This is a genomic window from Paenibacillus sp. ALE2 (assembly GCF_054113385.1).
Genome location: NZ_CM134213.1, coordinates 4,251,955 through 4,367,297, shown reverse-complemented (window position 1 = coordinate 4,367,297; position 115,343 = coordinate 4,251,955). Strand labels below are relative to the sequence as shown.

Here is a 115,343-nt window from a genome sequence, read left to right as displayed (position 1 = left end):
ATACATCGTTAGTGACATTAACCACTTTTACATGGTCAAAATTGATGTCCGACGGATTGATCCAAGACAAATTTACTTTTGTTGTTTCTGTAGGAACCGCAGTAAGACTGCTTACATCTGCTGGCGCAATATTCGAAGTAACCAGCTGGCTCGACATTACTTTTATCATTTGGTTAAGAGTGGTCTTCTGACCAGTTAACGAAGTCAATTTCGCGCCAGAAGTGAACGGCATTTGGCGCCCTTGAACGGTTGCTAATTTGGTATGTGATTGTGCACTATTCAAACCTGTCAGATTTGAGTTATGCCTTTCAGTCGGCAACGCGCTAGCCACTGCATCGGGTCCCAAAATGCCATATCCCGTATTCAAAATCAGTGTGGCCGTTGCGAACGGAGCCATCCATTGACGCAGACGTTTTTTATTCATATGCTATGCTCTCCTTGATACCAGTATGGAAATTTTATTTGTTAAAACGAATAAGTAAACGCACAAACCCTTCTGCTGCAATCCAGCTTTTAAAATATATACCATAACGTACAGACGTTCATTTAACTGTTATCGGAATTTCCATACCAAATGTTTAGACCTCATTTTTTTCTTACGTTAATCTAAACAACCCGGACGTTGTGACCCGAGTATCTAAGTAAATATTAAGAGCTAGCTGTAAATTTTCGATATATCGTAACTTTCTACCGTTTAATAACATTGCATTATAGGATATATTAAATTTTAAGTAACAGAAAAAGGAGGTCTATTATGTTCAAAAATGCTTTTAAAACGTTTGGTGCCATTGGTAATATTGAAGCGATTTCTTATCTGCTGCTTGTGTGTATCGCCATGCCACTTAAATACGCAGCTGGAATGCCGCAAATGGTAAGCTGGGTGGGAATGATTCATGGGGTACTGTTTGTGGCTTATGTGGTTGCCACTATAGTCATGCTGATACTGCGTAAAATTACGCTGCTGCAAGGGCTTGCAGCCTTGATTGCCTCGCTGTTGCCGTTCGGCCCCTTTATTTTCGATCGTAAGGTGCTTAAGAAAGCCGAAGCCCGCACCAGTCATGCCAGCTCAATCAAAGCTACATAAACCTATACCAGGCCTAGGTCAACGTAGCCATGCGGTGTTCTCTTTACCACTTATACAGCAGAATATAAAAAAACAACCGATGGCTGTAAACCACTCGGTTGTTTTTTTATTCATGAATAATAATTATTAGTTCCTAACATTTTCCAAAAATTCATAATAGCCATCATTTGACGGATCATCCTGGTTATTACGTTTGAGATATCCTGCTACAGCTAGATATGCAAAAAATCCGAACATAGCAGCAGAAACAACTATATATACTTTAAAACCGAAAATCATTGAAAAGATGATCATAAAAATACCGATTGTAAGGGAGACGCCTAACTTTGACATTCTTTCATCCCTTTCTGTTATATTTATGTAATCACAACTAATCTCTCGGGTAATTTACACTCATGATATCCATAAAAGGAACTTTATCCGTTTCTCCATTACTCTCTACATGAACCTTGCCTGTTCTCGGGTCCATTTTAACGATTTGTCCGCGGGTTGCTTCTTCGCGTCCCCATACTGTCAATACAACTTCGGATTGCTCTTGTTGTGCTTCTACAAGCTGATTCCCGATTTCCTCCAGTACAAATTCATCCCGAGTAGGCCGTTTGGGTACCTTCGCTTTTGCCACTTGCATCACTCTTCCTTTCGCGCAAAATCAAATTCATTCCATTTTACCATACTTTTCATCATTTGGTGCTGGTAATGTGAGTAAAATTACATCCCAGGATGCACCAAAAAGCCGAGTTCTCAAAAATGAAAACATCGACTCTCTAAAGTCGCTTGTTGGAGCTCATTAGGGGCGCTTGAAAACCGACCAGCTAAGTCATTTGATCAATTGTGGAATGTAATCCAGTATGTTATAAATAGGAGCACTGCTCTGTTGCGTAACGGCCAAAATTAATGCACCTTCGAGCATTGAAATGATCAGTACCGCCAGACTGTGTGCCTTTTTCTCATCCAAGCCCGATTCCTGAAGACGCTCCATATAAATGCGCTGCCAATCTGTAAACGTATTCACACAGGCATGACGTAGCGATTCGCTGATACAGGAAGTTTCCGCAGCAGCCCAGAAGCCAATCGGCATGAAGCTGTCAAAGCCGAGACGGTCTACATCCTCAGCTGTATGACGAATAAAATCCTGAATGGCTACTACAGGATTTTCGTTTCCGCTCAGTGCCTGTTTTAATTTTTGCTTAATAAACTCATTCCCTCTTCTTATGCACTCCAAAGCCAACTCTTCTTTACCATGTGGAAAATAATAATAAAGTGATCCCTTCGGCGATCCACTCTCGGCAAGAATCTGATTCAGTCCGGTCGCATGATACCCCTGGTGAAAAAAGAGTCTCGACGCCGTTTGTACGATATTCTCATATGATTCGGGTTTAGCAGCCATATACAGCATCCTTCATTATATAATATTTGAAACTTTTACTTTGACAAAAAAATAATAGCATGTTTATTATATATAGACCGATCGTTATAATTCAATACCCATTAATTTATTGGAGGAACAAAAACAACATGAGTACAATGAGTCAAACAAGTTCACCCTCTGAACCCAAGACGTTCAAGGTGCTACCTATTATGATTGCCCTGCTCCTTAGTGGCTTTATTGGAATGTTCAGTGAAACGGCACTTAACATTGCGTTGAATGATTTGATGCAGATTTTGCATATTACAACAGCAACAGCTCAATGGCTGACTACCGCTTATCTGCTGACACTTGGTATTTTGGTGCCTGTATCGGGATTGCTGCTTCAAACCTTTACTACAAGACAGCTGTTTGTGGCATCGTTGCTGTTCTCAATAGCTGGTTGTCTCGTTGCGGCGCTTGCCCCTACCTTTTCAGTGTTATTGATCGCACGCATTTTGCAGGCTATGGGTACAGCACTGTTATTGCCGTTAATGTTTAACACCATCTTAATTATCTTCCCTGCTGAAAAAAGAGGCGCGGCTATGGGAATTATCGGATTGGTTATTATGTTTGCACCTGCGGTAGGGCCTACTATTGCAGGGCTGGTGCTACAAAATTTATCTTGGCACTGGATCTTCTGGATCTCTCTTCCGTTCCTGGTACTCTCGCTGATCTGCGGTATTTTGTTTATGCAGAACGTCTCAGAACCGACCAAGCCCAAGATTGATCTTTTATCTATTATCCTATCTTCCATTGGTTTCGGCGGTGTCGTGTTTGGTTTCAGTAAATCCGGAGAAGGTGGCGAAGGCTGGACCAGCTTGGTTGTTTTGCTTCCTGTGATTGTCGGTGTGGTATCGTTGATTTTGTTCTCTGTACGACAGTTGAAAATGAAGGCACCTATGCTGAATTTGCGTGTATTTAAATATCCAATGTTTGTGATCGGCGTTATCATGGTGTTCTTATGTATGATGACGATCCTTTCTACGATGCTGATTCTTCCACTGTTCTTGCAAAAAGGGCTGGCCTTGTCCGCTTTAACAGCAGGTTTGGTGCTTCTGCCCGGTGGGATTATCAACGGTCTCTTGTCGCCTATTATGGGCTCCTTATTCGATAAATTTGGTCCCAAATGGCTTGTGATTCCAGGACTTGTAATCGTGGCTGCTGTGTTGTTTTTCCTGTCAGGCATTACAACGACATCCACGCTCGTACTCATTATTGTGCTGCATAGCTGCTTGATGATCGGCATTTCTATGATTATGATGCCAGCCCAAACTAACGGTCTAAACCAGCTCCCTATGGATCTATACCCAGACGGAACGGCTATTATGAGTACGCTCCAGCAAGTCGCTGGTGCAATCGGTACTGCCGTAGCGGTAAGTATTCTCTCCAAAGGCATGGACAGCTATTTGAGCCAATCCAGCATGCCTCAATCCGTAAATGAAATGGCTAATGCCATGGTAATCGGATCTCAGAATTCATTTTTCTTTGCAATGGTCATCAGCGTGATCGGTCTGATCCTTGCGTTTTTCATTCGCAGAGTTCATGTTGAACATGGCACTGCTAAAGCACCCATGCACTAATTAACCATTATTTTTATTCCAAATATAATACCTGAATAAATTTAAAGGCTGCTAACCATCTCATTTATGGTTAAGCAGCCTTTTTTTACGAATCTAGATAGGTATTCATATAATTACATATTTACAAATCCTCCTCATTTGGTTACGATATGACTCACGGAGTAAAGCGTAAAAATTACGATTACTATTAAGGAGGACTCCCTGTTGTTTAAACGTTCATATTTCAAACTATGTATCCCTGCGGTAATGGCGGTGATGATGACAGCCTGTGCTTCATCTCCATCCACTACATCCACATCCTCTACGGCACCACAAGATAAGAGTGTCACCTTATTGTTCAACGTGCAAAGCCCTTCTATTGATCCTCATACAGATATTAATTACACAGCCGTTCGTGCTGGAGTAAATGAAACACTAATCAAAGTGAATAAGGATCTCAAGCTGGAAGCTTGGCTTGCAGAGAAATGGGATAGTAAGGACGGGCGACACTGGACCTTTAGCATCCGACCAGGCGTGAAATTCCATAGCGGTAAAGCCGTAGATGCGGCAGCTGTCAAAGCCTCTCTGGAAAGAGCGCTAAAGCTCAATCCATCGGTCAAAAATGCACTACATATCCGTGATATTCATGCAGAAGGGCAGACCTTGAGCATTACGACGGACAAGCCCTTCCCGGAATTTGTATCTGAGCTGGTTCATCCGAATACCGCAATTATGGACACCACAGCCACAGGTGACTTCCCATCGGGAACGGGGCCGTTCCAGGTTGCCAGTTTCCGTGCCGGAAGTGAACTGAATCTGGAGCGCAACGAGCACTATTGGAACGGTGAAGTAAAGCTGAAACATGCCAAGTTCATGTTTAACGAAGACGCCAATGCACGTCAGCTTGCATTTCAAGCTAAAACAGCCGATATTGTGTACCGTCCGCCCATTGAAAGTCTGGAACTCTTGAAAGCTGATTCTACCGTTAAAGTTGACTCTCTCCCCAGCCTGCGGACGCACCAACTTATTTACAATATGAACAATCATGATCTGAAAAAAACAGCTGTGCGCAAAGCATTCGATCATCTGATCAACCGGGATGAGATTGCGAGCGGTATCATGTCTGGTCAGGGAACCCCTGCGCAAGGTCCGTTTTTGCCGGACTTTCCTTTTTCACCGAAATATATCACGAAAAAGTTTGATCTGAATGCGGCACGAGAAGGCTTCAAAAAGGCTGGATATACAGTGCAGAACGGAAAAGTTACGAATCCTGACGGGTCCTCCCTTCATCTTACATTGTTAACCTACCAGTCGAGAGCAGAGCTTCCACTCATTTCGCAGCTGATTCAGGCTAACGCTAAGGAGCTTGGCATTACGATTGATATCCGTCAGGTTGATAATATTGATGAATATCTGGCCGCTCATCAGGATTGGGATTTGGCGACTTACAGTAACATTACAGCCCCGCGCGGCGATGCAAGCTACTTCCTGAATGCGGCCTATATGCCGGAGGGAGCATTGAATTACGGTCGTGTGCATATACCAGAACTCGAGCGTATGATTACACAACTGAACACAACTGTGAATGAGGAGCAGCGCAACAAGCTGGCGCTGAAGGCTGTCACGCTGATTGACCAAGAAAATCTGCAATCCTTTCTAGTTCATCCAAACAACGTAGTGGCCTATCGTAATTACGTACATAACTGGGTAACCAGCCAAAGTGAATACTATCTGCTGACCCAGGACTTGGATGTGAACTAGCATGTTTCAATCCATTGCCAAAAAATTTCTGACGTTTATGTTGTTTTTTCTTATTCTTTCCTTTGTGAGCTTCTGTCTGCTTAAGCTTGTTCCGGGCGATCCCGTTCGGAGCATTCTTCGAGTAGATGATGTAGCTGTATCCAATCAGCAAATTGCAGATATGCGTAGCCAATTGGGGCTGGATCAGCCATTGCCTGTGCAATATGGTAAGTGGCTGGTTCAGTTGCTCCAGTTGGATTTTGGACAATCTTATTTAACCCATCGTCCAGTCTTGACAGAGTTTATAGAAAAGCTGCCTTATACACTCCTCCTGACTGGAGGCTCCCTGTTCATTATGCTGCTGATAGCTCTCCCGTTAGGCACATTGTCCGCGCTGTACCGTAACCGCTGGATTGACAGTGCCAGTCGTGTGTTTGCCTTAATTGGCTCCTCGATTCCTAGCTTTTGGTTAGGTCTTTTGTTTATCGAATGGTTTGCGGTTAAATTGCGTATTTTGCCGTCCATGGGAGATGGAACTGTTTTCCATTTGGTCCTCCCTTCTCTTACCCTCGGATTGGCAATGGCGGCTGTTTATGTACGAATGATTCGCGCAAGTCTGATTGAAAGCTCGGGGCAGGATTTTATCAAAGCAGCGCAAGCGCGTGGAATCAGTCCGGTTCGCATTTTTTTCAGACACATGTTCCGTCACAGCTTAGTTCCACTTATTACGGTGTTCAGCGAGAGCATTGGCAGCCTATTGGGAGGTACGGTGGTGATCGAAGTGCTATTCGCCTATCCGGGGCTTGGCAAATGGATTGTGGATGCAATTGCCGCAAGAGACTACCCCATTATACAGGGCTATACAATCTTTATGGCCGTATTCATTATATGTCTCAATATCTTGGTAGAGCTGTCCTACCGTTGGGTCAATCCTGAAATTGCTTTGAAGGAGAAAGGTTTATCATGATAAAATCCGTACATGTGGAAAACAGGCAGTTCACCAGGGCACGATTGTCCAAAGCATGGATCGGATCACTTTCCATCCTGTTTATTCTTACAGCCATTACAGTCATACCCTTCTTAGCTCCGCAAGATCCGTATCATATCCAAATGGGAAGTCGACTTCAACCGATCAGCGCAATGCACTGGCTGGGAACCGATCATTTGGGTAGAGATGTGCTGTCGAGAGTCATAGCAGGACTACGGACGACAGTCGGAACCAGTTTGTTGATTTTGATCGTTTCACTGGTTGTCGGGGTTCCCCTCGGTCTGCTGTCAGGATTTATTGGAGGCTGGGTGGATCGTGTATTTCAACGTGTAGTCGATGCCTTCATGACTTTGCCTGATTATATTTTTGCCATTGTGCTAAGCGGCCTGCTTGGACCAGGCTTAGGGAATCTTATATTTGCGGTGTCTGCAGTAAAATGGGTTGGTTATGCCCGCCTGGTGCGCAGTACCGTTCTGGCTGAAAAGCAAAAGGATTACATTTCGCTATCGATACTTGCGGGTACCTCCTCCCTGCGAATTGTCATGCGGCATATTCTGCCCCATGCCATTGGGAATGTACTGGTACTGGCTACGCTGGATATCGGCAAAATCATCTTAATGATCGCCTCTCTATCTTTTTTGGGCTTAGGTCCTCAACCGCCCATTCCCGAATGGGGAACGATGTTGAATGAAGGGCGTGCATATTTTCAAATGGCACCCCATTTAATGCTTGGTCCCGGCATAGCTGTCGTACTCACCGTGCTACTGGCGAACGTGTTTGGAGACAAGCTCCGCGACCGATATGATGTTAGAACCCGGTCAGAGGAGTGAACTATACATGCTGACTATTGAAGGCTTAACGATTCGGACAAAAGCAAAAACGATTGTAGAACAACTGGAACTTGCCATTCATCCGGGAGAATGGTGTGCTCTGGCAGGCGAAAGCGGCAGCGGTAAAAGCATGACTGCGTTCGCTATTGGCGGTCTGCTCCCCGCTTCTGTTAGCGCTGAAGGAATCATCATGTGGAATGACGAGAATTTGCTTGCCCTACCTGTTAAACAAAGACGTTCCTTGCTTGGCAGTGAAATATCTTACATTTTTCAAGATTATCACGGGGCTTTTACACCTTTTTTACGTGTAGGCAGCCAACTCGACGAGCTGATGTGTGCTCACGGCAAGCAAGACCGTAAAGCGCGTAAACAGCGTTGTATCGAGGTGCTTCAGCACGTACAGCTTCCCGCCGAACGTGTGTACCGCAGCTATCCATTCGAGCTCAGCGGCGGTCAATTGCAGCGAGCGGCTATTGCAGCTGCACTGCTTCTAAAGCCAAAGCTGCTTATTGCCGACGAGCCCACAACTGCGCTGGATACGCTCACTGCACACCGAGTACTCCAGCTCATTGACCAAATCCGGATGGAAACGGGAATTTCCGTCTTGTGGATTACTCACGATCTACGGCATGTACGGAAGTATGCGGATCGAATTGCAGTAATGCGTACAGGTGTTTTGGTTGAAGCTGGCCAAACGCAAGCGGTGCTAGACCATCCAGTCCATCCCTATACGCGTCGCTTGCTGGCGGCTATTCCACCGCTGTCTCCAGGCGCTCCTTCGCGTTTGCCATGCAATAGCACTGATGAACAGCTTGCACCGGAAAGGAGCACAATACATGAATAATCAAGGCGCCTGCGCTCAGTGGCAAGACAGCCCCTACCCTGTTGTTACCGTCTCCGGGTTGACGAAGGCTTACACTGGGGGCAAAACTGTGCTGCACGATGTTGCTCTATCGATCTTGCCCGGAGAATGTCTGGGTGTTGTCGGAGAAAGCGGCAGTGGGAAAAGCACACTCGCTCGCTGTATTTTAACATTAGACCCGTTTGATCAAGGTGAGCTTAGACTGGATGGACAGTCCATTCGAGGATTAAAGCGAAGTGAATTAAAACGGATTCGCAGCAGACTGGGGGCGGTATTTCAACATCCATCCGCAGCTTTGAACCCCAGACTAACCATTCTGCAATCACTGCTGGAGCCATTGGATCAGCTCAAGTGCTATGTTCCTTCCTTTATGGCGGGTTTGCCCTCCGGACGTCGGAATATAGCAGAACAGCTGTTAGGTATGGTAAAGCTTCCGGCCAGCTATCTGGATAAGTTCCCACATCAGCTCAGTGGTGGGGAAAAGCAGCGTGTAACCATTGCACGTGCCATTAGCACAGAACCGGATTTTATCGTATTGGACGAGCCGACTGCAAGTTTGGATGTGACCACACAAGCCACGGTTTTGAATCTGCTTAAGGATTTGCAGGATGAGTTTGGACTGGCTTATCTGTTTATCTCGCATGATCTGGCGGCTGTGCACTTTATGAGTGATCGAATCATGGTTATGAAAGATGGCCGTGTGCTTGAGCATTTTTCCAAGGAATCATTATTTCATTCGGATCGGCATCCCTATACACAATCGTTACTGGAGGTTTTTTCAACATGCTGCCTTCCCACCGAGCCTATCTTGCTTTAGCAATCCCTTTAATTATTTCGACGATTACAACCCCGCTACTCGGTGCGGTGGATACAGCAGTAATCGGTCATTTGAGCCAGTCTGCCTATTTAGGCGGCGTGGCAGTCGGTACTCTTATTTTCAATACTTTATATTGGCTGTTTGGCTTTCTGCGAGTCAGTACGTCAGCTTTCACAGCACAAGCCGCAGGGGCACAAAATAACGATCAAGGCATAGCTGCTCTCATGCGCCCACTTGCCATAGCTCTACTTATTAGTGCAGTATTTATTGTATTGCAAAAGCCCATTTTGCTAGCTTCTCTCCAGCTCATCCATCCAGCTCAGGATGTGGCAGAGCAAGCAGCAATTTATTTTAACATCCGTATTTGGGGAGCACCCCTTACATTAGTGAACTATGTGCTGCTCGGATGGCTGATGGGATTGTCCCGCGTGAAAGCTACACTATTTTTACAAATATCCATGAATGTGATTAATATGCTATTAGCTATTGTATTTACACAGGTCATGCATTGGAATGTCGCTGGGGTCGCAAGCGCTACCCTGATTGCAGAAGCTCTTGCATGTGTATTGGGTCTTGTACTGGTGTTCCGTTCACCGATTTGGAGAGAATGGAAGCGCAGCGGACAGAGGAATTGGCGAGAATGGTTCGGTGCCTCAGAGTTAAAAAGTGTCATGGCGACGAACCTTGATCTCATGATTCGTACTGCCTGCCTGTTGACGATGTTTAATCTGTTTACGGCGCGCAGTGCGAGCTTTGGAACCGATCAGTTGGCGGCAAATGCTATTTTGTTGCAGATCCATTACATTATGGCTTACTTTTTTGACGGGTTCGCCAACGCCAGTAGCATCATGACGGGACAGGCTCGTGGTGCTGGAGATCGTAAAATGCTGCAGAGAGTTATTCATTTATCCTGGTTCTGGACACTGGTTACCAGTGTAGTGACAGGAGGATTGTATCTTGCACTGAAAGAGCCGCTGATCTCGCTATTTACAGGGAATACTACAGTGATTAGCCTGACAGCTCCTTACAATGGGTGGCTGGTGGTCTTTCCCCTAGCAGCCGGGCTGGGACTCGTATTCTACGGTGTGTTTACAGGGATGACGGTAACGTATCCGATCCGTAATTCGATGCTGATTTCACTGGTCTGCTTTTTGATTGCTCTCTTCTGGTGCGTTCCTCATTATGGGAATCATGGACTTTGGTTATCCTTTATCATCTTTGCCCTGGGACGGTCACTGTTTCTGGTGGTTTACTTACCTCGGTTGAAGAGAATTTAGTAGCCCCTGCTTTACATGACTCTCAAAAACAAAGGATGTCCCCTCCACCATATATGTGGTGTGGGGACATCCTTTTATTATTTATTCATACGGCTTTCAGGTTAGGCGTTTGCCAATCCTTCTACTCGCCTTGTGGTACGGTCAAGCCCAGACCATCCGCTACACGACGCCCGTATTCAGGATCAGCTTTATAGAAATGACCGATCTGACGCAGTTTGATTTCATCACTTTCTACAGGCTTCATGGCATTTACAATGTTTCGGACCAGACGTGAGCGCTCCTCTTCACTCAGCAAGCGGTACAGGTCCCCTGGTTGTGTGTAGTGATCGTGATGATCGTAGGCTACACTTTGTGCCTCGCCAGACACTTCAAAAGGAGCAATTTTGTGAGCTGATGATTCTTTCGGTCCGCCGAGACTATTCGGCTCGTAATAGACAGATCCCCCGCCATTACCGTCACTGCGCAATGCACCATCGCGTTGATAGTTGTGTACTTCCGCATGCGGCCGGTTGATTGGCAACGCATTATGGTTTGCACCTACACGGTAGCGATGTGCGTCACCATAGGCAAACAGGCGTCCTTGCAGCATCTTATCCGGGGAAGCCTCAATACCAGGAACAAATGAACCTGGCGAGAATGTCGCCTGCTCTACCTCAGCAAAGTAGTTCTCAGGATTGCGATTCAGCACCATGCGCCCTACCTCGATCAGCGGGTAATCCTTTTGAGACCATACTTTGGTCACATCAAATGGATCAAAACGGTACGTATCCGCATCTTCTATGGGCATAATCTGCACATAAAGTTTCCATGCTGGGAAATCGCCCTTTTTAATCGCATTAAACAAATCTTGTATATGATAATCCGGGTTTTCACCGGCAATTTTCGCAGCTAAATCCACATCGAGATTTTGTATACCTTGTTCTGTTTTAAAATGATATTTCACCCATACGGCCTGTCCCTCGGCGTTCACCCACTTGAACGTGTGGCTGCCAAAACCATGCATATGTCTAAGTGTAGCGGGAATACCGCGATCAGACATGAGAATACTTACCTGATGCAGCGATTCAGGAGACAAGGACCAGAAATCCCAGACCGCATTCGGGTTTTTCAAATGCGTTTGGGGGTGACGTTTTTGCGTATGAATAAAGTCAGGAAATTTAATGGCATCCCGAATAAAAAAGACAGGTGTATTATTGCCCACGAGATCATAGTTTCCTTCTTCTGTATAAAACTTTACCGCAAATCCACGTGGATCGCGTACAGTATCGGACGAGCCTAGCTCACCTGCCACAGTAGAAAAACGGATAAACATCGGTGTACGCTTACCCACTTCGGACAAAAAGCTCGCTTTTGTATATGAAGACAAATCATTAGTGACTTCAAAATATCCGTGTGCCCCCGCACCTTTGGCATGAACAACCCGTTCCGGCACACGCTCCCGGTTAAAATGCGCCAATTTTTCCAGCAGATGCACATCCTGAATTAGTACAGGCCCCCGTGAGCCTGCTGTAATCGAATTCTGATTATCTCCAACAGGAGCGCCCCAGCTTGTAGTCAGGTTCGTTGGTTGGTTACTCATAATTGAAATCACCTCTTGATTGAATTGGTTGACCTTGTGCCTTTCACTATAAATTGTGCACAAACAAAAATCAATACTTTTTTATAATAATTATAATATAGGATTTAGAATTAGTTTAAAATCACAAATAAAAAAGCAAGCCCCTTAAGGCTTGCCGTAATATAGTGCTGTATTTATTTACAATAAAGTGACTTCAATTTCTATATTCTGAAATGATCGCATTGATCACTTCTTTAGGTTTTGCTATAGAGACTTTCAGACAATATTCATATAGAATTCATCATAAAATCATAATAAGAGCTGCTTTCTATCGAGAAAATCCAAAATATCCTGTACCGACTGCTTTACCTCCCGGCCTTCCGTAGATACGATTAAATCAGGTTCCAGCGGTACTTCATATGGAGCATCAATCCCTGTAAAATGTTGGATTTCTCCAGCTCTTGCTTTCTTGTACATGCCTTTTGGATCACGACGCTCGCATTCCTCTAGACTGCATCGGATATAAATCTCGTAACAGCCCTCCTGCTGTAAAATGTCCTTTACCATTTCACGATCCTCACGATAAGGCGATATGGTGGCGCAAATCGTTAGAACACCTGCATGTGCCATTAGCTTGGATACTTCGGCTATACGACGAATATTTTCTTTGCGGTCAGCGGGCAGGAAACCCAAATTGCGATTCAAACCATGCCGAACATTATCCCCATCCAAAATAAATGTACGTATACCTCTTGCATATAACGCTTTTTCGAGTGTGGAGGATACCGTTGACTTTCCCGAGCCAGACAGCCCCGTAAACCAAAGCACCGGACTCTTATGTCCGTTCAGAAGCTGTCGAGCTTGCTTATCCACTTCTGATACATGCCAGGTAATGTTGGAAGATGGGTTCATTCAGCACTCTCCTATTTCATCAGTATTAATGTTTAATCTGTCTCTAACATCAGGATAGAGCATTTTTAAAACTGTTTAAAGTACGCTGCTCTGCTTTGTGGTCCAATACTGCAAAGACAATCCGCTCAAACAGCAGTCCATATCCTTCAGCTACAAGCACTTGCTTAAACCAGTCGGCAACCTCTTCCGGCTTGTTACGGAATACCCCGCAACCATAAGCACCAAGCACAAGATGTTCTACCCCGTTTTGCATGGCCATTCCCAAAATGTAACGGATGCGCTCCAACATGACCTCTCCAATCCGATACACTTGCTCTGGCTCCCGTTCACGCACGACTCCAGCATTCACAGCAGGTGCGGTCAGGAAATCGACTAGATACGGCTCTTCTAGCAATGTTCCCTGATCATCCCGAAATACAGGGACTTGAGGAGAATAAATCATATAATCTGAATAAAAACAGCTCCGCAGCTTCCGATTATGTTGGTACATTTCCTCCATTTGTGAAATGCAAGGATACAGCGCTGACGAACGAGCCAAGCTTTCCTCTTGAGCCTGGCTGCCTCCGAGGAATCCGCCCCCTGGGTTTTTGGCTGATGCAAAATTCAAACATGCTACGTGTTCCTGCTTCTCCTCGACCTGGAGTCTATGTGCGGCCTGCAACGTACTTTCTCCCGTTACTTCCATCTTTTTAATGATCGCCTGTTCGACTACATCGGAAGAAGCTCCTAATATACTTTTTATTCTTTGCTCTGCCTCTTGCTTTATCGCTACCAATTGAGAAGGTCTATATAGCTTCGAGCCTGTGACAGCATTCCCTACCTCTTTTTCTATATTTACTTGTACCTGTTTGGTATTTGTATAATGCCCATTCTCTAAAATGGATAATGTTTCATGCGCCATATGTGCCCTGGCATCCCGCTTACTTCGGGAATTCATTGTGTTTTTCATGGTGACTAATCCTCCTTTTGCAATAGATCTTCACGTAAATTCGTCAATATTTCCCCCAGCCAGTTCGTACCCCGCCATAGCTTCCGGTGCCGTATACGAGCATCATTTTCAGCTAAACCTACACCCCAAATGGTATCCGTGGGACTAGCCTCAACCAGAGTAGTTCCCTTCGTTTTAAGCAGGTGCTTGAGCAAATTCGTATTTTGGGTGAACTTGGCATAATTTCCGTCATACACGAATTGCTGGCAATTTGCTTCCCATAAGGATTGGTCAAATCCGCGCACACTGCGACCACGGGCTTTTTGCTCCCTTGGGGTAGGGGATTGCATAATTTTCAGAGCTGCCTCTTCATCTCCGAAAAGCTGCGCTTTTTTTAGCATCATATATTGCTCAGCACAGTTAAACTCCAATCCATCCACGACAAATTCACAAGGGTACCATTGCGAAAATGGTGAATGACTGCGATAAAAAAATGTAAACTTCTCCATGACTAATCCTCATTTCTTCTTCCTTTTATGCTATATAAAACGTGACCGTGGCTTAAATCGGTATAGCTTGGACGGACGATGTCCGGCCGCCTTCCTGTATTCATTGGTTTCTTCCACGAGATCTGCTATTTTACGACGAAAAGCCGCGGCTAACAGCTCTTTACCTAAAATAATTTCATACACCTGTTGGAGTTCACTCAGTGTAAACAGAGCTGGCATCAGGTGAAACGCAATATCTGTGTATTCAATTTTGCTGCGTAGACGCTCAATACCGTACGCAATAATTTTGGCATGATCAAAAGCAATTCCCTGTGACTCCAGCACTTCTCGCTTGATTTCTATGGTTTTCCCCTTAAGAATTTCAGTTACTTTCACTTTGGCTGACAGAAGGATGTCCGCATGCTTCAATGTAATGTCAATGTTTTGCTCCCACGTATAACCTTCCGGTTGATTCGTCCGCGTCTCCTGAGCCACACTGTAATCCAGCTCAAACCATTGAGCATCTGCGGCATCATCTCCTGCCTGTACCTCCAAAGATTCATGATCGACTAACGCCATGTAAGCACAGCTGATTACCCGCATACGCGGATCACGTGCTACATCTCCCCAAGTGTACAGCTGCTCCATATAAATCTGATCCACATTGGTTTCAGTTTTAAGCTCACGGCGTGCAGCCTCTTCCAGGCTTTCATCCATGCCTACAAAACCGCCGGGCAACGCCCATTGCCCTATAAAAGGATGCTCTCCTCTTTGGATCAAGAGGAGCTGAAGTGTTTTCTCCGGTAGCTTACGGTAATTCTGCTGGAGCTGATCCATTACAGTAAATAGCAGCATATCTACCGTTACGGATGGACGCTCATATTGATTCGCATCATAAAGGGCCAAAAATTGCTCCTCCGTCAAGCCACTGTCGTTGTATTTCGATCTATCTGTCACTTGTGTCACCTACCTGCTCATATTTGGGACATCATCGCTTTTCCTTCAAAAGCAACGAATGCTCTATGTAAATTTTAATTTAAATCATTTGATAAAAACAAAATGTTAATATCAATACAATAATATATAATTAGCGCTTCGTCAATAGGGTGTATAGACCTATTTTTGGTCATGTGATAGTACTATTAGACTGTTTACTGAATTTTACTTGTTGCTTATTGTCATATCATGTATGATGTTTTGGACAATATAGGAAACACAACATACTAAACACGTAAGGAGAAGATCCAATTGTCTAACCCGTCTAACCCGTTTAATCCGCAATACAATCAACAAGGAGCACCGTCCAGACCAGCCCCTGTTTACCCGCCACCTGTTTCATTCAAGGAGTGGATGATCAGCTTACTCCTGATGGCAATACCAGTAGTTGGAATTGTTATGCTGTTTGTGTGGGCTTTTAGCGGCTCGACAAATCCGAGCAAAGCGAACTACGCTAAAGCAGGCCTGCTATGGGCCGCTATTGTAATTGTTATCTATATCATTATGGCTGTTGCTCTATTGCCTGCGATCATAAGCTCATTAAATTCCAGCAGCTATTATTGATTTCTAGTACATAGCAAAATAACCTTCTGATGAATCCAATTGAATCATCAGAAGGTCTTTAAACTAAAACTGTCGACCCTGTCGGCAGTTTTTTTACTTCACCTTACTTCACTTCACTTTACTTGTACCAAAGGTCATCGGTTTCAAGCTCCTGTAGACTGTGCAAAAACGATTTTGAGTTATCGACATAAAGTTCGGTATCGATATAGTCAATGAGCATTCGACCATGATCCCGACGGGCTCGTCCTTATCTACACCTTTGACCCGCAAAGCATGTGCAAGCTGATTGGCCTGTTTGTTCAGATCAGCATACGTCAAGTGCTTGTCCCCAAGTACAACCGCCACATGGTCCGGTGTGCGCTCAACCTGCTCCTCAAACAACTGATGAATCGTTTTCTCCCGTGGGTAATCCGCTAACATACCATGTAACATGCTCAACTTCATCTCCTTCTCCTGTCAGCCATAATCCAGATATTACAATAAGTTGGGGATTTAACTGGAGAAAAAGAAATGACATCAGAGCTTGTTTTTCGACTGATCATTTCTTTAAAATAAGTATGTAGCTACTTCTTGCTCTACAATAAATACCACAGATTGGTTACTCGACTGGAGGAAAAGAAATGACATCGGAGTGGCAGAGACTACAGACCAAACTGCCGGAATGGGTAGAACAAAGCCGTCATGAGTATATTCATGGCAAGGTAGCAGCGTATATTCCCGAACTGTCCAAGGCCCCGGCCGACGCGCTGGGTATTGTGGTCATGAACGGTGCGGGTGAGACCGTGGTAGCCGGAGATACGGAAATCCAGTTTACGATGCAAAGCATCTCAAAGGTATTTACGCTCATTCTGGCCTTGATGGATAATGGAGAGGACGTTGTCTTCTCTAAGGTAGGTATGGAGCCTACCGGAGACCGTTTTAATTCCATGCTAAAGCTAGAACTAGTCGAGCCGGGGATTCCATTTAACCCACTGATTAATGCCGGAGCAATCGCGGTCTCCTCTCTGATTCGCGGAAACAGTCCAGAAGAGAGATTTGCCCGTGTTCTTCAATTTTTCCGTCTGCTTACTCATAATGACACATTGGAATATGATCAGGATGTCTACGATTCAGAATCAGCCACAGGCCATTTGAACCGTTCCCTTGCTTATTTTCTAATGGAAAAGGGGATTTTAAGAGGTCATGTGGAGGATGTGCTTGACGTCTATTTCAGACATTGTGCTGTCAAATTAAACTGTACAGATTTAGCACGTATGGGACTCATACTAGCCTACAACGGCCGTGATCCGGTCACAGGTATACCTTTGATCCCCCGTCGCTATGTACAGATCGCCAAAACATTTATGACAACATGCGGTATGTATGACGCCTCTGGTGAATTTGCCATTCAAGTCGGACTCCCTGCCAAAAGCGGCGTATCTGGCAGTATAATGACGATGGTACCTGGACGATACGGCATCGGGTTAGTGGGACCTTCATTGAATCGTATGGGCAACAGTACAGCGGGGGTACACTTGCTGGAGACAATGTCCCGCGATTTGGATTGGAGTTTGTTTTAGGATATAAAAAAAGGGTATTCCCAGCCAGTACGGCTCATAGGAATACCCTTTTCTGTTACGTTCTTGCTATGTTAAATGGTTTGACCCTGAACCAATTTGATTTGAATACGGAACGGGTCAGCCACATACAGGGCCCCATCACGTTCTTGTAATCGATAACCTGCCGCAGTCAAACGAGCAGTAATGGCATCCAATTCTTGTTGGTCTGGAACATTCAGTTCAAAATAATCCAATCCAGCAGCCTGCTCGGGAGCTGGTGGCGCTCCTTCACCTGCCCATATATTTAAGCCCATATGGTGGTGGTAACCACCTGCGGAAACGAACAAGGCTGAAGATCCATATCGGCATGTAATGTCAAAGCCAAGCACATCGCAATAAAATTGCTGTGCTGTGAGCAAATTAGACACATGGAAGTGAACATGCCCAATTACCGTTCCCTGCGGCAGTCCCTGCCAAGGTAAATTTTCAGAAATGGCAATCAGGTCTTCTGCATCCACAGGTCCAGTTCCCATCATGTAAAATCCATTTGCATCTTTTTTCCATTGATTACGAGGACGATCCGCATAGATTTCAATTCCGTTATTATCGGGATCATGGATGTATAATGCTTCACTTACATCATGGTCTCCCTGTCCGATTTCAATCTCATGAGCCAGCAGATTACGCAAAGACAAACCCAGAGCTATACGATCTGGTAGAAGAATAGCAAAGTGATACAATCCGGTTGCAGACTGGCGCGGCAGAATAACTGCATTTTCAATATAGTTAAGAATCAGTAGCGCATGCTTTCCGTCAACAGTCAATTCAGCGGTATCCGCTGTTTGACGTAGAAGCTGTAAACCAATGACCTCAGTGTAAAATTGAATAGAGCGCTCCAAGTTACTAACTTTTAATGAAACCTGCCCGATTTTAGTGTTGTCATGAATATGTGCTGTCATGAGATTTCCCTCTTTCTACATGGATTGGAGGACTAAGGCTTAATCAAATTTATTGTTCTGTTGACCCACGACGGCTGAACATAGAATCCAGAGACCAACGAGTTGTCGGCGCAAATACGAGATGAAGAGCTACCAGAATAAAAGCAATATCCAGCTCATAGCCAGCGCCTTGACCATTCCCCATCAACCCGCCGGACAATTTGGCCGTGAAAATAGCGCCGATCAATACAATAACTAAAAGTCCGGATACATAGCGAGTAAGCAATCCAAGAATTAATGCAATCCCGCCGACCAACTCAATCACCGCAACGACATAACCTAAAAATCCTGGGACACCAATGCTGGAAAACCAGCCTGCAACATTACCCAATCCCATTTGGAATTTAGCAATTCCGTGCGCCAAAAACAAAATTCCGAGCGCCACCCGCATAATTGTAGAAACATTTCTGCTTGCTGAACTCATCTTTATCTCTCCATTCTGTTTGTTTTAATACACTCATACAAGCGTATATGAATAATTAATTTATATTACTAATAATTTAGCCAAAAAAATAATGACGTCCGAATCTATACTGCAACACATAAGTATGAATTACACTTAAATTATTAGTAATAGTAATAATTATTTTGTAATGTGAATTTAGCATAAGAAACTATAGTCTGTCAACAAATTATTTGGTATGATGAATAATAAATTAGTATATATTATATTTCCCTAAAAGGAGGAACGCTCTATGGGTATAGGATGCAACATTCGTGCAGCTCGTAAACGTAAAAATTTATCCATCCAGCAAATCTGCGAACGAACCGGTCTATCTCAAGGATTTATGAGTCAAGTCGAAAATAATAAAACCTCCCCTTCCATCGCCACATTGGACAGCATCGCTAATGCGCTGAACGTACCTCTCGCTTTTCTGCTTCTTAAAGAAGAGGAACGGATGCAAGTGATTCGTAAGGACGAGCGTCGTAAAACATTGTATGGTAAAAACAAACTCCAGGTCGATCATTTGGGTGGTCAGGGTAATGTCAAAATGATGCTGGTGGACATGCCGCCAGGCTCATCTACAGAAGAAGAACATGCTCATGCAGGGGATGAGATTCATTTTATTTTGGAGGGTACGGTATACGTGGAGCAGGGTGAGGATTCAGCTACTCTGGAAGCAGGAGATTCCTTTAGCTGGAGAGCAGCCATCCCCCACTATGCCAAAAATGTTGGAGAAAACAACGCGCGTATTCTGATCTCCGTGTTTCTCGAAGCAGAAAATGACGCCTAAACAAGATTTGAGCATATCACAATATTCATTACCCATTTCATTGTAAAAAGCGTGTACCGGGAAGTTAAATTAACTTCAACGATACACGCTTTTTTGTAGTATCTGCTCTACTAAACTTATCCCATCGCCTGCTGGGCATCTGTACGCGATTCCCACGGCAGCTTGAAGGTTTTCATGATCTGCTTGGCATCGGCTCGGAGTCCGCTTACCGGATCGCCCGTCGTACCCAGCAGCTCTTCTTTTTTATCTATAGTAACACGCCCATAAAAAGTAGTGCTGCTGTCTCCCCATCCTGTAGTATACTCGTAGATCAGCGGCTTATTTAATTTCGGATAGGTTCCCCACTGATCTTTGGCTTTATTAGCCAAAAACAGCTCCAGTGGATCGTATTCCATCGTAAAGGTTTTATCAAAGGGAGCTCCCACATACCCTTGATATGTAACAATCGGAAAACCGTCCTTCACTTCAACCAGACTCAGCACATCCCCGTTCACTGTAAAATACCGCAATGCTTCGCCTTGGGGGAACATATAGACACTGGACAGCAGCTCAGTGTTAGGACGATGTTCTTCTATATAAGGATGGACAGAACGTCTTTCTATGTGGATTAATGCTTCACGTGCTGCCACGAGATCTCCCTCATATATTTGTTCTTTTAGTTTACCGTGAATCGGTGGCTGGATCTGAATCTGTGTATTTGTCTTCTCCAACGTATAACCTAAATCAAGCGATACATCTCTAAGAGGCACATATACGTCTTTACCTACAACCTCAAATGTAAGCTGCTGCTTGTTTTTACGTGATTTCTCCTTAAGAACTAAGGGTTCAGCCCACTTTTGCAGCGTGACCTGCTTTTTTTTAGCATCCCAATGGTAGCTTGCACCTACAGCTTCAGCCAAAGGGTTAAGCGGTACCATGAGCTTACCGTCAATCAATAGAGATTTGGTCTTGTTGTTTAAGGGTTGACCGGCTATAACAATATCTGTTAGTTGTGTTGATTGAGGTGCTGTGGTTCCCTGTTCAACCGCTTTGGCTTCTCCTTGATGCATTGTTGTCAAGAGTAATGGAAGCATCAGCAAGGCGACAAACAATCGCTGAAATCCTGTTCGATCTAGCTTCATTATGAGTCTCCGTTCACTTAATAGACTTGTTCATTCCGGCTCTATTTCTTTTTGGCTGCGTCAATGTCTCCAGGTCTCATCCCTGCCCAGATGTTCGGGATACTGACGGCCTCTGGATGCTCAAATACGAGAAACGCAGTCGGCAAATATCGTTCTCCGTATTCAGAGGAAGGCTTGTTGACAATGGTGTTATCCTTGACGAGCACCGTTGATGAACCTCCATCCAGATTAGCACCGATAACCGCTCCATGCTTAAGTAAAATATTTTGCATATCATACAAGTTGGCACCTATGCTGTACCCAGGCTGGCGACCGTCGACGGTTACGAAAAGGATTGCCCCGTCTGCTCTCTGTCCCATCGCGGTACGGGGAGCAATGCCCCATCCCTCGCTTGCATTACGAATCAGGCCTTTTCCATTCACAATTAGGCGTGGTTGGAAAGTAACCGCTTCTTGCACATTCATTTTGGACAACTCGGACAACGAATAGTGACCGGCTATCATTTTTCCCTGTTTATCAATACCTACGATTTGAACAGAGGCATTTTTACCCATATCGTTGTAGTATATCTGGCCCTGAGAAATGACAACACCAATCGGTTTAAAGCCATTCCCGTTCCAGTTGGGATCAGCGAATCCACCGCCGTTTACACCAGCAACGGCCCCCAAACGCTCGACCATACTAGATACATGTTCTCCCCGGCCGACTTTAGCAGGAACCCCGAGCCTAATTTTAGTGGGGTCATGCACCGTCATAACATAGCCATGATAGTTACGACCCGATACCTCTTCCACTTCAACCAACGGCGTCTGTTGTACTTTAGTAGGTATCAGATCAGGCAGATTGATTGTATGTCTATCCTTTTCCTCTCCCATCTCTTCGAACCGGGCCGAATATTCAGCCACGCGCTTCTTCGCCTCTGCTTCGCCGATAAAATATTTCGCCCAGTGACGATGCTGAGTCGTAATCAGCGTATCCGCAGCCAAATAGCGCATCTCCTTGCCAGAAGGGGTTAAAAACAACCATGCACCGCCCCCAATTCCTGCTAACAGGAATACAATAAAAAGTCGCAACATAAAGCGACCAAATTTTCCTTTTCGTTTCTTTTTCTTATTTTTCTGCCTGCGAGCTGCTGCACGCTGTGGCAAGACTTCCGGTTTCATTCATCATCTCTCCTGTTTGGTGACTTCTATCGTATTTCTTCACTATTGCCCATCAAATGATCAGTAGCGATAGGCTGCGACATCTAACGACAATATCATAAACTAATTTTGTAGAATGATAGTGTCAATTTTTTAACAGATTCATCCACTCTGAAAAAGAATACAGCAAAAAGCCCTTCACATTTATGTGAAGGACTGTAAATAGGGGGGATATCCTATTTACGGAGCAGCCTCCGGTTCGAGTAGCATGAACAGCTCTTTCATCTGCTGTCGCTTAAGTTTGGGACTAAGCACATACAAAGTATCGCCCGGTTCAATCACAGTTGTACCTCTCGGGGCAATAATTTGCTCGTTCCGAATAATGGCTGTGAATAAGATGTCTTCAGGCAGCTGTATATCCTGAATCGCCTTGCCGGCGATCGACATCCCCTTTTGTACCTGAATGTGGTTGATTTCCGAAGTGGTTTTTCCCAAAGAAACTAATTCCAGCAGTGAAGGCGACGATGTCTCGTTAGGGTCCATCAAGCCAAGCTTCACCGCTAGCCACGAGATCGTGGTACCTTGAATAATCGCAGAGGTGAGCACGACGAAAAATACGACATTAAAAAACAAAGGTCCTACATCCATTTCGTCCAGTAATGGATAAGTTGCTAGTACAATGGGTACCGCTCCCCGAAGTCCTGCCCAGGATAACAGTGTCTTCTCGCGAACAGAGTACCTGGAAAAAAGCAAGCTTAGGAACACACCTATTGGACGAGCCACCAGCATGAGGATGAAGGAGAGCGCCAAACTTTGCCACGCAATGCCAAGCAATTGATCGGGAAAGACCAATAGGCCGAGCAGGACAAACATCATAATCTGCACCATCCAGGCGAAGCCATTGTTAAAGTGAATAATGGATCGCTTGTAGGTCAAGTCGGAATTACCCAATACAATGGCCATGACATATACCGCCAGCAATCCGCTCGCCTCCAGTAACGATGCCGCCGCATACGTCAAGACTGCAAATGCCAATGCCATTACAGGATACAAACCGGATGAATCAAAATTCATTTTATTAATCGCATATACACCTAAGCGTCCGAGTACAAAACCAACGGCTAGACCAAAACCCATTTCCCATAAAAACAACAAGATATGTATCCAAATGGATTGCTCAGGGTGATGTATCAGCTCAATCAATGTTACTGTGAGAAATACAGCCATCGGGTCATTGCTGCCGGATTCCGCTTCAAGCGTCGAGGTAATTCGCTTTTTGATGTTTTTACCTCCTAAAACGGAAAACACAGCTGCCGCATCCGTCGAACCAACAATAGCGCCAAACAGCATGGATTCCATCCAGCTCACGCCTAAAATAAACTTGGCGCAGACGCCAATGACTACAGTCGTAATGATGACCCCCAACGTTGATAATGACAACGCAGGTCGAATTACTGGCTTAACATCTGTAAACTTTGTCTGCATCCCGCCTTCAAACAAGATTACAATGAGCGCGAGAATGCCCACCAGCTGTGTGATAAAGGCATTATCAAAATAAATAAACTGACTGAGCACCATGCCTACAGCAATAAACAAAACGAGCGCAGGCATACCGAAACGGCTGGAAAATTTGGTAGTCAGCACACCGACCAGCAGCAAGCCGGACAGCAAAAGCACAATCAAATTAATCACGGTTGTCTGTTCCATACGGCTTCTCCTATCTTGAAAATAAATGTTCATTTTTTCGCCTTCTAACTATATACCCTCAAATCACACAGAATACTAATCATAAGTAAAAAAATATATGAGAAAATCAAAAAATCCAGCTCATGGTCTGTGCTAAATTCCGCACTCCACAAGCTGGTTTGTACATTTTTTTAAATTTCTCAAGCTGTACCCGTTCGTCGTGCTTAGGCTTTGGGCTGAATCATATGTGCTGGTACAACATATTGGTCGAACTGCTCTTCCGTCAGCAGTCCACTGCGGAGTGCCGCTTCCTTTAGAGACAGCCCTTCTGCATGTGCAAGTTTAGCGATTTTAGCAGCATTTTCATATCCAATATGTGGATTCAATGCTGTCACCAACATTAGTGAATTATTCAAATTGTGCTCAATCTTGGCGAGATCGGGCTCGATGCCAACGGCACAGTTGTCATTAAAAGCAATGATGGAATCGGCCAGTAGATGAACTGATTGCAAAAAGTTGTATATGATTACTGGCTTAAACACATTCAGTTCAAAATTACCTTGACTTGCTGCAAAGCCGATAGCTGCATCATTACCCATGACTTGCGTAACGACCATCGTCAGTGCTTCACTCTGGGTCGGATTTACCTTACCTGGCATAATGGAGCTACCCGGCTCGTTAGCAGGAATCGTGATTTCCCCCAAGCCGCTTCGCGGACCACTAGCCAGCCAGCGAACATCATTGGCGATTTTCATCAAATCCGCAGCTAGCGCTTTGATTGCTCCATGTACAGCCACCACTTCATCGTGACTGGTCAGCGCATGAAATTTATTAGGTGCAGAAGTGAACGTTTTGCCAGTGAAGCCGGAAATTTCCGCAGAGGTTCGGGAGCCAAACTCTGGATGAGCATTAATTCCTGTGCCCACTGCTGTTCCGCCAATCGCCAGCTCCTTCATATATTGAACCATGTCGACGATCATCCGCTTGCTTTTATCCAGCATGGCATACCAGCCGCTAATTTCCTGACCCAGTGTAAGTGGTGTAGCATCCTGCAAATGGGTTCGACCAATTTTGATAATATCCTTGAACTGTTCTGACTTCTGTTGAAAAGTCTCTTTCAGCTTATCAATGGCAGGCAACAAACGGTCCTCGACGGCAATGACACCCGCTACATGAAGCGCTGTAGGAAATGTATCATTTGAGCTTTGCGACATATTCACATCGTCATTCGGATGCAGCTTCGCATCTTTTCCCTGTTTTTGTAACCATTCACTGCCCAGATGAGCAATCACTTCATTGACATTCATATTGGACTGCGTACCGCTCCCTGTCTGCCATACAACCAATGGGAAATGGTCATCCACTCGTCCAGCTAGAATTTCATCCGCTGCATAAATAATGGCATCCTGTTTTTCCTGAGATAGCTTACCCAACTTATAATTGCTGATCGCCGCACTTTTTTTGAGTACCGCGAACGCCTGAATGACCTCTAATGGCATTTTCTCCGAGCCAATCGGGAAATTTTCCTTACTGCGCTGTGTTTGCGCTCCCCACAAACGATCTGCCGGTACTTTGATTTCGCCCAACGTATCCTTTTCAATGCGGTAGTTCAACTCATTTCCTCCTCTTGGCCTATGTAATTCAGACAAAATATGGTGATCTTCTTTGCCTATTATACATTAAATTTCAAATGTTATCATATATTTTGCAAGCGCTTTTTTACGATAAGGTTAGAGGAGATAGAAGAAAAAATTCAGCTATGAGCTTGATTACCAGCCTCAGTTAATCGTGATGTTGCTTTTGGCATGCACTACTTTTCTGCCCAGTAGCTTATTTAGTGCGTCGATATAAGCTTTAGCGCTAGCTTCCAAAATATCTGTACTAGTACCTCTTCCCAGTGCTGTGTACTCACCTTGCCTCAAAATAGCGTGAACTTCCCCCAACGCATCTTTGCCATACGTTACAGACTGGATGGAGTAATCCTCCAACTCCACCACTTCACCACTAGCCTTGTCAATCGCATGAAAAATCGCATCTACAGAACCATTACCCATCGCAACTTCATCAATTGATGTGCCATCTTGCTTATTCAACCGTATAGAGGCGACTGGAACCGACTGATTACCATAGGACACCTGAATAGAATTTAGTGTGTAAATTTGAGGTGAGGCATTACGGCTTTCATCCATCAGGACAAGTAAATCCTCATCCAACACCTGTTTTTTCTTATCTGCCAAGGCTTTGAATTTGCGAAATGCAGCCTGAAGTTGTTCCTCTGTCAAAACATCAAACCCCATGTCCGCCAGTTTTTCCTTAAACGCATGACTTCCCGAATGCTTGCCTAATACAAGTTTACTGGTCTTCAAACCAATGCGCTCAGGAGACACGATCTCATATGTTGTACGCTCCTTTAGCATTCCGTCCTGGTGTATACCGGACTCATGTGCAAATGCGTTGGCCCCAACAATGGCCTTGTTCCCCGGTACCGACATTCCAGTACGTTTGCTTACCAGTCGACTGGTAGCATACAGTTCCTCCAAAACCAGACTCGTTTGTGCACCATAGAGATCGGTTCTCGTGTCAAGGGCCAGTGCGACCTCCTCGATAGGTGTATTTCCGGCTCGCTCGCCAATGCCATTAATGGTACCTTCAAATTGATCTACACCGTTACGGATAGCTGCCAGCGTATTAGCTGTTGCCATCCCAAGATCATCATGACAGTGTGTGCTAAGCTGTATTTTTTCAATACCTGGTACTTGTTGTTTTACGAATCTAAACATTTCTCCAAACTGATCTGGCGAGGCATAACCCACGGTATCCGGTAAATTGACGACGGTCGCTCCAGCGCGAATTGCCATATCTACAACTTCACAAATAAAGTCCAACTCGGTACGACTGGCATCCTCTGCCGAAAATTCTACCTTGCTGAAATACTTACGTCCATAACGAATGGCAGCAGCAGCGGTCTCTAATACCTTCGCTTTATCCATTCGTAGCTTATGCTGGCGATGAATAGGTGAGGTAGCCAGGAACAAGTGAAGACAAGCGTCCTCCGCTCCCCGTAGAGCTTCTCTGACCGCATCTATATCCTGCTCTTTCGAGCGTGCAAAACCAACCAGTGTTGCTTGGGTGACCTGTTTGGCAATCTCCTGCATGCTGATGATCTCACCAGGTGAGGTTGCCGGAAAGCCGGTCTCAATCCGATCTACGCCTAATTTTTGAAGCTGAAGAGCGATTTCCACCTTTTCTGTGCTGGTTAAGCTAACTCCTGGTGATTGTTCTCCATCTCTTAACGTTGTGTCCAACACCCATATTTTGCGCATACAGATACCACCTTTGGTTTGATTTTAGGAGATGCTCAAAGTAGAAGGTTTATACATCATTTTATTCATCCGATCATCTGATGTTTAGGATTAAAAAAATTAGGAACTTCCCATATGCTTTTGCAGCTCCAGCTTGGTGCCGTCCAAATGCTGAATACTATATAACTCTGCAGCCTTACCATCCTGATCCAAGATCGCTTCATAAATTTTTTCATGCTGAAGTGTAAAATGATTTGGCATTGCCGGATCGGTAATCAGATTGCTCAGCGCCTTGCGAATAGCCTCTACAAAGCTGCGGTATACGTCCGTAAGCACCTTATTGCCTGTAGCTGCTGCAACAGCCAAGTGAAAAGTGATATCCGCATCCAAGTACCCATTCATATCTCCAGCGGCCAATGTCGCAGCTCGACGGTCCAGTGCCTCTCGCATCAAGCGTAAATCTTCGTCATTACGACGTAACGCAGCTAATCTGGCAATCTCCAGTTCCAGCACGCTCCGCACTTCATAAACTTCAATAATTTCAGCACGGCTTAGTCGGTAATCCAATGGTTCTTGAGAAGTCGTCGGTTGGCAGACAAAGGTCCCGTGTCCTTGCTTTTTCTCTAATAGACCGGCATGCACCAGTACGCTAACCGCCTCCCGAACTGTAGATCGCCCGACTCCAAATAGCTTCATAAGCTCGGGCTCGGTTGGAATCTTAGTGCCTACATTCCATTCACCAGCAGCAATTTTTCGTTGCAACTGCTCAGCCACTTCATCTGCAATTTGCTTGCGTTTAACAGCTTGAAAAGGCATCATTCCATGATTCATCTGATCATCTCCTGTTTCGTATCATACTATGACACATTGCTTTTCTGCAACCTTTTTCATAATCTTTCTTAGTGGTCTTGTAACTGCAGCCTTAGCAATCGAAAAAGCCTGCACCGTTCACCACGATGCAAGCTTATTTGGATAAAGAACATATTAAGATTTCGTTTTATTCGGAGTAACACAATACAGACGGCTGGTTGTTTCAAAAATATGTCCCGGAGCCAGTGCAATTAACCCGATGTCTTCCGCAGGCAAGTCTGGTCGATTCGGTGCATTGATCATGTTCATTTGCGGTTCAGGACAGATGAATTCCTGGTTCGCTTTGTTGTTCCAGATCATCCAGTGCTTATAAGCAGTGCCTACATCGTATACAAGGGTAGCACCTGTCTTACTGTGTGTGAGTTCCATATAGTTACGTCCATTTTGCGGAGCCGCCGTATAATGATTATCCATAGAGGCAAAATAAGGGCTAACTCCTGTTGTCTTCATCAGTTCCTCTTCCGGGGATAAAGGTTGGAACTGTCCAGTGGCCAACAACCGATCTGTCAGCTCACGCCGCTCACCGATCGTAACCTTAATCTTGTAATCCTCAGGCGAGCTATCAGGTACAAACGGTACCCGAATGGCTGTGTGAAAGGCAAACAAGTTGGGAATCGGCTGATCCCCCTCGTTATGGATCACATAACGCTGATGCAGGCCAAATTCGTCAAGGCTGTACGTCAGCTTCATCGTAAAGGTGAAGGGTAGATAACGGAACATAGGATGCCCTTCCCTTACATGCTGATTCATTACCACATAACTACCTTGCTCCCCGGAACCGTAATCCTCAACCTCCCACCGAACGGTGTGTAAAAAGCCGTGCAAATGGTTATGGGTAGCCTCTTCATTAATTGGCAGCTCATATGTAACACCATTCCACAGGAATTTTCCATCCTCATATCGATTCGGAGGGAATAAGAAAGGAATTCCGTAAACGGATGGGCTTTGCTTAAAAACCTCTATGCTCTCAGCATCCGGCTCACGTAAAAAAGAATATCCCGTCTCATTGTCACGAAAAGAAATCAGATTTGCGCCGTTTCCTGGCAGGGCAACCGCTTCATATCGTCCAAATTTAAGACGAATCGCCGGTATTCCATAATAAAGATCACCAATTGCAGTATGCTGTTGTGTCATCAAAAATCCTCCTTGATGAAATGACGATGTTTAATGAAAGCGTTTAGCTTTTGGCTTGACTATACCATGTCCAGCAAAAAAATTCCACGTCCACGCAAAAAAACGATGCCCCGCAAGACATCGTCCTTCACACATATTACACATAACGTCCCTGTTTGGGTACTGCCATGTGTTCAAAATTTCCAGCCAGCTGTTCCAACTGATTAGTCAGCTCGGTACCTTGCATGAAATGTCCATGCCCTGTAACTGCAATTGCAGGCTTTAAGCCGGCTAACATCTTCACTGACCGCTGTGCAGCTTGCCAATCTGTTGTAAAATACGCAGGCGGTCCGTGGATTTCTTTTTCCTGTAAAAGCACAGCCAAGGCCGATTCCTGCTTTACCGTGATAAAAGCGTCACCAGCTACCATTAAGCGTCTCCGCTCATGAAAAAGCGATACATGACCAGGCGTATGTCCTGGTGTATGCAGCCACTTCCAACCAGGGGCGCCGGGGACACTGCCATCTTGGGGCAAGGAGGTGATGCGATCATCGAGATCTATAGCATCATTGGGGTACAAGAAGGAAATTCCCGACATCAAGCCTCCCCCCACACTAGGGTCAGGTTTTTGATAATCTTTCATTCCCGTTAAATAAGGTAATTCCAAAGGGTGTGCATAAACAGGTGTACCCCAATGCTGAACCAACTCAATAACCGAACCTACATGGTCAAAATGACCGTGAGTAAGCACAATAGCAACCGGAGGACCCGTAAACCGTTCTTCAGCTAGGCGTATAATCGAGTCTGTGAATCCTGCCATCCCCGTATCCACCAGCACCCAGGATCGGCTTCCCGGCTCTCCGATAAAACACACATTTACAAACAGCGTCCGTAAGCTCAGGAGATCGGGAGCAGCCTCTTCATTTGCCGTCATTCCTTCGGTGAACAGATGATTTGCCAAAGCTTCACCCTCCTATTCACATGGAATTTCCTGTTATACTCGACCTTTAGGCTTCCCCCATGTCAGCAGATTATGCGGACACTGCTAAATATAATCCGCTTGTCACGAAAATAGACCATGTTTACATTACTCGGGTAATTTACTCCATGCCGCATCCAGCAAATAGTCGAAAAGATCATCGTTCTCTTCAATCCAGCTATCCATCTGTAGCATCTCTTCCTCCAAGCGTGGCTCTCCTGCAAAATGGAGACTATAATCCCACTCCTTTCCCTTTTTACTGTGGAAGGTGATTTCATATATAGAACTCTGTCCGTCTACTCCAAATACCACTTGGCCTAAATATGCACCGTTCTCATCTCTAGTCATTTGCGCCTGCTGAATATGTACTTCTTTCAATTCCTGAGAAGAATTTTGCTCCGTCATTTATTTATCCGCCCTTTCATTTTCACTAAAAAGTACCAAAACTGATTTGTGAACCTTTTCGTTACATTGTACAATATATAAGCTATGTGTGGAATTTGCAAAAAAACTGTGCGAATTACCCTATTCTTATTTGAGGCTTGTTCGTGAAATGGAGGAAAGTTACATGTCAGATTTTCAACAAAAATTGCAGAAATATGCGGAATTAGCCGTTCGAGTGGGCGCCAATGTCCAACCTGGGCAGACACTTATCGTTCATGCGCCAATCTTGTCCGCCGAACTCGTACGACTTATCGTTAAATCAGCGTATACTGTGGGAGCTAAGCTGGTAAAAGTAAAATGGAGTGATGAGACGGTTACCCGATTACAGTATGAACTAGCTCCTGATGAAACTTTTAATATTGCCCCCAAATGGTACGCAGCCGAAATGACAGAAGAAGTCGAAAATGGCGCTGCAGTGCTCCATGTCATTGCCGAGAATCCTGATTTGCTTCAAGGGATTCCGTCCAGCAGAATTACCGCTGCCCAGCGTGTGCGATCCCATGAGTTACGTCAATACCGTGAATACCAAATGGCTGACAAGTTTAGCTGGTCTCTGATTGCTTATCCTTCAGCAGAATGGGCAGCCAAAGTATTCCCTGATCTGCCAGCTTCCGAGCAAATGGATAAACTGTGGGAAGCCATTTTCAGCACTGTACGTGTGGATCTGGACAACTCTGTGGAGGCGTGGAATGAGCATTTGAAAACCCTATCCAGCAAAGCTGATATTTTAAATTCCAAACGCTATAAAAAGCTGCATTATCTGGCGCCAGGTACAGACCTCACTATCGAACTGGCAAAAGACCATCTATGGGTAGCAGCCGAAAGCGTCAACCAACAGGGACATACTTTTGTAGCCAACATGCCTACTGAAGAGGTATTTACTGCTCCACTTAAAACGGGAGTAAACGGTAAAGTCAGCAGCACCAAGCCACTCAGCTACAGTGGCAATATCATCGACAACTTCTCACTGACCTTTGAAAATGGACGTATTGTCGATGTACAGGCCGAAACCGGTTTGGAGACTCTCCAGCATCTCGTAGAAATGGACGAAGGTTCACACTACCTGGGCGAGGTTGCGCTCGTGCCTCATAAGTCACCGATCTCTGATAAAAACATTTTATTCTACAATACATTGTTTGATGAAAATGCCTCTAACCATCTGGCTATCGGTAATGCTTATGCATTCAATCTTAAAGGCGGTAAGGATATGACTCAAGAGGAGTTGGCTGCCAACGGTCTGAACTCCAGTCTGACTCACGTCGATTTTATGATTGGTTCAGGTGAAATGGACATCAATGGCGTTACCGAAGACGGTACTGAGGAACCGATCTTCCGTAAAGGAAATTGGGCGATTTAACACGGTAAAAAAGGCTCTCACCGCTTGATGCGAGAGAGCCTTCTTGCTTCATCTTTAAGTTATGTTACATACATTTACAGTGTATTAATCCAATAATTCGCTGCAAGTCCAAATACGATTTGTATTATGCTGATGATGAAAAAGACAATAAAGCAGCTTACAACTCTTCTATTAATGGTTTGATGTAAGGATAAAGATGATTTCACATAAAACATGCTGCCTAATATCCCCAAACACAGACCAAAGATACCTGCAAATAGCCACCCTATAACTAAGCTGACCACGACAAAAGCCCAGCTCCAGCCCGGAGCCTTACTTACTGGAACATAAGGTTGATTGGACCCAAGATAAATACCGTCCACAGCTAAATCTGCTTTGTTGCCAATGACCACAACATTCACAGCTTTCTCCTTCAATCGAATTGGAAAATCAATCAAGTTCAAAAATGCGTTCTGGCTTTTCACCTTCTGCTCGCTACCATTCACAATAATTTTTCCTCCGGTAAAGCCACGCTTGTACTCAATACTATATTGAATACCTTGGTCTTCTACATTCCATTTGGCCATCGCTAAACCCCTCTCAAATTTTAGGTAATTTTCTAATTATGTACCCTGAAAATCATACCATAAGCCGCAAGTTAAATAATGGAAAAAGGCCGCTTATCAGCGACCTTTGAATCTACTTATTTCATATGTGATTAGTTTCTATGTCCAATTTTAGTCTTGTAGGCAACTGAATACTGATCAGCCGCTAAAATTGCATCAAGCACATCATCCGCTGTAACAGCAAATGGTAAATTGTGAGCGGTTTCACCTTCTTTGGTAGCAGCCTGAGCTACTCGGTACAAATCCTCTCGGGAAGCTTCTTGCAGCTTAATGTCTTCCAGCGTAACCGGCAGATCGAGTTTTAGGTAAAAATCAATATACCGCTCCACCTCAGTTAAAGGTCTTTTTTCCAAGGCAAGCTGTACTAAGGTGCCAAAAGCTACTTTTTGGCCATGCGTCAGGTGATGAATGTCTCCTTCGAGTACGGTAAAACCATTGTGAATGGCATGTGCACCTGCCAAGCCGCCGCTTTCAAAGCCCAAACCGCTTAGCAATGTATTGGCTTCCACCACCGCTTCAAGCGCTGGTGTAACGACTTTGCGCTTCACAGATTCATAAGCTTGCAGTCCGTAATCGAAAAGAACCTCCTCGCACTTGGACGCAATGGCTTCTGCCGCCAAGGTTGGCAAGCCGCCAGCCATAGTTGTAGCACGAGCTTCAATGACTGCACGGGCTTCAATCCACGTTGCCATGGCATCCGCAATACCTGAGGAGAGGAACAAAGGCGGTGCCTGAGATATGACCTTCGTGTCAACCAGAATTAAGCTCGGATTTTTACTGAAAAAGGTATACGTATCAAATGCACCCTCATCCGTGTACAAAACAGATAGAGCACTGGTAGGGGCATCTGTAGAGGCGGTTGTTGGAACAATCACCACCGAGGAACCGAGTAGCTCATTAACGGCTTTGGCGGTATCCAGTGTTTTACCGCCACCTACACCAATGACAATATCGACCTGGCCGCTTCGTCCCTCATCAGCAATACGGTTTACTTCATTTTTGGATGCTTCTCCTTGAAACTCAACCTTTATAGCAGTGATATCAGCCTGCTCCAGACTTTTGACCACTCGATCGGCTGCAATCTCCCAAACCAGCTTGTCCGCAATAACCAAAGCCGTATGGCCTAAAGGCTTAACATATTCACCTGTTTTATCAATCACATTTTTCCCTTGCACATATTTACCTGGACTAATAAATACTTTTTCGCTCATCATTCAACTCTCCCTTCCATGTTTGTACAATCTCTATTATACGGCTGAAAGGGCACACATCTCAATTTCAAAGCCAAAATCTTCTATCATTTGATGATCAGCGGTAACTTCTTGGCCTGCTGTCGTTAAATAATCTCCTACAAAAATCGAATTTGCTGCATAAAGGGCTAGCGGTTGTAATGAGCGTAAATTCAATTCCCTTCCGCCTGCGACGCGTATTTCTTTGGATGGACAGATGAACCGAAACAGTGCCAACACCTTTAAAGCTTGGATCGGCGAGATCCGCTGTGCTTCTCCCAAAGGGGTTCCGGGGATTGGATTCAGGAAATTAATCGGAATAGAGTCGGCATCCAACTCTCGTAAGGCATAAGCCATTTGAACGATTTCCTCATTCGTCTCCCCCATACCGATAATAACGCCAGAGCATGGAGACAGTCCGTGTGATTGAGCCATTTTCACAGTTTCGATGCGTTGGTCATATGTATGTGTGGTCGTAATCGAGGGATAGTTGGCTTTGCTTGTATTTAAATTATGATTGTAACGGTGTACCCCAGCATCTGCCAATCGCTGTGCTTGATCTCCCTTGAGAATCCCCAAGCAAGCGCAAATTTTGAGCGGCATGGTACGACTAATTTCTTGTACAGCATCAATCACCTGATCCAGTTCCCGATCTGTCGGACCTTTGCCGGAAGCTACAATGCAATATGTCCCCGCTTTTCGTGCCAGGGCTTCCCTTGCCCCAGCCAACAATGATTCCTTATCCAGCATACTATACTTGCTGACAGGTGCCGTAGAAACGATGGATTGTGAGCAATAACCACAATCCTCCGGGCACAGACCACTTTTGGCGTTCATGATCATATTGAGCTTTACTTTTTTTCCGTAAAAATGATGCCTTACCTGAAATGCAGCTTGCATAATCGGTAATATTTCCACATCGTCCGCTTCCAGTACCGCCGTGCCTTCTTCCAGCGTCAGATTGCTGAAATGTATTGCTTTTTCAGCTAATGAGTCCCAATTTACAGCCTTATTGAATAAATTCATACTTCATCCTCCCTCATTTAGATGGTTATGTAAGCAGATGAGATTTTTACCGTAAGGAAATCCACTCTATTGTCAACTTAATAATTATGTATTAGGTTGACAATAACACAGATATCATATCAATTCACATCCTTTATGTAAAGAAGACAAATTAAAAAGCGACCCCACATCATTAAAGGTCGCTTTCCATATTTATTCCATTATGAGACTCCTGCTTCCTCCACGATGATAGGCTGTTTGATTAGCCGAATACGTGAAATCCGCTTGTTTTCAACTTCTTCTACAATGAACATACATCCTTCAAACACTACAGACTGACCTGGCTGTGGAGGGATAACCTCTACATGTGAGTAGAGCCAGCCCCCTACTGTATCATAATCCTCATGATCAAGATCTAGCCCGAAACGATCGTTCACTTCATCAATTAATAACATACCGTCAATGGAAAATTCCTCGTCATTAATCTGCTCACAACTCGGACGTTCTTGGTCGAACTCATCCTGAATTTCACCGACGATTTCTTCCATAATATCTTCCAATGTTACCATACCCGATGTGCCACCGTATTCATCAATCAAAATTGCAATTTGCGTCTTGCTACGCTGCATGCGTTTGAGCAGATCACTAATTTGCGTTGATTCAGGAACAGCAAGAATCGGGCGAATCATCGTACGGGTATCCAGCGTGTTCGCACGTAGAAGATCTTTAATATGGATAAAGCCGATAATATGGTCCTTATCTTCGGCGCAGATTGGATAACGGGTTCTCATGCTTTCCGTTGCAATCGCGAGATTTTCTTCTGTGGACTCATTACTGTATAAACAGATCATCTCCGTGCGCGGAATCATGATTTCCCTGGCGGTCGTGTCGGCAAAATCAAATATATTATCAACAAGCGCCAATTCCGTATTATCAATTAGTCCGCTCTTATTGCTTTCTTTCATCAGAATGCGTATTTCATCCCCCGTATGCGCGGAATCATCATATTCGGATACCGGCTCCAGACGGAACAAACGCAACAGGCTGTTCGCCATTCCATTCAACGCCCATATGAATGGATACATCAACTTGTAAAACCAAGTCATCAGCATGGCCGAATACAGTGTAATAGTCTCAGATTTACGAATAGCTATCGTTTTGGGTGCCAATTCACCCAACACAATATGCAGAATCGTAATGACAATAAATGCAATCACCACGGCAGTACCGTGTACGTATACCGCTCCCAAGCCAACGGCAGTAAATATAGGCTCAATCAAATGTGCGATGGCCGGCTCTCCGATCCATCCCAGTCCCAACGATGCTAAGGTAATACCCAATTGGCAGGCAGACAAATAAGCGTCCAAATTGTGTATCATATTGGCGGCGTATACGGCCTTTTTATTGCCCGCCTCCACCAAGGTTTCGATACGGCTGCCCCTGACCTTCACCATGGCAAATTCCGCAGATACAAAAAATCCATTCAATAATACTAATGCAAAAACAATAATTAAGTTAAACATACTCGGTAAAGGGTCACTCAATATGCTCCCCATCAGCCGTCATTACGGCAGACAGGCGCACCTCCTTCGGATATTTTCATCATAGACAGAACGATAACACATCATAAGCAGCGTCAACTTCCCAACACATTCACCCCTTCCGGCTTCCATAAGCCATATTCCGCATAAATGTTTAAATCATTCATCAGCTTATATTTAATTATATAACTATACTCTATACAGTCAAACTACAAGCAATGTCAGAAAAATCAATCCCTCTATCATTTAGGTCGAAAAGCTCTCATTTTCGCCTCTTACCACCAAGAAAGCAACTATATTTGAGAAAGAATATAAACAAAATACATCCCCTGCCGTTTGGCAGAGGATGTAAACTCATATATATGAAGGCATCAGCGAACCGGAGATCCGCCCGGGTTCCCGATGACGCCGGGATATTGGTACAACAATGGCTCATCAAAAGTTGCATAATCTAGGTTTAACATCAGCAGAATGGTCCGTTTGCCTGTCGCCGGATCACTAATAATAATATGGTCCCGACCTGCTGCTTCCAGAATGCCTTTGAATATTTTAGCATTCCATTCTCGGTTATTTTCATAGGTCATATAAAAAGTTCCCGTTTTGCCCAAGTTCAAGCGTAAAATATTCTCGATGTATGATTGCTCGTATTGAGGAGTCTGAACCTGCACTACCGTACCCGTTGGTGTCATAGGGCTGCCACTACTTACTTGAGGTGGAAAGCCAGTCATAGGTTGCATGGTTCCGGCTGGAGCCATTCCTCTTGGCCATTCGGGATATCCATTGCCGGAAGCATAAGATACGGGACGGTAAGCTTGCTGTGAAATCATTTAAATTCCTCCTAAAATGGTTTTAATTTTTAAATTCTTCAAGCCATCCTGAAAGGTGTCTAATATACATTAGGACAGTCCTGTGCAGTCGGGCTAAAAAAGCAATGGGCTTTAAAGCGTCCGGTATTGGTCTGGTTATACCAGGTACCCGGGCAGTCTCCAGCCGGTCTGAAAAACCATAATGCATTGGATGCTGGACGTATTTTTTCACCATTGATTACACGCTGGGCAAGTCGAATGTCCCGATCACGGGCCCTCTGATAAAAATACCCCTTCTGAGTAGCCTCAAAACCTCCGGGGCTTTGAAACACCATGTCATTCATGAGGCGTATCCCTTGGAAATCTAGGCAATTGGCTAAAATTCGGTTCACACCGACATTGCCAACCATGAGCATTCCTGACTCGCCTTCACCTTCAGCCTCAGCCCGCATCAGCCGGGCGAGGGTCCTCACATCCTCTGAGTTGGTCTTGATTACAGCCACCGCTTCCCCTCCTTGCTTCTCCTTCACATACCCTATCCTATGGTACAAATGCCCAATAGGTGACAGTCCAGAAAATAAAAAAATAGCCCCAAGAATGGGACTACTCATTTAGGCTTTTATCATGGCTCGTAGATCATCTTACGCGTCATGCCACCATCGACCACTAGATTCGTGCCTGTTACAAAATCATTGCCGGGTTGTGTTAAATACAGACAGGCTCGTGCGATGTCTTTAGGGGTCCCTACTCGCCCAGCCGGATGCTGTTGATGGTCTTCCGCACGCAATTGCTCGTAATCCCCGGTTTCAATCCATCCTGGACTAATACAATTGACCTGAATCCTATCCTTTCCTAGCGATATGGCCATCGCGTGTGTAAGGGCAGCTATGGCTCCTTTGGATGCTGCGTAGGCTTCTGTGTCCGGCTCTGACATGAAAGCTCGTGTAGAGGTCATATTAACCACTGAGCCCCCTTCTGCGTTTCGCTTCATTACCTTAGCCGCTTCTCTGGTTGCAATAAAACAACTGCGTACGTTTGTATTCAGAATGTCATCCCATTCTGCTACGGTTAACTCATATGGAGATTTCCACCTGGATACGCCTGCATTGTTAATCAACGTATGAATTGTACCGTATTCTTCTTCCGTGGCACGGATCAGCGCTACAATATCTGCTTCCTTACGCACATCACAAGGAATAAAAATAGCCTGATGACCCTCGTTCCGGGCTGCTGCAGCGGCTGCGGCGCCCTCTTCCTCATTGTAGTCAGCAAATACAACTTTGGCACCCTGAGCAGCATAGGCAAAAGCGACCTCTTTCCCGATGCCATGCGCCGCTCCTGTTACAATAACAACTTGTCCTTCAAATGACACGACTTATTCCTCCTCTGAACTACTCTGTTTTAGTATATATGTACCAAAATGTGCCGTACAAGAAACATTCACAGCCCCCTACCCTGGCTCCTCGCAGAAGGCTGTAAATGAGCATGAATGTTTTTGACTGAATCCTACATTTTAACCTGCTCCAAGCTATAACGATTAAGACGCTGAAACCCGATATACCTTGTACCTTGAAAAGTAAGCCGTCCCTCATCCCCTTCAGCACATTGACCATATTCTTCCCCTGATACCTTGAACTCCATCCGGTCGCCACTCTCCACTTCAAAGGTTACATAATAGAAAGTATAGGTACGACTCCCTTGTTCCTCTTGGCGCCTCTGTTGGAGATGTGTCCTTCTGGCCGTAATGCGGGAACCCACCGTCAACACAGGCTGCCGCTTGTTCCGGCTCCATTCCATGACTTCCCTGCCCGCAGACAACACGACAATACCCAACACAACTACGAAAAATACGGGCAATACCGTACCCAGCCAATCGAACATCCATAATGACTCAAATCCCATGCACCGCACTCCTCTCCGCCAGGCATTCCACAGGGAAACCACTGGGCATCCTGACCTGCCTCAAGCCTTCTATAACAGTATATGTATGTTGCTGCCCAAATTTGATAGCAACCCTCAAGAACGCCAAGAGCCTCCACGGATTAATCCGGGAGGCTCAAGATATGGCGATATCAGAATGGCTCATCGATTTACACATGTACAAGCTGGAGATAACGTTGTGTTTCATCCAGAACTTCATGATCTTCTTCTTCGGCGTAACGCTCTGCGCATTGCTTGCAGTCCTCTTCCGTCGTGCAACCGTAGGCATCCTGACAAGTGTAGCAAAATTGAAGGTAGTATTGGGTTAACATATGATCCTGATTCGCTCTCATGATTATCACTCCTATCGTTGTTTACAGGTTTAGTATAACAGTGGCTCATTTGTTAGTTTGTGATTTTTTTCACATGTTGTCGTATAAAATTTAAATTTTTTAAAAATAAAACGCCCTGGGAAGACATCCCAGGGCAATCACCTTTATCACGATTACAAAATTCTCCAGTTCGCACCACCATCTGTTGTTTTTAACAGCAGTGATTTCTTGTCGTCGAGTCGTTCCAAAAGCAGCCAACCTACCGATGAAGAAGCAAAACGCAGCTTGACTGATCGTGGGTAGTCTTTTAGCTTCGAAGGCAGCACCTTGTTGCCTTTGAGACTTGTCCACGTCTTGCCTCCATCTATTGTATGGCTCATTCCGTTTACGGTTATAACCCATCCTTCTTTATCGCTTAGAAAGGTACGCCCAGGAGTTATAGAATTATTATTGCTACTCAGACCCAATGGCACATCATTCCATTGTATTCCTGTATTATTCGTAAACAGCCCGTTATATTTGGTACCGTTATCCCCATAGCAGAAAACCGGAATCCAGTATGAGGAACTGTTACCTTTAAGAGACTGCTGAGCTTCTGCCTTAGCCTGAGGGCACCCTTGCATGCTGTTAGCGACTGGAGTCCACGTTTTCCCTTGATTCGAAGTTTTATACAACTTCACGCTATTGTCCACGTTAATCGCCACAAAACCCTGATTGTTGGAAGAAAAGCTCATTCCCGCCATACTGCCTTGATCGGGTAAACCTGAGCCTGATTTGTTGGAAGTCATACCAGAACTTTGCGCAACTTTATTCCACGTGGCTCCTCCGTCCGTGGTGTGATACAACATTTTTTGTTGATCCTGCTCATTCAGTTTTGTATAAGCCATGATCCAGCCTGTGGTTGGATTTACATATTGAATCGAGCTTACATGGTCTCCGCTAGGTAGCGCTGAAACATCCCAGCTCTGCCCTCCATCTGCCGTTCTTAGAATGACTGTTGCTGTTTGGTCCAGATTTTGGCGGACGACCCAACCGTGACGTGAATCTGTGAAACTGATATCCTTGCCATATTCAAGCTTGTCTTGAAATTGGACGTTTTCAGAAGGAGAAATATTATTCCATGTTTTCCCACCATCATGGGTATCATAAAGTCGAAGCTCATTATGGGTAACTCCCCAAACCAACCCTTTATTGTTATCGATTAAATGAAAATCCGCGATTCGTGTCTGTACTACATATTTGGCGTTTGGATCGCCAGCCTTTGGGGTTACCGGCGGATTAATAGTTATCGTTTGTCCCTGGTCATCTGGTTCCTCAATCGGAGGTTTAGTTACAGTTTTTGGGGGTTCAGCAGAACAGGCAGTTAGCAGGATGCCCGTCAATAGCATTACTCCTCCCAAGAGCGCACGCCAGCGCAGTTTCATATCAAAATCCTCCCTCGATGGCATGCGGTAATCACGTGCCAAAAGCTTATCTGAAACAGAATTATACCATAAACACCCCTATGTGACACTTTTCGCGTAATGACAAAAAAAACCGGCTCCTTCACAAAAGTGAAGAATGCCGGCTTTTTTCATACTAATATTGTTAGGATTTATGATTCAACAAACTTTTGTGATATCCATAGAAGAAATAAATCAGTAATCCAAGCAGTAGCCACACGATAAATCCGATCCAGGTGCTGATATGAAGCTGAAGCATCAGACCGATGCAAACCAAAGCACTCAGTAGCGGAAGTAACGGAACCCATGGTACGGTAAACCCTCTTTTTAAATCTGGTCGTGTCTTCCGCAAAACGATGACCCCAACCGAAACTACAGCAAAAGCGAACAGGGTTCCAATACTCGTCAAGTTGGTCAGTGCATGTAACGGGAACAAACCACTTGCCAATGCGATAATGCTACCCACCAGCCATGTGCTTCGAATCGGTGTTTGAGTTTTGGCATTTATCTTAGAAAGAAAAACGGGTAAAAGACCATCTCGTGACATAGAAAAAATTAATCGTGTCTGGCCGTACAACAGCACCAGCAAAACGGTCGTCATCCCAGCAATCGCACCAACTGAAATTAATCCAGCTACAAAATCCTGATGAATAAAGCGGAGAGCAAACGCAACCGGATCACTAACGCCCAACTGCGTATAAGGTACCATTCCCGTTAACACAACTGAAACGGCAATATACAATATCGTGCAGATCGCTAAAGAGGAAATAATGCCGATGGGCATGTTCCGTTGCGGATTGCGTACCTCTTCAGCAGCAGTTGAGATAGCATCAAAGCCTAGATAAGCAAAAAATACGATTGCCGCAGCACTCAATACACCAGAAAATCCATAAGGCAAGAACGGTGTCCAGTTGGCAGGCTTAACATAAAAGATTCCAATTCCAATAAATAGCAGTACGACCCCGACTTTGACACAAACCATAATGAAATTGAATCGGACCGTTTCCTTGGCTCCGAGACTAAGCAACAGTGTGATGAGCATGATGATGCACACCGCTGGCAGATCAATAATGGTCCCCTTGGTCGAATCGAAGGCTGCGGTTAAAGCTAACGGTAGATGTATATCAAATCCGGCCAGCAAGCCTTGAAAGTAAGCAGACCAGCCACTACTCACAGAGGCGGCCGCCACTCCATATTCCAGAATCAAGTCCCAACCTAGTACCCAGGCCAGAACTTCTCCAAAAACAATATAACTATATGCATAAGCGCTCCCAGCCGCGGGAACTGTAGATGAAAGCTCTGCATAGCACAAGGCTGCCAATACGCAGGCAATCCCTGCAATAACAAAAGAAAGCATCAAGCCGGGACCTGCATTTTCTGCTGCTGCCTTGCCAGTAATAACAAAAATCCCTGTCCCGATGATGCATCCTACTCCTAGCATGGTGAGATCAAAAGGCCCCATTGTTCTCTTTAAGTGACCTGTAGATCCGCTTTCCTCGTGCGAGAGCAGTCCTGTTTTTTTTCGAAATAAGTCCATATTCCTAATCCTCTTTCCATAATTTCATGCGTCAATATCGGTGCTGCAACGCTTTAGTGCATGTTCTTATCATTCGATTAATTATTAGCGAGCTCGCCTTTGAAGTCAAGGAAAAATGTCATATTTCTTTGCGGTGGGTTAGTATATAGGGTACACTAAGTTGGAAAGATAAATTTTTAAGTAATATCCCAAAATGAAAAGGTATACAACCCGAGAAGGAGATGAGGATTTTATGAGCTTAAAACCTTACAAACGAAGTAGAGTGGCTATTGTCGGCATGGGAGCGGTTGGCACAACAACCGGCTACACCCTGCTGCTGCGCCAACGCATGCAAGAACTTGTCTTTATTGATGTCAACGTCAAAAAGGCGAAGGGGGAAATGCTCGATATGAATCATGGGCTTCCTTTTCTCGGCGGTGTCAAAGTATGGGCGGGTGATTATGAAGACTGCCGTAATGCAGATATCATCATTGTTGCAGCGGGAGCTTCACAAAAGCCGGGAGAAACACGTATTGATCTGCTTAAACGTAATGCCGAAATTTTTGAAAGTATTATTGATAATATCATCAAGGTCAATACACATGGCATTTTGCTGATCGCAACCAATCCAGTGGACATTCTCTCCTACATCTCTTGGAAACGCAGTGGTTGGCCTTCAAGCAGAGTCATTGGATCAGGAACGTTGCTGGACAGCGCACGCTTCCGCTATCTGATCGGGAAGCAAAAGGGCATCGATCCACGAAGCATCCACGCCCATATTATTGGAGAACATGGTGACTCTGAGTTACCTGTATGGAGCACAGCCAACGTGGCTGGAACTCCACTGGAGTTGGACGAAGGAACGAAAAATGAAATTTTTGAGAATACGAAGAATGCTGCCTATGAAATTATAGATGCCAAAGGCGCTACATCCTACGCCATCGGGCTGGCTCTTGACCGTATCGTAGCCGCTATTCTCGGAGACGAGGGGTCGGTACTTAATGTGTCCACCCTGCTGGAAGATTATAACGGTGTATCTGACGTTTATTTAGGTGTTCCAAGTATCGTGGATCACAATGGAGTACGTGAAATTTTGGATCTTCCGCTCAATGACGAGGAACGTGCAAGGTTGGTTCAATCTGCGGACAAGCTGAAAGATCAAATTAGTAAAGTGCATATGTAATTCAGTAAGTCAAGAATATAAAAGCTAAACAAAAACGGGCCTCCACAGCGGATACATCCGTTGTGAGGTCCGTTTTTTTATAATATAATTCCGTTCGTTTGTCGCCCTGCTATGCGTTCCAAATTACCAAGGTGGTGTATCGCCATCCATACCCTCATTTTCATGTTGCCGTTTCTCTTTGAGCCGCTCAGCCACCGTTTCAAAGGATTCAGGTTGTAGCAGCTCAATCGGAGAAAATCCCTTTTCAAACGTAAATGCATCACCTTCAATAATAAGTGCATATCTATCATGAAGTTTCGTGATATGCAGCTTGGCACCAAAGTCGGATAGTAACCCACGCACAGCCGTATCATCCAGTTTGAAACGAACTTCAATTTCCGGTTTTAGCTCGACAATATGCTGCGCAGCTTCTACGACCTGAAGAGGTTCCCATTTTCCTTGCAGATCCCGTTTTTCGCTGGCCGCCCACAGCTCCAGATCGCGCTCTTCCTGCTGTCTTTCCTCATTAGATGCATCCGGCCATTTGGTTTCTACATAGTTCTGAACAAAGCCCATGACATGCTCATTAACGATTTCCGGCATGGATTGCTCATAAGTGACGAATTTCAAAAAGTCTTCAAAATACCGCGCATGCGAAGACTGATGTATTTTAAGCTCCCACTCATCGTTCATACCCTCCTCCAGCATGTAGGGATACATGATGGATTTCATATTACGGGCTGAAATGGCCATTTCGACCTCACTGACCAGGCTGCTTTCAGTAATTCGTGCAATTTTGGGTTCAAAATCACATTTGAGTACAAAAATAAACGGGTCGTCAGAGTGGGTATTTAATGTAGCCTGTACAATGATCAGTGCTCCACCTCGTACCGCGCTTGTATCCAGGTACATCCGCACCAGGTCATCACATGCATTTTTAAAATCTTCCTTATCCTCTGCTGCTCGTAGTCGAGCGAACATATTGAAATTCGGATTACTGCTCAGCTCATGTTCCGGTTCAACGATAAAGCGGCCGATTTTAGTCGGTGCCTGCTCTGTGCTTGGATTTTTTTCAACCTTTCGCTTGCTAATGCGAGCAAATTCCCCGTCCAGAAATTTTTTGACATCACTCTCATCGTAATCATAGTCATCCATTGTAGCATAATGCTTGTAGGACTTACCGCCTTGTCCTTCTTTCCCGTCTACCTGAATCACAAAAAAAGATAAAAAGTCCACTTGAAAGTTCATTTACGTTCTATACGCTCCTTTTCAGGCATGTACGCGTAATTATATCACTATGATTTTAAAAGGTACATCGGATTCAGATTCTGGTAGATAATAGACACGTAATAGTTAACATAATATTTATTATGTAATTTTGTTTTTTTATTTGGATATCCCATCCAATTTGTAAATATGTAGTGCTCCACCCCTTTTCTATTCTAATCCGCTTTTTTTGCATGATTGACTATTTCCTTTTCTATTCTCTATTTTATTCAGGGATTACAAAAAACATTTGACTAAATAGCAGTATATTTATTATATTATCTATTATTATATAGACAAATTATAATTTTGTTTATAAAAATATTCAAAGAAATACTCTGAAAATAAGAAAGGAGAGTTTGTTGTTGTTTAAAAATCCATATATAAGGACCATTATTGCCTCCAATGCGTTGCTAAATTTGGGCATCTGGGTGCGGAACTTTGCCATACTGTTGTATGTAACAGATCTGACCCATAATGATCCTGTATACGTATCGCTCATTTCGGTCGCTGAATTTGCGCCTATCTTTCTGTTTGCCATCATTGGAGGTACATTTGCAGATCGTTGGCGGCCTAAACGGACAATGGTTAGTTGCGATCTGCTGTCGGCCGCGTCTATTTTTATCGTGTTGCTCGCATTGTGGTACGGGTCATGGCAGGTGCTCTTGCTATCCACTTTCTTTTCGGCCATTCTATCTCAATTTTCTCAGCCATCTGCGATGAAAATATTAAAGCAGCATGTAGCACCAGAACAGCTTCAGGGAGTGATGGCTCTTTTTCAGTCTCTCATGGCATTATTTATGGTTATCGGTCCTGTCGTCGGTACATTTATTTATCAACACTTTGGAATTTTCTCTTCATTGTCTATAACCGGAATGTTGTTTCTTATCTCTGCGCTTGTTCTAACTCGTATCCCACAAGATGAGCAAGTAATTGAGATAGATCGACCAACACATTTCATTGAAGAGCTTAAAGAAGGAATACGTTATGTATGGAATAACCGTACACTTCGCACGCTTGGAGGAACATTTACCATAATTGGGCTGGCGGTCGGACTTATTCAACCATTAATGGTTTTTGTATCTATCGAGAACCTTGGACAAGATAAGGAATTTTTACAATGGCCGTTAATGGCGAACGGAGCGGCTATGCTGTTGGGCGGCGGTCTGATTATGGGGGTTGCCAAAAAAGTCCAGCCGCAATTGCTCCTGGCGACTGGACTTCTGGTCAGCACACTGACAACCTTTGGAGTCGGATGGTCGCACAATATTGTGCTGACAATGGCATTGCAAGTACTCAGCGGTCTATTTTATCCTTGCATTCATATTGGTATCAACACGATGATGATGAAAAATGCCGAAGCTGCTTTTATCGGCCGCGTCGGTGGTGCCCTCTCTCCCCTGTTCTCGGGGATGATGGTCGTGGGTATGAGCATCGGCGGTACACTCAAACGCGAATCCTCCCTGAACACCGTATATACCGTGAGTGCCGGTTTATTTTTACTGGGAGCGATGCTGTTGTTACCATTGCTACGTGACAGGCAGCCTGTACAAGCTGTCATAGCCGATGATTCTGAATAACACCACAAGAAACCGCCCTTGGTAGATATGACATCTCCCGGGGCGGTTTCTTAATGTTTGTATCCTGAGTTCATACAGACTATTACTCTCTTACCTCATGCTGTCTGTTCCACAATCGTGCATATAGGCCGTTGTTATCCAACAGTTCATCATGTCTTCCCTGCTCCACGACCCTTCCTTTGTCCAAAACTACAATACGGTCTGCGTTTCGAATCGTTTTGAGCCGATGAGCAATCGCAATAACTGTTCGACCTTGTACAAGACGATTAATAGCCTGCTGAATATCCCTTTCATTCTCAGGGTCCAGCGAAGACGTAGCTTCATCTAGCAAAACAATCGGCGAATTTTTAAGTATAGCGCGGGCAATGGATATCCTCTGTTTCTCGCCGCCCGATAACGTACTGCCTCCCTCACCTACCCGGGTATCATATCCCTTGGGTAGCCTGGATATAAAATCATGGCAACAAGCTTGGCGAGCAGCAGCTTCGATTTCTTCCTGTGTAGCATCGCTTTTGCCAAATCGAATATTGTTCGCAATGGTATCTTGAAACAGATATACATCCTGGAACACCATAGATATCTTGCGCAATAGCGCTTCCGTATTCATCTGTTGTATGTTGTTTCCACCTAATAGCACGTTGCCCTGATCCGGGTCGTAAAAGCGGGCAATCATCCGCAATACCGTACTTTTTCCGCTGCCGGAGGGTCCTACTAATGCTGTGAAAGAACGAAACGGCATAGACATACTCACATTCCGCAATACTGGCTGATCACCATATCCAAAACTTACGTTTCTTAGTTCAATATCGTGTCTCTCCGAAGGCAATTGGTCACCCGGCATCACTGGCTCGTTCAGCAATTGGACGATACGTTCACCTGCCTGCTCGTGGTATCTAAATTCAGCGAAGTTTACAAGTGCAGTGGTTAGGGGATCATAAATACGTGTTCCTACAATCAGAAAAGAAACAAACACAATAACATCCATCTGACCCGCCAGCAGTAGATATACACCGATCATAACCATCCACGTCAAGCCAGACCGCATGAAAGCAATAGCAGCCAATACAATCGGTCCTAACAACCCTTCAATACGGATGCTGTGCCGCATCAGTTCTCTAAACGCAAGCTCCAGCCGAACAAAACGCTCACCAGTTAGCTGGTAGGCTTTAATCACCCGAATACCATTTAAATACTCCTGTAGACGATTCGCAGCATTGATTTTGGCACGCATATGATTGGCCCCCAGCCGCCGCTGGATACGGGAAGTAAGCAATACCAACAAAATGGCCACCGGAAAAGCAGCAAACAATGCCAGCGCCATCCGCCAATCTAAAAAGGATAATCCAATTAATGCCAGCAGTGGCATCGTCACCGCCCCGATCATCTGCGGCACCAAATGGGAAATCCCATGTTCCACCATTGTAAAATCACCCATCATCATATTGGCTAGGTCACCGGGATCGCGTTTGTTTAGAAATCCCAGAGATAGTCTACGCAAATGCTCAGCTAGACGCGACCTCCCGGTTACCGAGGCATCATAGGCTCCACGGTATTGGGAACGATAAGCTGGAATCTCACACAGAAACAGCAGAAGTAGCGACAGGAGCAGACCTCCACTAATCCACCATAAGTCAGCAGATTGGAGCGAAGCTCCCGGATGGATGAAAGGCTCGAAAATCAGACGGGCCGCCCCTACCAGCAAGGCAAAAGGAACCAACCCTGCGATATTGGCTAAGGTTGTGTATAATACCGGTTTTAACAGTACCCTTGGATTTCCAGCCGTGATACTTTGCAACATTCTCATCATTGAGCCGCCTCCTCTTCCCGTGCCCCAATCTGCCATTGTCCGACATCCGTATAGGCCTGCCATAAGTGGGCATACAGGCCGTTTACTTCCAGCAACTCACTGTGCTGACCCCGTTCAGCAATACGTCCTTCCTGAAGCACCAGAATCTGATCCGCATGCTGAATAGTAGACAAACGGTGTGCAATAACAATAACCGTCTTGTTTTTCATTAGTTCTTTTAATGCCAGCTGCATTTCATATTCATTTTCAGGATCAGCAAATGCCGTAGCTTCATCCAATACGAGAATAGGTGCATTTTTGAGAATGGCACGTGCTACCGCAAGTCGCTGCTCTTCTCCGCCCGATAGGTATACCCCTCCAGCTCCGATGAGCGTATCATAGCCGTTCGGCAGCTTACAAATGAACTCATGACACTGTGCTGCCTTTGCAGCCGCTATAACCTGCTCCATAGAAGCCTTCGCATCACCTACGGCAATATTGTTAAATACGGAGTCATAAAACAAAAAAGTTTCCTGAAATACAAAAGCAACCGTATCCATCAGGTTAGATGTGCTCATCTGGCGGATATCGGCCCCACCAATGCGGATTGCACCTTTCTGTACATCCCAAAAACGCGGCACCAAATTGGCAATCGTCGATTTACCGGAACCAGACGGGCCGACTAAAGCGGTCATTTTCCCTTGTCTTGCCGTAAAAGTGATATTAGACAGCACATAGGTCGATGGATTGTCATCTCCGTCCTCATGCTTGTTAACCTCTTCTGTGTTTCCATAGGAAAAGAAAACTTGCTCGAACTGCACATCATAAGTAGTCGGCTTTTGCGGATGTGCTGGCTCTTGTATTGCAGGTTCTTTAAAAATACGGTCAATCCGATCAACGCCTTCATTAATATCACGCATTGAAGACATGAGATGCATAATTTTAAACATGGGTGCTGACACCCCGGGGGCCATTACCAGAAAAAATAGTAACACCGAGGCAAATGCAACATTCTGCGGGTTACCACTCAACAGGTATACACCGACAGGAAGTACAAAAGCAGCGAATGAGCCAATAATTACCTTAAAGACGAGAAAGCCAGTTTCAAATTGGTCAGTGAATCTCATGCAATATTCACGATAATGCACCATATCGGAATAAAACTTACGAAACGAATGCACCGTCTGTCCAAACACCTTGATTGCGGGTATACCACGGACATACTGCACAGCCGATCCGTTTAGACGTTCCAGTGAGTTGTAATATTCCTTGATGTTATCCTGTGTTTTGGAGCCACCGATCAGCCTCATTTGAACGGTGAAAGCAAGCAGAATCGGCACGATACAAGCGAACGCCAACCATATATTCAAGCTAAACATGGCAACAATCATCACTACTGCTGTCACGATAACCTGCACCAGATCCGGTAATTGATGAGCGACAAACGTCTCTACTTTTTCCACATTTTGCTCCAAGGTCTTTTTGACAGCCCCCGTGGAAGTGCCATTAAGCCATCCTAAGGGGAGTTTACCGATGTGCGCAGACAGCTTGACGCGTAAGCCGTATAAAATACGGAAAGCCGCAATATGTGAGATAAGCCCGCCGATGTACATTGTAATAAGGCTGGCTAATAAACCTGCTAAAGCAATCAGTCCCCATTGAATCATCAATGGCCCGTCTGCTGTTGTAGGTTGTGCAGCGTGCTCAAGTAGCTCCTTGAGTACAAAATAAACTGAAGCATAAGGCACCAACATGAAAATGGCACTTAAACCGGAAAATAAAGCGGAAACAGCAAGTAATCCGCGTTTTTCCCCAGCGATTTGAAGTAATCGGGCAATGCCCATTTTTGGTTGCATGAATCATTTCTCCTTTCCAAATACGGCAGTTGCAGAATGCTTGAGCCTGTGTCTATTGTAGGCTCACATTCTGCTTCCTACCGCCAATTCCGGGAGAAACATCACCACTGGAAGGAGAGTTTTATAAAGATGAAGGTTTTATAAGGAGCATAAATTCTTATTTTTTCGGTAGGCACTTGGATTGTAGCCATATGTTTTACGGAATAGTGCGGCAAAATGACTAAAGTTACTATAGCCGACCATCGCTGACGCTTCACTGACTGAAATCTGCTCCTGTTCCAGCAGTTGCTTGGCTTTTTCCAGTCTCTGCTGGCGCACAAAGCCAAATACTGTTGTGCCGAATAGCTCTTTAAAGCCATTTTTCAGTTTTTGCTCATTAATATGTACCATCTGTGCCAACCGAATCAGACTGGGAGGCTGAACCAGTGTACGGAGTAAAATGTCTCGCGCCTCGTGAATACATTGCACATCATTGGGTTTAATCGTCATAGAAACTTTAGGTGGAGAAGTGCGTGTTTCTTGCAAAAACAGAGCCATCAATTCCAGCGTTTTGCTCTCCAAGAAAAGCTGACGGGTTATGCCCTCATAAGAATGAGATGACAATTCCTGAGCAATAGCCCGCATATCAGGAGTAATCAACGCTTCTATGCAAGCAAAAGATTGCTCCAAACGAATACCCAGTTCCTGTAGTAACTCTTGCCATAGCAATGGATTAAAACGCAGCTCTAGATGATTCATCACATTACTAGCTGCTATCTCTGCGTGAATCTTCACATCATTCATGTAGACGAGCTGTACATGTCCCCCGTGCTCACGATCTGAACGAAAATCATCCACAGACCAAGTGGCGGAATAATCGATGTTTAGTGCCAACTCCAGATAAGGCTTATCAATTCTTCTTGATATCTGGACTGGCTCATGAAATAACATTTTGCTTTGTGATAGCTCAAGGCCATTGCGTAAAAAATGTGTTCGATGTATTCCGTCTCCCCACTTTTCGGGTATCTGATAAAAATGTTCGTGCTGTATTCCTGCTGGAGTGGAGCTATTTTCATGAATCATTAAGTTGGAATCGATTATCTGATTAAAATATTCATTAAAAGTAGACGGTGAAGTTTGTGTCTTCATCTTGTCATCACTTCCTTCTTATAGCTGGATTCGCAGTACATACGAGTTTCATTCACCATTACAATTATAATGATTATCATTCTCAATTAAAAGATGGTAATCATTCATTGAGTAATCGGTTTACATAATATATATTACATAAACCCCTTATCCTCATGGTCACTTTTACATCGAATTGAAGAAGTCGCCCTTGACTTCATTACCTGTCTGATCGTATATTATGGATAGATCTTCAATTAAGGGAGAGATTTTAATGTCGGTGAACGTTCTTAACTAAGCAATTGCATATTCAGGGAAGACCATCAGGCGCTTGTACCCTTTAGGGACAGGTTTGTTTCTTGCTGAGTTTTTACCCTGGTATTAGTTAAGAACATGCGGATATCATAAATCGCCTTAGGGATTATTTTCATCTAGGCCTTATTCCGTGCTGTGTTCAGCACGGTTTTTTTGTTTCCAACTTTTGTGAACTCCTTTTACACGTTTTTCTATTCATAAGCCAATGAACTGATATGTTGGTTGGCCTGTGGATTAAAACGCAGAATTGATGAGAGCACATGCTGGATTATAGGCTTATTTGATGATACACTCCCTCTCCCTTAAAGGGCGGAGAATGAACGTTTTGTTCATTCTCCGCCCTTTTTTTGTTTTTCAGAAAGGTTTTAAAAAATCCTGTCAATACACAACTAAAGGAGAGATTTATCCATGAATGAAACTACAATGTTGCGTTTGGAATATGACCAGATTAAAACAAGAGTGTCTGAATGTGCTTTTTCATACCTAGGTAAGCAGCATGCCGCTTCCATGCAGCCAATTACAGATATCCGTACAATCAAAATTCGTCTTAACGAAACGAGCGAAGCTTTACAGCTCATTCGCCACGGAGCTAGCGTACCTGTTCCTTCATTGGAAGGAATGGAGCACATTCTGCACCTCTTGGGAACTGGCTATATGTTCAGCGAGCGTGATTTTTCTCATTTGGCCCAATTCATCAGAAGCTGCATGCAGCTGATGAAATATATGCATGCCAAGGCGGATTCAGCTCCAACCGTCAGTGCTTATGCCTCTTCCATGTATGACATGGAGTCACTCCTATCCGAAATCGAGAGATGCATTTACTCGGGTCGAGTAACGGATAATGCCAGTAAAGAACTAGCTAAAATTCGCAAAAAAATTGCAGTTACTGAAGAACGTATCAAGAGGAAACTAGATTCTCTTATCAGCCGTCACCGATCCATCATGCAGGAAAATATGATCAGTCAGCGCAATGGCCGTTACGTCCTTCCGATCAAAAAAGAATTCCGCAAACAGGTGAAAGGCAATGTACTGGATGAGTCAGGTAGCGGTCAGACCGTCTATGTGGAACCTGCCGAGATCATAAATCTGCAATTCGAACAGAGCGCAAATATGGCAGAAGAATCAAAAGAGGAAATGAAAGTGCTAGGAGACCTGACCGCAATGGCTGAGTCATACAACCGTGAACTAAGCATTAATACAGAGACGGTAGGCATACTGGATTTTTTATTAGCTAAAGCCAAATACGCTATGACTCTGGATGCTGTCTCTGTCGAGCTTAACGATGATGGGATAATAGATATCTATGGTGCACGTCACCCATTGATGGCCCATACTATGGTGCCGCTTGATTTCTCAATTGGTGAAGGTTATTCTTCACTTATTATTACCGGGCCAAATACAGGCGGAAAAACGATGGCTCTCAAAAGCGTAGGTTTGTTAACACTCATGGTGCAATCCGGCCTGCTGGTACCTGTTTTGCAAGGTAGCCGAATGGCTGTATTCGAGGACATTGTGGTAGACATCGGGGATGGTCAAAGCATTGAACATGCTTTGAGCACCTTTTCTGCTCATATTCGCAATATGATTGGCATTTTGGAAACGGCAGGCAGTTCTACTCTGATCCTGATCGACGAAATGGCCTCTGGTACTGATCCGGGAGAAGGCGTAGGCCTATCTATCGCGTTGCTGGAAGAATTTCATCGTCGCCGTGCGACAGTAGTGGCTACCACGCACTTTAGCGAAATCAAGCATTTTGCTGAAAACACACCGGGGTTCCAAAATGCTCGCATGGAGTTTGATACCGAAACATTGCAACCCTTGTACCGACTTCGCATTGGCGAGGCCGGGGAAAGCTACGCATACGCAATTGCTTTGAAGCTAGGCATGTGGACTCGCATTATCGAGCGTTCTGAGGCCATTTCTGCTGGAAGAACGTCTCAGGATGCACAGGAGTTTTTGGTTATTCCCCCTTCTTTTGATGATAAAAAGTCTGACGATGTATATAAACCTGCCTCTAAAAAAGCATCTACAGACCGCACAGTCGCAAAACAGGGAAAACAAGAGCATCCGCTCATAACCAAGCCATTTGCTCTTGGAGATAGTGTTTATGCCAGCTACCTAGATCGAACCGGTATTGTTTACAAAACCGAGGATGAACGAGGCAATGTTGGAATTTTGATTCAAGGACAAAAGTTGATCATAAATAAAAAGAGGCTCACTCTTCACATCGCTGCAACAGAATTGTATCCTGACGACTATGATTTGGATATTGTGTTAGAAACAAAGGAAAACCGCAAAAAACGGAAGCTTCTAACGCGCAAGCATGTTCAGGGGCTGATAATTGAATCTCCCCCGGAAAATGAAAAATAAGTTGCTTTGAAATGTTATACGTATCAAACAAATAAACATAATATATATTATGTAAACTTAAAAAAGCAAAAAGGCGTGTCTTAAGTTCAAGGCACGCTCTTTTACTTTTATTTTATCTTATACCTCAAGATGGTGTGACTGCATGTAGTTGTATATAGCACCTAGCAAATTCGCTTCATTGCCTAATTTACTTTGTTCAATATCTGCACGCACAAAATTTAAGATCGAATGCAGGTAAAGTTTCTCTAATTCTTCTTTAATGGTAGCAACCAGCAAAGGATTGGCAGATATGCCTCCCCCGATCACAAACTTTTGAGGGTCAAGAATTGTTTGTAAATTAATAATTTGTGTTGCGATGTTCCTACAGTATTCTTGAAAAATCTTTTGTACCGTGTGATCACCTTCTTCAATAAGCTTGAATACTTTTTCACCTGTTATAGCATCTTCAGGAAGTCCTTTAGCCTTGGCAACAGTTTTAGCTAAAACAGAACTACTCCCTTGCATACCAAGCAGATAATCAACATTGTCTGCATGCTCATTGTTAGTTCTGATGAAGGAGAATTCCCCAGCCGATAAATGATGACCTTTCAGCAATTTTCCTTGAGAGATGATTCCGCCGCCCATTCCTGTTCCAACTACCAAAACAACACCATCAGCGATCCCCTGTAGTGAGCCGCGCCATACTTCTCCAAGAGCTGCACACTTCCCATCATTTTCAATAGCTACAGGCAAATGAAACGCTTTCTTGAAAACTTCGATCATATTGATATCGTTTATATACCTTAACGAACCACCATGCACCATATGACCAGTGACCGAGTCCACAATACCTGGCATGCTGACGGCTACTCCTTCACATTCATCTATAAACTGATTATGAATTTGCTTCAAGACTATAAGCAGATTCTCTAGTGAATCTAATGGTGTAGCAACTTTACCTTTCGTCATAAATTTATCTTGAAAATATAAACTGAATTTAATAAAAGAGCCACCAATATCAAAAACCAGTATTTTATTTTTCATGCTGCTTATAGTCCTCTCATCGGGTAGTGTGAAATCTGGAGTGTATCTCTTAATAACGATAATTAATATTAATGCTTTTGTAAATCCATCATTTTCTTTATCGTTAATAACACACCGTTCTCTTCATTGGATTTGGTGATAAAACTTGCTGCATTTTTAGTATTCTCACAAGCATTTTTTACAGCAAAACTGTATTTGGCAATACTCATAAGCTCCACGTCATTTTCACCATCTCCAAAAGACATGGTTTCGTCCATAGTAACACCCAATATCTCTTGGAGTTTTCTTACCGTCTCCCCTTTATGGGTATGAAGGGCTGTAATATCCAGCCAATTTGCTTCAGAATCTACAATATAAATTTGGTCTAGCAGCGTCTTTTCAACATATTTTCTTAAAATGGAACTTCTCCCTGATGGATCGTAAACAGTTATTTTAAGAAAGTTGCTATTTATTTGATCAAACGAATCAATCTTCAGCACTTCCTTGTAGGAGCCCTTCACAATCTTGTAATATTCCTCTTGAATTTGAGAGTGGACATAGGCTGCTTCAGTTGTACATGCGATGATAATAAAATCCTTAGCGAAAGCTTCAATTTGACTGATCGCTTGTAATGCCAAATTACGTTCAATTGTAAACTCTTTTACAACAACTCCATCCCTTTTAATACGAGTAGCACTGTCTCCCAAAATCCAGATTCCTTTTCCGTGCTCATCAAACAACTCTTCTACTCTTTCACATTGCTTACCTGTACAAGCAACAAAGGCGATATTATTTTCTTTCATCTCTCCGTACACCTGATTAAATAATTCAACATCAAAAGTACCACTATTGTTCAGAAAAGTACCATCCAAATCACTTACTACCAGTTTAAACATAAATAAGCCTCCCTTAATTGTTAGAGTTTCCTACCTGTCAGTTCATACTTACGGTTTTTTATGTTCTTTCCAGGGATCAATATCAAAGTCTCTATTAACCTAAGACATTTTCAATCCCCACATTGTCCCACTCCCTTGTATTCGTATCTCGACCTTTAGCAAAACCTATCCAATGTAATGGGCTCGAAACAGATTCGATTCACTTCATAAATCACTTAATTAAACACATTAATAAAGTGAGTAAAAAAAGCATCTTTATTAAGTGGATACAAAGCTACTCGAAAAAATCATCGATGGAGCGGTAAGGCTTTACTTCTATAGGATCTCTTGATAACACTAAACAACAATACGTTCCCCCCCATATAACTGAACACAATAAAATGAGTGAGATCATAGGGTACTCTCCTTTCTCTTTTAGGTTATATATTTACTTTAGCCGATGAAACGCGTTTCAGGTCAAGTTGTAATTTGTCTTAACTCTTCAAAATTTTCTTCTTCAGTATCCGATTCACTTGTTCTGAACTGAGCAGCATAAAAAGAAGGAACACAACGACTGCAACTGGAAAAAAATGAATACTTACCTGTGAAGCTATAATCCCAAAAATGGGCGGGAGCAAAGTCGTTCCTGTATAAGCAACTGCCATTTGATACCCCATGAGTTTAGCGGAATTTTCCTTACCAAACCGTGTTGGTGTTTCATGAAGAAGTCCAGGGTAAATCGGCGCAAGCCCTAAACCAATAAGAATAAAACCGGGTAATAAAAAGGCAACAGGCAAAGGAAGCAACAAAATGAGTCCTCCTGCAACAGCAGTAAGTTGGCCAATTCGGATTAACATACCATTATTTATTTTTATAGTTACAAACCCCGTAATAAGCCTGCCAACCGTGATTCCACCATAGTATAAAGATATCCAACCAGCAGCAGTGTCGGCTGTGATGTTCCTTGCGCCTACCAAATAGCTGGCTCCCCATAAGCCTACCGTGGCTTCCACACCACAATAAAACAAAAAAGCAATGAGCGTGTTCTTAACTCCCTTCATTCGAATTGGATTTTGTTTGGGTATGTTCTCAACATGTACGATATTGTCATCCATCTGTGAGTAGTCTGATGGGGATTCAGAAATAATGGGATTTTGTATCGCGGTAACACGTTTCCATAATGGCAGTGTAATGAGCAAAATAATAACAAGGCCCCACTGAATCATGGATACGGCTGTGTAACCACTTCTCCATGAATTGTAGTTCGAAATGTAGAAAGACATAATTATCGGCCCCATCGTAGCTCCAACTCCCCAAAAGCAATGCAGCCAACTCATATGATGTGCCTTATAATGAGTAGCCACATACTGATTGAGTGCTGCATCAACAGCTCCCCCGCCAAGACCAAGAGGAATTGCTAATAGTACAAGCCAAAATAATGAAGGCGCAAAAGAAAATCCAAGTAACGCTCCTGCAGTCAAAAAGCAGCTCATTAGAGTAATCTTACCTGTGCCTATTTTTTCAATGATACTTCCGCTAGCTAGACTTGATACAATGGTTCCGCCTGCAACGACCATGGATACTATTCCAGCTGACCCAAAAGCTGCCCCAAGTTCCGGCCACATCACAGGCCATGCTGCCCCAAACAGGGAATCCGGGATTCCCAAGCTAATAAACGCTAGATAAATAATAATCAGAAACCAGGTTGCCAACATTCCTTTCCTCCTCTGCTCAATACGATGATGTCATTATTTAAAGACAATAATAGGACGTTCTAATTCTTTTAGAGTTAACCCTCTCAACCCTGTTTTAAAATCTTCATAAAATAAATCTGAGAGAACAATGTCAGGATACAAAGGCATCTCATGCTTAGCTTTGTAGGCTTCCAAAAAATGATAGAAAGCCTCTTCTTCTATATTCTCTCTATAGACCACAATTTGATTAGGATCGAATACAGACTGTAATATTTGAATAATTTCACATACACTTTTGAAAAAAACTTCTCTTCCCTTGCTTTCATCCCAAACTATAGACGGAAGGAATTTGATTTCACCAGCCAATCCATGCTTGCCCTTTAAAACCCCATTACGCAAATAAATTCCCATCCCCGGTGGTGAATTTTCAGGAAAATAGACAGCCAGCACACATTGATCTTCATCGATCTGTTCTCTGTAAACGTATCCACATACAGCCGCATTTACATCATTCTCCACAATAACTGGTAAACCAAATTGGCTCTGCACATCCTCTGCCAGCCGAATTCCATTCAACCTTTCATGACTGCTGACTGTAATCTCTCCATCTACAGATTGTCCTGGGATTCCAATACCAATAACTTTAATGGAGGGATAAAGAGAAATGATATCTTGAATTATGGAATAAAATTGTGTAGCATCAAAAATTCGGAAGGGATGTTCTTCTTTCATGAGGACGTCCTCGTTTAAATTAACTACCGTGGTCGATACTACATCCATTCCTTGTTTTTCATTAATGTGTATAATCAGTGCCAGACTATACTCATAATTAAAACGATAGGTTAACGCATGTCTACCACCATTTGAAGGAACGATTTCATCTTCAAAAATTTCTCCATTATTAAGCAATTCCTGCATAAGAGTGTTGATAGTCACCACGCTTAAATCAGTCAATGCGGCCAGTTGGGGCTTTGTGGCCTTGCTAACCTGCTTCAATACTTTGCGAACCAGATTCAAGTTTATTTCTTTAATTAAATTTGTATTGGCTTTTTCCATACAGTGCTCCTTTGTTTACAAAATTAGTGAGATTACTTCATAAACCATGTTTATAAAGTGATCTCACTAATCTTGTAGCAAAATATTACCTTTGTCAAGACCATAGGATACTGGCTATTAAATAAGAACGTAAAATCATGGTTACAATTTACAATTCAAGTTTTAATCCTTTTAATTGGTTTACATAATAATATTTATGTAAACCTCGATTTATTTCAATATACAATACACTCGTGGAACATACTTACAATCCCGTTATTGGGATCTGAATATCCAGCTTATCCATCGCTTTTTCTTTTTCTCGATCTGTAACATGAGTATATACCGTGGTCGTTTGGATGGATGAGTGCCCTAGTAGCTCCTGTACGGTACGTAGATCTGCTCCCTTACGTAATAGCATCGTCGCAAATGTATGCCGCAGCTTATGACTGGAATAAGCCTCTCGACGTTCTATACCCTTTTCTTGCTGGAATCGTTCAAACGTTTCTGTAGCAATCTGTTGAATAGAACGCACTGCCAGACGTCGGCCTTTTTGGGATACGAACATCGCGTCTTCTTTACCTCTCCACGGCGTCAATCTTTCCTCCAACGCTTGCTCTATAAAATCACATACAGCCGTTGGTACTGGCAGGGTACGCCACTTACGTCCTTTACCGAACACATCTAATGTGCGTCTTTCTCGGCTGTAATCCGAGACATTCAAAGAATGGACCTCCCCCACCCGCAATCCCATGTAGACCATGAGCAGAAAAATAGCCATATTACGATTTGCATATTTCCCTTCCACCGCAAGCAAAAATGGCTGAATGTCCTTCTCATCCAGATAAACGGGCATACGATTCTTTTCAGTCTTTGCTTTTTTGATTCCCGCTGCCGGATTGGTGCTGCATAATTCAAATTCCTGTAGCGCTCTAAAAAAACTATTCACCGCAGCATGCTTGCGGTTCCGCGTACTATCTCCAGCTCCTCCCTCCCGCGCTTTAGATAAATATGACATCACATGAATCTTTTTCACCTGGTCGAGTGGTTTATCACGCAATGTACGTAAAAACTGTTTTACATCCCCTGTGTAATTCTTTTGCGTATGTATCGTATATCCGGCATCCTTCATCCAGATCAAAAATGCTTCCAGCTCCTCATTATACACTTCATCAATTTCGTCTATAGTATCCAGATCCATATGATGCAATTCTTTTATCATCGTGCTTGCCTCCATTCAGTTCAAAATCCGAAAAATGCTGTAAAACGATCATTTTCGTCTGATTTTTATCGACAATCCAATCGACATCTTATGCAGGAGAGCATCTAAAAGTCGTTTTAAACCTAAACTGCGTATAATTTATATTATACGCAGTTTTTTGAGCCCTTTTTAAGTATAAATAAAGCGTGTCTCTCTTGTCCAGTCTATGTACTTACCCTTTTTTGTTCATCCGATTATACGTCAACACATACTGCCTGTCTGACGGCAGATTCCTGCTGGACGCCTACATGCCTTATCATTTAAACTATTAGAAATTAATTTTTGAAAGAGTGGGATTACGGCGAAAGCATGAGACTCCATCGCCCTATCTTACAATGAAGTACAAGCATCATTTTCTGCCAGCTATAATTTCGTTTATATACTACATAATAATTATTATGTAAACTAATACTGGAGGATGATTGTATGATTAACAAATTGCACTGGTTGCCGGTCGGTCAGCTTGATATTGATCGCTCCTCACTCAACCATCATGCACAGCCTGGTGAACTGGTGCGTCTGCAAATCTGGTCGTATCTGCTGGAGACAGATCACGGTCCGATCCTCATAGATACCGGTATGCCAGATTCGTTTATCGACAACCCAGATTATTTTAAAAGTACACCATTTGAAGGACGCTTCATCCCCCGTATGACAGCCGATGATAGTATCGTGGCAGTACTGGATCGGATCGGCTATCAACCAGACGATATTCATGCCATCGTTATCTCCCATATGCATATGGATCATGCCGGAGGCAATCCGCATTTTCCGAATACACCGATTTATGTGCAGCAGACCGAAGCAGACGCTGCGATCGGTAATCTAGAGTATGCGCCGCCGGAATGCGTGCAGACGAACTTGAATTACCGACTGCTCCAAGGGGACCATGAGCTGGTTCCGGGCTTGCAACTGCTCTATACTCCGGGTCATTCGCCGGGTCATCAGTCCGCGCTGATCACAACAAAGGAATCGGGTCCGATCATGCTGACGATTGATGTTGCCTACACTCAGGAGAATTACGCAAACGACGTGCCATTTGACGGCTTTGACCGTGAACAGACACGCCAGTCAATTGCCCGCATTCAGCAGATTGTGCAGGAGGTCAAGCCGAGTCTGTTGTTCTTCGGTCATGATCCTGAGCAAGTAGCTGTTCAGCCGGTATATCCACAATATAAATAATGATAAATGTTGTAGCCTCTTATTCTTTTCTTCTCATTAGGTAGTTGTAACCTTTGCAGTTTTGGTTGGCTCCTCACCACAGCTTCCAGCAAATTGATAAGTGATTCCATATATGTGAAGCTAATTGTCCCTAATCTCCTGTTATCGCCAGCATAAGGAAGTATATCTAAGAACTCATGGGGTGAGTAGCTGACGACACGGTATGGATGATGAGGATAAGTATTTTGCTGTCTCGTTCCGTTTTCCCTTGATCATCCAGCACGATATACTTAAAGAAGTCGAAAGGCAACCTTATATTCAGTCTATGCTTATTTCTAAAATGTAGATTTATTCATGACAAAGGGAGTGTTCATTTATTTATGAGTACCGAAATGCTGGAACGTCGAAGTGAGATTTTAAAACGAAACATTCATCAGCTGCTGGTTCAGGAAAATCAACACGGTGTGACACGGCAGGAAAATTACACGTTGCATAAAATGATCAGAGAGTTACATCAAACCTCTCATGCCTTGAATACTTCCCGTTGAGATGAAAGGCTGCTACAAGAAATAAAAAAATAACCTTCAGTTCCACTTCCTTAGTGGTGTTGAAGGTTATTTTTTATTTTTTATCCTTTTGAGCGACTCAGCAGATATAAGAAGTATGGCGCACCTATGATGGCAACAATTAATCCTGTCGGAATTTCTTTCTGTAAAGGTAAGGCTCGTGTGATCGTATCCGCTACGAGTACCAGAAGTGCTCCGACTAAAGCACACGTTACAAGCAGCATTTTATGCTTCGGACCCACCAGCTTTCTTGCCAAATGTGGAGCTACCAAACCGACAAAACCGATTCCGCCACTAACCGACACACTTGAACTAGCCAGTCCGACCGCAGCCGCGAGGAGAAGAATACGTTCCTTTTCGATAGGTGTACCTAACCCGGATGCCGTCTGATCCCCCAAATTAAGCACATTCATAACATTTGCTTTATAGTATGCGAAAGGAAGCAATACAATTAGCCAAGGCAGCAGAGCCATTACGAATTTCCAATTTGAACCCCATATGCTTCCTGCTAACCAATTAGCTACAAACGTGTAGCTTTCAGGTGTTAACTTAAGAGTCATAATGATCATGGTAGCACTGATACCCGCCGCTACCCCAATTCCGCTCAGCAATAGCCTTGTCGGAGAAATACCTTCGCCTTTTTTGTAAGAAAGAGCATAAATCAGAATAGCAGCCGCTCCCGATCCAATGAGCGCAAGAGCGGGAAGTAAAAATAATGAATTCATCGTTTGCATCGATGGGAAAAGCAGTACAAACAGCATAACCATCAGCCCGGCACCTGCATTAATCCCCAGAATACCAGGGTCCGCTAGGCTGTTACGCGATACCCCCTGCATGATGCAACCGGAAACAGCCAAACCTGCGCCGATCAGAATGGAAATAACCATTCGCGGCAACCGGAATTCAAAGAGAATTAATTCCTGCTGTGGAGTCCCTTGTCCGAACAAGGTTCTAAAAAGCTCCATTGGCGAAAGCCGGATCGTTCCCGTATTCGCGCTTATGGTGAATGCAGCAACGAGCAATACAAGCAAAATGATAACAACGATCCAATCATGGATTTTTTTACGGTGACTTGCTTTGGCAATAGCACCATTCGTAACGTTACTCATCTTACAGTGCCCTCCTTTCTTTACGTGCCAGATAAAGGAAGAATGGAACACCAATTAAGGCAATAAGTACGCCCACTGGTGTTTCCTCAGGTGCGTTAATCATACGGGCCGCCAGATCGGCAAAAACGATAAGTAAAGCTCCCATTATAGCCGAACAAGGAATAATCCAGCGATAATCAACCCCAACCAGTTTGCGCGTAATATGGGGAATAATCAAACCCACGAAGCCTATAGAACCAACCAGCGATACCGCGGCACCTGCCAGGATCAATACGAGAATCATCCCGGCGATCTTTACCATCCCAGTTCGCTGACCAAGACTCAACGCAATTTCATCGCCTAGACTAAGTAACGTAATAGAGCGTGATAACATGAGAGCACCGATAAAAGCTGCCACAACCCACGGAACGACAATGCCTAGCTGAACCCACTTAGTTCCACTAAGTCCCCCAGCGTACCAAAAGGCCAAATCCTGTCCAACATTAAAGTATAAACTGATCGTATCACCTAAGGCAGACAGCAACGCCGTGACAGCAGCACCCGCCAATACAAGACGAACTGGCGTAATACCTGATTTGGAAATAGCGCTTGTACCATAGACCATCACAACCGCCAAGGCTGCACCTACAAAAGAATACAACATTAACTGCAAAAAGGAAGTACCCGGAAAAAGAGCAAAGCAAATCGCCATCGTCAAGCTGGCGCCCGAATTCAGCCCAAGCAAGCCAGAGTCCGCAAGCGGATTGCGGGTCATTCCCTGCATAATGGCCCCTGCTACGGCAAAACAAACTCCGATTAACACACCACCCAGAATTCGAGGTAGACGGATTTCCCTTATAATTTGATGGTTTTGCAGCTCAGGATTAAAATGAAAGACGGCGTTCCAGACCTCCTCCAATCTGATTGAGGCTGCACCAAATGATAAAGAAAGAGCGATACCGAACGCTAACAGTGCTAATCCGGCTGTCAGGATAAGCGAAGCCGCCCATGGCCGCGAGTGAAATTGAGTCGGCGGCTGATTGTGATTACTTTGAGCAGGACTATCCGAAGATTCTGATAATTTCATAACTATGGTTCACCCTTACTGTTGAATAGTATGTAGGTATCACGAAAACCTGTAGTGGAGATAATGTTTGATAATGAGAATTATTATCATGCAATCTTTACTATTGTAAATTAATGTGGCAACGGCTTCAATAGCAAAATTTCAACGATTCTCTAATGCCCTGCTATTTTGTGAAAAAACAAAGCCCTCCGGCAAAAATACCAAAGGGCTGCCAACATTACCGAAACCATTACTTCTGTGAGACGTTTTCATTATTCCGCTGGACGATCATATCTGCCAATTCTTCAGCTTGCCCCATAATAGCGATAGGATCGAAGTACCAGTATCGATCCTCCTGAAGCTCAAAAACCTTCCCATTACGGACCGCACTCAGTGATTTCCATATGCTGTCTCCTTCATAACCACTCAAATCCTTGTTAACCGTCAGAAAAATGTAAGAGCCAGCATATTGATTAATAACTTCCTTGGAAATTGACTTCCATTGAGTCTCGCCTAATAGTTCTTTTTGGACAAGTGGTGGAGGTGTCAAATTCAATCCTCTATAAACCGCCTGTCCTCCTCTGCCAAAATTATCACCGTATACATAGTATTCTTTATCTGTGGCTTCCATTACTGTGAAAGTATCCCCGGGTTGAACAATTCCCTTTAATTTGTCACGTGCAGCTTGCAATCGCTGGTCGTATTGGGCAAGCCATGTTTTGGCTTCCTGTTCTTTTCCCAGCAGCTCACCAAAAGCTGTCAGTTCCTCATGCACATTCTTGTATGTTCCATAAGGAATAACGAGAGTCGGAGCAATCTTACTGTATTTCTCATATTCAGAAGCATCCTTGGAAGCAATCAGAATCAAATCCGGCTGTAGAGTCAATACTTTTTCCACGGATACGCTACTGCGGTCTCCTATGCTTTCAATGCCCTGTACAAGATCCTTCGAGTATGGATTGTCTAGAAAATACTTCACACTTCCGACAGGTTTGATACCTAGTGCTAATAAATCATTTTGGTATAAATCCACTACAATCCGTTGAGGATGGGCAGGTATCTGAATATCTCCATGAATCGTGTTGACTGTTTTGGTTACAGCCGACTTTGGTTCATCAGAAGCTTGATTCTGCTTTTCTTCTGGCTGATTTACCTTTCCACCACAGGCGCTAAGAATGACAATGACTGACAAAAGCATCGTCACAATCCACATTTTCTTTGTCAAACTCATTCATTCCTCTCTCTATTTACGGAGTCGCAATTGACTCTTACGTTCCATACTGAGCTTGGTGCAGGCGGCTATATGCACCTTTTACAGCCATTAATTCTTCATGTTTTCCTTGCTCGGCAATCCCTTGATCTGCAACTACAATAATGCGGTCAGCATTTTTAATCGTTGCCAGACGATGGGCAATCACGAGTGTCGTGCGACCTTGAGATAGCTCTGTCAGAGCTTGCTGAATTGCAGCTTCTGTCTCTGTATCCAATGCTGATGTCGCTTCATCCAAAATAAGAATTGGAGGATTTTTCAGAAACATCCGGGCAATGGATAAACGTTGCTTTTGACCACCGGACAGCTTTACGCCTCGCTCACCGATCATCGTATCCAGCCCTTCTGGATAGGATCGAACAAGTTCTTCAATCTGGGCTCGACGGGCAGCATCCCAGATCTCATCTTCTGAAGCATCAAGTTTGCCGTAAGCGATATTTTCACGAATCGTTCCATCAAAAAGGAATACATCCTGCTGTACGATTCCAATCATGGACCGCAGCGAATCCAGTTTCATTTCACGGATATCCATGCCATCAATCTTAATGCTGCCTTCCTCGACATCATAGAAGCGTGGCAGCAAGCTGCAAAGTGTCGTTTTGCCTGCTCCTGATGGACCCACAAGAGCTACAGTTTCTCCTGCATGAATAGCAAGGTCCACTTTGCGCAGTACCTTGTCTTTGTTTTCATAGCCAAACGTTACACCTTCAAATTGAATATCTCCGTTGAGATGCTTAACGGTCTTCGCACCTGGAAGATCCTCTACGTCAGATTCACTTTCCAGCAAATCCAAGTAACGTCGGAAGCCGGCAATTCCTTTGGGATACGTTTCAATGACAGAGTTAATTTGTTTGATGGGTGCGAGGAATACATTGGACAGCATTACAAATGCGATAAATTCCCCATAGGACATCTGCCCCTTAATAACAAACCATGTTCCACATACAAGCACAAACAACGAGACCAGCTTCATCAGAATAAAGCTAATTGAAGAATTCCATGCCATAATGCGATATGCGATCAGCTTTGTTTTACGAAACCGTCCATTATTCTCAGCAAAACGATCCATTTCATGTGCTTCGTTAGAAAACGCTTGAACAACACGGATACCGCTAACGTTATTTTCAATCCGGGCGTTGTAATCCGCAATATCAGAAAACATACGATGGAATGCAGCATTCATTTTGCGACTAAAATACAAGGACAGGTAGATCATCAGTGGAACGATAATAAACGTCAGAACTGCTAGTTTCCAGTTAATGCTGAGCATGATACCGAAAGCCCCGCCCAGGGTCATCAGTGCGATGAACAAATCTTCAGGTCCGTGGTGGGCAATCTCTCCAATATCCATCAGATCGTTGGTCATACGGGAGACTAGATGGCCTGTTTTGTTATTGTCAAAAAAGCGAAAGGATTGCTTTTGTACTCGATCAAACAGCTTTTTACGCATATCTGACTCAATGTTAATCCCCAGCTTGTGTCCCCAATAGGTAACGACATAATTCAATCCGGCACTTACGACATAAATCCCAAGCAAAGATAAACAGGCAAATAAAATCCATTTCCAATTTCCACTGGGTAGCAAATCATCAACTACCCGATTGACTGCAAGTGGAAAAGCCAGTTCCAGCAGTGCAGCTAGTATGGCGCAAGTAAAATCAATGATAAACAAAGTCCGGTAGGGACGGTAATATTCAAAAAATCGTCTTAGCATAAGACTTCTCCCTTCCTATTTAAATGAGCTGATTATTTAGGTTCGACGGAAAACATGTTAACGGCCTCATCCAGTGATTGATCGATAGCCAGTGGTGAGTAGGTAAACCAAGGATCGGCCTTGATGAAATACACTTTGTGGTTTTTGACAGCCGGGAGATTTCTCCACAGCGCACTTTGTTCAATTTCCTTCAACATTCCGTCCTTAGTCGCTTCATCGTAAACCAGCATAATAATACGATCTCCTGACAGTTCAGGCAGTTTTTCCATCGAAATGCTATCGTATACAAAGTTATACTTCGGGTCCTTTGCGAGCTTCTGACGTATGTACTCTGGAGGATTCAATTCCAGTGAACGGTAGATGACATGTCCTACATTTCGCGCCCCGTACACTCTCAGCACGTCCTTACCGTAGGTCATATAAATGGTAATCGTTTCATCTTTCTTGAATTTTCCAGCCACCTTTTTTCGACCTACTTCAGCCTTTTTGTCAAAACTAGCAATCCACTGATCGGCTTCCTTGTCCTTACCTAGTACGGCTGCGACATCCCGCAGTTGCTTAAATACATCTCCATCTCCAAAAGAAACAGCTACGGTTGGAGCAATCTTCTCCAGTTGCTCCCTCACTTCTGGCGAGGTATCTTCTGTTGCTATAATCAGATCAGGTTGTAGCTCTAATACCTTTTCCACATTTGTCGGATTCCCAATATCAGCAATCCCGTCAATCTTACCTTTCAAATAGTCGCCTTCTAACACATGAGAAGCAGCCCCTACTGGTTTAACACCTAAAGCCAGCATCGCATCCAAATATTGTGTCGTGACAACCCGCTGTGGATTTGCAGGGATACTGATCTTTTTGCCAGTGGCATCAACATATTCGCGCGTGGCAACTGATTTGGATTGCCCGTTAAGGGCATCCGTTCCACTCTTGTCATTGGTCTGGTTACTACTTGGTGCATTTCCGCATGCAGCCAATACAACCATCAAAAAAACGGCAAAACCAAGCATAATTCCTCTTTTTAATCTGTTCTTTTGTTGCACAATATACGTCCTCCTTAGATATATGCCTTCATAAAATGATAGTGATTCTCATTATCATACAAGTGTTATTCTATCTTTTACCGTCTCTTCTTACAATACAAAAATTAAAAACTTCCATTTATGTGTATATATCGTCTTGGCAAAATATCCAAAAAAAAAAAAGAACTGATGCGTATTCTTTGCATCAGTTCGAATGCTTCATAGGTTGGTTCCCATGCCCATTCCTATTTGGATTGATCCACTAACTCCAGTTTGGCGGGAATCGATGTTTTCACGGTTTTACCTTGAAGTACATCCTTGGCTGCTTGCACTGCCAATTGTCCAATCAACTCAGGTTGCTGAGCCACGGTGGCTGTTAGTTTCCCTTGCTTAATTGATTTAAGCGCATCCTCGTTACCATCAAAACCGATAACTGGAATTTTCTTACCAGAGCTTTGAATGGCTTCAATCGCTCCCAACGCCATTTCATCATTGTGGGCAAATACCGCCTGAACATCCGGGTTGCCTTGCAGCAGGTTTTCCATCACATTCAAACCTTTGGTCCGATCAAAATCAGCCGACTGCTTGGCGATGACCTTCAGGTCCTTATCTGCCACTTCATGGAAGCCTTTCCCACGTTCACGGGTAGCCGATGCGCCTGGAACGCCTTCCAACTCAATAACCTTGGCGCCTTTTCCGACTTGATCAATCACGTATCTGGCAGCCATCCGTCCTCCCTCGACGTTGTCTGAAGCGACTAGCGCTTTCACATCACCTTTGTCAGCGGAACGGTCCAGCGTAATTACAGGAATGTTCAAAGCATTCGCTGACTGTACCACAGTGGAGATAGCCGACGAATCTGTTGGATTAATGAGTAACGCATTTACTCCCTGTTGGATCAGATCATCCACATCATTACTTTGCTTCGCAGAATCATTTTGTGCATCGACCACAATAACCTGCAATCCTTGTTTTTTGGCCTCTGCAACAACTCCGTCTTTGAGGGAAACGAAGAATGGATTATTCAATGTTGAGATCGACAAGCCGATTTTTATGTCCTTCAGGTCTGCGGCCGCTTTAGGCTTCGCCCATTCAGGCGGTTCCAGGGAACACCCTGTCATGAGCAGGAGCAGCAAGGCCGTCATGATTAATGTAAGCTTTTTCATATTTGTGTGTCTCCTTCTATGCAAGATTAGGTGTATTATGCGGATTTTTTACGATCAATCAATACAGCAATAGCAATGACGATCCCTTTTACGACCATTTGGTAAAAAGAGTTAACCCCCAGCAAATTCAAGCCGTTGTTTAGTGTCCCGATGATTAGCACACCAATTAATGTACCTACAATCCGTCCGCGTCCTCCCGAAAGGCTTGTTCCACCTAGTACGACAGCCGCAATGGCATCCAGTTCATAAGAAGCACCTGCTGTCGGCTGCGCTGAATTCAAGCGTGAGGTCAAGATAGCACCCGCCAATGCGGAAAGCATTCCCGCCAAAGAGTAAATCCAGATTTTTACACGTGGTACTTTAATACCTGAAACAATCGAAGCTTTCTCGTTGCCGCCGATGGCATACGTTTTGCGTCCGAAAGGTGTTTTATGCAAAATGATCCACAGAGCAGCAAAGGTAATGAGCATCGTAATCGCCGGGACCGGAATACCAAACTGATAACCACGACCGAATAATTGAAATACCAGACTATCTCCGAGCCCCGTAATAGGGTTACCGTTGGTATAAACTAATGTTAATCCTCTAAAAATAGTCATGGTTGCGAGTGTGGCGATAAACGGAGCCATTTTACCTTTCGTAATCATCAAGCCGTTGACCATTCCCATCACGCCACCCAATGCACAGCCAATGATAATCGCCAAAATCGGATCGAAGCCGGCCAACATCATATTTGCGACAAACGCACTGGATAGTGCTAATATAGAGCCAACGGACAAATCGATTCCGCCTGTAAGAATAACGAAGGTCATACCAAACGCAATCAACGCATTAATAGATACCTGGCGCAACAAATTCAAAATATTAAGCGGTTCCAAAAAGCTGGGATTTAAGGCCGATACAATGATCACCAAAATAATGAGCCCCAACAATGGGCCAAGCTTCTGTGTGATTTGTGATATTTGGATGCCTTTGCTACCTTTTGCTTCATTCATAGTTGTCATATTACTGTCCTCCTGTAGCTAGCGTCATAATATTTTCTTGTGTGGCTTCTTCCCTGCTTAGCTCTCCGCTGATCTTTCCCTCGTGCACCACGACAATACGATCACTCATGCCAAGTACCTCGGGAAGCTCTGAGGATACCATGATAATTGCGACTCCACGTTCGGTCAGTTCGTTCATCAACTGGTAGATTTCCCGTTTGGCTCCTACATCCACGCCTCTCGTCGGTTCGTCAAGAATGAGCACATTGGGACCGATACCTACCCATTTGGCAATAACCACCTTTTGCTGATTGCCACCTGACAAACTGCCAACCGTCGCTTCGGCTGATTGGGTTTTGATTTGTAAGCGCTTAATTAATGTATTAACAAAATCCATCTCTTTTTTGCCTGATATAAATCCTTTTGATGTAAAACTGAACAGATTCGTCAGCACCATGTTTTCCCGAATGGAAAAATCCAGCACTAAGCCCTCATCTTTTCGATCTTCTGTAATGAAGCCAATCCCTAGTTTCACTGCATCATCCGGCTTGCGAATAGATACCTTTTTCCCACGTACGTGTATCTCACCACGATCCAAAGTATCCAGTCCAAATAACGACCGCATGATCTCGGTCCGTCCCGAGCCCATCAAGCCCGAAAAACCTACAATTTCCCCAGAGCGCACTGTAAAATTCACATTTTCAAATAGACCTTTATGTGATGCGTTTTTGACCTCTAGCACCACTTCTCCCAAAGCAGGCGTTCTTACCGGGTAGCGTTCAGTCAGCTCTCTGCCAACCATTTTCCGTACAACCTCGTCAAAATTCGTATCGGGGATCGCTTGAGTATCTACGGTTTTCCCGTCACGCATAATGGTAATCCGATCACAGATCGCGAATATCTCCTCCATCCGGTGAGAAATATACACAATTGAAACACCATCTTTTTTCAAGGAAGTAATAACCTCAAACAGCTTTTGTATTTCCCGTTCGGTTAAGGCTGCTGTCGGCTCATCCATTACGATCACTTTGGCATCCGTCATGAGTGCTTTGGCTATTTCAATCATTTGTTGTTGACCAACTGAACACTCGCCTGCTTCACCGTTCAAAGGAAGGTTTACTGAAAGCTTGCTAAATTGCTCATTTGCTAGCGCTTTCATTTTAGAGCTATCTAGTAATCCCCACTTGGAAGTCATTTCCTTGCCGATAAATAGATTTTCCAGTACCGTCATCTCTGGCCATACATTCAGTTCCTGGTGAATAAAAGCAATTCCTTTTTGCTCCGCTTCCTTGGGGTTGGCAAAATAGGTTTCCTGACCGTCAATGATGATCGTTCCCTCATCGCGTCGATGCAGTCCGATTAAAATATTCATCAGCGTTGATTTGCCTGCACCATTTTCACCCATGAGGGCATGTACTTCTCCTTCACGGAGATCAAAGTCAACACCACTTAGTACCTGATTGGTTCCAAAGGCTTTGTGAATTCCTTTCATTTGAATCTGCATGCTATTCCCCCCTTTTTTATTCAACACTAATTTATCCAAAAAGAACTCCTGCCTGTAAAATACAATTGGCAAACGGCGTAGCCTCACCTGTACGGATGACAGCTTTGGCTTGCCGAGTTAATGTCTTAAATTGTTCATGTGAGCAAAACTCAATGACGGCAGTCGGCTGAATAATCTGCGAATGCTCTAGTTGCTCTCCTGCAAAGGTGCGCATAATATACTGTAACGCTTGTTCATTTTCTTGTTTGATTTCTTCAGCCAGTGTTACTTTTTCAATCACCATATCTGCGGCAATGACATCAACAACGTCCTGAAAGGACGGAATACCCAGTTTCAATGCCAAATCAATTTTGGTAACGCCTTCAGGAACTGGTAAGCCGGCATCAGCCACGACAATAAAGTCCGTGTGGCCGAGATCCGTTAATATTTTGGATATATGACTGTTTAGAATTCCATGTTTCTTCATTATAATTGCTCCTCTACTTCACGACGGGTTGGCATTCCACCTTGCGCTCCAAATTTGGTAACGGACAATGACGCAGCACGATTAGCAAATTTCACACTGTCTGCCAGCGATTTTCCTTCAGCCAGTGCCACCGCAAAAGCAGCGTTGAACGTATCTCCTGCACCTGTTGTATCCACGGCTTCGACCTTGTAAGTAGGAACTACAACTTCCTGTTCTCCGTCGAAAAACCGTACACCGTTGCTGCCTTCCGTTACAAACAACTTGTTCGGATATTTGCGCAGCGCTTCTTGAAGACTCATATCCTTAAACATGATGGCGGCTTCATGCTCATTTGGCGTAATGTAGGCTGCATTGGCAATTACGCTTTCTTCCACCTCACGAGCCGGGGCTGGATTCAGCAGCAAGGGTACCTGATACTTCGCACAAATTTCGCTTACATAGACAATCGTCTCCGCCGGTATTTCCTGTTGAATTAATACAATATCCGAACTTCGAATAACATCAAGCGCTTCTTCCACGTAAGCGGGTGTAACTTCATTATTCGCTGCTTTTACCACGACAATACTGTTATCACCCTCGGCTAGTACAATGTGTGCTGTACCGCTTTCCATATGTGTAACCGGTTTCACATAGTTAATATGAACATGATTTTCTTCAAAATTGCGTAAAATCTGTTGTCCCAAATGGTCGTCTCCTACACGTCCAATCATCGTAACGTCCGCCCCGAGTCGTGCTGCAGCTACTGCCTGATTGGCTCCTTTACCGCCAGGTACGGTTGTAAAGCTTTCTCCCAATACCGTTTCACCAGCACCGGGACGCTTGGAAGAAGTAACTACGAGGTCCATCGAACTGCTTCCGATAACCGAAATTTTAGCCATGATGATCCACCTTTCTCGTTGTTTCCCGTTCGATAAATTTGACGGGCAATTGTATGCTTGAATAGGTAAGTACTTTCGAATGAAGGATAGGTACACTTGACTTCGTTGCTTGCGACTGCTCAATCAATTGAATGAGCAGACCTGCCGCTTCCCAGCCCATTTCATAAGCAGGCTGCCGGATTGTTGATAATGGCGGAAATAACAAGCTGCTTAATGGTATATCATCAAACCCGATAATTTGAACATCTTCCGGGATTTTTTTTCCTAATCTATGTGCCTCATGCATCACCGCGGTAGCTACAATATCGTTACTGGCAATAACTCCGTCCGTATCAGGATACTTGCTGAACAGCTCTTTGGCCCACAACTCAGCTTCCTTGAACGAAAAGGACGTTGTCTCAACGACATGGTAAGCAATACCGGATTGCTGAAGCTCTTCCACCGCCCCGCGAAAACGATCTTGTGCTGGACGAATATGAGCAGGACCCTGCATGACTGTAATTTGTCTGCTGCCACGAGCAACCATAGCCTGAGCAGCCAAGCGACCGCCATGAGCTCCATCCGCATAAACGGAGAGACTGTCACTGGAAGTCCGATCGAGAAAAACGACTGGTATTTTCAGTTTGGCGTAACAGTCGGCAGCAGGGTCATTGGTAGATGAAATAACCCCAACAACATTATTCTGAACAAAAGTATCCATGTAATCTAATTCTTTCTGGCGATCCTCATCACTATTACCGAAAATAATACGAAAATCATTTTCCTGCATTCGATCCTCCACCCCACGAGCCAACAAGGGAAAGTAAGGGTTTGTAATATCCGGCAGCAGCAGGCCGATTAATCTGGATTTCTTTTTATACAGAGAACGTGCAACTTCATTAGGCTTGTAATTTAGCTGCTTCACCGCAGCTTCAACTTTTCGCCGTGTATCCTCGTGGACATAGCCGGTTTCATTAATAACTCGGGATACGGTCGCCACGGAAACACCTGCAAAACTTGCTACTTGCTTAATTGTTGTCATAATGTAGGTTCAACTCCAATTGTGTAACCGGTTACACATATAAAATATCATAGCATTTATTTTTTGACAAGCATTAATTATTTGCACATCGAAAGCAATAGCCGTATAATCTTTTTGTAACTGATGAAGTTTCACCTTTTGCTTATACTAAAGTATGCTGATTCACTCTCAGTTGCTTAATAAAATATATATATGGAGGCATTTCCTGATGAATATCGAAGTTTGGTCTGATTATATGTGTCCGTTCTGTTATATTGGCAAACGCCGTTTGGAGCAAGTCTTGCAGCAGTTCCCACATCGCGATGAGGTTCAATTGACATTCAAGAGTTTTGAATTAAATCCGAATGCTGTGAAAGAAAGTGGTAAGACGATTAATGAGGAACTATCAGCAAAATATGGCGTTAGTCTGCAAGAGGCTCATGCCATGAATGATCGCATGACCGAAAACGCACGTTCTACAGGTCTGGAGTACAATATTCATGCCATGGTTCCGACAAACTCTTTCGATGCTCACCGTCTAACGCATTGGGCTCACACACAAGGCAAAATGCTGGAATTGAGCGAGCGTTTATTTCAGGCTGTCTTCATGGAAGGCAAGCATACTGGGGATCATGAAGTACTGGCAGCGTTGGCAGCCGAAGTTGGTTTGGATCATAACGAAGCCGCTGCCATATTAGCCGGTGACCGCTTTACCGACGAAGTTAGAGCTGATGAAACTGAAGGTGCTAAGTTAGGCGTTCAGGGTGTTCCATTCTTTGTATTTGATCGAAAATTTGCTGTTTCTGGTGCTCAGCCTGAGGAGGTATTTCACGATGCGCTTCAAAAAGCATGGGATGAACGTTCTCCTTTCACTATGATTAGCGGCAGCTCGTCCAAACAGGATGCAGCTGGTGTATGTACTGATGATGGTTGTGAGCTTCCAAGCCGCGAGAGCTGATCAGCCAATGAACTAAACCTCTTTTTAGATAACTTATGAAAAAGCGTGCCTGCACCAATTAAACCTGATGCGGCACGCTTCTTTATTTTTTTATAGTGATTTAATCATTCCGCCGTCCACAAGAATGGTGCTGCCGGTCAAATAGGATGAAGCCGATGACGCCAGAAAAGCAACGACTTTACCGAACTCTTCAGGCTCACCGTACCGTCCCAACGGAATGCCCTCTTCTGCTTGTTTGCGAACTTGATCCGTCGTTTGGTGGGATTTTTCGGCTCGATGCTCGTCCAAGCTACGTACGCGATCGGTTGCAATTCTCCCTGGTGCTACAGTATGTACCAGAATATTATATGGGGCTAATTCCATGGACAATGTTTTCGCCAATCCGGCAACTCCAGTACGTAGTGTATTGGAAATAATTAGGCCCGGAATCGGCTGCTTCACTGATGATGAGGCGATATTCAAAATTCTACCACTTTGTTGTTTTTTCATATAGGGTAACGCCTCACGGATCAACCGGATATGACTAAGTAAATTTTGCTCAAAGGCCTGCATCCATACTTCATCTGTAAAATCATCAAAGGTGCCCGCAGGAGGGCCGCCCGCATTGTTAACCAAAATATCGACGGTGCCAAACCAATCAACTGTACGGCGGATGGCCTGGGAGATATGTTCAGGTTTGGTTACATCACAAACTACATATTCAACGCGACCACTCGCTGTTTCCTGTAATTCGGCCTGAGTCCGCTGAAGCTCTGCTTCATTTCGTCCAGAAATAACAACATTCGCACCCTCACGTGCCAATTCGCGTGCACTTGCTTTGCCAAGTCCTTTACTGGAGCCTGCAACAAAGGCTGCTTTTCCCGTTAATCCTAAATCCATCTATGACACTCCCTTTTCTGAGATTTCTCTATTTAATTGTACACATGACCAGCACATAATGCGAATAGCTAGGTACAAAGTAGCAAGGCAACACAAAAAAGGACCTGACATTTAGTCAGGCGCCCTTTCTGTTATACACTATTTTCTTAGTTTATAGCACTATAATGCTTCAGATATTGTTGACTGCTCATATACAACAACGGACTGGCTCTCAGGCTCCCATTTAACATTTGCTCCCAAAGCCTCTCCGATTACCCTTACAGGTACCATTGTAGTTCCATCCACTATGGATGCTGGTTGCTCGATAGAATACGGCTGGCCGTTAATATATGCTTTGGCGCTATTCACGAATAATTTGACGGACACACCATTGCGACTGACAGTAACAGCCTTTTCTTTCGGATCCCAGGAAACCTTGGCATTCAGAGCTTCGGAAGCTGTTCTAAACGGGACAAGTGTGGTGCCATTGCGGTTAATCGGCTTGGCATCGTATTTTTCACCATTCACGAACAGCTTCATACCTGATGACCGTCCAGCCTTGCTCAAGAGTACATCCAGCTTTTTGTAGCTATCCAGATTGGACACATCAGCCAAAACTGCCTCCTCCTGCATGTAAACGGCATCTGTTACATTTCCGTTTTTATCCAGTAGCTCAGCAGCCTTAGTTAGTGCTTTGTCAGAATTTCGGATCAATTCAAGTTCAGCTACCTGCTCCGAGGTCAAACGATCCGGGTATTTTGTAAGCAGCAGATTCGCAATAACCGCTCCTGCCGGCTTATCTTTTGTATTTTCTACTGCTTGTAGCAGACCGTTATATCCGTTGTGTCCCTTGCGACCTTTTTGGTCTTTGGACTCCCCGTATGTATCATCCGTTACTGCAACAGGGGTATTCTTTTTGATTTCATTGTGTTTATCTTTTTTGCTGCTCTTTTCATTCCGGTCTTTATCAGACGTATTTGCTTCCTGTTTCTTCTCCTGATCATTTCGGTGCCCCTGCTTAGCTTCGGCAGTTCCCGCTGCCAGTCCCAAGACCAGTATACACGCTAATAATGCTGTCCATGTGTTTCTCATGATGCAATTCCTCCTTATAGTAAAAGACCAGGTTTAATAACCTACATATATTAACGGCTACTATAAGCTAAATATGAAGCCCTTTTTTACTAGTGTTGCATTTGCAGGGACTGATGGCTAATCCAATATAATAAATTTTATTATGCGTGAACCTATTTCCACAGTATAATGGGAAATGCACGTGTATTTTAAGGGTTAACGTTTACATTCGTATAATAAAAAGAAGAGGAGACAGACATGTTCGGCACCATTCTTTTAGACGTTGTTTTACCTATTTTTGTCCTTATCGGTTTTGGCTGTATCATGCAATATTATTTTCGATTGGATTTGTATACCCTAGCTAAAATTAATTTTTATTATATCACCCCTGCAGTTGTGTTCACCGGTCTTTATAACTCTGAAATTTCTTTAATTCTCATGGGTGAGGTTTCACTTTTTTATGCCCTGTACATAGCTATTCTGTACGTAATCAGTACTACCGTTGCCAGATCTCTGAAATACAGCCCCGGAATGCGTGGAGCTTTTACAAACAGTGTCATGCTAGATAATTCAGGGAATTATGGTCTACCAATTAATCAGTTGGTGTTTAAAGGTGATCCGCTGGCTATTTCTGTCCAAGCTCTGATTATGACTTTTCAAAGCTTTGTTACATTTACATATGGTACTTTTGTTGTACAGAACGGTAAGGCCAATACACGAAAAATTTTAATTAATTTTTTAAAAATGCCTGTCCCCTACGCGCTTGTGCTGGGCCTGCTCCTGAATCTACTGCACAGTCCATTGCCTAATTTGCTGGCTGAGCCTCTAAATTATATTAGCCATTCGATGGTCGCAGTGGCTCTGCTTACTTTGGGAGCACAAATTGTGCAGTATCCTTTTCATTTGCGCCGGACAGCCGTGTATATCAGTATGGTATTACGCCTGATTGCAGGTCCAATAGTTGGCTTTATGCTCGTGTTTTTCCTAGGTCTTAAGGGGATTCCCGCTCAAGCATTGCTCATTGCATCAGGTATGCCTACTGGTGTTAACACGAGTATTTTGGCGGAAGAATATAAAAATGAACCTGACTTTGCGGCACAGACAGTATTACTTTCTACGATTGTGAATGTCATTACGATGACCTTATTAATTTCAATATCCCGTCATCTTACTTGAGGTGTATGATAAATATAAAACTTTATTTGTAACGCTTTTTGTCTGAGGACAGGAGCGTTTCTTTTTAATCAAAATAAGAACATACATTCTTGTCGATCTCTCTTTTTCGTTTCAAGTGGTATGTTTGTTTGACGATGATGGTATGCGAGAAGGAATTTTTTCTATTATGAATTTTTCATATAGTGAAATAGTTATGTGTTTGAATTTAAACCTCTGATTCCTCCAAAAATAAAGCCAGCTCGCTCATTAGAGTGGCTGACTTAAGATTATTTTTATGAAGATTTAAGGCTCAATTCCCCATTGCTTGATCCCAGACAGGTAAGCGGTTATTTTAGTGGAATCTTGTAAGCTGTTTGCTGTGGGATTAAAGGAATAATCATCAGTTTGTGTATAATTGCTCCAATCCGCTTTGGATATCCGGGTTTGTAGCTCAACACTCTGACCAGGCTCTAAAGAACCTGCTGCCGACTTAAAACCAATTTCTGCATAAGAATCTGCACCTGGCTTCGTATTAGTTAATTTTTTGAAGTTAGCAATGACATTCTCTGTACCGATGCTTGACCAATCCGTAAAGAAGTTTTGTGATTTCTCGCCGTTAACGGTGTAATAATAACGCAATGTCACATCTGCTAGGGAAACGGGTGAGCTTCCTGTATTGGTTATTTTAAACTTGGAACTGATCGTATTACTTGTTGCAGATACATTCCCATTGAAGGATTGCACCTTCAGAGCACCCTCGCCTGTTCCCGGCTCACTTGGCGTATCCCCTTTCACCGTAATCGTGAACAACGCATCATTGCCTGTACTAAAATGGAAGTTGAGCGTTGTCTCTCCTTTAGGAAGTTTAGATAAATACTTGTTGGTAAGAATAACTGTTTCTTCACTAACCATATAATCTTCACCTTTGTTCAGTGCCACACTCCCCTGCTTGATCGCTTCTAGTGTATTACCGTTAAGAGTAAGCTTGACAGTAATATCGGTATTACTGTTAGCCACTTCATAGGTTGCAGCCGTCGGCGTAATACTTGCTTGCCCGGTAGATGGCTGGTCACCACCCACACGATCTGCCACCAGAATGCCTCGGCCATTCGTTCCCAGATAAGCACGTCCGTAAACCCGAGGGTCCCCAATAATGGTGGTCACTCGAGCATATTGATGCTTGTCATCATTAATGCGCACCCAGTTTGCGCCAGCATCGTCCGAACGATAAAATCCACGAGTTCCGTCAATCTTACCAACGATAAACACTGCTGCATTCGTACGATTGGGTGCTGCTTTGCCAAAGCCTACAAAATCCGCCTCCTGCACATGATCAAGCTTGGTGAATGTAATACCTGAATCCTTGGAATGCCATAAGCCGTATGGCCCTCCGTCCTCGGAGCCTCCAGCAAACCACACATCTCCTTCCGCTCCTCGTACAGCACCAATATCTGCATTCCCTACACTTGGCAAACCAGTAACTGTGGATGGTGTGAAGGATGCGCCTCCATCAACACTTACATATATTTTCCCAGCAGCAAACGCGTAGTATTTGTTAGGATTTACTCGGTCAGAGGCGATCTTTGCATTAGCTGGAACTCCCGTGCTTGCTGTCCATGAGTTTCCTCCGGTTTTGGAATAAAATACACCTTTGTCCGATGTACTCCACAGCAATCCATTACCATTTGCCGCTACAGCGATGCTGCCTCCTCCTGCTGTACCGGAAGGCTCGCTATTAGCTTTGTACCAGTTCGCTCCGCCATCATTGGATAATCCGATAGATTTGGCGTTTGGATCTTTTTTATAGTCCGCTTTACCTACCCGAGCCATAAAAGAAGGGCTTAACTCGGCATAATCAATGCTTTCGCTGCTTGTAAAGGTTGGATTATCCAGCATTTTAGCAGGAGCCTTGAACAGGTCATCATGTCTGAATCCGGAGACATCACCCACTGCACTCACCAGAGGAGCTCCAGTTGGAGGGCTCACCAAATCCAAAATCGCCGTTTCCTCTACCCCTTTAGCGGCTACCGAGATGTCCAGCTTACCTCCCTTGTCCCAATTGGTCAGATTTTTAGAGCCGTATATCGTAGCTCCTGTGCCGTACAGCATATGATCTGAATTAAATGGATCTATTTCCAGATCTCCAATCATCCAGCCCAGCTTGGGCGATACTTCCGGCGGTGCAGGATTGGCATTGAAAGTCAGCCAAGGCGCACCGGATATATCCAAATTGTACTTCAGCTTACGAGCTGGATAACCATCAAATTCCCAAATAGGGCTCCAAGTTGCCCCACGATCAGTACTGCGGTAAATCGTTTCATCCGGCCACCAGGCATTCAACGTTGCAACCATAAGTGTACCTGGCTTCTGGGCGTCCACTGTCAGTCCACCATATCCAAAATGATTGTCTGCGCTGCTGCTGGCAACGGGGCTAATGTTAGTCCACTGTCCACTGGCTGTATTCAGTTTCCACAGCTCACCCTTTGTTCCATCATACGGTCCAGCTCCATCGCTGTAAGAAATATACAGGTCGCCATCTGGCGATAAAACGCCGTGATGTGGCAAATAGCCTGTAGGCTGGCCCGCTATAGCAGACCAGGTTGTCCCGCCATCAGTACTGCGATAGACACTTTGCTTTTTATCTGCGACACCCACATAGATGGTCTGTGTTGCTTTACTGGAAGAGCCCGTTTTTTTGTCAAAAGTGATCCAGGCTAAACCGACAATATCACTGGTGTATTCATTGGAAGGGTCCTGTACATACGTCCCCGGATTCGGAAAACTACTCACCTTGCTCCAGGTCGCCCCGTAATCGGAGCTTTTCCACAATCCATTACCACTTCGAGCTCCGAAGAATAATATATTGTTTTTATTCGGATCAATTGCCAGACGTTCACCCATTGAGCGTCCCGGCATATTGCCTCCTACCTTAAAGGGAAGCTTTGTAGTTTGCCACGTATTCCCCTTGTCGGTAGAGCGCATAATTTGCCCGTTTTGTTTATCCCAGGAATTAGTATACGTGCCTGTAGCTATATATACACGATTCGGATCCACAGGGTCGGTGGCTAGTGCATCGACACCATTTTTGTTCCAATCCTCCCAGCCCACAGAATCCGTCAGCGGAATCCAGCTTTCACTCGCAGGATTCCAGCGGTAAGCTCCTCCAATATCTGTACGGGCATAGATCAGATCTTTTTCCGTTTCATTAAAAATAATACCAGGTACAAAACCACCTCCACCGCCTGTAACGACACTTTTCCAAGTATAATCGTCACTTGGAGCAGCATGGGTGGGTGCTATCATGCCTGTCCAGGAAGCACCCGCTACTATAAGCGCCAAACATACAATTCTCAACCTGCTTTTTGCCTTAGTCAATGAATTCAACCTCCTTCTCCGTAATCATTTAAAAATGCAAGTCATTTCGAGCTAAAAGTAAGCAGTCAATTGCGGATTCGTTCCTATCGTTATTATTCCATTCATCAATCAAACAAGCGTTCTCTCAAGCTCACCTCCAGTAATCCAATAGATTTGCAACCTCTTTTTTGTTAGCGCTTACATCGGTGTCTGCTCAAAAGATTCGTCATCTTTTTCTCATTTCCTTGTGTGAAAAATCAAGATAATGTAATAGGATCTTCTGCTTGATAACTTGTAATAAAAGAGTTGGCTTCCACTTACAGTTGATACCTCTTATAAATTACTAATATGAATTTTTCATATAATGAATTATTTTCTTTAAATTTCATTCGAACGAGGTACCAAAATACTTTGATTTACAGCAAAAAACCGCGCTATGCGCGGTTCGGGCTTCCGTAATGCTATGGCTATTCATTAATAGGTTGAAATTACTGCAAATATTCAAGCGCCAGCGCTAAAAAAATATGTCCTGAGATGAGTAACGCACGCTCATCAAAATCAAAGCGAGGATGGTGGTGAGCAAAATGGGTTCGTTCATCCTCATTACGAGCGCCCACAATAATAAAAGCTCCAGGTCGTTGTTCTAGATAATAGGCAAAATCCTCTGCTCCCATGGCCGGTTTTAAGTCCATAAAAGCATCTGCTCCATACAGCCTACTGACTAGCTCACGTACCCGTTCTGTTTCGGCCTCGGCATTCACCAGAGCAGGATAACCATTCAAATAATCAATTTCGTATCTCGCATGATAAGCATCCGTTAGACCTTTTACGATACTACGAATTTCGTTTTCGACTTCCTTGCGTATATCCTTATTAAACGTACGTACGGTCCCTTCAATTTTGGCTTTATCTGCAATTACATTAAAGGCAGTTCCTGCTTGAAATACCCCAATCGTTAACACTGCTGATTCCGTAGGGTCCACTCTGCGACTCACGACCTGTTGTAGTCCGTTCACAATTTGACTTCCAATAACAATGGAATCCACTGTCTGATGCGGTCTGGCGCCATGTCCGCCCTTGCCGTTGATTTCAATTGAAAAGGCATCGGCAGCAGCCATTGCCGGCCCACTCTTTAAGCCGATTTTGCCCAGTGGAATTTCCGAGGAAAGGTGAATACCATATACTGCTTCCACCCCATCCAGACAACCATCCTCAATCATGAATTTGGCTCCGCCAGGCGGTTTTTCTTCGGCATGTTGAAAAATAAACACAAGCTTTCCCTTCAGTGTCTCACGGTGATGGCTTAACACTCGTGCCACTCCTAGCAACGCAGCTGTATGACCATCATGTCCACAAGCATGCATAACACCGGGAACGGTCGATTTATAAGGCGCATCCTTTTCATCCTGAATAGGAAGTGCATCAAAATCAGCACGAAATGCAATCGTTCTACCTGGCTGCCCGCCTTCTAAAAAACCGAGCACACCGTTTCCACCGACATTCGTTCTTACTTCAATACCAAAAGAGCGTAATTGGTCTGCGATAAATGCAGATGTATTCGTTTCCTCAAAAGAAAGCTCTGGATGCTGATGCAAATATCTTCTCCACGCAATCAGTTCTTGTTCACCATCTTTTAGTTCCTGAACCCATTTCTCCAGCATATTACCCTCTTTTCCTATTGAATTTATATACTTCTATCCTTATCTTACCATAAATGATTCCAATAAGTTATATATGAATTACCAAATAACTGTATACCTGCGTTTTTACCAATGTCAATGCAAGTTCTAATTGGAACGATCCATGAACAGAAGGCTTGAAATGACAACAAAAAAGCCGACAAAATATTCTCCTCGGCTTTTTTCTGGTGGTTTTCTATTATGAATTTTTCATGTATTGAAAAACTGACTTATATTCCCTCGTACTGGATGTGTTTGCTCCCTATACTCACCATTCGTATAGCTTCCAATGACCTTGCGCCAAAAGGATTGGGCTGGTCTATTCGTGCTCATCTGAGTCACCTTCCATCGCCCATTAAAACGTCCAAACAGCTCATGAGCCGCCCAAGTGCCCACACCATTGTGTCGATAAGGACGAAGTACAAAGAACTCAGCCATGTAATAGTCAGCTTCTCGATTGCTAGACATTCGGTCAACGAGTGCAAAGCCCACAGGAATATCCTGTCTCCAGATCAAAAAAGGCAGCTTTTGTTCGCCGCTCGTCCAGTATTGATACAAGTCTGGATAAGCCGGGAATGTCCCCTTCTCAGTGACATCAATTCGCAGATAGGCTGTAAAATCGTATAAGTAAAATTGCATGAGCTGGACAATAATGTCCTTCTGCGACTCTGGTACACTCTTTATGGACAGCTTCAATTCTGATTTGATATTATATCCCATACTTTCACCTCTCTTGGCGGTCAGCTTGTTCTTTACTTTGATTACTCCCATCCAGTGCTGTTCAAAATATGCTAAAATACATGTATTATGACCGGACGAGGTGAACCCTATGAACATACAAAAGATCATCGACCGGCGCAAACTGGATGAAAAGTTGCCGGATTTGCCATGGTACGTACAGCAATTTATGGATTACAAGCTTCCCGACCTATCCCCCTCTACTTTGCTGGAATATGTGCGGGATTACGAAGCTTTTTTTTCATGGCTTCGCTCGGAAGGCTTGTCTGCCGGAGAAACGAATGCCCAAGTGACACTGGAAGAATTAGAGACACTTCATATGGATAGCATTACAGGTTTTCGTTTGTTCCTGTCTACCAAACGCGAAGGCTCCAATTCCCGTATCACCATTTCACGTAAGCTATCGTCCTTGCGTTCACTCTTTCATTATTTGAGCCAAATCGCTGAGGATGAAAACTTTTATCCGTTGCTCAAGCGCAATATTATGGCCAAAGTCGAAATTAAGCGCGTACATAAACCCAAGGATACGGCCGCCAAGCTCAAAGGAAAAATACTGGAAGAGGAAGAACTGCTTGAATTTATCGGCTATATTTATGAAGGCTATGGACAAGATTTGGCTGATAACAAGCAAGCCCTATACTCCTATGAATTGAACAAGGAGCGAGATGCCTGTATCGCAAGTCTTATTCTGAACTCGGGACTGCGTGTATCCGAAATCGTCAACTTGAACATGGACGATCTCGATATAAACAATAAATTGCTGTATGTGTACCGTAAAGGAAATAACGATGAAACTTTTAAAACGCCAGTATATTTCCGCGAGCAATCCAAAGATGATCTCGCACTTTATTTATCCTTAAGACATACCCGTTATCGCGCTCCAAAAAAAGAAAAAGCTCTTTTTGTCGCGCGACCCAACGGCAGTGCTGAGGGCAAACGGATGACTAAAAGAGCGATTCAAGCAATGATCATCAAATACGCCAAGCGGTTCGGCAAGCCCTATTTGACCGTTCACAAGCTCCGTCATTCCTTTGCTACAGACTATTATTTACAAAATGATATTTACAAAACCAAGGAACAGCTGGGTCACGCTTCGACAGAAACAACGGAAGTCTATGCCCACCTGACTGACAAAACGATGTCTCAGGCGATCGAACGACGGATAGAGACTCAGACTGACTCCGCTAATTAGTAGCCCTCTCATCCCTGCTCTGTCTGGAATCCCATTTTGTGCCTCTGAATCTGTTCGAGTAGCCAGCAGCCTGCCGGTTCACTGGCATCGGCAGGAAATATTTGCACCGTTTGTTCATCTGAGTAGTAGTCCTGAGCCCAATCCATGTGGTACTCCCAAACTACTACTCCCTGTACATTTGTCAGTTCCTGAACAAGCTGCGCATCCGATTGTTCCCGCACCATGATCAGCTTCGGATATTTTTCCTGCTTGAAACCTTCCAGCAACACACAGTCATAGGCCTGAAAATGCCGGATGAGTCCGATCACAGGCCGACTATGTTCCTCTAAAATGGCAGTTCTTCCTGCCGAAACAATCGCTACGCCTTCGGCACCCGCCTGTCGGTGCTTATACGTATCTGTCCCCTCATGATCCATCTCAAATTCATGACCATCATGCTTGATCACAGCTACACGCAGTCCTGACTGCTGCGCATAACGAATCAAACCTCCGAGGAAGGTTGTTTTTCCTGTATTTTTGAATCCGACGATTTGACATACAAATGGATATTTCGTTTTCACGTCACCTGTCCGCCTTGAAGCACCAGTACGTGCACCTCTTCACCTTCGTGCAAGCCTTCTGTTGTGGGAGGAACTACGATCAGACAATCGCTGTCCTTAATCGTAACCATAGCACTGGATTCATCTACTCGCGCAGGAATCGCATATACTTGCCCACTACGTATCTCCAGAGAACTGCGTACAAAGCGGGTATAGTTGTTTACCTTCGTATAATCTGCTCCTAGCTTCGCCGTCCAGGTTTGCAAATACGGATGTGCCGAAGATAACATCATTTGAATAGTTGGTCGTACAAACAGCTCACAGCCTACAAAGCATGCACCGGGATTGCCAGAGAGCGCAAATAACAGCTTACCGTCTATCACTGCGGCTGTGGTTACACTACCTGGACGCATCGTAACCTTGTTGAACAGCATATTCACATCTTCCTGTCGTACGAGATCACCCATAATATCAAAATCACCCACCGACACTCCACCACTCGTAACCACAATATCATAGGCAGCTATCGCTTCTCGGACAGAAGCACGAGCAAGGTTCAAATCATCATGAATGGCTTGCAGAATGAACGGCTCTCCTCCTGCCTCTCTAATTTGAGAAGCCAGCATATATGTATTACTGTTTCGAATTTTCCCCGGTTGTAACGGCTCATCCACTGCGAGCAATTCTGATCCAGTGGAAAAGACAGCCACCCGTGGCTTCCTGTAAACTGGCACCCGATGTACACCAAAAGTAGCTAGTACCGAGACATGCCCCGCTCCCACGCAAGTTCCCTTACTGAGCAAAAGCTGACCTTCCTTAATCTCATGACCAATTTGTGTCACATTTTTGCCAACTTCCATACGCTTCTTCAAGCCAACATATGTCTGTCCATTTTCCTCACGCAGCTGTGTCGCCTCCAGCATCACCACCGTGTCCGCTCCTTCAGGTAGTTGTGCTCCTGTCATGATGCGGACTGCCATTCCCGTCTCCACCCGCTTGTCCGATACGGTGCCACAAGGAATTTCATCAATCACGTGTAGCCAGATTTCCTGACCGGTCGAACAGACTTCAGTGTCCGAGGCAAGGATCGCATAGCCGTCCATACCAGAACGACGAAAGCGGGGATACGGATGTGGCGCAGTCAAATCCATCGCCAGATAGCGACCATGTGCTTGCTCGAGCCCTACGTCCTCCCTTTCACCCTGTTGAGCATAGCTAGCTATCCTGCTTTGTGCTTCTTCCACCTTAACTGCTTTACGTTGGAATTTTTCTGTGTTTAATGGCGTCTGATTCATGTTCTCACTCCGTTCTTCTAAAATGCCCTCTTTCTGTTATAACGCTAAAACCGTTATCTGGCAAATCCGAACGGTGTTTATTGGATACTGCAAGTCTCTATCCGCCAAAAAACAGCCTGAATATCATATCGCGGCTGTTATTGGTAGATTTCGGTTTTTGGTTTTGCATGTCATTACGTCAGTTTTCTACGTATATTAGGTTATATTATTTTTACCGAAATAGATTGAATCTATTGAAACCTCATACAACGAGGACATTTGCTGCGCTCGAGCTATTGTTAAATCGGATGAATCTTCCTCTATATGTTTTAATTCATTCATTGACATACCAAGTATATTGCAAGCTATTAACTCACTATAACCTGAAGCGAGTCGTGCCATCTTTATTGTATAAAAGCTAGTGCAAGTTACATTTTCATTTTTATCTGCAACCATCCAATCAACTCCACAATATAATTGATAAAAAAGTAATTTACCTGTATACTCTGAACGAAACACTTTTCCCCTGTTAGGAGCAAGTAAGGTGCAAAAACTTACTCGGGGGAAATGCCTTTTGAAAGAGGAGCTCAAATCTCATGGACGCACTCAATCATGGCTCGCCCGACGAACTGGATATTCGCGGCAACAAATATCCAACTGGATCGCGGGACGTGACAAAATGTCATTCGAGGCGGCAGTCCTCATTTCTAGGATATTGGAGTGTAAAGCTGAGGACTTATATGAGTGGGAACTTGCCTGACAAACAGGCATTTCCTTCGGGCCGTTTGTACATGCCGGCATTTACATTATATATCCCGCTTTCACCCTCCTTTTCTTATATGTAGATTGTTTTTACCTTAATTTAAAAGATTGTTATTTTTTTCATAATCAAATTTTATCACATAGAAAATGATTAAAAACGGGAAATATGTCGAATTAAATCGAACCCGTCCGGCTTATCCTAGTCTAACTGATTATTGACTTATTCATTTAAATCTGGTAACAAAAATGACCCCTGAATTTTCATGGGTCATTTCCACAATTTTTTAAGTGCTTTAAGTTTATTATGAGACATCGAGCAAGTGAAGTCTGATCCTTCGAATCGTACCAAACCTCCAAATGCGTTAGACTCAATCTCACAAACCAATTCTAGGTTTATCAGGGTGTCTTTATAAGCAGGATATAGATACGGAAAAGCTTCCCTGCAAGCTTGAGCGGTTAGCCCGATTGAATAAGAGCGATCTCCAGAGTGAAAACGCGGGACATAATAATTTTTTTTAGGTTCCCACATATCCACACTAAGCATATTCCCTACTTTAAAAAAACCGCTCACTGCCGCTTTACCCACTACCTTAATTTCCGATCCGAAAATATAACGAATTTCTCTATCGGCATTCATTGCATTCTCATATATTTGTTTCCATCGAGATAAATTTGCTGAATTTATACTTTCTTTAATGTCTTGATTTTTAAAAACAACCTGCCCCCCTCCATAATCTCCCGTAACGATCTTGTCCACTTGTGTGATGTTAACCAAATTAGATCCGTCCAAATTGCAGAAAGTGGGTAAGCCTACGGAACATTCATGGAGGGTGGTGGGAACTGTAAATCTTCCATGAGAAGTATGAAAAAGCGGGATGTGATAATTGCTTTTAGGCTTCCACAATTCAATCGCAACTAGGTGATTCTCACAAAAAAAAGAGCAATCTCCAAGTGAATTGTCATCAAGCAATGGAGTAGCTAGGATTCGCTTTCCCTCTTCCATTAAATTCAGTTCTTTTCTGTTTTCTTCAGCTCAGCTGGTACAGGTTTAGCGCCAAAAATTGTTTTTTCTTTTTTGGTAGACTCGTTAGCGTAATTACCAAGGCTTATACTTAAAGCTCTCGCCAATTTCTTATCCATTTTCGCTCACCTCCTTTCCATAAAGGAAGAATACTGAATGCTTGTATAATTAAAGATAAACATATTATGTGAGATTGTATAAAAAAATTTAATATGCAAACCAAAATACATATCGTTTTATAATATTTGTGATGTTTGGTCTTGTTAATATAGATAAAATGATTGGGAGCATATACTACAAACATTAATAATGAACAAGCGTTAATTATCAAAATCGTTGATAAACTTAAAGAGACGAAAGGTATAGTTACACATATGGCCGTTGTAAAACAGACACAAAGGGTAAGGTTGCTGAAGTGCACCCCTCCTGAAAATCTCCTTACAAACATGATCGTAGCTAGGGCTAGTAATGCCCCCCAAAAATGTCCTGTTATCCAGGCCATAACTGCGACCATTAGTACTGCCGAAATTTCGGTAATTTTCACACCAATCGCATACTCCATCACTTCTACACTTGTAGGTCCATCAGGATCAGCTTTCTTTATTTCTGATGCGATGTGCCTCGATAGCGTTTCTAGCATCCTCGTAATCTCCTTTCTCTGATAAGAAGTACGAAATTCCAAAAGTCAGCAATGAGATGGAAAGTAGTCCTATCGTATTGGAGTCATAGAGCATATACAAAGTAACAAGAATCGTGACAAATGATATTAAGGAGCCTATAATGAACATTTTATTAAGGGGTGATAGGTAATTTTCACCTTTCAAAAAATCATGTGGGGGCTGAATGATAAATGAGAAACCAAAGTTGTATTTCCCCATGACAAAAGAAATAAAGTACGCAGTAAAAATAGAAGCTAGCTGTATAACGTAAATGGAAGAGCCAGCTGTATCACTTATAACACCTGGTTGTGCTACTCCGAAAAAGTTTGCAAAGATATATACAAATAGCTGTAGATTAATGTAAGCTGTAAGACCGGAACCAGCAGAAAAAGCCGCAAGATATGTTTTGATCCCTAAACCAAATCTTAAAAAGAGAACCATTAACAAATACTGAAGCGGAAAATCAAATTTAGGCATGCCTATAACTTCTCTCATGAGAAAGGAAAACAAGGCTATGCCCATTGCATAGAAAATTATTTTTCTTCGATTTTCCCACACGGGAAGCATATAAAGCTTCAAGACCAAAGTAACTGCCGCTAAAGCATCGAAAAAACCAAGTATAATATATAAGAAAGCAGATAACACAGTTACATCATCCTCCTATTTCGCCTGATGTAATTGTATATTTTACTAATAGATGTGGCAATGAAATAATCTAGTAAACTGGAATTTTTTGTATGAATATGAGATAAAACTTTCTCCCCCTGGTTTTCTTTTTCAAACTCGACATCCATTCGTGGTAATAAAAAAAGTCACCCCAAGTGAGCGACGTTGCTTTTGCCAATGTATTATGTTGGTTTTTTTTCGATATCAAGGTTATAATCTACTTAATTTGGGGTGGAGGGATTATTGTGGCTTTAAGTGACAATTTCAAAAAATTACGTATAAAATATCATTTGACTCAACAAGAGCTTGCTGAGATCGCTGGGGTTACCAATAAAGCAATTTCAGCTTGGGAGAGCGGACTTTCTGAACCACGGATGGGTGCTATAGAAAAGATAGCTCGTCATTTCCATATCAAAAAAAGCAATATCATTGAAGAAGATGGCATTGAGCACATAAGCCCTGATCGCAGGTCAAAGTAGACGGCGATAAAATCGAAGTGAGGGAGCATCCATTCAATTTACCTTAGTAAATGTTAAACAACAAAAAAAGGAACTGTGCAAGACAGTTCCACAGTTCCGCAAACAACTTTAGAAGAAAATAAAATATTACCCATCATCGTCGACTTCGCCGGCTAATTTTACCTGAGCCGCTGCGTGTTTTAGGCTTACTATAAGATTTGCGCGGTGAATCAAATATGCTGGAACCACCGCTGCTGCCTCGGTCACGTGAAATCGAGCCTCTGCTCGGTGAACTGCTGGAGCCTCGATCGAATAGACTTCCGCTTGATCCAACGCTGGAATCCGAATTTTTCCCTCTACGGGTAACTGAACCTTTTCGTTCCACCGTTATCGGCGGAATCGCTTTTTTCTCCTGTGCTGTTGGAGCACGATATTGCCCTTGTGAAGGTCGGTATACATCTCTGCTCGAATAACCTCGATAGGAGCCAGACCCCCGCAACGAATCGAACAGAGCATCCAGCACAGTTGCAGTTAAGTATCCTTTTAGAAAGCTGGAACTGTAATTTTGCTCGACATACTTTTTACTGTCGATTTCAATGAGTGTATCTTCCTTCTTAGCTGGATCTTGCTGCAAATGGTACCATTCATCGCTATATACCAGAAACATCCGCTCATTGCTCTGAGGCGATATTTGTTCCGGTGTACGCTGTTCTTTCAATTCCTCTGCTACTTCGGGAACCGTTTTGCCTGCCGCCCGATATACGTACGAGGTCGAGTTTCCGCTACCACTAACGGATTCCAGCGGATACGTATCTTTCACATTTGGCGCCCCGCACCCGCTTAGCACGGATACGAACAAGCTAAGCGCCACAATGACCGTTAATGCATATTGCCAGGTGCGTTTGCCCATGTGTAACCCTCTCCTAGCTAGCCCGAATAACCTTGACGTCTCCGGTAATCACTTCTTCTCCTTCATAAAGCATAAAGCGACCGTCCTGCCATTCTACCCGCAATAGATGGTAATCATCAGACTGGTACTGCCAAACATGTTGCTCTCCACCCTGCCGGAAAGGAGCACGGCCCATAACGGTAACATGCCCAAAATACTGTTCTTCCAAATGATACGTTGTATCATCCAGTTCTAAAATGGTCGGTACTTCCTCCGGGTTGTCTAGTCTGCCATCGATAGCCTGATATAGTCCGAATTGCAGTGTTTCCCGTTCCTCAATATGAAGATAACTCACTTGATTACCATCCTGAAGCGTCAAAACAACGGCATTCCGGGCACGATTATGTACACGACCTACCACTTCATAGGTGACAAGCGACACTTCACAAATATCACCAGGATTTAAGTGAAGCATGCTTTTTTCCGCTTTCGGCGGTTCAGGCTTGGCAAATAGATTTGAAATTCGTTTCCATACACTCATGGTCATATTTCCTCCTTACTTTGCCTAGAAGCATGCTGTAATGATCAAGGCACCCACCAAGTGCAGCGCTCCTGAAAACAGACCGAAACCAATTTTACCTTCTTGGGTACCTTTGTCCAGATCAAACTGTGCCCAGTACCGCAACAGCAGACGCACAATCACTTCCAAAACAAGCAAGATGATAAAGGCAATCACAGAATACACAAGCGCTTCGAGCAAATTATTAGCTGTAGCAATTGAACCCGATAAAATGTATCCTTGTGCAATCAGCTTCATAATCATCCGGACTGTTACAGCCATATTTCCAGCTTTTACTTCGGCAAAATCCTTATACTTTGTAAATAAAGAATCGACATACATTAATACGAACAGCAAAATAGCACCTGCGCCCGTCCATACCAGCATCGCTTTCATCGTTTCTAAAAAATGCATTTGCTACCATCCTCCACATCTTCTTGACTACATATATTCATTTACGCCCCCAGGCAGGGAAAAGCGAAGGAGATAACGTTTCTCCTTCGCTTACTGAGCCACCACACTAGCGGCAATGCTTAAAAGTTCTTATTTGTTTTCGTATTGTTTCAGCAAAGCAGCAAGTTCGTCGTCCACAGCACTTTTCTTATCCAGCTCTTTGAACTCTTCATCCAGCGATTTTTCCTTGGAAGCCATTTCGTTGCTCGCTTCAGCACGTGCTTCTGCTTGCAGCATTTTTTCCTCCATACGCTTTAATCCAGCAGTTGCCGTATCCGAGCTAAAACCATTCATCGCTTTGTTAATTTCAGTTTGCGCTTTAGCTGCATTATAACGGGCAACCAGTGTCTCGCGCTTGTTTTTCATTTCAGTCAGCTGTCTGCGCATTTCATCCAGCTTACCACGCAGGTTGTCAGCTGCAGCTTTGTTTTGTTCATAACCAGCTTGGAACTCGTTCATTTTTTGTTCGGCAGATTTCTTTTCTTCCAGCGCACGACGAGCAAGATCCACATTTTGTGCTTTTGCAGCCGTATGAGCCTGTTCTTCGCGTTTTTTCACCAAAGCTGCCTGTTCTTCGTATTGCTGTTTAAATCTCTTTTCAATAGCAATTTGAGCGGCTACCGCTTTCTCTGCGTCTTCCAGATCCTCTTGCATATCACGAATGTATTGATCCGTCATTTTAACTGGATCTTCTGCCTTGTCGATAATGGCGTTAATGTTAGACATCGTAAGATCTCTTAATCGTTTGAAAATAGACATGTGAAGTTCCTCCTAGAATTGAATGCTTAAATTTTAAGCTCTGTACACATGTTTACGCAAGCTTTGCATAGAGGTTTCAAAAATATCTAAAAACCGCGTAGATAAGGCTCTGGAATATTTGCCTGTACTTTTAGCGCCCGTGATGCATGCAGCGCCCAATAGGGATCACGCAGCATGGCACGCCCTATGGCTACCAGATCAGCTTCATTGTGCTGAACGACTCGGCGGGCATCCTCATAATCATCCAATAAGCCGACAGCAATGACAGGCACATTCAGTTTCTCACGGATGGTATGAGCCAAATCCACCTGATAACCAGCACGCGCAGACGGACCTCCGCTGGAACCAATCGGACCCTCACCACCAGAAGAAATATGGAAAATGTCTACACCCGCATCACGATATCGTTCCCCTATGGCTGCTATGTATTCAACATCATATCCGTCTTGGACATATTCTTTGGCAGATATCCGCATTAGCACAGGCATATCAGCAGGAAGTACCTCTTTAACAGCACGTATCACCTCAACACCAAACAGTGATAAATCCTGCCCATACTCATCTTCTCGAGTATTGGTTAAAGGAGAATGAAATTGATGGATTAGATAGCCGTGAGCGCCATGAATCTCTACCGTGTCAAAACCAGCTTCTACCGCCCGGCGCGCCCCCTCTTTGTAGGCTTGAACCAGTTCCTTGACTTCTGCTCGCGTCAAAGCGTGCGGCTCTTTAAATCGTTCACTAAAGGGGATCGAAGACGGGCCTACAGGTGGCTCAGCATCTTCAGCCTTGCGTCCGGCATGGCCTAATTGAATGGCAATTTTGGCACCATACTTGTGGACTTCCTCTACCATTTTACGATATGCAGGAATATGTTCATCACTCCAAATGCCCAAATCACGATCCGTAATGCGCCCATTCGGATGAACCGCTGTCATTTCCACAATTATGAGTCCAGTCCCTCCTACCGCGCGACTCACATAATGGACATAATGCCAATCCGTCGGTTTGCCGTCCTTGGCCTCCACGCTGTATTGGCACATTGGGGGCATGACAATCCGATTTCTTAAAGAAAGCCCCTTTAATTGATAAGGAGTAAACAAGTCGGTCACTTTTATCCATCCTTCCCTCAATTCCAAGTCTGTAGCATTATGAATAGCATCCCCATTATACACCAGCTGTCACGGTATACCGAATCCTTTGTAAGGCTAAAACTTACGAAAATGCTCCAGTTTTCATTCATGTTTAGGAGAATATGCGCGTTTACTTCGTCATCTTCACGGATATCCGCTTCATGATGTGCTTCTCTTCAGTCGTGTAGGACTTCACTCAATCACCAGCATAATTTTAATAGGACAGGTACATAATAGCTGAGAGCACCACTAGGTACCACTGCACGGAAAGGGGGAATACAAATGCGGTACAGGGGAGTGTTGCCATGTTTAGCACTGTTACTAGCATTTTCAAGTTTTCCCGTTCACGCTGACACGCCTCCCAACATCGGAACGCCCCATCCCAAGGAAGCTACTGTCGCTACTTCGGTATATCAAAGTAAAGATCGAGCTACTCCAACATTAGCGATGCTACGAAAAAAGCATGCGGACATTTTTAAAATGTGCGGCCCGCACACCCGCCAAATTGCCTTAACCTTTGATGATGTGCCCGATTCAAGGTATACGCCGCAGGTTTTGGACGTATTACACGCAAACGGTATCAAAGCTACGTTTTTTATCGTCGGCCATCGTGCGGAAAAGCATCCGGGGATCATACGCCGCATCATCCGCGAGGGTCATGCTATAGGAAACCATTCCTATACTCATCCGGATTTCAGGAAGGCCACACCAGAACGCTTTCGCCACCAGATTACAAAAACAGAACGCATTTTAGAAGCCAGCGCAGGTTTTCGGCCCAGATTGATACGACCACCCTATGGTGAAATCACGGAGCCTCAAATTCAGTGGGCGCGTCGTCATGGGTACATGATCGTCAATTGGAATGTGGACTCTCTAGACTGGAAGGGATTGAGCAAAACACAGATTCAGCGTAACGTGATCCCGGCTACCAGACCTGGCTCCATTATTTTAATGCATGCAGGTGGAGGTCAAAGTTCCAACTTGCAAGGTACTGTCCAAGCTTTGCCGGGTCTAATCCACTCTTTAAAAGCTAAGGGCTACAAGTTTGTCACAGTCCCCCGGCTACTTCACACATCGGAACGAAAATAACAGTATGTCTAAGCCTCGTATATACCAACAACGTAAAAAGGCTGCCTTGACGAGCAGAATGCTTCTGCTTGTAAGACAGCCTTTTTTAGCGATAAACGACCGTACTGATAAGAAGTCGTCCCAGTTATATGTTGTGTGCTATAATATTAAGTTTACATAATATATATTATGTTTAATGAAATCAAATATATGCACAATGCTATTTATCAATAACGTACAGTTTCACATTTTGGAAGCCGAAGTCGTTCACGAATGATTTGTTGCCAGGGATAAAGATATCAATCCGCTTTCCGGTAATAGCGCTGCCCTGATCACGGGCAACGGCTACAAAAGAATGGTCTGGCAAGCCGGGATGGGAATAGCCTGTAACTAGCACCTTTGTTCCCATAGGAATGACTTTCGGGTCTACTGCAATTGTACCCAGTTTAAGCGGATTACCGTAGTAATCGACTGCACCCCATTTGCCATTTTCATCAGCTGCGGCTGAATATGCTGTTGCTTTAACATCAACAACTTTACTGTAATTGAATGTTTTGCCCCATGCTTCAATTGTTGGCCTCTCATTCGCTGGTGCTTTCTCCGTAAGTAGCTGTGGTTTCGAATCCGAAGCCGCCTTCACACTTTTTTCGTCTGGCACTTTAATTTGTAGACCTGCATATATGTTGTTGGACGCAATATCCGGGTTAGCCTTCGTCAAGTCATCTACCGATACCCCATAACGTTGAGCAAGCAAAAAGAAAGTATCGCCTTCTTTGGCAGTATGAAGCGAAGCAGCATTTGCTACTCCAGCTGTCTGTGCCAATCCTGCAATCGCTGCGGCAAGCACCGCAAATTTCATGGTTTTTCCAATATGTTTTAAGTGTTTCAAAGATATGTACCTCCTCTGTTGTGCCTGCGAGGTTAGCTGTCGGATTCGGGCTCAGGAGAAGCCCTATGCTTGCGCAATTCACCCCTAGGTCATATTCCATACTTTTTATGATGTATTGGAACAATGGCCGTTGTTACGTCCCCCGCACTTCCCATAGTTTGAGTCCAGCACCTGAGTATTTATTATCATAAGTGCTGCCTCGGTAAGTTTTGGCTTACTGCATAATATCACAATTTTGTAACCTTATCTGCATGAAAATGTTGGGAACCTTGAACATCATACTACACTCATTACAATTTTGTCATTAAGAATCCGTTTTTTGTTACGAAAATATGGAGATATGGTGACAAAAAAAGAAAAGCCCTCCGTGAACCATCGTCACGAGAAGGGCTATGTCAATATTTTATAAAAGCATTTTCTTACAGTACTTTAGCAAGAAAGTCACGAGTACGATCATGGCTTGGAGTACCAAAAACTTGCTCAGGCGTGCCTTGCTCTATAATTTGGCCGTTGTCCATAAAGATGATCCGATCCCCTACTTCACGGGCAAAGCCCATTTCGTGCGTCACGATCACCATCGTCATGCCGCCTTCAGCGAGCTTCTTCATTACATCTAGAACCTCTCCAACCATTTCAGGGTCCAGAGCTGAAGTAGGCTCATCAAACAGCATTACGTGCGGCTGCATAGCCAGAGCACGTGCTATCGCTATACGTTGCTTTTGACCGCCAGATAACTGGTTCGGGTAGGTATTCTTCTTATCCTCAAGACCCACGGTCCGCAGGAGCTCCAACGCAATTTTCTCCGCTTCTTTCCCCGATTGCTTCTTCACCTGCGTTGGTGCAAGCGTCAGATTCTGCAGTATTGTTTTATGCGGAAACAGATTGAAATGTTGGAAAACCATCCCCATCTTCTCTCGAGTCGCATTAATATTATGACCACGGGCCGTAATCGGCTCACCCTCAAACAAGATTTCCCCTTCTGTTGGCTGTTCCAACAGATTCATACAACGCAAAAACGTACTTTTCCCCGAACCACTCGGGCCGATAATGACGACTACTTCACCTTTGGCGATATCTATATCAATGCCTTTTAAAATTTCATTCTTACCGAATGATTTACGCAGTTGTTTAACGGTGATCACTGGCTCTCAACTTCCTTTCCCATAAACCCAACAGCTTAGATAAGCTGAATGTCATTACAAAATAAATAGCGGCTGCGATTACGAACGGACTTAAGCCTTCGTAGGTAATATTCTTAATGACCTGGGCTTGATACATAATGTCCACCATCCCAATGGTCGAAATAATAGAAGATTCTTTAATGATCGTAATGAACTCATTACCAATAGCAGGCAATATAGATTTAAATGCTTGCGGTAAAATAACGTGACGCATCGCTTTGCCTCGTCCCATCCCGAGCGAGCGGGCAGCTTCCATCTGTCCACGGTCTACGGCCTGAATACCAGCACGGAAAATTTCAGCCAAATATGCCGAACTATTCAGAGACAACGTAATTATACCGGACTGGAGTGGCGTAAAATTAACACCTAACGTCAAAGCAACTCCATAATGAATAATCATAAGCTGCACCAGCATAGGTGTGCCGCGCAGTATCTCTACATATGCGGTACCTAGCCACTCGATAATACGAATACCACTCATCCGCAGCAAGGATATGATCAGCCCAATAATGAATCCGAACAGTACTCCGAGCGCAGACAGCAATAGAGTGTAGCCGATACCCGTAGCGTAGAAACTGCGATATTTCAAAAATATATCTACAATGCTATTCGAAGAAACCTGTCTGTCAGCAGACAGTGCACTCGCTTCTGTAGAAAATTTCTCAATCGATCCGTCCGCTTTCAGGCGAGCCAACGTTTTATTTACTGAAGCAAGCAATTCCGCATTTCCTTTACGGATGCCTACAGCAGTTTCTGCTCCTTCATCTTCAGGTACTGCTTTGGCAAGTGTTACGGTACCGTCTAGCGTGTATCCTTTAGCAACGGTATCTTCGATTACAACCGCGTTGATACGCTTGGTCCGAAGCTGGAGTACCAGATCGGATATTTTATCCAATGAGGTTACAGAAGCATTAGGCACTTTTTGCGCAATTTCTTCCTGGATACTCCCCTTCTGCGCACCGAGCTTCTCTCCTTTTAGAGCAGCCATCGTTGAATATTTGTCTTTGTCCTCTGGACGTACCATAATGACTTGCTTGGAACGATAGTATACATCCGAAAAATCAATGCTCTTTCTGCGTTCATCCGTCGGTGTCATACCAGACAGCACCAAGTCTACGCGACCACTTTGCAGAGCAGGCAGCAAAGAGTCAAAACTCATGTCCTCTGGGACCATCTCTGCATCCAGATCCTTGGCGATTTCCTTGGCGATTTCAACATCAAACCCGACAATGGTATCCTGACCGTTAATAACTTTGTGAAACTCATACGGCGGGAAGTCAGCACTCATACCCACTACAAGTTTTTTCTGTGGCTTTCCTTCCGATCCGTATGCAGTGAGCATAGGAAGACCCGCCAACAGCAAGATAACCGCCGTCAAAACCAGGGCGGTAAAACGATATGCCTTTTTCAATCTTTTTTTCTCTCCTTAAATTCTTTATAATAAATAAGATTGTGTCATTATAAATGAATATGCATGATTATGCAATGAATGTTATAGTACAATTTTAGTATATCTATCGCAGTACCTACATTACAGCATATATAAAGGAGTTTTCAGCATGAATTTTAAACAGACCATTCAACACACCATTGAACAGCATGCCGAGCGGTTTAAGGACATTTCGTTGCATATAGGCGCAAACCCTGAACTTGGAAACGAGGAATTCCTGGCCTCTGCCCGTCTAAAAGAAGAACTTGCCTTTCACGGTTTTGAAGTTCAGGCACCCATATTGGGTATAGAAACGGCCTTTATTGCTACTTACAAAGCAGTCAAGCCTGGACCAGTTGTTGCTTTTCTGGCAGAATATGACGCCCTGAAAGGTTTAGGGCACGCCTGTGGACACCATTTGATATGCATGATGAGTACAGGCGCTGCCGTCGGTCTCAAATCGATCATCGACGAGACTGGTGGAGAAGTACGTGTATACGGCACACCTGCCGAAGAAACACGCGGTGCAAAAGTTCCGATGGCGGCGGCTGGATTGTTTGATGATTGCGACATAGCCATGATGACACATCCCTTCGATCGCTACGAAGAATCAGGAAAATCGCTGGCGATTGATGCTGTACAGTTCGAATTTTTTGGTCAATCCGCTCATGCTGCGGCCAGTCCGCACGAAGGGATTAATGCCTTGGACGCTGTGATTCAAACGTTTAATGGGATCAACGCATTTCGGCAACAGGTGAAAAGTACAGTACGTATCCATGGCATCATTAATCAGGGTGGGCAGGCTGCCAATATTATTCCTGATTACGCCTCAGCTCAATTTTACGTGAGAGCCGCGACACGCCAAGAACTGAACCCGCTTACCCGTCGTGTTATTCAAATTGCTGAAGGAGCTGCTTTACAAGCCGGGTGTCGCTTGGAAACCTCCAATTATGAGACTTCTTATGATGAAATGGTGACTAACGGTGTACTCTCCGACACCTTTACTGCAAATTTGGTGCAGGCTGGTATTGCGCAAGAAGATATTACGGAAGGCGAAGATCATGGCTCTATGGATATCGGAAATGTATCACTTCATTGCCCTGCGATCCATCCGTACATTCAAGTTATTGACGAGAAGCATGCCTTGCATACACCAGAATTCCGCGATTTGGCGATGCAGGACCGCGCAATGGAAGGAATGCTCTTGGCCGCGAGGACCTTGGCATGGACAGCTTGCGATGTAATCACAAGTTCTGAGCTGCTGGCACAGATTAAAGAAGAATTCGCTCTACTGAATAGCAAAAGCTAAAATCGGAAATGCCGTCTTCTTGGAGAAAGGAGTGCCTTTATGAATAGTATGAGTAGCTTTTGGACGTTGTTTATTGTGGTTGACCTCATCATTTTTTGGTTTATATTCCGAGCAATACGCAGGAATCGTGGAAACAGAAGCACGCGCCGCCGGAATGCATTTTTCCTTAGTTCCCCGTCTCCTTCGTCACTCACGCAAGAGCGTCATCCAGAGATTACGGAGCTGAAGGAGCTGCTGGAGCGATCCATTCCAGCCTCCTATGCTCACAACGTAAAGCAACGTGTCATGGAAGCCCACCCTAATCTGACGGAACAAGAATATGACTGGCGCTGGCATGAGCTAAAACGATACTTCATGCTATGCGCGATTATGAATCGAGTGCCTATGTTCAGTAGTGATGTGGATGAACTATGGCACGAAATGTTAATGTTTACGCGCGAATACCAGCAGTTCTCGGAAGCTTTTTTTGGTCGTATGCTTCACCATGCTCCCCATTCGGGCGGCTCTCAGCCGATGCCAGAGGAGCGGGCGTGGTTTGACTGGTTGTATGTGGAATGCTTTGGCTGGAATTGCTATAGCGCCAGTTTGTGGGGAACTTTTTTTAATCATCCATTACCGAATGATGAGCTTTCACACTATTACAACCTGACAGCTTCAGCGCAGCCAGTAGGTGACCGATGGAATATAAGTGAAAATATAGGCATTTCAAAGCAGACACAACAAGCGGTTCATAAGATAGTCCAACACCTCCGTGAGCGGGTAAATAAAGCTGTAAATGATCCTGAGGGCAAGCAGCTCCCCAAGATCAACTATTTGCAGGTTGACTATTTGCTACTGGCTGTTGTGTGGTATTCATGGTATCGGCCTGATGAATTTGCCATACACATGCACCCAGACTCTACAAGCAGTGCCGCCCTAGCCAGCTCATCCGGCTGTAGCTCTGCAAGCGGCTGCTCAAACTGGGATACACACCACTCGCACCATCATTCCTCCCATGACAGTTCTCATGGTGGAGGCTCTTCTCACCACGATTCAGGCGATTCTGGGAGTCATTCCTCTTGTAGCAGCGGATCTTCGTGTGGAAGCAGTTGTGGTGGCGGGGGCGACTGACCGCAGCAAAAAAGGGAATTCCTCAACCAGACACTGGCTAAAGGGATTCCCTTTTTTATTAGCACAAATATGGTATCCTACTCTGTTCCATCAATCTTTGCTAGTGAACGGTAAATATCCATATAAGCCTCGGCCGATACATCCCAACTGTACTCTCCTGCAAAGGCCGTCTGTGTAAGCTTGTTCCAATGCTCAGGTTGGCGATAGTAATCAACAGCACGACGAATGGTGTGCAGCATGTCATGTGCATTATAGTTCGTGAAACTAAAACCGTTACCTTCACCTGTGGATTCATTGTAAGCCTGTACAGTATCGTTCAGCCCTCCAGTTTCTCGCACTATAGGGATACTTCCATAACGAAGCGCCAGCAGTTGACTAATCCCACAAGGCTCAAACCTCGATGGCATAAGATACATGTCACTTGCCGCATATATTTTTCGTGACAGTGGCTCGCTAAAAGTAAGCTGCGCCGACATTTTCAGAGGATACCGTCCCGCTGCTTCCCGGAACCAGTGCTCAAAAGCCGGGTCCCCTGTTCCCAGCACGACAAACTGAATATCGTCATAATACAAGATTTCGTCAAGCACTCTCGTAACCAGATCTAGCCCCTTCATATCCACAAGTCTAGTTACCATTGCTATCATAGGTACGTCCGGACGCACCGGCAGACCTAGCTCCTTTTGCAAGGCAATTTTATTTTCCTTTTTCTTTGCCAGACTTGTGCGGTACTTTGTATAAATACGGTTGTCTGTGGCAGGATTGTAGCTTTGGGTATCAATTCCATTCACTATCCCCGTTAAGCGTCCCTGCTCTCCTAATTTACGAAGTAAACCCTCCAGTCCGTATCCGTAAAATTCAGTTTGAATCTCCTCTGCATAGGTTGGACTCACGGTCGTGACATGATCGGAGTAAGTAAGCCCACCTTTCATAAAATTCAGTCTTCCATAATATTCCACACCTTCGGAAGTAAAATAGCTTCCATCCAAGTTAAGCAGCTCCGTTAAGACCTCATATGGAAAATCACCCTGATACAACAGATTATGTATCGTAAACACCGTGCGAATATCGTTGTAAAAGGGCAAATGTCGATAATCGGCATTCAGAAGCAGCGGAACCATTGCCGTATGCCAGTCATGACAATGCACAATATCCGGCTGAAAATTCAGTTCAGGCAGCACTTCCAAAATCGCCCGGTTAAAGAAGGAGAAGCGTTCGCCATCATCCATGTAACCGTAAATACCGTCACGACCGAAGTAATATTCATTATCTATAAAATAAACCCTGATCCCGTCCAACGTCAGCTCCTCTACTCCACAATACTGATCACGCCAGCCTACAGCTACATGCTTGACCGTTACCGGACGCAGAGACTTCTTATAGGTATCGGGAATGCCCGCATATTTAGGTAAGATGATTCGGACGTCGCATCCTGCCTGATGAAGTGCCTTTGGCAGTGCGCCAATAACATCAGCCAACCCGCCTGTTTTAATAAATGGATGTGCTTCTGCTGCCGCAAACAAAATGTTCATATGTGCTTCCTCCTTATGTGGTTAATCTACTTTTTTAGACCTACGTGGTGGTGTTTTCTTGAGTATAACGATGCCTAGGGGTGGAATCGTCACCTCCAAGCTGTGAAGCTGGCCGTGGTAAGGGATTTTGGAAGTACGTATCACCCCAGAGTTAAGCTGACCACTCCCCCCAAAGTCCTTATGATCGCTGTTCAGTAATTCCATATAGCTTCCTGCCTTTTGCAACCCAATTCGATAATTTTCTCTTGGCACAGGTTGGAAATTAATGAGGACAACCAGCGTGTCTCCTGCTTTTTTGCCTTTACGTAAATACGTAATCACACTCTGTCCGCGGTCTTCAGCTTCAATCCATTGATAGCCGTCCCACGAATGGTCCAATTCCCATAGTGCCTTCTCCTGAAGATATAAATGATTCAGTGCTTTCGAATATGCGTGCAGAGACCGATGACTGTCATAGTCCAGCAAAAACCAGTCAAGCTGATCCTCATCCTTCCACTCAATAAATTGACCAAATTCCCCTCCCATGAATAAAAGCTTTTTACCTGGTGAGGTCATTTGGTAGCCAAGAAGTGCCCGTAGTCCGGCAAATTTTTGTTCATAGGTGCCCGGCATTTTATCAAGCAGCGACTTTTTACCATGCACAACCTCATCATGTGACAATGGCAGTGTAAAATTTTCGCTGTACGCATAGGCTATGGGGAATGTCAGCAAATTATGGCGATCGGGTCGTTGATCAAACTCTGATTCCATATAATCAAGTGTATCGTTCATCCAACCCATATTCCATTTGTAATTAAAACCGAGTCCTCCATCGCTTACTGGGGAGGTCACCATCGGCCAAGCGCTGGACTCCTCTGCCATCATGAGTGCGTATGGATAATAGCGGAATACCGTCTCATTCAGCTGTTGAAGGAAGGCGATAGCCTCCTCATTTTCAATCCCTCCCTTGGAATTGAGACAATATTGTCCATCCTGCTTTTCAAAATCAAGCCGTAACATGCTCGTCACTGCATCTACACGCAGACCATCAATATGGTACACATCCATCCAGAACAATGCATTGGAGATCAGAAAAGAACGTACTTCTGGCTTGCTATAATCGAATGTCAGGGTTCCCCAGCCGGGCTTTTCCGCAATTAGCGGGTCTGCGTATTCGAACAGCGGCGATCCGTCAAACCGTCTCAACCCATGAGCATCCTTGGCAAAATGAGCTGGAACCCAATCCATAATCACTCCAATTCCCGCCTGATGGCAACGATCCACCAAATACATAAAATCATGTGGTTCACCATAACGGCTTGTGAGTGCAAAATACCCGGTGAGTTGGTAGCCCCAGGAAAGGTCATACGGATGCTCACTCAGCGGCATCAGCTCAATATGTGTATACCCCATATCTGTTACATAAGGCACAAGAAGCTCAGCCATCTCCCTGTATGTATAAAACGTACCATCTGCTTTTTGCTTCCAAGTGCCTAGATGAAGCTCATATATATGTAGAGGTTTACCATATGGTGCTCTACGTTTACGGCGCCAAGCTGCATCATTCCAAACATAACCATCCAATGAAGCTACCACTGACGCCGTAGCCGGTCTTACTTCAGCACGTACGGCGTAAGGATCTGCTTTCAGAAATCGTTCACCATTTGGACCTGTAATGTCGTATTTGTAAAATGTTCCTTGGGATATCCCCGGAAAAAAACGACTCCAAAAACCGGATTTGGGAACCCTATATAAGGAATCCTGTTCCCCATTCCAGTTGTTGCGATCTGTAGCAAGCCCGACATGGAGAGCATGAGGAGCCCAGACCGTAAAACGAACGCCCTGTTCTCCGTTCTCCACAGTAAGGTGGGAACCCAAAGATCGGTAGCTGTGATAAAGCGTTCCTTCATGAAACAAATAAATATCTTCCGATGATATCGTCTGTTGCGGAAGAGTTTGGTCTGTCATCACGTCACCACCCTTTTATGTTTTGTGAGTAAAAATGTATGAGTCGGTAATGCATTCGCTTTTGGGTCAAAGCTGACTTGAGTTATTACCCCATTCTAGCCACAATGAACAGAAAAATGACTAGGAAAAAAATAAACCTTAGTTTTTGGGGAATCTTATATACCTGATGGTTTCAAGAGTACCCCATACCGTTTATGTATGTACTACAACAGACAACTAAACCGGGAGGGAAACGAAATGTTTAATAAAGAATGCATTGCCATGCTGCTGGCAGGCGGAGAGGGACGCCGTCTTGCTCCCCTTACTTCGACGATTGCAAAACCCGCCGTACCTTTTGGCGGTCATTACCGGATCATCGATTTTCCTCTCAGTAATTGCGTAAATTCAAACATTGATACTGTAGGTGTACTGACGCAATATGAGGCGGAATCCTTGCACGAACATATTGGGGATGGGACTCCATGGAGCCTTACAAAAACGGATGACAAAGGAATTACCCTGCTTCCATCTTATAATACAGGTAACGCTGAATACTTAGGAACGGCAGATGCTATTCATAAGAATATCGAATATATTGACAGCCAAAATCCAGAGCATGTGCTTATTTTATCCGGTGATCATATTTACTATATGAATTATCGCGAGATGCTGAACTACCATAAGGAAAAAGGAGCTGCGGCAACCATTTCTGTCATGGAGGTTCCTTGGGATGAAGCACACCGTTTTGGTGTTATGAGCGCCGATGAAAATCTGCGTGTCACTGAATTTGCAGAGAAGCCGGAGAAACCCGAAAGTAATTTGGCCTCTATGGGGATTTATCTTTTCAAATGGGATTACTTAAGAAATTACCTGTTGGAAGACGCACAGGATCCTCAATCCAGTCATGATTTTGGCAAAGATATCATACCTAAAATGCTGGCGGACCAAGAATCTCTATACGTTTATGAATTCCAGGGCTACTGGAAAGACGTAGGTACAGTTAAAAGCCTATGGGACTCACACATGGACCTGCTCCATGAAAATTGCGCAATTGACCTTCAGCGTCAAGACTGGCCGATGTATACACGTGAACGCCGCACAAGGCTGAGCGCGCAAAAGGTGCCTGGTCGTAAAATGCAGTCATTGGACAGCCTCCTGCATGATTCCTGCCAAGTAGAAGGCCAAATTGAGCGCTCCGTAGTGTTTAGTGGCGTCGAGGTGGGAAAAGGCTCATCCATCAAGGAAAGTATCGTTATGCCCGACACACGTATTGGGCGCAACGTGCATATTGAGCATGCCATTATCGGTGAAGGTGCTGTGATTCGTGATGGTGCTGTGATTAAAGGTAATCCGAGCGAAATTATGGTTATCGGACCCAATGAAACAGTATTTGGTAAAATGGCAGTACGGCCGCAAACTACACGTATGCTAAAAGAAGCCTATGAGCGTAACACACGCTTGCGTGCAGAAGGCTTTACTTCATAACTCTCCCTAAAATTTCAAACAGCCAGCCCTCCAATATAGTGAGGACTGGCTGTTTTTTATTACCTCTTACAACTGGTTTTAAATTTGCCCTTCCGAGAGTTGTGGTGGTTCCACGGATGACTCTGCTTGCAGAGCAGGCAATGAAACCGTAATAGTGGTTCCAGCTCCCAATTCACTTCTGATGAGCATCTGACCGTGATGACGCTCAACAAACTGTTGCGAGATTGCCAATCCGAGACCCGTCCCCCCATTTTGATGGTCTACCTGGAAAAAGCGATCCCTTACTCTGGCAAGGTTTTCTTCACTAATCCCAATCCCCGTATCCTGTACCGATATCTCGATATTACCCTTAATGCGTTGAAGAGACAAATAAATAATCGAGCTTTCATGCGAAAACTTGATAGCATTATCTACAATGTTCAAAAATACCTGCTTCAGACGGTTACCGTCTCCATGAACGAGATAAGCCGTTTCCTCGGAATCCAGTTGAAGCTTGATCTGCTTCATTTCTGCCTTTGCCCATACGTTCAGCATAATTTCCTGCAAAAGCTCTCGAAGATCAACTGTTCCCATCACGAGCTTCATGGCATTTTGCTCCAGTTTGGAAAAATCGAGAATTTCCTCCACTAAGCCAATCAGCCGATCCGTTTCCTTGGAAATAATCTGCATCCCGATCTTAGTCTCTTCCGGGTCATACCCGCCAGAATTTAGCGTTTCACTCCAGCCCTTAATCGATGTAAGCGGAGTACGCAGCTCATGAGAAATAGAAGAAATAAAATCATCCTTGATTTGATTGGTTCGGACAATCTCCTGTGCCATGTAGTTCAACGTCGATGCCAATTCACCCAGTTCATAGCGATAATCGCCTTTGATACGTGCATCAAATCGTCCCTGCGCCATCTGAGCAGATACATCGCGAATATTGTTAATCGGTCTGACAATGGAATTGGCAAGCCCTGTGCTTACTATAAATACAATAATCAGTACAGCTGCCATGATTCCCACCGAAAATAATGTAATGATGAATAATTTATCATTTACTAATTCCAACGAAGTCGTATACCGGATAATATACACCTGATCTCCGACGATATTGTCCAGTTTCTGAGATACCGCCATCACCTGCTGTCCCGTGCCGGGTTGCTTTCCAATCCATTTGCCCGTATCTCCAGCTAAGGCTTGTGTCACATCACTGGTTTGCACACTTAGATCCGCAGCAAAATTTGTCGAGTTATCAATTACATTTCCCTGTTCATCAAGCAATTGTAATTCAGTGAAGGGCAGAGAAAATGTATTCAACAAATACGATTGTAAAGACTGTTCTGGCTCTTTGAATTTGGATGCAAATTCACTTACCGATTCGATACGGCTTTCGATGTGTTTGTAAATGGAGTCGTAATAATACGACCGGAGTGCAAACATAAAAATGACTTCTACTAACAGAAGCGCCAAGAACACTACGAAAAAATAGTGAAGCACAATCTGTCGGCGAATCCCCTTTTTGATCATTGAGACTGACCTTTCCATTTATATCCATGTCCCCACACGGTTTGTAAGAAAGCCGGCTCGGATGGATTGTTTTCAATTTTCTGCCGCAGACGTCGGATATTCACATCTACAATTTTCGGATCGCCCATATATTCCTTGCCCCATACGTGGTCAAGTAGCACATCTCGGCTAAGCGGCGTATTTTCTTTCTCCAGAAAAAACTGAATCAGCGAAAACTCTGTCGGTGTCAGTTCGATCAGCTGTCCGTTTTTCTTAAATTGCTTAGCTATCAAATCCAGCGTGAACGGACCGGATTGGAAAGACACCTTGGCTGCTGTTTCACGATGTACATTTACCCGACGCAATAACGATTGGATACGTGCAATCAGCTCTGTTGGGCTGAAAGGCTTGCTCACATGATCATCAGCCCCTACAGACAAGGCATACACCTTATCCTGTTCCTGTACCTTGGCTGTCAGAAAGATAATGCCAATACGCTCATTCGTTTCCCGAATTCTCCGACAAACCTCAAAACCATCCATCCCAGGCACCATCACGTCAAGCAGCGCGATATCAATATCCCGTACCGTGTTCAAAATATTCAGAGCCTCATGCCCATCTGCCGCCTCCAGCACCTCAAAACCGTTACGTTTCAAGTTAATAACGATAAAGCTACGGATCGATTCCTCGTCTTCCATGATTAAAACTTTACTCACTCTATTCTACCTGCCTTTCCCCCATCTTGTTTTTAATGGTTTTACGTGGTTCCAGCTCGCTGGATCGCTTAATGCCAATTACCTGTGCGTTCGTTCGCCACAATTGGCTATAGCCTTCATTGTTTCGCTCCCATTGTGACAATGAGAAAAATTTAATTTCCGCTATTGTTTTGTCTGTATCATCCAGAATGAACCGCAAATAGCTGTCTTTCCTGGAAACCTTCGGATCAATAGTCACCTTGCCATGCAGCTCTTTCGGCAGTCTGAAGTAGACCTGTTCATTAGAATCACGATACTGTTGCTGCTTGAAAATCGTCCCTTTGGCCCCATCCCACTGATAGAACGATACAAAATAAGGAACTTCATCCAGCGGCCTGTTGCTCCAACCTTTAGGCTTCTCTAAATTCCCAAATTCGAGAATACCGTCACCATCCACATCACCACTGGCGATGGTAGCATCCTTAAAGGTAACATCCATAAGATTGAGCTTTCTGAGCTTGCCGTGATCCATCACGATAACATTGGAAACCGTAGTTGTCTCGGCAATCTTTGTATCAATAATGATCCCTTGCCTACCTTGGGCTACCTTACCAGCGACGACATTGTAGACGCCTAAAGCCTGACTGTCCAATTCCAACGACCCGATCTCCTTAAAGGTCCCTCCGCTGAACTGGAATGTTTTCACGGTAAAAAATTCATTACGACGGAGCAAGATAATCGTCAAGTCATTCAGATTGTCCCCGTTCAAATCCATCTTCTTATGGTTAAAATCGTCTACAACGAAGTCCGTATAGCCCGTTGCATATATTTTTTCCAACGTTCCTCCAGTATAAGAGTATACGATGAGGCCCTTCTGGTCTCCGTTCTCACTACTGTCTCCGCTCGAAAAACCTGCTACAATATCAAGCGTACCGTCATTAGTTAAATCCACAAGCTTAAATGATTCCAACACCGTGCCTTCCCCATCAAATGTAAGCTTCTTTACCCACGTGCCGCCCTGATCTTCAAACAAGGCACCATGTATCTTTACGCTCTCATCTGGTGTTTCATAAAAGAGCACCGCTTCATCTATACCATCATTATTCAAATCTCCCGTCCGAATTGGCGTAGGATCATCCGGATCATTCGGCCTTAAAGGCTGTACCGCCCCTAATTGCGTATTCACTGCTCCATTCAGCTGTTGTTTCTCATCAGACATCGTTGGTGTCTGCATCAGCGAAATCGGATCGCTAATCACATTACAGCCGCTTAAAAATCCAGCAAGGAGCAGCAAGGAACAGCAGCACGCCACCATTTTCAACAGCATTTTTTTCACTTCTCTTGCCGTCCCCTTCACAATTTGTTCTTTTCTGCCTGTGTCAATCGTCTTCCCTGGATATCAAACACCAGCTCGCCCTCATTCAGCCCCCAGATTCGGGAAGCAAAACGTTCAGCCATTTCCAGCGGCAGTACAGTAATGATTGTTACTCGTTCGTCAGAACACAGCTTGCGAAAGGTTTCCAGTACATGCGCTGCTGAGGCAGGATCAAGTCCATTTACAGGCTCATCAGCTAAAATAACCTTAGCTCCGTGAACGAGAGCACGCGCTGTGGCTACCCGCTGCCGTTCGCCGCCGCTGAGCTTGTCGCATTTATCATGCGCCTTATCCAGCAGACCCAGATCCTCCAGAACGTCCATCGCTCCCATATAATCGTCGGAACGCACCATACCAGTAACCATTCTCCACCAGGGGGTCTGACCCGATCTGCCAATGAGCACATTTTTAAGAGCGGTCCGATTCATATTAAGATGCGGATTTTGCTCCAGATATGCCCATTCCCGCTTTAATTTCATCTTGCCTGTCCACCCGGATTTCAGTACATCATTGCCTCCTACAATTAAACTGCCTTCTTCCCAAGATTCATGTAAAGCAAGACAGCGAAGAAGTGTCGTTTTACCGCTTCCGCTTGGCCCCACTATAGCAATGAATTCACCCTGATGAATTTCAGCATCAATCCCTCGAAGCAACGGGGTACGTTCAGGCCCCACGTGCTTGGTCAGCTTCCGAATTTTAATCATCTATGATTCCCCTTTGTCCGCCATCAATACATGTTTATATTTTATAGTAATTGTGAAACAAATACCATGCAAACCGCAGTTTTAAACCGCCGGTACTCTTTTTCGGGAAAACAGACCCAACAATCCGAAAACAATGTAACTACCTCCAAGAACTAGAAACATGCTGCCTTGAGTTCCAATGTCCAGCAACCCTCCGCTAATATTAGGTCCGACCACACTTCCCAGATTAAAATGAAAGGATGCCAGCACATTTGCAGCCGCCAAAAATGATTTGGGCAACAGGTCAGCTGCATAGGCCAAACCAAGTGAGAAAAAGGAGCCTACCAATCCACCTGCGATGGTCAGCAATACCAAAGTGAACATAAAATGATTACCACTCCAGGGTAGCAACATAAAGGTCAATCCTCCCGCTATACCAACGCTCATTAGCACTTTTTTACGTCCCCAACGGTCACTTAATATACCCAAAGGCAGTTGCAACACTAAGCCTCCCAAACTAACGAAAGGCAGCAAAGCAGCAATTTCATCGGTATGGAAGCCAATACGCAGGCCATAGACTGGAAAATTACTGTTCAGGCTCGCTTCCATATAACCGTATAGAAATGCAGGCAACAGAGCGTACCATGCCCAGCTATAGCTGCGTCGGAATCTTTGTGCGGGACGCGCCTCAGTTTCCTGCTTCTCCGGTCTGGATTCAGGTAGCTTGATTAACACTAACAGCAACACAAGCAAGCACAAAAAAGCCAACGCAGCAAATGGAACCAGCATTCCATAATCGAGTAGCCATAATCCCAATGGGCCTAATGCAAAACCTAGACCGTAAGACATACCATAAAAGGAAATGTTGCGGCCTCGATTCTCTGGTGGAGTTACTAGCAATATCCACAACTGCGCAGAATAGTGCAACGCACTGTCTCCAATACCTACGAGCAGACGCAGTACGAACCAAATCCGAATATCAGGGATTAGCGGGAACAGCAGCAGCGTAATGAGCACAAGCACAAGACCACCGGCCATCAGCTTTTTGAACCCCAGCCATCCCAAAGTGCGTTCAGCCACCAGTGTCATTGCAAATGAACCAATATACAGTGCAGCCGCGTTCATTCCGTTTAGTGAAGACGAAACCCCCATTTGTTCCAAAGAAATCGACAAAATAGGTAATAGTAAACCCTGACATAATCCAGCAACAATAATAACTGCAATTAAAATAAAATAATGAACACGTAACGACGACGACATCCTAGCTCCTCCTGCCCGAACAATTAAATTATTAACATCATAAAATGAATGCTTAGAAATGATTTGCATTTGATACCATAATCAATAATAATTCTTATCACGATGTATACCATGACCATCTGAAAAATCGGTATATTACATATTAAGATGTTTTTAGCGTTAATTTAGTGTATTAAAGAGAGAAAGAAAAAAATCGCCATCTGAGATGACGATTTTACGGATAGAGCTAGTCTGGTATGTATCCGACTCCATTTGGTGAAGAGCCTCGTATGTTCAATCCGACCAAGTTCACGTCACAACGCACTATTTCATATTATAGTGGACAATGCCCGGCAGAACAAGCCATAATAAATAAGTGGGCAATTTCAAAATGCTCATGTTTTGCTTATGGACGGGCTTTATTTACGTTCACCGCTCTGGGCTAGAAGACAGAATAGGAGGCATTTGGTTCCATGAGTTATCAAATTAAAATAGACACTTCTCCAATTTATGAATTGCTCGGCAGCTTTATGGCCTATGTAACTAAAAAGTGGGTCCAAGATATGGACTTGGGCCATGAATGGATCGACAAGGTGGATGCACGACTACAACAAGAAGTTCGTACTGAGCTTGCTACAGCTCAGGATTGCCCTTTTAGCGATTATGACGCACTCTATGCCTGGGCGTTGCTTCGACCGGAATCAGATGAAATATCCGACTATATTTCTTACTTGGATCACGGACCGGATAAGGATATGTTTGAACTGCTTGTTCCGCATATTCCTTTTTTAACCTTTGAAGAATCTTTACGCATTCGTAAGGTATATGCACCACTCCTCAGATTGTGGGATCGTGATTATTTTCGGACCTTGGAAGGCGAACTGCGTGTGTTGGCAGAAGAAGACGCTGCGGAAAAGCGTATGCTGTTAAGTAAAATGGAACCGGAAGCACTTGTTGAATATGCAACAGCCGGGCTAGTCGTCCCACATATGGAAGATCTCGATACAGTGGTGCTGTTTCCGGTCGTCCATAATCGTCCAATTAATTCATATTGCTTTTATACCCGTACACTGCTGATCCAGTATCCGGTAGATATTCCCGAGGAGAGTGAGGAAGAACCGCCTACGCTTCTACTACGGCTTACTCGTGCTGTCAATGATCCGCAACGACTGCGCATTTTGCGTTATGTAGCTCAAGGTCCTAAGTCTCTTGAAGACATGCGTCATGATTTGAGCCGATTGGAAGATACACTTATGTCTGATATGATGATTTTGCGTGTGGCTGGCTTGCTCCGCATCCACATTGGACGCTATCACAAGGAAAAATTCAGCATCCGTCCCGACGGTGCGGCTGATTTGCAGGTATTTTTGGAATCCTATATTGGATTGTAATTTGAATCGCAACTTAGTTATAAACCGAACACCGTTAAAGCTTTGGCTTGGAAGGAGTATGCATCATGTCGTATCCGAAGCAGCACATTTTATTTGATCTTGATGACACTTTGGTCCACTGCAACAAGTATTTCGATCTTATTCTCAACCACTTTTTCGATTTGCTTCAGGAATGGTTTGCAGCTCATAACCTAACGAGAAATTCGATCCGTGAAAAACAAATCGAAATTGATGTGGCTGGAGTCCATCAGGTGGGTTTTGCCAGCGAGCATTTTCCACAATCCCTAATAGATACGTACCAGTTTTTCTCGGAACAATTTGGACGCCGTACGGATTCTCGGGAAGAGCAGGAGCTTCGCTCGCTTGGCCGAAGTGTGTACGAGCAGGAAATCGAACCGTATCCAGGTATGGCCGAAACGTTAAATTCACTCCAAAAAGCAGGGCATTCCCTTCATCTTTACACTGGGGGTGAGCAGGTCATTCAAGAAAGAAAGATTGAACAAATGAAGCTGGCTACTTACTTTGATGACCGTATCTACATTCGCCAGCATAAAAATGTAGATGCACTGGAAGAAATCATCCAAATGAATCGCTTGGACCGAAACATTACCTGGATGATTGGGAATTCTTTACGCACCGACGTATCTCCAGCCCTTGCGGCAGGTATTCACGCTGTGTATCTTAAGCAGCCCAAAGAATGGATTTACAATATGGTTGAATTGCAAAAAAACGTGAACTCTGTGATGTATACTATACAGAAGCTAACAGAAGTGCCACGGGTGATCCACGAAAGCATACAATTGCATCAACAAAAAAGGACCCTCGGATAGGGTCCTTTTTTGTTGATACTCCTACCTCAGGCATCCTCACGAACGCTAAGTTGTCCTGTTCCTGGCACATCCAGAACAATCCGCGCTTTGACGGTCGATCCATCTTTACGTTTAAAAGACAACAATTGCGTCTGCCCCTTGGCGAGCAGGGACTTGAGCATCGTTTCGGTAATCTGCTTGCCCGCATATTCCTTCCAAATGACAAAACCACAGCCCTGCTTAAAGTGGCTACACCCATACCCTTTGCGGCCTTCAATAATGCTTCCACCGCAATTGGAGCACGGGCAGCTGCCTAACGCCTGCCTTTGGCTTGCTGAATTATCTGACTGTCTATCAGATGAGCTCCGCACTGCTTTTGTAGTCGAACTGCGACTTATTGGCGCTGATGCTTGCTTTAGCGCAGCACTTCCTGCACTGCTACCGCCTCCCGATGCTGTGCGGTCTCTTCCTTTGGCGGTGGTGGCACGTCCACTCGTACCTACGCCGCGGGCGTTCGTCTTTCCTCCCGAGCGATTACTCCTTGCCTCCTCGCCAAAGGCATTTGCGGGAGCAGGTGGCTGCTGCCTTACCTTATCAATGATGGACAACGTAAATCTTTTAACGTTATCCATAAACTTCTCCTGAGCTGCCTCACCCTTGGAAATTTGATGAAGACGGCGTTCCCATTGACCTGTCATCTCCGGTGAAGCTAATAGATCTACCCCGGCATGACGGATCAGGTCAATAGCCATCTTTCCTTTATCCGTAATCAGAATCTTTTTGCCCTTCATCTCAATGTAGCCGACTTTCTTTAATCGTTCAATTGTGGCGGCCCGTGTCGCAGGTGTACCTAATCCAGCATCCTTCATAACCTCGCGTAATTCCTCATTCTCCATCTGCTTTCCCGCGCTTTCCATCGCTTTAAGCAATGTGCCCTCCGTGTAGCTTTTAGGAGGCTGAGTCGCCTTTTCTTTCATCTCAGCGCGAACACAATCTACCGGACGCCCTGCATCAATTTCAAACTTCTTGTCCGTCCACTCGTCCGTTTCCTCTTCATCCTCTTTTTTGGATGTTTTGCTCTTTTTACCTTTATCCTGATCAGCCTTGCTCAAAACCACTTTCCATCCCAAGGACAGAAGCTCCTTAATATTAGTTTTAAACAGATGCTTGTCCACCTGCGTCATTACGGTATGCATTTTATATTCAGCCGGCGGAAAAAAATGCGACAGAAACCTACGAATAACCAGGTCATATATATTTTGTTCCTCCTTGCTTAGCGTTCCCGGCCTTTTTAACGTCGGCAAAATAGCATGATGATCCTCAACACGAGACGGATTGCAGACCGATTTATTCTGTTTATGGACCAAATTAGGGTTTGCTTGTTGTACCAGATCAGCATAAGGGCCTGTCCCCAGCATCCGTAATGCCTTATGCATGCCGTCTATATTCTGCTCTGTCACATAATTAGAGTTGGTCCGCGGATAGGAAATGACCTTGTGACGCTCATAAAGCGCTTGTGCCACATCCAGCGTTTTTTTAGCCGAATAACCGTACTTGGCATTCGCCTCGCGTTGAAGCAGCGTCAAATCGTATAATTTAAAAGGATACTCCTTTGTCTGCTTCGTATCATATTTGGTAATTTTACCCTCTTTCCCGCGTACCGCCGCAGCGATCCCCTCAGCTTCTTCCGGATTCGTCAGCCGATCACCCTGCCATGCCCCTTTGTACTTAATCTGATCTTGTTTGAACTCAGCCCATACGTCATAGAAGGTTTGGGACTGAAATGCTTCTATTTCCTTTTCTCGATCATGAATTAGTGCCAACACGGGAGTCTGCACCCGTCCTACCGACAGCAAGGTGTTATGTCGTGTTGTGAACGCTCTGGAGGCGTTCATGCCAATCAGCCAGTCCGCTTCACTTCGTGCCCGCGCAGCTTGAGTCAGGAATTCAAACTCCGAGGCATCTCGCAATCGTTCAAAGCCAGTCGCAATACTTTCCGCCGTCAAGTCCGAGATCCACAATCGCTTAACCGGCTGTCGTAGCTTCAACTGCTGCTGAATTAACGCAAAAATATATTGCCCCTCCCGTCCAGCATCACAAGCATTCACGATAGCATTGCAGCGTTTGGCCAGCTCACCAATCATTTTTAGCTGATCTTTTGTTTTCGGATTAGGTACGATT

At 44.2% G+C, this 115,343-nt stretch carries 107 protein-coding genes and 1 riboswitch (2 of these 108 only partly in view); of the genes, 28 read left to right on the top strand and 79 right to left on the bottom strand.

Annotated features, from left to right (window positions below; all coding sequences use genetic code 11):
• Positions 1-424 carry the 5' end (the start) of a fibronectin type III domain-containing protein gene (locus ACXHJ1_RS19190; RefSeq protein WP_330721013.1) on the bottom strand. It extends 1,616 nt beyond the left edge of the window, so only the first 424 of its 2,040 coding nucleotides appear in the window; it begins with the start codon at positions 422-424; its stop codon lies off the left edge, out of view.
• Positions 425-754: 330 nt separating this feature from the next.
• Between ACXHJ1_RS19190 and ACXHJ1_RS19185 the strand changes: the two genes are divergently transcribed.
• Positions 755-1,084, top strand: coding sequence for a DUF3817 domain-containing protein (locus ACXHJ1_RS19185; RefSeq protein ID WP_457905048.1), 330 nt, complete (start codon positions 755-757; stop codon positions 1,082-1,084).
• Positions 1,085-1,454: 370 nt separating this feature from the next.
• On the opposite strand, the gene ACXHJ1_RS19180 is transcribed toward ACXHJ1_RS19185, so the two are convergent.
• Positions 1,455-1,706 (bottom strand): YolD-like family protein, encoded by a 252-nt coding sequence (locus tag ACXHJ1_RS19180; RefSeq protein WP_025364962.1) that lies wholly within the window; start codon positions 1,704-1,706, stop codon positions 1,455-1,457.
• Positions 1,707-1,901: 195 nt separating this feature from the next.
• Positions 1,902-2,471, bottom strand: a complete 570-nt coding sequence (locus ACXHJ1_RS19175; protein WP_457905047.1) for a TetR/AcrR family transcriptional regulator — start codon at positions 2,469-2,471, stop codon at positions 1,902-1,904.
• Positions 2,472-2,608: 137 nt separating this feature from the next.
• On the opposite strand from ACXHJ1_RS19175, the gene ACXHJ1_RS19170 reads away from it, so the two are divergent.
• The 7 genes from ACXHJ1_RS19170 (at position 2,609) to ACXHJ1_RS19140 (ending at position 10,565) form a co-directional block, all read left to right on the top strand.
• Positions 2,609-4,072 carry a DHA2 family efflux MFS transporter permease subunit gene (locus ACXHJ1_RS19170; RefSeq protein ID WP_174821092.1) on the top strand — a complete coding sequence of 488 codons (1,464 nt, stop codon included), beginning with the start codon at positions 2,609-2,611 and terminating at the stop codon, positions 4,070-4,072.
• A gap of 204 nt (positions 4,073-4,276) precedes the next feature.
• Positions 4,277-5,812: a nickel ABC transporter substrate-binding protein gene (nikA, locus tag ACXHJ1_RS19165; RefSeq protein ID WP_107733555.1), complete on the top strand. Its 1,536-nt coding sequence runs from the start codon at positions 4,277-4,279 to the stop codon at positions 5,810-5,812.
• Position 5,813: 1 nt separating this feature from the next.
• Positions 5,814-6,758 carry a nickel ABC transporter permease gene (gene nikB / locus ACXHJ1_RS19160; protein ID WP_025364966.1) on the top strand — a complete coding sequence of 315 codons (945 nt, stop codon included), beginning with the start codon at positions 5,814-5,816 and terminating at the stop codon, positions 6,756-6,758.
• Positions 6,755-7,609: a nickel transporter permease gene (nikC, locus tag ACXHJ1_RS19155; RefSeq protein ID WP_016820802.1), complete on the top strand. Its 855-nt coding sequence runs from the start codon at positions 6,755-6,757 to the stop codon at positions 7,607-7,609. The genes nikB and nikC overlap by 4 nt, the downstream gene beginning before the upstream one ends.
• Positions 7,610-7,616: 7 nt before the next feature.
• Entirely contained in the window at positions 7,617-8,453 is an 837-nt protein-coding gene (locus tag ACXHJ1_RS19150) for an ATP-binding cassette domain-containing protein (RefSeq protein ID WP_107733553.1), read from the top strand.
• Positions 8,446-9,288: an ABC transporter ATP-binding protein gene (locus tag ACXHJ1_RS19145; RefSeq protein WP_107733552.1), complete on the top strand. Its 843-nt coding sequence runs from the start codon at positions 8,446-8,448 to the stop codon at positions 9,286-9,288. The genes ACXHJ1_RS19150 and ACXHJ1_RS19145 overlap by 8 nt, the downstream gene beginning before the upstream one ends.
• Entirely contained in the window at positions 9,255-10,565 is a 1,311-nt protein-coding gene (locus tag ACXHJ1_RS19140; RefSeq protein WP_107733551.1) for an MATE family efflux transporter, read from the top strand. Before ACXHJ1_RS19145 ends, ACXHJ1_RS19140 begins: the two co-directional genes overlap by 34 nt.
• 121 nt (positions 10,566-10,686) lie before the next feature.
• On the opposite strand, the gene katA is transcribed toward ACXHJ1_RS19140, so the two are convergent.
• The 5 genes from katA to ACXHJ1_RS19115 form a co-directional block, all read right to left on the bottom strand.
• Entirely contained in the window at positions 10,687-12,144 is a 1,458-nt protein-coding gene (katA, locus tag ACXHJ1_RS19135; RefSeq protein ID WP_017427013.1) for a catalase KatA, read from the bottom strand.
• 288 nt (positions 12,145-12,432) lie between these two features.
• The gene (gene cysC, locus ACXHJ1_RS19130) at positions 12,433-13,035 is read right to left on the bottom strand and encodes an adenylyl-sulfate kinase (RefSeq protein WP_017427014.1); all 603 of its coding nucleotides are present in this window, start codon (positions 13,033-13,035) and stop codon (positions 12,433-12,435) included.
• Between the two features lie 49 nt (positions 13,036-13,084).
• On the bottom strand, positions 13,085-13,984 hold the full coding sequence (locus tag ACXHJ1_RS19125) for a TIGR02452 family protein (protein ID WP_457905046.1): 900 nt from the start codon (positions 13,982-13,984) through the stop codon (positions 13,085-13,087).
• A gap of 5 nt (positions 13,985-13,989) precedes the next feature.
• Positions 13,990-14,472 (bottom strand): NADAR family protein, encoded by a 483-nt coding sequence (locus ACXHJ1_RS19120; protein WP_457905045.1) that lies wholly within the window; start codon positions 14,470-14,472, stop codon positions 13,990-13,992.
• A 30-nt stretch (positions 14,473-14,502) separates the two neighbouring features.
• A complete protein-coding gene (locus ACXHJ1_RS19115; RefSeq protein ID WP_330721007.1) occupies positions 14,503-15,408 on the bottom strand; it encodes an NUDIX hydrolase in 906 nt (301 codons plus the stop codon).
• A 291-nt stretch (positions 15,409-15,699) separates the two neighbouring features.
• On the opposite strand from ACXHJ1_RS19115, the gene ACXHJ1_RS19110 reads away from it, so the two are divergent.
• Positions 15,700-16,011 carry a hypothetical protein gene (locus tag ACXHJ1_RS19110; RefSeq protein WP_017427018.1) on the top strand — a complete coding sequence of 104 codons (312 nt, stop codon included), beginning with the start codon at positions 15,700-15,702 and terminating at the stop codon, positions 16,009-16,011.
• A 108-nt stretch (positions 16,012-16,119) separates the two neighbouring features.
• Here the strand turns inward: ACXHJ1_RS19110 and ACXHJ1_RS19105 are convergent, their stop codons facing one another.
• Positions 16,120-16,455 (bottom strand): AMP-binding protein, encoded by a 336-nt coding sequence (locus ACXHJ1_RS19105; protein WP_016820792.1) that lies wholly within the window; start codon positions 16,453-16,455, stop codon positions 16,120-16,122.
• A gap of 176 nt (positions 16,456-16,631) precedes the next feature.
• Here ACXHJ1_RS19105 and glsA point away from each other — a divergent pair, with 176 nt between their 5' ends.
• The gene (gene glsA / locus ACXHJ1_RS19100) at positions 16,632-17,570 is read left to right on the top strand and encodes a glutaminase A (RefSeq protein WP_013371363.1); all 939 of its coding nucleotides are present in this window, start codon (positions 16,632-16,634) and stop codon (positions 17,568-17,570) included.
• A gap of 71 nt (positions 17,571-17,641) precedes the next feature.
• Here glsA and ACXHJ1_RS19095 read toward each other — a convergent pair whose 3' ends face one another.
• Both ACXHJ1_RS19095 and ACXHJ1_RS19090 read right to left on the bottom strand, forming a co-directional pair.
• Positions 17,642-18,508 carry a VOC family protein gene (locus tag ACXHJ1_RS19095; RefSeq protein ID WP_019687362.1) on the bottom strand — a complete coding sequence of 289 codons (867 nt, stop codon included), beginning with the start codon at positions 18,506-18,508 and terminating at the stop codon, positions 17,642-17,644.
• A 49-nt stretch (positions 18,509-18,557) separates the two neighbouring features.
• The gene (locus ACXHJ1_RS19090; protein ID WP_457905044.1) at positions 18,558-18,971 is read right to left on the bottom strand and encodes a DoxX family protein; all 414 of its coding nucleotides are present in this window, start codon (positions 18,969-18,971) and stop codon (positions 18,558-18,560) included.
• Between the two features lie 271 nt (positions 18,972-19,242).
• Here ACXHJ1_RS19090 and ACXHJ1_RS19085 point away from each other — a divergent pair, with 271 nt between their 5' ends.
• The gene (locus ACXHJ1_RS19085) at positions 19,243-19,782 is read left to right on the top strand and encodes a helix-turn-helix domain-containing protein (RefSeq protein ID WP_016820789.1); all 540 of its coding nucleotides are present in this window, start codon (positions 19,243-19,245) and stop codon (positions 19,780-19,782) included.
• Between the two features lie 116 nt (positions 19,783-19,898).
• Here ACXHJ1_RS19085 and ACXHJ1_RS19080 read toward each other — a convergent pair whose 3' ends face one another.
• The 9 genes from ACXHJ1_RS19080 to ACXHJ1_RS19040 all read right to left on the bottom strand — a co-directional run bounded on the left by ACXHJ1_RS19080 (position 19,899) and on the right by ACXHJ1_RS19040 (position 30,400).
• Positions 19,899-20,903 carry a stalk domain-containing protein gene (locus ACXHJ1_RS19080; protein ID WP_457905043.1) on the bottom strand — a complete coding sequence of 335 codons (1,005 nt, stop codon included), beginning with the start codon at positions 20,901-20,903 and terminating at the stop codon, positions 19,899-19,901.
• 41 nt (positions 20,904-20,944) lie between these two features.
• Positions 20,945-22,066 carry a phosphodiester glycosidase family protein gene (locus ACXHJ1_RS19075; protein WP_019687364.1) on the bottom strand — a complete coding sequence of 374 codons (1,122 nt, stop codon included), beginning with the start codon at positions 22,064-22,066 and terminating at the stop codon, positions 20,945-20,947.
• Between the two features lie 219 nt (positions 22,067-22,285).
• Positions 22,286-23,752, bottom strand: coding sequence for a potassium/proton antiporter (locus ACXHJ1_RS19070; protein WP_016820786.1), 1,467 nt, complete (start codon positions 23,750-23,752; stop codon positions 22,286-22,288).
• Positions 23,753-23,955: 203 nt separating this feature from the next.
• The gene (fumC, locus tag ACXHJ1_RS19065) at positions 23,956-25,344 is read right to left on the bottom strand and encodes a class II fumarate hydratase (RefSeq protein WP_019687365.1); all 1,389 of its coding nucleotides are present in this window, start codon (positions 25,342-25,344) and stop codon (positions 23,956-23,958) included.
• Positions 25,345-25,509: 165 nt separating this feature from the next.
• Positions 25,510-27,054 carry a 2-isopropylmalate synthase gene (locus ACXHJ1_RS19060; RefSeq protein ID WP_019687366.1) on the bottom strand — a complete coding sequence of 515 codons (1,545 nt, stop codon included), beginning with the start codon at positions 27,052-27,054 and terminating at the stop codon, positions 25,510-25,512.
• Positions 27,055-27,153: 99 nt separating this feature from the next.
• Entirely contained in the window at positions 27,154-27,864 is a 711-nt protein-coding gene (locus tag ACXHJ1_RS19055; protein WP_031461535.1) for a FadR/GntR family transcriptional regulator, read from the bottom strand.
• Positions 27,865-28,017: 153 nt separating this feature from the next.
• Positions 28,018-29,037 (bottom strand): aldose epimerase family protein, encoded by a 1,020-nt coding sequence (locus tag ACXHJ1_RS19050; RefSeq protein WP_457905042.1) that lies wholly within the window; start codon positions 29,035-29,037, stop codon positions 28,018-28,020.
• Between the two features lie 136 nt (positions 29,038-29,173).
• Complete coding sequence (locus ACXHJ1_RS19045; RefSeq protein ID WP_107733549.1) at positions 29,174-29,977, bottom strand: MBL fold metallo-hydrolase; 804 nt, start codon at positions 29,975-29,977, stop codon at positions 29,174-29,176.
• A gap of 126 nt (positions 29,978-30,103) precedes the next feature.
• Complete coding sequence (locus ACXHJ1_RS19040) at positions 30,104-30,400, bottom strand: hypothetical protein (protein ID WP_013371376.1); 297 nt, start codon at positions 30,398-30,400, stop codon at positions 30,104-30,106.
• 163 nt (positions 30,401-30,563) lie between these two features.
• On the opposite strand from ACXHJ1_RS19040, the gene ACXHJ1_RS19035 reads away from it, so the two are divergent.
• Positions 30,564-31,796, top strand: a complete 1,233-nt coding sequence (locus ACXHJ1_RS19035; protein WP_457905041.1) for an aminopeptidase — start codon at positions 30,564-30,566, stop codon at positions 31,794-31,796.
• 74 nt (positions 31,797-31,870) lie between these two features.
• Here the strand turns inward: ACXHJ1_RS19035 and ACXHJ1_RS19030 are convergent, their stop codons facing one another.
• From ACXHJ1_RS19030 to ACXHJ1_RS18980, 11 genes are all read right to left on the bottom strand, one after another.
• The gene (locus ACXHJ1_RS19030; protein ID WP_457905040.1) at positions 31,871-32,362 is read right to left on the bottom strand and encodes a hypothetical protein; all 492 of its coding nucleotides are present in this window, start codon (positions 32,360-32,362) and stop codon (positions 31,871-31,873) included.
• 131 nt (positions 32,363-32,493) lie between these two features.
• Complete coding sequence (locus tag ACXHJ1_RS19025) at positions 32,494-33,612, bottom strand: glycerol dehydrogenase (protein ID WP_019687369.1); 1,119 nt, start codon at positions 33,610-33,612, stop codon at positions 32,494-32,496.
• A 36-nt stretch (positions 33,613-33,648) separates the two neighbouring features.
• Complete coding sequence (gene bioB / locus ACXHJ1_RS19020; RefSeq protein WP_457905039.1) at positions 33,649-34,656, bottom strand: biotin synthase BioB; 1,008 nt, start codon at positions 34,654-34,656, stop codon at positions 33,649-33,651.
• Positions 34,657-34,856: 200 nt separating this feature from the next.
• Complete coding sequence (locus ACXHJ1_RS19015; protein ID WP_172494064.1) at positions 34,857-36,158, bottom strand: hemolysin family protein; 1,302 nt, start codon at positions 36,156-36,158, stop codon at positions 34,857-34,859.
• A gap of 389 nt (positions 36,159-36,547) precedes the next feature.
• Entirely contained in the window at positions 36,548-37,003 is a 456-nt protein-coding gene (gene gerQ, locus ACXHJ1_RS19010) for a spore coat protein GerQ (protein ID WP_017427029.1), read from the bottom strand.
• A gap of 59 nt (positions 37,004-37,062) precedes the next feature.
• Positions 37,063-37,485, bottom strand: coding sequence for a cell wall hydrolase (locus ACXHJ1_RS19005; RefSeq protein ID WP_016820774.1), 423 nt, complete (start codon positions 37,483-37,485; stop codon positions 37,063-37,065).
• A 119-nt stretch (positions 37,486-37,604) separates the two neighbouring features.
• Positions 37,605-38,354 carry an SDR family NAD(P)-dependent oxidoreductase gene (locus ACXHJ1_RS19000; RefSeq protein WP_016820773.1) on the bottom strand — a complete coding sequence of 250 codons (750 nt, stop codon included), beginning with the start codon at positions 38,352-38,354 and terminating at the stop codon, positions 37,605-37,607.
• Between the two features lie 134 nt (positions 38,355-38,488).
• Positions 38,489-38,884, bottom strand: coding sequence for a DUF2500 domain-containing protein (locus tag ACXHJ1_RS18995; protein WP_016820772.1), 396 nt, complete (start codon positions 38,882-38,884; stop codon positions 38,489-38,491).
• Positions 38,885-39,072: 188 nt separating this feature from the next.
• Complete coding sequence (locus tag ACXHJ1_RS18990; protein ID WP_013371387.1) at positions 39,073-39,255, bottom strand: hypothetical protein; 183 nt, start codon at positions 39,253-39,255, stop codon at positions 39,073-39,075.
• 152 nt (positions 39,256-39,407) lie between these two features.
• Entirely contained in the window at positions 39,408-40,658 is a 1,251-nt protein-coding gene (locus ACXHJ1_RS18985) for a WD40/YVTN/BNR-like repeat-containing protein (RefSeq protein WP_457905038.1), read from the bottom strand.
• Between the two features lie 163 nt (positions 40,659-40,821).
• Positions 40,822-42,213: an amino acid permease gene (locus tag ACXHJ1_RS18980; protein ID WP_090890563.1), complete on the bottom strand. Its 1,392-nt coding sequence runs from the start codon at positions 42,211-42,213 to the stop codon at positions 40,822-40,824.
• 232 nt (positions 42,214-42,445) lie between these two features.
• On the opposite strand from ACXHJ1_RS18980, the gene ACXHJ1_RS18975 reads away from it, so the two are divergent.
• Positions 42,446-43,375, top strand: a complete 930-nt coding sequence (locus ACXHJ1_RS18975) for an L-lactate dehydrogenase (protein WP_107733547.1) — start codon at positions 42,446-42,448, stop codon at positions 43,373-43,375.
• A 123-nt stretch (positions 43,376-43,498) separates the two neighbouring features.
• Here the strand turns inward: ACXHJ1_RS18975 and ACXHJ1_RS18970 are convergent, their stop codons facing one another.
• Positions 43,499-44,602, bottom strand: a complete 1,104-nt coding sequence (locus ACXHJ1_RS18970) for a DUF3900 domain-containing protein (RefSeq protein WP_016820767.1) — start codon at positions 44,600-44,602, stop codon at positions 43,499-43,501.
• Positions 44,603-44,985: 383 nt separating this feature from the next.
• Between ACXHJ1_RS18970 and ACXHJ1_RS18965 the strand changes: the two genes are divergently transcribed.
• Positions 44,986-46,200 carry an MFS transporter gene (locus ACXHJ1_RS18965; protein ID WP_457905037.1) on the top strand — a complete coding sequence of 405 codons (1,215 nt, stop codon included), beginning with the start codon at positions 44,986-44,988 and terminating at the stop codon, positions 46,198-46,200.
• Between the two features lie 82 nt (positions 46,201-46,282).
• Here the strand turns inward: ACXHJ1_RS18965 and ACXHJ1_RS18960 are convergent, their stop codons facing one another.
• The 3 genes from ACXHJ1_RS18960 to ACXHJ1_RS18950 form a co-directional block, all read right to left on the bottom strand.
• Positions 46,283-48,004, bottom strand: coding sequence for an ABC transporter ATP-binding protein (locus tag ACXHJ1_RS18960; protein ID WP_457906186.1), 1,722 nt, complete (start codon positions 48,002-48,004; stop codon positions 46,283-46,285).
• Entirely contained in the window at positions 48,004-49,842 is a 1,839-nt protein-coding gene (locus ACXHJ1_RS18955) for an ABC transporter ATP-binding protein (protein WP_457905036.1), read from the bottom strand. The genes ACXHJ1_RS18960 and ACXHJ1_RS18955 overlap by 1 nt, the downstream gene beginning before the upstream one ends.
• A gap of 138 nt (positions 49,843-49,980) precedes the next feature.
• The gene (locus ACXHJ1_RS18950; protein WP_457905035.1) at positions 49,981-50,970 is read right to left on the bottom strand and encodes a helix-turn-helix transcriptional regulator; all 990 of its coding nucleotides are present in this window, start codon (positions 50,968-50,970) and stop codon (positions 49,981-49,983) included.
• A gap of 702 nt (positions 50,971-51,672) precedes the next feature.
• On the opposite strand from ACXHJ1_RS18950, the gene ACXHJ1_RS18945 reads away from it, so the two are divergent.
• A complete protein-coding gene (locus ACXHJ1_RS18945; RefSeq protein ID WP_457905034.1) occupies positions 51,673-53,634 on the top strand; it encodes an endonuclease MutS2 in 1,962 nt (653 codons plus the stop codon).
• 117 nt (positions 53,635-53,751) lie between these two features.
• On the opposite strand, the gene ACXHJ1_RS18940 is transcribed toward ACXHJ1_RS18945, so the two are convergent.
• The 5 genes from ACXHJ1_RS18940 to ACXHJ1_RS18920 all read right to left on the bottom strand — a co-directional run bounded on the left by ACXHJ1_RS18940 (position 53,752) and on the right by ACXHJ1_RS18920 (position 59,462).
• Positions 53,752-54,657 (bottom strand): ROK family protein, encoded by a 906-nt coding sequence (locus ACXHJ1_RS18940; protein ID WP_045244521.1) that lies wholly within the window; start codon positions 54,655-54,657, stop codon positions 53,752-53,754.
• 68 nt (positions 54,658-54,725) lie between these two features.
• Positions 54,726-55,532, bottom strand: coding sequence for an HAD-IIB family hydrolase (locus tag ACXHJ1_RS18935; protein ID WP_457905033.1), 807 nt, complete (start codon positions 55,530-55,532; stop codon positions 54,726-54,728).
• A gap of 473 nt (positions 55,533-56,005) precedes the next feature.
• Complete coding sequence (locus ACXHJ1_RS18930; RefSeq protein WP_090890557.1) at positions 56,006-57,226, bottom strand: MFS transporter; 1,221 nt, start codon at positions 57,224-57,226, stop codon at positions 56,006-56,008.
• Positions 57,227-57,259: 33 nt separating this feature from the next.
• Positions 57,260-58,261, bottom strand: a complete 1,002-nt coding sequence (locus ACXHJ1_RS18925; protein ID WP_240752894.1) for an ROK family protein — start codon at positions 58,259-58,261, stop codon at positions 57,260-57,262.
• Between the two features lie 244 nt (positions 58,262-58,505).
• Positions 58,506-59,462, bottom strand: a complete 957-nt coding sequence (locus tag ACXHJ1_RS18920; RefSeq protein WP_457905032.1) for a tyrosine-type recombinase/integrase — start codon at positions 59,460-59,462, stop codon at positions 58,506-58,508.
• Positions 59,463-59,927: 465 nt separating this feature from the next.
• Between ACXHJ1_RS18920 and aiiA the strand changes: the two genes are divergently transcribed.
• Both aiiA and ACXHJ1_RS18910 read left to right on the top strand, forming a co-directional pair.
• The gene (aiiA, locus tag ACXHJ1_RS18915) at positions 59,928-60,683 is read left to right on the top strand and encodes a quorum-quenching N-acyl homoserine lactonase AiiA (RefSeq protein WP_019687382.1); all 756 of its coding nucleotides are present in this window, start codon (positions 59,928-59,930) and stop codon (positions 60,681-60,683) included.
• 359 nt (positions 60,684-61,042) lie between these two features.
• Positions 61,043-61,210, top strand: a complete 168-nt coding sequence (locus tag ACXHJ1_RS18910; RefSeq protein ID WP_007432475.1) for a hypothetical protein — start codon at positions 61,043-61,045, stop codon at positions 61,208-61,210.
• A gap of 80 nt (positions 61,211-61,290) precedes the next feature.
• Here ACXHJ1_RS18910 and ACXHJ1_RS18905 read toward each other — a convergent pair whose 3' ends face one another.
• From ACXHJ1_RS18905 to ACXHJ1_RS18855, 11 genes are all read right to left on the bottom strand, one after another.
• Entirely contained in the window at positions 61,291-62,337 is a 1,047-nt protein-coding gene (locus ACXHJ1_RS18905) for a FecCD family ABC transporter permease (protein WP_039276047.1), read from the bottom strand.
• 1 nt (position 62,338) lies between these two features.
• The gene (locus ACXHJ1_RS18900; RefSeq protein WP_457905031.1) at positions 62,339-63,403 is read right to left on the bottom strand and encodes a FecCD family ABC transporter permease; all 1,065 of its coding nucleotides are present in this window, start codon (positions 63,401-63,403) and stop codon (positions 62,339-62,341) included.
• Between the two features lie 229 nt (positions 63,404-63,632).
• Positions 63,633-64,613: an ABC transporter substrate-binding protein gene (locus ACXHJ1_RS18895; protein ID WP_222821774.1), complete on the bottom strand. Its 981-nt coding sequence runs from the start codon at positions 64,611-64,613 to the stop codon at positions 63,633-63,635.
• A gap of 37 nt (positions 64,614-64,650) precedes the next feature.
• Positions 64,651-66,366, bottom strand: coding sequence for an ABC transporter ATP-binding protein (locus ACXHJ1_RS18890; protein WP_016820751.1), 1,716 nt, complete (start codon positions 66,364-66,366; stop codon positions 64,651-64,653).
• A gap of 32 nt (positions 66,367-66,398) precedes the next feature.
• Positions 66,399-67,406: an ABC transporter substrate-binding protein gene (locus ACXHJ1_RS18885; RefSeq protein WP_457905030.1), complete on the bottom strand. Its 1,008-nt coding sequence runs from the start codon at positions 67,404-67,406 to the stop codon at positions 66,399-66,401.
• 224 nt (positions 67,407-67,630) lie between these two features.
• On the bottom strand, positions 67,631-68,551 hold the full coding sequence (gene rbsB, locus ACXHJ1_RS18880; RefSeq protein ID WP_457905029.1) for a ribose ABC transporter substrate-binding protein RbsB: 921 nt from the start codon (positions 68,549-68,551) through the stop codon (positions 67,631-67,633).
• A 35-nt stretch (positions 68,552-68,586) separates the two neighbouring features.
• Positions 68,587-69,555 carry a ribose ABC transporter permease RbsC gene (gene rbsC / locus ACXHJ1_RS18875; protein WP_017427749.1) on the bottom strand — a complete coding sequence of 323 codons (969 nt, stop codon included), beginning with the start codon at positions 69,553-69,555 and terminating at the stop codon, positions 68,587-68,589.
• Between the two features lies 1 nt (position 69,556).
• Positions 69,557-71,038: a sugar ABC transporter ATP-binding protein gene (locus ACXHJ1_RS18870; protein ID WP_031461557.1), complete on the bottom strand. Its 1,482-nt coding sequence runs from the start codon at positions 71,036-71,038 to the stop codon at positions 69,557-69,559.
• Positions 71,039-71,069: 31 nt separating this feature from the next.
• Complete coding sequence (gene rbsD, locus ACXHJ1_RS18865) at positions 71,070-71,504, bottom strand: D-ribose pyranase (protein ID WP_090890548.1); 435 nt, start codon at positions 71,502-71,504, stop codon at positions 71,070-71,072.
• Positions 71,504-72,382: a ribokinase gene (gene rbsK, locus ACXHJ1_RS18860; RefSeq protein ID WP_017427746.1), complete on the bottom strand. Its 879-nt coding sequence runs from the start codon at positions 72,380-72,382 to the stop codon at positions 71,504-71,506. Before rbsK ends, rbsD begins: the two co-directional genes overlap by 1 nt.
• Positions 72,375-73,403 carry a LacI family DNA-binding transcriptional regulator gene (locus ACXHJ1_RS18855; RefSeq protein ID WP_107733535.1) on the bottom strand — a complete coding sequence of 343 codons (1,029 nt, stop codon included), beginning with the start codon at positions 73,401-73,403 and terminating at the stop codon, positions 72,375-72,377. The genes rbsK and ACXHJ1_RS18855 overlap by 8 nt, the downstream gene beginning before the upstream one ends.
• 208 nt (positions 73,404-73,611) lie before the next feature.
• Here ACXHJ1_RS18855 and ACXHJ1_RS18850 point away from each other — a divergent pair, with 208 nt between their 5' ends.
• Positions 73,612-74,340, top strand: coding sequence for a DsbA family oxidoreductase (locus ACXHJ1_RS18850; RefSeq protein ID WP_107733534.1), 729 nt, complete (start codon positions 73,612-73,614; stop codon positions 74,338-74,340).
• A gap of 90 nt (positions 74,341-74,430) precedes the next feature.
• Here the strand turns inward: ACXHJ1_RS18850 and ACXHJ1_RS18845 are convergent, their stop codons facing one another.
• Both ACXHJ1_RS18845 and ACXHJ1_RS18840 read right to left on the bottom strand, forming a co-directional pair.
• Positions 74,431-75,219: an SDR family oxidoreductase gene (locus ACXHJ1_RS18845; protein ID WP_016820742.1), complete on the bottom strand. Its 789-nt coding sequence runs from the start codon at positions 75,217-75,219 to the stop codon at positions 74,431-74,433.
• 159 nt (positions 75,220-75,378) lie between these two features.
• Positions 75,379-76,290 (bottom strand): copper amine oxidase N-terminal domain-containing protein, encoded by a 912-nt coding sequence (locus tag ACXHJ1_RS18840; protein ID WP_107733533.1) that lies wholly within the window; start codon positions 76,288-76,290, stop codon positions 75,379-75,381.
• A gap of 237 nt (positions 76,291-76,527) precedes the next feature.
• Here ACXHJ1_RS18840 and ACXHJ1_RS18835 point away from each other — a divergent pair, with 237 nt between their 5' ends.
• Complete coding sequence (locus ACXHJ1_RS18835; RefSeq protein ID WP_013371415.1) at positions 76,528-77,445, top strand: AEC family transporter; 918 nt, start codon at positions 76,528-76,530, stop codon at positions 77,443-77,445.
• A 282-nt stretch (positions 77,446-77,727) separates the two neighbouring features.
• Here the strand turns inward: ACXHJ1_RS18835 and ACXHJ1_RS18830 are convergent, their stop codons facing one another.
• From ACXHJ1_RS18830 to ACXHJ1_RS18820, 3 genes are all read right to left on the bottom strand, one after another.
• Complete coding sequence (locus ACXHJ1_RS18830) at positions 77,728-80,799, bottom strand: X2-like carbohydrate binding domain-containing protein (protein WP_107733532.1); 3,072 nt, start codon at positions 80,797-80,799, stop codon at positions 77,728-77,730.
• A gap of 467 nt (positions 80,800-81,266) precedes the next feature.
• Complete coding sequence (locus tag ACXHJ1_RS18825; RefSeq protein WP_044786059.1) at positions 81,267-82,439, bottom strand: M20 metallopeptidase family protein; 1,173 nt, start codon at positions 82,437-82,439, stop codon at positions 81,267-81,269.
• Positions 82,440-82,667: 228 nt separating this feature from the next.
• Complete coding sequence (locus ACXHJ1_RS18820; RefSeq protein WP_017427739.1) at positions 82,668-83,177, bottom strand: GNAT family N-acetyltransferase; 510 nt, start codon at positions 83,175-83,177, stop codon at positions 82,668-82,670.
• A 109-nt stretch (positions 83,178-83,286) separates the two neighbouring features.
• Between ACXHJ1_RS18820 and xerS the strand changes: the two genes are divergently transcribed.
• A complete protein-coding gene (xerS, locus tag ACXHJ1_RS18815) occupies positions 83,287-84,387 on the top strand; it encodes a tyrosine recombinase XerS (protein WP_017427738.1) in 1,101 nt (366 codons plus the stop codon).
• 8 nt (positions 84,388-84,395) lie between these two features.
• On the opposite strand, the gene mobB is transcribed toward xerS, so the two are convergent.
• From mobB to ACXHJ1_RS18800, 3 genes are all read right to left on the bottom strand, one after another.
• Entirely contained in the window at positions 84,396-84,947 is a 552-nt protein-coding gene (gene mobB, locus ACXHJ1_RS18810; protein ID WP_016820736.1) for a molybdopterin-guanine dinucleotide biosynthesis protein B, read from the bottom strand.
• Positions 84,944-86,221, bottom strand: a complete 1,278-nt coding sequence (locus tag ACXHJ1_RS18805) for a molybdopterin molybdotransferase MoeA (protein WP_113050726.1) — start codon at positions 86,219-86,221, stop codon at positions 84,944-84,946. Before ACXHJ1_RS18805 ends, mobB begins: the two co-directional genes overlap by 4 nt.
• A gap of 195 nt (positions 86,222-86,416) precedes the next feature.
• Positions 86,417-86,656, bottom strand: coding sequence for a helix-turn-helix domain-containing protein (locus ACXHJ1_RS18800; protein ID WP_016820734.1), 240 nt, complete (start codon positions 86,654-86,656; stop codon positions 86,417-86,419).
• An 88-nt stretch (positions 86,657-86,744) separates the two neighbouring features.
• Between ACXHJ1_RS18800 and ACXHJ1_RS18795 the strand changes: the two genes are divergently transcribed.
• Entirely contained in the window at positions 86,745-86,960 is a 216-nt protein-coding gene (locus ACXHJ1_RS18795) for a helix-turn-helix transcriptional regulator (protein ID WP_016820733.1), read from the top strand.
• 270 nt (positions 86,961-87,230) lie between these two features.
• Here ACXHJ1_RS18795 and ACXHJ1_RS18790 read toward each other — a convergent pair whose 3' ends face one another.
• Genes ACXHJ1_RS18790 through ACXHJ1_RS18775 form a run of 4 tightly spaced genes read right to left on the bottom strand, consistent with a single transcriptional unit; the run spans position 87,231 to position 89,287 of the window.
• Positions 87,231-87,965, bottom strand: coding sequence for a hypothetical protein (locus ACXHJ1_RS18790; RefSeq protein WP_016820732.1), 735 nt, complete (start codon positions 87,963-87,965; stop codon positions 87,231-87,233).
• Positions 87,966-87,970: 5 nt separating this feature from the next.
• Positions 87,971-88,102 carry a hypothetical protein gene (locus tag ACXHJ1_RS18785; protein WP_016820731.1) on the bottom strand — a complete coding sequence of 44 codons (132 nt, stop codon included), beginning with the start codon at positions 88,100-88,102 and terminating at the stop codon, positions 87,971-87,973.
• On the bottom strand, positions 88,075-88,545 hold the full coding sequence (locus ACXHJ1_RS18780) for an accessory gene regulator ArgB-like protein (protein ID WP_354005499.1): 471 nt from the start codon (positions 88,543-88,545) through the stop codon (positions 88,075-88,077). The genes ACXHJ1_RS18785 and ACXHJ1_RS18780 overlap by 28 nt, the downstream gene beginning before the upstream one ends.
• A 28-nt stretch (positions 88,546-88,573) precedes the next feature.
• Positions 88,574-89,287: a hypothetical protein gene (locus ACXHJ1_RS18775; RefSeq protein ID WP_457905028.1), complete on the bottom strand. Its 714-nt coding sequence runs from the start codon at positions 89,285-89,287 to the stop codon at positions 88,574-88,576.
• A gap of 266 nt (positions 89,288-89,553) precedes the next feature.
• On the opposite strand from ACXHJ1_RS18775, the gene ACXHJ1_RS18770 reads away from it, so the two are divergent.
• The gene (locus ACXHJ1_RS18770; protein ID WP_044786060.1) at positions 89,554-89,787 is read left to right on the top strand and encodes a helix-turn-helix transcriptional regulator; all 234 of its coding nucleotides are present in this window, start codon (positions 89,554-89,556) and stop codon (positions 89,785-89,787) included.
• A 133-nt stretch (positions 89,788-89,920) separates the two neighbouring features.
• Here ACXHJ1_RS18770 and ACXHJ1_RS18765 read toward each other — a convergent pair whose 3' ends face one another.
• The 5 genes from ACXHJ1_RS18765 to ACXHJ1_RS18745 all read right to left on the bottom strand — a co-directional run bounded on the left by ACXHJ1_RS18765 (position 89,921) and on the right by ACXHJ1_RS18745 (position 93,535).
• The gene (locus ACXHJ1_RS18765; RefSeq protein WP_107733530.1) at positions 89,921-90,676 is read right to left on the bottom strand and encodes a DUF4247 domain-containing protein; all 756 of its coding nucleotides are present in this window, start codon (positions 90,674-90,676) and stop codon (positions 89,921-89,923) included.
• Positions 90,677-90,689: 13 nt separating this feature from the next.
• Complete coding sequence (locus ACXHJ1_RS18760) at positions 90,690-91,196, bottom strand: DUF4178 domain-containing protein (protein WP_017427734.1); 507 nt, start codon at positions 91,194-91,196, stop codon at positions 90,690-90,692.
• Positions 91,197-91,220: 24 nt separating this feature from the next.
• Positions 91,221-91,628 carry a DUF350 domain-containing protein gene (locus tag ACXHJ1_RS18755; RefSeq protein ID WP_013371429.1) on the bottom strand — a complete coding sequence of 136 codons (408 nt, stop codon included), beginning with the start codon at positions 91,626-91,628 and terminating at the stop codon, positions 91,221-91,223.
• 129 nt (positions 91,629-91,757) lie between these two features.
• A complete protein-coding gene (locus tag ACXHJ1_RS18750; protein ID WP_013371430.1) occupies positions 91,758-92,426 on the bottom strand; it encodes a PspA/IM30 family protein in 669 nt (222 codons plus the stop codon).
• Between the two features lie 86 nt (positions 92,427-92,512).
• A complete protein-coding gene (locus ACXHJ1_RS18745) occupies positions 92,513-93,535 on the bottom strand; it encodes an NADH:flavin oxidoreductase/NADH oxidase (RefSeq protein WP_107733529.1) in 1,023 nt (340 codons plus the stop codon).
• Between the two features lie 303 nt (positions 93,536-93,838).
• Here ACXHJ1_RS18745 and ACXHJ1_RS18740 point away from each other — a divergent pair, with 303 nt between their 5' ends.
• The gene (locus tag ACXHJ1_RS18740) at positions 93,839-94,645 is read left to right on the top strand and encodes a polysaccharide deacetylase family protein (protein ID WP_016820724.1); all 807 of its coding nucleotides are present in this window, start codon (positions 93,839-93,841) and stop codon (positions 94,643-94,645) included.
• Between the two features lie 199 nt (positions 94,646-94,844).
• On the opposite strand, the gene ACXHJ1_RS18735 is transcribed toward ACXHJ1_RS18740, so the two are convergent.
• From ACXHJ1_RS18735 to ACXHJ1_RS18725, 3 genes are all read right to left on the bottom strand, one after another.
• A complete protein-coding gene (locus ACXHJ1_RS18735) occupies positions 94,845-95,513 on the bottom strand; it encodes a 3D domain-containing protein (RefSeq protein ID WP_019687404.1) in 669 nt (222 codons plus the stop codon).
• Positions 95,514-95,519: 6 nt separating this feature from the next.
• Positions 95,520-95,693: riboswitch (cyclic di-AMP (ydaO/yuaA leader) on the bottom strand.
• Between the two features lie 239 nt (positions 95,694-95,932).
• Positions 95,933-96,655, bottom strand: coding sequence for an amino acid ABC transporter ATP-binding protein (locus ACXHJ1_RS18730; RefSeq protein WP_013371435.1), 723 nt, complete (start codon positions 96,653-96,655; stop codon positions 95,933-95,935).
• Positions 96,642-98,105 (bottom strand): ABC transporter substrate-binding protein/permease, encoded by a 1,464-nt coding sequence (locus ACXHJ1_RS18725; RefSeq protein WP_017427733.1) that lies wholly within the window; start codon positions 98,103-98,105, stop codon positions 96,642-96,644. The genes ACXHJ1_RS18730 and ACXHJ1_RS18725 overlap by 14 nt, the downstream gene beginning before the upstream one ends.
• 148 nt (positions 98,106-98,253) lie before the next feature.
• On the opposite strand from ACXHJ1_RS18725, the gene ACXHJ1_RS18720 reads away from it, so the two are divergent.
• Both ACXHJ1_RS18720 and ACXHJ1_RS18715 read left to right on the top strand, forming a co-directional pair.
• The gene (locus tag ACXHJ1_RS18720; RefSeq protein ID WP_457905027.1) at positions 98,254-99,432 is read left to right on the top strand and encodes a M20 family metallopeptidase; all 1,179 of its coding nucleotides are present in this window, start codon (positions 98,254-98,256) and stop codon (positions 99,430-99,432) included.
• 39 nt (positions 99,433-99,471) lie between these two features.
• Positions 99,472-100,542 (top strand): hypothetical protein, encoded by a 1,071-nt coding sequence (locus ACXHJ1_RS18715; RefSeq protein ID WP_457905026.1) that lies wholly within the window; start codon positions 99,472-99,474, stop codon positions 100,540-100,542.
• 77 nt (positions 100,543-100,619) lie between these two features.
• Here the strand turns inward: ACXHJ1_RS18715 and glgA are convergent, their stop codons facing one another.
• Together glgA and glgB are read right to left on the bottom strand one after the other, a co-directional pair.
• Positions 100,620-102,071: a glycogen synthase GlgA gene (gene glgA, locus ACXHJ1_RS18710; protein ID WP_457905025.1), complete on the bottom strand. Its 1,452-nt coding sequence runs from the start codon at positions 102,069-102,071 to the stop codon at positions 100,620-100,622.
• Positions 102,072-102,092: 21 nt separating this feature from the next.
• Positions 102,093-104,018, bottom strand: a complete 1,926-nt coding sequence (gene glgB / locus ACXHJ1_RS18705; RefSeq protein WP_107733526.1) for a 1,4-alpha-glucan branching protein GlgB — start codon at positions 104,016-104,018, stop codon at positions 102,093-102,095.
• Positions 104,019-104,255: 237 nt separating this feature from the next.
• Here glgB and ACXHJ1_RS18700 point away from each other — a divergent pair, with 237 nt between their 5' ends.
• Entirely contained in the window at positions 104,256-105,482 is a 1,227-nt protein-coding gene (locus tag ACXHJ1_RS18700) for a glucose-1-phosphate adenylyltransferase (protein WP_457905024.1), read from the top strand.
• Between the two features lie 78 nt (positions 105,483-105,560).
• Here ACXHJ1_RS18700 and ACXHJ1_RS18695 read toward each other — a convergent pair whose 3' ends face one another.
• The 5 genes from ACXHJ1_RS18695 to ACXHJ1_RS18675 form a co-directional block, all read right to left on the bottom strand.
• Positions 105,561-106,991, bottom strand: a complete 1,431-nt coding sequence (locus ACXHJ1_RS18695; protein ID WP_016820716.1) for a sensor histidine kinase — start codon at positions 106,989-106,991, stop codon at positions 105,561-105,563.
• A complete protein-coding gene (locus ACXHJ1_RS18690; RefSeq protein ID WP_016820715.1) occupies positions 106,988-107,686 on the bottom strand; it encodes a response regulator transcription factor in 699 nt (232 codons plus the stop codon). Before ACXHJ1_RS18690 ends, ACXHJ1_RS18695 begins: the two co-directional genes overlap by 4 nt.
• A gap of 1 nt (position 107,687) precedes the next feature.
• Positions 107,688-109,022 carry a hypothetical protein gene (locus ACXHJ1_RS18685; RefSeq protein ID WP_019687406.1) on the bottom strand — a complete coding sequence of 445 codons (1,335 nt, stop codon included), beginning with the start codon at positions 109,020-109,022 and terminating at the stop codon, positions 107,688-107,690.
• On the bottom strand, positions 109,019-109,744 hold the full coding sequence (locus ACXHJ1_RS18680; RefSeq protein ID WP_031461573.1) for a phosphonate ABC transporter ATP-binding protein: 726 nt from the start codon (positions 109,742-109,744) through the stop codon (positions 109,019-109,021). The genes ACXHJ1_RS18685 and ACXHJ1_RS18680 overlap by 4 nt, the downstream gene beginning before the upstream one ends.
• An 81-nt stretch (positions 109,745-109,825) precedes the next feature.
• The gene (locus ACXHJ1_RS18675; protein ID WP_457905023.1) at positions 109,826-110,983 is read right to left on the bottom strand and encodes an MFS transporter; all 1,158 of its coding nucleotides are present in this window, start codon (positions 110,981-110,983) and stop codon (positions 109,826-109,828) included.
• Positions 110,984-111,435: 452 nt separating this feature from the next.
• Between ACXHJ1_RS18675 and ACXHJ1_RS18670 the strand changes: the two genes are divergently transcribed.
• Complete coding sequence (locus ACXHJ1_RS18670) at positions 111,436-112,353, top strand: hypothetical protein (protein WP_017427725.1); 918 nt, start codon at positions 111,436-111,438, stop codon at positions 112,351-112,353.
• Between the two features lie 65 nt (positions 112,354-112,418).
• A complete protein-coding gene (locus ACXHJ1_RS18665) occupies positions 112,419-113,183 on the top strand; it encodes an HAD family hydrolase (RefSeq protein ID WP_016820710.1) in 765 nt (254 codons plus the stop codon).
• A 26-nt stretch (positions 113,184-113,209) separates the two neighbouring features.
• Here ACXHJ1_RS18665 and ACXHJ1_RS18660 read toward each other — a convergent pair whose 3' ends face one another.
• On the bottom strand, positions 113,210-115,343 hold the 3' portion of the coding sequence (locus ACXHJ1_RS18660; RefSeq protein ID WP_107733525.1) for a type IA DNA topoisomerase. The gene runs 221 nt beyond the window's last position; 2,134 of the gene's 2,355 nt are visible here — the last part of the coding sequence; the start codon falls outside the window, past its right edge; the stop codon is at positions 113,210-113,212.

Bases quoted from the DNA above. Each gene is read 5' to 3' on its own strand.
- ACXHJ1_RS19185 (WP_457905048.1), top strand. From the start codon at position 755: ATGTTCAAAAATGCTTTTAAAACGTTTGGTGCCATTGGTAATATTGAA.
- ACXHJ1_RS19175 (WP_457905047.1), bottom strand. From the start codon at position 2,471: ATGGCTGCTAAACCCGAATCATATGAGAATATCGTACAAACGGCGTCG.
- ACXHJ1_RS19170 (WP_174821092.1), top strand. From the start codon at position 2,609: ATGAGTCAAACAAGTTCACCCTCTGAACCCAAGACGTTCAAGGTGCTA.
- nikB (WP_025364966.1), top strand. From the start codon at position 5,814: ATGTTTCAATCCATTGCCAAAAAATTTCTGACGTTTATGTTGTTTTTT.
- nikC (WP_016820802.1), top strand. From the start codon at position 6,755: ATGATAAAATCCGTACATGTGGAAAACAGGCAGTTCACCAGGGCACGA.
- ACXHJ1_RS19150 (WP_107733553.1), top strand. From the start codon at position 7,617: ATGCTGACTATTGAAGGCTTAACGATTCGGACAAAAGCAAAAACGATT.
- ACXHJ1_RS19145 (WP_107733552.1), top strand. From the start codon at position 8,446: ATGAATAATCAAGGCGCCTGCGCTCAGTGGCAAGACAGCCCCTACCCT.
- ACXHJ1_RS19140 (WP_107733551.1), top strand. From the start codon at position 9,255: ATGCTGCCTTCCCACCGAGCCTATCTTGCTTTAGCAATCCCTTTAATT.
- katA (WP_017427013.1), bottom strand. From the start codon at position 12,144: ATGAGTAACCAACCAACGAACCTGACTACAAGCTGGGGCGCTCCTGTT.
- cysC (WP_017427014.1), bottom strand. From the start codon at position 13,035: ATGAACCCATCTTCCAACATTACCTGGCATGTATCAGAAGTGGATAAG.
- ACXHJ1_RS19125 (WP_457905046.1), bottom strand. From the start codon at position 13,984: ATGAAAAACACAATGAATTCCCGAAGTAAGCGGGATGCCAGGGCACAT.
- ACXHJ1_RS19120 (WP_457905045.1), bottom strand. From the start codon at position 14,472: ATGGAGAAGTTTACATTTTTTTATCGCAGTCATTCACCATTTTCGCAA.
- ACXHJ1_RS19105 (WP_016820792.1), bottom strand. From the start codon at position 16,455: ATGAAGTTGAGCATGTTACATGGTATGTTAGCGGATTACCCACGGGAG.
- glsA (WP_013371363.1), top strand. From the start codon at position 16,632: ATGACATCGGAGTGGCAGAGACTACAGACCAAACTGCCGGAATGGGTA.
- ACXHJ1_RS19095 (WP_019687362.1), bottom strand. From the start codon at position 18,508: ATGACAGCACATATTCATGACAACACTAAAATCGGGCAGGTTTCATTA.
- ACXHJ1_RS19090 (WP_457905044.1), bottom strand. From the start codon at position 18,971: ATGAGTTCAGCAAGCAGAAATGTTTCTACAATTATGCGGGTGGCGCTC.
- ACXHJ1_RS19085 (WP_016820789.1), top strand. From the start codon at position 19,243: ATGGGTATAGGATGCAACATTCGTGCAGCTCGTAAACGTAAAAATTTA.
- ACXHJ1_RS19080 (WP_457905043.1), bottom strand. From the start codon at position 20,903: ATGAAGCTAGATCGAACAGGATTTCAGCGATTGTTTGTCGCCTTGCTG.
- ACXHJ1_RS19075 (WP_019687364.1), bottom strand. From the start codon at position 22,066: ATGAAACCGGAAGTCTTGCCACAGCGTGCAGCAGCTCGCAGGCAGAAA.
- ACXHJ1_RS19070 (WP_016820786.1), bottom strand. From the start codon at position 23,752: ATGGAACAGACAACCGTGATTAATTTGATTGTGCTTTTGCTGTCCGGC.
- ACXHJ1_RS19060 (WP_019687366.1), bottom strand. From the start codon at position 27,054: ATGCGCAAAATATGGGTGTTGGACACAACGTTAAGAGATGGAGAACAA.
- ACXHJ1_RS19055 (WP_031461535.1), bottom strand. From the start codon at position 27,864: ATGAATCATGGAATGATGCCTTTTCAAGCTGTTAAACGCAAGCAAATT.
- ACXHJ1_RS19050 (WP_457905042.1), bottom strand. From the start codon at position 29,037: ATGACACAACAGCATACTGCAATTGGTGATCTTTATTATGGAATACCG.
- ACXHJ1_RS19040 (WP_013371376.1), bottom strand. From the start codon at position 30,400: ATGACGGAGCAAAATTCTTCTCAGGAATTGAAAGAAGTACATATTCAG.
- ACXHJ1_RS19035 (WP_457905041.1), top strand. From the start codon at position 30,564: ATGTCAGATTTTCAACAAAAATTGCAGAAATATGCGGAATTAGCCGTT.
- ACXHJ1_RS19030 (WP_457905040.1), bottom strand. From the start codon at position 32,362: ATGGCCAAATGGAATGTAGAAGACCAAGGTATTCAATATAGTATTGAG.
- ACXHJ1_RS19025 (WP_019687369.1), bottom strand. From the start codon at position 33,612: ATGAGCGAAAAAGTATTTATTAGTCCAGGTAAATATGTGCAAGGGAAA.
- bioB (WP_457905039.1), bottom strand. From the start codon at position 34,656: ATGAATTTATTCAATAAGGCTGTAAATTGGGACTCATTAGCTGAAAAA.
- ACXHJ1_RS19015 (WP_172494064.1), bottom strand. From the start codon at position 36,158: ATGTTTAACTTAATTATTGTTTTTGCATTAGTATTATTGAATGGATTT.
- gerQ (WP_017427029.1), bottom strand. From the start codon at position 37,003: ATGATTTCACAGCAAGCTTACCGTCCCGTATCTTATGCTTCCGGCAAT.
- ACXHJ1_RS18995 (WP_016820772.1), bottom strand. From the start codon at position 38,884: ATGGGATTTGAGTCATTATGGATGTTCGATTGGCTGGGTACGGTATTG.
- ACXHJ1_RS18990 (WP_013371387.1), bottom strand. From the start codon at position 39,255: ATGAGAGCGAATCAGGATCATATGTTAACCCAATACTACCTTCAATTT.
- ACXHJ1_RS18985 (WP_457905038.1), bottom strand. From the start codon at position 40,658: ATGAAACTGCGCTGGCGTGCGCTCTTGGGAGGAGTAATGCTATTGACG.
- ACXHJ1_RS18980 (WP_090890563.1), bottom strand. From the start codon at position 42,213: ATGGACTTATTTCGAAAAAAAACAGGACTGCTCTCGCACGAGGAAAGC.
- ACXHJ1_RS18975 (WP_107733547.1), top strand. From the start codon at position 42,446: ATGAGCTTAAAACCTTACAAACGAAGTAGAGTGGCTATTGTCGGCATG.
- ACXHJ1_RS18970 (WP_016820767.1), bottom strand. From the start codon at position 44,602: ATGAACTTTCAAGTGGACTTTTTATCTTTTTTTGTGATTCAGGTAGAC.
- ACXHJ1_RS18960 (WP_457906186.1), bottom strand. From the start codon at position 48,004: ATGAGAATGTTGCAAAGTATCACGGCTGGAAATCCAAGGGTACTGTTA.
- ACXHJ1_RS18955 (WP_457905036.1), bottom strand. From the start codon at position 49,842: ATGCAACCAAAAATGGGCATTGCCCGATTACTTCAAATCGCTGGGGAA.
- ACXHJ1_RS18950 (WP_457905035.1), bottom strand. From the start codon at position 50,970: ATGAAGACACAAACTTCACCGTCTACTTTTAATGAATATTTTAATCAG.
- ACXHJ1_RS18945 (WP_457905034.1), top strand. From the start codon at position 51,673: ATGAATGAAACTACAATGTTGCGTTTGGAATATGACCAGATTAAAACA.
- ACXHJ1_RS18940 (WP_045244521.1), bottom strand. From the start codon at position 54,657: ATGAAAAATAAAATACTGGTTTTTGATATTGGTGGCTCTTTTATTAAA.
- ACXHJ1_RS18935 (WP_457905033.1), bottom strand. From the start codon at position 55,532: ATGTTTAAACTGGTAGTAAGTGATTTGGATGGTACTTTTCTGAACAAT.
- ACXHJ1_RS18930 (WP_090890557.1), bottom strand. From the start codon at position 57,226: ATGTTGGCAACCTGGTTTCTGATTATTATTTATCTAGCGTTTATTAGC.
- ACXHJ1_RS18925 (WP_240752894.1), bottom strand. From the start codon at position 58,261: ATGGAAAAAGCCAATACAAATTTAATTAAAGAAATAAACTTGAATCTG.
- ACXHJ1_RS18920 (WP_457905032.1), bottom strand. From the start codon at position 59,462: ATGATAAAAGAATTGCATCATATGGATCTGGATACTATAGACGAAATT.
- aiiA (WP_019687382.1), top strand. From the start codon at position 59,928: ATGATTAACAAATTGCACTGGTTGCCGGTCGGTCAGCTTGATATTGAT.
- ACXHJ1_RS18910 (WP_007432475.1), top strand. From the start codon at position 61,043: ATGAGTACCGAAATGCTGGAACGTCGAAGTGAGATTTTAAAACGAAAC.
- ACXHJ1_RS18905 (WP_039276047.1), bottom strand. From the start codon at position 62,337: ATGAGTAACGTTACGAATGGTGCTATTGCCAAAGCAAGTCACCGTAAA.
- ACXHJ1_RS18900 (WP_457905031.1), bottom strand. From the start codon at position 63,403: ATGAAATTATCAGAATCTTCGGATAGTCCTGCTCAAAGTAATCACAAT.
- ACXHJ1_RS18895 (WP_222821774.1), bottom strand. From the start codon at position 64,613: ATGAGTTTGACAAAGAAAATGTGGATTGTGACGATGCTTTTGTCAGTC.
- ACXHJ1_RS18890 (WP_016820751.1), bottom strand. From the start codon at position 66,366: ATGCTAAGACGATTTTTTGAATATTACCGTCCCTACCGGACTTTGTTT.
- rbsB (WP_457905029.1), bottom strand. From the start codon at position 68,551: ATGAAAAAGCTTACATTAATCATGACGGCCTTGCTGCTCCTGCTCATG.
- rbsC (WP_017427749.1), bottom strand. From the start codon at position 69,555: ATGACAACTATGAATGAAGCAAAAGGTAGCAAAGGCATCCAAATATCA.
- ACXHJ1_RS18870 (WP_031461557.1), bottom strand. From the start codon at position 71,038: ATGCAGATTCAAATGAAAGGAATTCACAAAGCCTTTGGAACCAATCAG.
- rbsD (WP_090890548.1), bottom strand. From the start codon at position 71,504: ATGAAGAAACATGGAATTCTAAACAGTCATATATCCAAAATATTAACG.
- rbsK (WP_017427746.1), bottom strand. From the start codon at position 72,382: ATGGCTAAAATTTCGGTTATCGGAAGCAGTTCGATGGACCTCGTAGTT.
- ACXHJ1_RS18855 (WP_107733535.1), bottom strand. From the start codon at position 73,403: ATGACAACAATTAAGCAAGTAGCAAGTTTTGCAGGTGTTTCCGTGGCG.
- ACXHJ1_RS18850 (WP_107733534.1), top strand. From the start codon at position 73,612: ATGAATATCGAAGTTTGGTCTGATTATATGTGTCCGTTCTGTTATATT.
- ACXHJ1_RS18845 (WP_016820742.1), bottom strand. From the start codon at position 75,219: ATGGATTTAGGATTAACGGGAAAAGCAGCCTTTGTTGCAGGCTCCAGT.
- ACXHJ1_RS18840 (WP_107733533.1), bottom strand. From the start codon at position 76,290: ATGAGAAACACATGGACAGCATTATTAGCGTGTATACTGGTCTTGGGA.
- ACXHJ1_RS18835 (WP_013371415.1), top strand. From the start codon at position 76,528: ATGTTCGGCACCATTCTTTTAGACGTTGTTTTACCTATTTTTGTCCTT.
- ACXHJ1_RS18825 (WP_044786059.1), bottom strand. From the start codon at position 82,439: ATGCTGGAGAAATGGGTTCAGGAACTAAAAGATGGTGAACAAGAACTG.
- ACXHJ1_RS18820 (WP_017427739.1), bottom strand. From the start codon at position 83,177: ATGGGATATAATATCAAATCAGAATTGAAGCTGTCCATAAAGAGTGTA.
- xerS (WP_017427738.1), top strand. From the start codon at position 83,287: ATGAACATACAAAAGATCATCGACCGGCGCAAACTGGATGAAAAGTTG.
- ACXHJ1_RS18805 (WP_113050726.1), bottom strand. From the start codon at position 86,221: ATGAATCAGACGCCATTAAACACAGAAAAATTCCAACGTAAAGCAGTT.
- ACXHJ1_RS18800 (WP_016820734.1), bottom strand. From the start codon at position 86,656: ATGGTTGCAGATAAAAATGAAAATGTAACTTGCACTAGCTTTTATACA.
- ACXHJ1_RS18790 (WP_016820732.1), bottom strand. From the start codon at position 87,965: ATGGAAGAGGGAAAGCGAATCCTAGCTACTCCATTGCTTGATGACAAT.
- ACXHJ1_RS18785 (WP_016820731.1), bottom strand. From the start codon at position 88,102: ATGGATAAGAAATTGGCGAGAGCTTTAAGTATAAGCCTTGGTAATTAC.
- ACXHJ1_RS18780 (WP_354005499.1), bottom strand. From the start codon at position 88,545: ATGGAGTATGCGATTGGTGTGAAAATTACCGAAATTTCGGCAGTACTA.
- ACXHJ1_RS18765 (WP_107733530.1), bottom strand. From the start codon at position 90,676: ATGGGCAAACGCACCTGGCAATATGCATTAACGGTCATTGTGGCGCTT.
- ACXHJ1_RS18760 (WP_017427734.1), bottom strand. From the start codon at position 91,196: ATGAGTGTATGGAAACGAATTTCAAATCTATTTGCCAAGCCTGAACCG.
- ACXHJ1_RS18755 (WP_013371429.1), bottom strand. From the start codon at position 91,628: ATGCATTTTTTAGAAACGATGAAAGCGATGCTGGTATGGACGGGCGCA.
- ACXHJ1_RS18750 (WP_013371430.1), bottom strand. From the start codon at position 92,426: ATGTCTATTTTCAAACGATTAAGAGATCTTACGATGTCTAACATTAAC.
- ACXHJ1_RS18740 (WP_016820724.1), top strand. From the start codon at position 93,839: ATGCGGTACAGGGGAGTGTTGCCATGTTTAGCACTGTTACTAGCATTT.
- ACXHJ1_RS18720 (WP_457905027.1), top strand. From the start codon at position 98,254: ATGAATTTTAAACAGACCATTCAACACACCATTGAACAGCATGCCGAG.
- ACXHJ1_RS18715 (WP_457905026.1), top strand. From the start codon at position 99,472: ATGAATAGTATGAGTAGCTTTTGGACGTTGTTTATTGTGGTTGACCTC.
- glgA (WP_457905025.1), bottom strand. From the start codon at position 102,071: ATGAACATTTTGTTTGCGGCAGCAGAAGCACATCCATTTATTAAAACA.
- glgB (WP_107733526.1), bottom strand. From the start codon at position 104,018: ATGACAGACCAAACTCTTCCGCAACAGACGATATCATCGGAAGATATT.
- ACXHJ1_RS18700 (WP_457905024.1), top strand. From the start codon at position 104,256: ATGTTTAATAAAGAATGCATTGCCATGCTGCTGGCAGGCGGAGAGGGA.
- ACXHJ1_RS18695 (WP_016820716.1), bottom strand. From the start codon at position 106,991: ATGATCAAAAAGGGGATTCGCCGACAGATTGTGCTTCACTATTTTTTC.
- ACXHJ1_RS18680 (WP_031461573.1), bottom strand. From the start codon at position 109,744: ATGATTAAAATTCGGAAGCTGACCAAGCACGTGGGGCCTGAACGTACC.
- ACXHJ1_RS18675 (WP_457905023.1), bottom strand. From the start codon at position 110,983: ATGTCGTCGTCGTTACGTGTTCATTATTTTATTTTAATTGCAGTTATT.
- ACXHJ1_RS18670 (WP_017427725.1), top strand. From the start codon at position 111,436: ATGAGTTATCAAATTAAAATAGACACTTCTCCAATTTATGAATTGCTC.
- ACXHJ1_RS18665 (WP_016820710.1), top strand. From the start codon at position 112,419: ATGTCGTATCCGAAGCAGCACATTTTATTTGATCTTGATGACACTTTG.